This is a genomic window from Chryseobacterium sp. LAM-KRS1, assembly GCF_013184525.1.
Taxonomy (GTDB): Bacteria; Bacteroidota; Bacteroidia; order Flavobacteriales; family Weeksellaceae; genus Chryseobacterium; species Chryseobacterium proteolyticum.
The window spans coordinates 115,343-230,685 of the sequence record NZ_JAAOIZ010000005.1; the positions used below are offsets into that span (position 1 = coordinate 115,343).

At 38.3% G+C, this 115,343-nt stretch carries 92 protein-coding genes (2 of these 92 running past the window's edge); 34 read left to right on the forward strand and 58 right to left on the reverse strand.

The annotated features are described in order from the left end of the window. Together G9C87_RS15140 and dinB are read right to left on the reverse strand one after the other, a co-directional pair. Positions 1-2,803 carry the 5' portion of a DNA polymerase III subunit alpha gene (locus tag G9C87_RS15140; protein ID WP_172282641.1) on the reverse strand. The gene continues 251 nt to the left of window position 1, outside the view, so 2,803 of the gene's 3,054 nt are visible here — the first part of the coding sequence; the start codon lies at positions 2,801-2,803; the stop codon falls past the left edge of the window. Between the two features lie 4 nt (positions 2,804-2,807). Then, positions 2,808-3,971: a DNA polymerase IV gene (gene dinB / locus G9C87_RS15145; protein ID WP_172282651.1), complete on the reverse strand. Its 1,164-nt coding sequence runs from the start codon at positions 3,969-3,971 to the stop codon at positions 2,808-2,810. Positions 3,972-4,032: 61 nt separating this feature from the next. Between dinB and G9C87_RS15150 the strand changes: the two genes are divergently transcribed. The 5 genes from G9C87_RS15150 to G9C87_RS15170 all read left to right on the forward strand — a co-directional run bounded on the left by G9C87_RS15150 (position 4,033) and on the right by G9C87_RS15170 (position 6,420). Further along, entirely contained in the window at positions 4,033-4,803 is a 771-nt protein-coding gene (locus G9C87_RS15150) for an XRE family transcriptional regulator (protein ID WP_172282653.1), read from the forward strand. Between the two features lie 197 nt (positions 4,804-5,000). Then, on the forward strand, positions 5,001-5,228 hold the full coding sequence (locus G9C87_RS15155; protein ID WP_172282655.1) for a glutathione synthase: 228 nt from the start codon (positions 5,001-5,003) through the stop codon (positions 5,226-5,228). Positions 5,229-5,240: 12 nt separating this feature from the next. Further along, positions 5,241-5,465 (forward strand): hypothetical protein, encoded by a 225-nt coding sequence (locus G9C87_RS15160; RefSeq protein ID WP_172282657.1) that lies wholly within the window; start codon positions 5,241-5,243, stop codon positions 5,463-5,465. A 103-nt stretch (positions 5,466-5,568) separates the two neighbouring features. After that, a complete protein-coding gene (locus tag G9C87_RS15165; protein ID WP_172282659.1) occupies positions 5,569-5,739 on the forward strand; it encodes a lmo0937 family membrane protein in 171 nt (56 codons plus the stop codon). A gap of 69 nt (positions 5,740-5,808) precedes the next feature. Continuing rightward, entirely contained in the window at positions 5,809-6,420 is a 612-nt protein-coding gene (locus G9C87_RS15170) for an alpha-ketoglutarate-dependent dioxygenase AlkB family protein (RefSeq protein ID WP_172282661.1), read from the forward strand. Between the two features lie 2 nt (positions 6,421-6,422). Here the strand turns inward: G9C87_RS15170 and G9C87_RS15175 are convergent, their stop codons facing one another. The 3 genes from G9C87_RS15175 to G9C87_RS15185 all read right to left on the reverse strand — a co-directional run bounded on the left by G9C87_RS15175 (position 6,423) and on the right by G9C87_RS15185 (position 10,864). Then, on the reverse strand, positions 6,423-6,881 hold the full coding sequence (locus G9C87_RS15175) for an NUDIX hydrolase (RefSeq protein ID WP_172282663.1): 459 nt from the start codon (positions 6,879-6,881) through the stop codon (positions 6,423-6,425). Between the two features lie 27 nt (positions 6,882-6,908). Next, complete coding sequence (acnA, locus tag G9C87_RS15180; protein ID WP_172282665.1) at positions 6,909-9,680, reverse strand: aconitate hydratase AcnA; 2,772 nt, start codon at positions 9,678-9,680, stop codon at positions 6,909-6,911. 188 nt (positions 9,681-9,868) lie between these two features. Next, the gene (locus G9C87_RS15185; RefSeq protein WP_172282667.1) at positions 9,869-10,864 is read right to left on the reverse strand and encodes an aldo/keto reductase; all 996 of its coding nucleotides are present in this window, start codon (positions 10,862-10,864) and stop codon (positions 9,869-9,871) included. A 115-nt stretch (positions 10,865-10,979) separates the two neighbouring features. Here G9C87_RS15185 and G9C87_RS15190 point away from each other — a divergent pair, with 115 nt between their 5' ends. Beyond that, positions 10,980-12,245, forward strand: a complete 1,266-nt coding sequence (locus tag G9C87_RS15190) for an NAD(P)/FAD-dependent oxidoreductase (protein WP_172282669.1) — start codon at positions 10,980-10,982, stop codon at positions 12,243-12,245. 5 nt (positions 12,246-12,250) lie between these two features. On the opposite strand, the gene G9C87_RS15195 is transcribed toward G9C87_RS15190, so the two are convergent. Next, positions 12,251-12,685 carry a low affinity iron permease family protein gene (locus G9C87_RS15195; RefSeq protein ID WP_172282671.1) on the reverse strand — a complete coding sequence of 145 codons (435 nt, stop codon included), beginning with the start codon at positions 12,683-12,685 and terminating at the stop codon, positions 12,251-12,253. 265 nt (positions 12,686-12,950) lie between these two features. Here G9C87_RS15195 and G9C87_RS15200 point away from each other — a divergent pair, with 265 nt between their 5' ends. Then, the gene (locus G9C87_RS15200; RefSeq protein ID WP_172282673.1) at positions 12,951-13,568 is read left to right on the forward strand and encodes a ferritin-like domain-containing protein; all 618 of its coding nucleotides are present in this window, start codon (positions 12,951-12,953) and stop codon (positions 13,566-13,568) included. A 64-nt stretch (positions 13,569-13,632) separates the two neighbouring features. On the opposite strand, the gene G9C87_RS15205 is transcribed toward G9C87_RS15200, so the two are convergent. The 4 genes from G9C87_RS15205 to G9C87_RS15220 all read right to left on the reverse strand — a co-directional run bounded on the left by G9C87_RS15205 (position 13,633) and on the right by G9C87_RS15220 (position 18,858). After that, positions 13,633-14,535, reverse strand: a complete 903-nt coding sequence (locus G9C87_RS15205) for a helix-turn-helix domain-containing protein (protein ID WP_172282675.1) — start codon at positions 14,533-14,535, stop codon at positions 13,633-13,635. Positions 14,536-14,551: 16 nt separating this feature from the next. Next, positions 14,552-15,550: an aldo/keto reductase gene (locus G9C87_RS15210; protein WP_317168565.1), complete on the reverse strand. Its 999-nt coding sequence runs from the start codon at positions 15,548-15,550 to the stop codon at positions 14,552-14,554. A 133-nt stretch (positions 15,551-15,683) separates the two neighbouring features. Then, complete coding sequence (locus G9C87_RS15215; RefSeq protein ID WP_172282679.1) at positions 15,684-16,628, reverse strand: aldo/keto reductase; 945 nt, start codon at positions 16,626-16,628, stop codon at positions 15,684-15,686. 421 nt (positions 16,629-17,049) lie between these two features. Continuing rightward, a complete protein-coding gene (locus G9C87_RS15220; RefSeq protein ID WP_172282681.1) occupies positions 17,050-18,858 on the reverse strand; it encodes a hypothetical protein in 1,809 nt (602 codons plus the stop codon). A gap of 238 nt (positions 18,859-19,096) precedes the next feature. Here G9C87_RS15220 and G9C87_RS15225 point away from each other — a divergent pair, with 238 nt between their 5' ends. Then, complete coding sequence (locus G9C87_RS15225) at positions 19,097-19,561, forward strand: SRPBCC family protein (protein WP_172282683.1); 465 nt, start codon at positions 19,097-19,099, stop codon at positions 19,559-19,561. A gap of 35 nt (positions 19,562-19,596) precedes the next feature. Further along, positions 19,597-20,148, forward strand: coding sequence for a DUF6624 domain-containing protein (locus G9C87_RS15230; RefSeq protein ID WP_172282685.1), 552 nt, complete (start codon positions 19,597-19,599; stop codon positions 20,146-20,148). 99 nt (positions 20,149-20,247) lie between these two features. Here G9C87_RS15230 and G9C87_RS15235 read toward each other — a convergent pair whose 3' ends face one another. From G9C87_RS15235 to G9C87_RS15255, 5 genes are all read right to left on the reverse strand, one after another. Then, complete coding sequence (locus G9C87_RS15235; RefSeq protein ID WP_172282687.1) at positions 20,248-21,663, reverse strand: efflux transporter outer membrane subunit; 1,416 nt, start codon at positions 21,661-21,663, stop codon at positions 20,248-20,250. Positions 21,664-21,665: 2 nt separating this feature from the next. After that, positions 21,666-24,818 carry an efflux RND transporter permease subunit gene (locus G9C87_RS15240; protein WP_172282689.1) on the reverse strand — a complete coding sequence of 1,051 codons (3,153 nt, stop codon included), beginning with the start codon at positions 24,816-24,818 and terminating at the stop codon, positions 21,666-21,668. A 40-nt stretch (positions 24,819-24,858) separates the two neighbouring features. Next, positions 24,859-25,980, reverse strand: a complete 1,122-nt coding sequence (locus tag G9C87_RS15245) for an efflux RND transporter periplasmic adaptor subunit (RefSeq protein WP_172282691.1) — start codon at positions 25,978-25,980, stop codon at positions 24,859-24,861. 255 nt (positions 25,981-26,235) lie between these two features. Further along, a complete protein-coding gene (locus G9C87_RS15250; RefSeq protein ID WP_172282693.1) occupies positions 26,236-27,000 on the reverse strand; it encodes a LytR/AlgR family response regulator transcription factor in 765 nt (254 codons plus the stop codon). Continuing rightward, positions 26,997-27,989 carry a sensor histidine kinase gene (locus tag G9C87_RS15255; protein WP_228457023.1) on the reverse strand — a complete coding sequence of 331 codons (993 nt, stop codon included), beginning with the start codon at positions 27,987-27,989 and terminating at the stop codon, positions 26,997-26,999. The genes G9C87_RS15250 and G9C87_RS15255 overlap by 4 nt, the downstream gene beginning before the upstream one ends. A 335-nt stretch (positions 27,990-28,324) precedes the next feature. On the opposite strand from G9C87_RS15255, the gene G9C87_RS15260 reads away from it, so the two are divergent. Both G9C87_RS15260 and G9C87_RS15265 read left to right on the forward strand, forming a co-directional pair. Continuing rightward, positions 28,325-29,173 carry a helix-turn-helix domain-containing protein gene (locus G9C87_RS15260; protein WP_172282695.1) on the forward strand — a complete coding sequence of 283 codons (849 nt, stop codon included), beginning with the start codon at positions 28,325-28,327 and terminating at the stop codon, positions 29,171-29,173. Between the two features lie 77 nt (positions 29,174-29,250). Further along, entirely contained in the window at positions 29,251-30,468 is a 1,218-nt protein-coding gene (locus tag G9C87_RS15265; protein WP_172282697.1) for an MFS transporter, read from the forward strand. A gap of 78 nt (positions 30,469-30,546) precedes the next feature. On the opposite strand, the gene G9C87_RS15270 is transcribed toward G9C87_RS15265, so the two are convergent. Continuing rightward, positions 30,547-31,470, reverse strand: coding sequence for a DUF3078 domain-containing protein (locus G9C87_RS15270; protein ID WP_172282699.1), 924 nt, complete (start codon positions 31,468-31,470; stop codon positions 30,547-30,549). Between the two features lie 293 nt (positions 31,471-31,763). On the opposite strand from G9C87_RS15270, the gene G9C87_RS15275 reads away from it, so the two are divergent. Next, positions 31,764-33,176, forward strand: a complete 1,413-nt coding sequence (locus G9C87_RS15275; RefSeq protein WP_172282701.1) for a PLP-dependent aminotransferase family protein — start codon at positions 31,764-31,766, stop codon at positions 33,174-33,176. A gap of 379 nt (positions 33,177-33,555) precedes the next feature. Beyond that, complete coding sequence (locus G9C87_RS15280) at positions 33,556-33,900, forward strand: mannan-binding lectin (protein ID WP_172282703.1); 345 nt, start codon at positions 33,556-33,558, stop codon at positions 33,898-33,900. A 282-nt stretch (positions 33,901-34,182) separates the two neighbouring features. Here G9C87_RS15280 and G9C87_RS15285 read toward each other — a convergent pair whose 3' ends face one another. After that, complete coding sequence (locus tag G9C87_RS15285) at positions 34,183-35,040, reverse strand: helix-turn-helix domain-containing protein (protein ID WP_172282705.1); 858 nt, start codon at positions 35,038-35,040, stop codon at positions 34,183-34,185. Positions 35,041-35,192: 152 nt separating this feature from the next. Here G9C87_RS15285 and G9C87_RS15290 point away from each other — a divergent pair, with 152 nt between their 5' ends. Beyond that, positions 35,193-35,726, forward strand: a complete 534-nt coding sequence (locus G9C87_RS15290; RefSeq protein WP_172282707.1) for a carboxymuconolactone decarboxylase family protein — start codon at positions 35,193-35,195, stop codon at positions 35,724-35,726. 19 nt (positions 35,727-35,745) lie between these two features. Here the strand turns inward: G9C87_RS15290 and G9C87_RS15295 are convergent, their stop codons facing one another. Beyond that, positions 35,746-36,630: a LysR family transcriptional regulator gene (locus G9C87_RS15295; RefSeq protein WP_172282709.1), complete on the reverse strand. Its 885-nt coding sequence runs from the start codon at positions 36,628-36,630 to the stop codon at positions 35,746-35,748. 95 nt (positions 36,631-36,725) lie between these two features. Between G9C87_RS15295 and G9C87_RS15300 the strand changes: the two genes are divergently transcribed. Then, a complete protein-coding gene (locus G9C87_RS15300) occupies positions 36,726-37,592 on the forward strand; it encodes an alpha/beta fold hydrolase (protein WP_172282710.1) in 867 nt (288 codons plus the stop codon). Positions 37,593-37,673: 81 nt separating this feature from the next. Here G9C87_RS15300 and G9C87_RS15305 read toward each other — a convergent pair whose 3' ends face one another. From G9C87_RS15305 to G9C87_RS15325, 5 genes are all read right to left on the reverse strand, one after another. Then, on the reverse strand, positions 37,674-38,852 hold the full coding sequence (locus G9C87_RS15305; protein WP_172282712.1) for an acetyl-CoA C-acyltransferase: 1,179 nt from the start codon (positions 38,850-38,852) through the stop codon (positions 37,674-37,676). Between the two features lie 35 nt (positions 38,853-38,887). Continuing rightward, positions 38,888-40,429 carry an MDR family MFS transporter gene (locus tag G9C87_RS15310; RefSeq protein ID WP_172282714.1) on the reverse strand — a complete coding sequence of 514 codons (1,542 nt, stop codon included), beginning with the start codon at positions 40,427-40,429 and terminating at the stop codon, positions 38,888-38,890. Positions 40,430-40,631: 202 nt separating this feature from the next. Then, entirely contained in the window at positions 40,632-41,780 is a 1,149-nt protein-coding gene (locus G9C87_RS15315) for an efflux RND transporter periplasmic adaptor subunit (RefSeq protein WP_172282716.1), read from the reverse strand. 7 nt (positions 41,781-41,787) lie between these two features. Continuing rightward, positions 41,788-46,125: a CusA/CzcA family heavy metal efflux RND transporter gene (locus G9C87_RS15320; RefSeq protein ID WP_172282717.1), complete on the reverse strand. Its 4,338-nt coding sequence runs from the start codon at positions 46,123-46,125 to the stop codon at positions 41,788-41,790. A gap of 81 nt (positions 46,126-46,206) precedes the next feature. After that, on the reverse strand, positions 46,207-46,539 hold the full coding sequence (locus tag G9C87_RS15325; protein WP_172282719.1) for a hypothetical protein: 333 nt from the start codon (positions 46,537-46,539) through the stop codon (positions 46,207-46,209). A gap of 511 nt (positions 46,540-47,050) precedes the next feature. Between G9C87_RS15325 and G9C87_RS15330 the strand changes: the two genes are divergently transcribed. The 7 genes from G9C87_RS15330 (at position 47,051) to G9C87_RS15360 (ending at position 51,914) form a co-directional block, all read left to right on the forward strand. Then, entirely contained in the window at positions 47,051-48,052 is a 1,002-nt protein-coding gene (locus tag G9C87_RS15330) for a helix-turn-helix transcriptional regulator (protein ID WP_172282720.1), read from the forward strand. A gap of 110 nt (positions 48,053-48,162) precedes the next feature. Beyond that, a complete protein-coding gene (locus G9C87_RS15335; protein WP_172282722.1) occupies positions 48,163-48,738 on the forward strand; it encodes a Crp/Fnr family transcriptional regulator in 576 nt (191 codons plus the stop codon). Positions 48,739-48,846: 108 nt separating this feature from the next. Beyond that, positions 48,847-49,389, forward strand: a complete 543-nt coding sequence (locus tag G9C87_RS15340) for a YceI family protein (RefSeq protein WP_172282724.1) — start codon at positions 48,847-48,849, stop codon at positions 49,387-49,389. A 21-nt stretch (positions 49,390-49,410) separates the two neighbouring features. Beyond that, positions 49,411-49,629 carry a tautomerase family protein gene (locus G9C87_RS15345; RefSeq protein ID WP_172282726.1) on the forward strand — a complete coding sequence of 73 codons (219 nt, stop codon included), beginning with the start codon at positions 49,411-49,413 and terminating at the stop codon, positions 49,627-49,629. Positions 49,630-49,633: 4 nt separating this feature from the next. Beyond that, positions 49,634-50,365, forward strand: coding sequence for an SDR family NAD(P)-dependent oxidoreductase (locus tag G9C87_RS15350; RefSeq protein WP_172282728.1), 732 nt, complete (start codon positions 49,634-49,636; stop codon positions 50,363-50,365). Between the two features lie 71 nt (positions 50,366-50,436). Beyond that, positions 50,437-50,811, forward strand: a complete 375-nt coding sequence (locus tag G9C87_RS15355; RefSeq protein WP_228457024.1) for a nuclear transport factor 2 family protein — start codon at positions 50,437-50,439, stop codon at positions 50,809-50,811. Between the two features lie 26 nt (positions 50,812-50,837). Then, positions 50,838-51,914, forward strand: a complete 1,077-nt coding sequence (locus tag G9C87_RS15360) for an NAD(P)H-dependent flavin oxidoreductase (protein ID WP_172282731.1) — start codon at positions 50,838-50,840, stop codon at positions 51,912-51,914. A gap of 266 nt (positions 51,915-52,180) precedes the next feature. On the opposite strand, the gene G9C87_RS15365 is transcribed toward G9C87_RS15360, so the two are convergent. The 17 genes from G9C87_RS15365 to G9C87_RS15445 form a co-directional block, all read right to left on the reverse strand. Continuing rightward, positions 52,181-52,930: a porin family protein gene (locus G9C87_RS15365; RefSeq protein ID WP_172282732.1), complete on the reverse strand. Its 750-nt coding sequence runs from the start codon at positions 52,928-52,930 to the stop codon at positions 52,181-52,183. Positions 52,931-52,939: 9 nt separating this feature from the next. Further along, a complete protein-coding gene (locus G9C87_RS15370) occupies positions 52,940-54,235 on the reverse strand; it encodes a TolC family protein (RefSeq protein ID WP_172282734.1) in 1,296 nt (431 codons plus the stop codon). Position 54,236: 1 nt separating this feature from the next. Then, positions 54,237-57,335 (reverse strand): efflux RND transporter permease subunit, encoded by a 3,099-nt coding sequence (locus G9C87_RS15375; RefSeq protein WP_172282735.1) that lies wholly within the window; start codon positions 57,333-57,335, stop codon positions 54,237-54,239. Between the two features lie 8 nt (positions 57,336-57,343). Further along, positions 57,344-58,483: an efflux RND transporter periplasmic adaptor subunit gene (locus G9C87_RS15380; RefSeq protein WP_228457025.1), complete on the reverse strand. Its 1,140-nt coding sequence runs from the start codon at positions 58,481-58,483 to the stop codon at positions 57,344-57,346. Between the two features lie 67 nt (positions 58,484-58,550). Further along, positions 58,551-61,256, reverse strand: coding sequence for a magnesium-translocating P-type ATPase (gene mgtA / locus G9C87_RS15385; protein ID WP_172282737.1), 2,706 nt, complete (start codon positions 61,254-61,256; stop codon positions 58,551-58,553). 112 nt (positions 61,257-61,368) lie between these two features. Further along, the gene (locus tag G9C87_RS15390; RefSeq protein ID WP_172282739.1) at positions 61,369-62,067 is read right to left on the reverse strand and encodes an MgtC/SapB family protein; all 699 of its coding nucleotides are present in this window, start codon (positions 62,065-62,067) and stop codon (positions 61,369-61,371) included. Between the two features lie 100 nt (positions 62,068-62,167). After that, positions 62,168-63,535 (reverse strand): sensor histidine kinase, encoded by a 1,368-nt coding sequence (locus G9C87_RS15395; protein WP_172282741.1) that lies wholly within the window; start codon positions 63,533-63,535, stop codon positions 62,168-62,170. After that, a complete protein-coding gene (locus G9C87_RS15400; protein WP_172282743.1) occupies positions 63,535-64,215 on the reverse strand; it encodes a response regulator transcription factor in 681 nt (226 codons plus the stop codon). Before G9C87_RS15400 ends, G9C87_RS15395 begins: the two co-directional genes overlap by 1 nt. Positions 64,216-64,258: 43 nt before the next feature. Then, positions 64,259-66,106, reverse strand: coding sequence for a chloride channel protein (locus G9C87_RS15405; RefSeq protein ID WP_172282745.1), 1,848 nt, complete (start codon positions 66,104-66,106; stop codon positions 64,259-64,261). 334 nt (positions 66,107-66,440) lie between these two features. Beyond that, positions 66,441-67,148 carry a DUF421 domain-containing protein gene (locus tag G9C87_RS15410; protein WP_172282746.1) on the reverse strand — a complete coding sequence of 236 codons (708 nt, stop codon included), beginning with the start codon at positions 67,146-67,148 and terminating at the stop codon, positions 66,441-66,443. A 158-nt stretch (positions 67,149-67,306) separates the two neighbouring features. Continuing rightward, on the reverse strand, positions 67,307-68,122 hold the full coding sequence (locus tag G9C87_RS15415) for an alpha/beta hydrolase (protein ID WP_172282748.1): 816 nt from the start codon (positions 68,120-68,122) through the stop codon (positions 67,307-67,309). A gap of 78 nt (positions 68,123-68,200) precedes the next feature. Continuing rightward, positions 68,201-68,737 (reverse strand): GNAT family N-acetyltransferase, encoded by a 537-nt coding sequence (locus tag G9C87_RS15420; protein WP_172282750.1) that lies wholly within the window; start codon positions 68,735-68,737, stop codon positions 68,201-68,203. Positions 68,738-68,983: 246 nt separating this feature from the next. After that, a complete protein-coding gene (gene bioA / locus G9C87_RS15425) occupies positions 68,984-70,267 on the reverse strand; it encodes an adenosylmethionine--8-amino-7-oxononanoate transaminase (protein WP_172282752.1) in 1,284 nt (427 codons plus the stop codon). Between the two features lie 167 nt (positions 70,268-70,434). Then, on the reverse strand, positions 70,435-71,433 hold the full coding sequence (gene bioB, locus G9C87_RS15430; RefSeq protein ID WP_172282754.1) for a biotin synthase BioB: 999 nt from the start codon (positions 71,431-71,433) through the stop codon (positions 70,435-70,437). Further along, positions 71,426-72,043, reverse strand: a complete 618-nt coding sequence (gene bioD / locus G9C87_RS15435; protein WP_172282755.1) for a dethiobiotin synthase — start codon at positions 72,041-72,043, stop codon at positions 71,426-71,428. Before bioD ends, bioB begins: the two co-directional genes overlap by 8 nt. A 151-nt stretch (positions 72,044-72,194) precedes the next feature. Continuing rightward, positions 72,195-73,352, reverse strand: coding sequence for an aminotransferase class I/II-fold pyridoxal phosphate-dependent enzyme (locus tag G9C87_RS15440; RefSeq protein WP_228457026.1), 1,158 nt, complete (start codon positions 73,350-73,352; stop codon positions 72,195-72,197). Then, positions 73,310-73,927, reverse strand: a complete 618-nt coding sequence (locus tag G9C87_RS15445) for a hypothetical protein (protein WP_172282757.1) — start codon at positions 73,925-73,927, stop codon at positions 73,310-73,312. Before G9C87_RS15445 ends, G9C87_RS15440 begins: the two co-directional genes overlap by 43 nt. Positions 73,928-73,992: 65 nt before the next feature. Between G9C87_RS15445 and G9C87_RS15450 the strand changes: the two genes are divergently transcribed. Continuing rightward, entirely contained in the window at positions 73,993-75,483 is a 1,491-nt protein-coding gene (locus tag G9C87_RS15450; RefSeq protein WP_172282759.1) for a PLP-dependent aminotransferase family protein, read from the forward strand. A gap of 43 nt (positions 75,484-75,526) precedes the next feature. Here G9C87_RS15450 and G9C87_RS15455 read toward each other — a convergent pair whose 3' ends face one another. Genes G9C87_RS15455 through G9C87_RS15495 form a run of 9 tightly spaced genes read right to left on the reverse strand, consistent with a single transcriptional unit; the run spans position 75,527 to position 89,251 of the window. Further along, positions 75,527-76,735: a PepSY-associated TM helix domain-containing protein gene (locus G9C87_RS15455; protein WP_172282761.1), complete on the reverse strand. Its 1,209-nt coding sequence runs from the start codon at positions 76,733-76,735 to the stop codon at positions 75,527-75,529. Between the two features lie 2 nt (positions 76,736-76,737). Beyond that, positions 76,738-79,182, reverse strand: coding sequence for a TonB-dependent receptor (locus G9C87_RS15460; RefSeq protein WP_172282763.1), 2,445 nt, complete (start codon positions 79,180-79,182; stop codon positions 76,738-76,740). Further along, entirely contained in the window at positions 79,169-80,557 is a 1,389-nt protein-coding gene (locus G9C87_RS15465) for an AMP-binding protein (RefSeq protein ID WP_172282765.1), read from the reverse strand. Before G9C87_RS15465 ends, G9C87_RS15460 begins: the two co-directional genes overlap by 14 nt. A 4-nt stretch (positions 80,558-80,561) precedes the next feature. Continuing rightward, positions 80,562-80,807, reverse strand: a complete 246-nt coding sequence (locus tag G9C87_RS15470) for an acyl carrier protein (protein ID WP_172282766.1) — start codon at positions 80,805-80,807, stop codon at positions 80,562-80,564. 1 nt (position 80,808) lies between these two features. Next, positions 80,809-82,212 (reverse strand): MATE family efflux transporter, encoded by a 1,404-nt coding sequence (locus tag G9C87_RS15475; RefSeq protein ID WP_172282768.1) that lies wholly within the window; start codon positions 82,210-82,212, stop codon positions 80,809-80,811. Next, on the reverse strand, positions 82,209-84,017 hold the full coding sequence (locus G9C87_RS15480; RefSeq protein ID WP_172282770.1) for an IucA/IucC family protein: 1,809 nt from the start codon (positions 84,015-84,017) through the stop codon (positions 82,209-82,211). The genes G9C87_RS15475 and G9C87_RS15480 overlap by 4 nt, the downstream gene beginning before the upstream one ends. Before the next feature lie 6 nt (positions 84,018-84,023). After that, positions 84,024-85,337 carry a lysine N(6)-hydroxylase/L-ornithine N(5)-oxygenase family protein gene (locus G9C87_RS15485; RefSeq protein WP_172282771.1) on the reverse strand — a complete coding sequence of 438 codons (1,314 nt, stop codon included), beginning with the start codon at positions 85,335-85,337 and terminating at the stop codon, positions 84,024-84,026. Next, a complete protein-coding gene (locus tag G9C87_RS15490) occupies positions 85,330-87,756 on the reverse strand; it encodes a GNAT family N-acetyltransferase (RefSeq protein ID WP_172282773.1) in 2,427 nt (808 codons plus the stop codon). The genes G9C87_RS15485 and G9C87_RS15490 overlap by 8 nt, the downstream gene beginning before the upstream one ends. Beyond that, positions 87,728-89,251 (reverse strand): pyridoxal phosphate-dependent decarboxylase family protein, encoded by a 1,524-nt coding sequence (locus G9C87_RS15495; RefSeq protein ID WP_172282774.1) that lies wholly within the window; start codon positions 89,249-89,251, stop codon positions 87,728-87,730. Before G9C87_RS15495 ends, G9C87_RS15490 begins: the two co-directional genes overlap by 29 nt. 213 nt (positions 89,252-89,464) lie before the next feature. Here G9C87_RS15495 and G9C87_RS15500 point away from each other — a divergent pair, with 213 nt between their 5' ends. Beyond that, positions 89,465-90,562 (forward strand): TauD/TfdA family dioxygenase, encoded by a 1,098-nt coding sequence (locus G9C87_RS15500; RefSeq protein ID WP_172282776.1) that lies wholly within the window; start codon positions 89,465-89,467, stop codon positions 90,560-90,562. Positions 90,563-90,656: 94 nt separating this feature from the next. Here the strand turns inward: G9C87_RS15500 and G9C87_RS15505 are convergent, their stop codons facing one another. The 5 genes from G9C87_RS15505 to G9C87_RS15525 all read right to left on the reverse strand — a co-directional run bounded on the left by G9C87_RS15505 (position 90,657) and on the right by G9C87_RS15525 (position 95,429). Continuing rightward, positions 90,657-91,676, reverse strand: a complete 1,020-nt coding sequence (locus G9C87_RS15505; RefSeq protein WP_172282777.1) for a S41 family peptidase — start codon at positions 91,674-91,676, stop codon at positions 90,657-90,659. Positions 91,677-91,746: 70 nt separating this feature from the next. Next, positions 91,747-92,541, reverse strand: coding sequence for a helix-turn-helix domain-containing protein (locus tag G9C87_RS15510; protein ID WP_172282779.1), 795 nt, complete (start codon positions 92,539-92,541; stop codon positions 91,747-91,749). 114 nt (positions 92,542-92,655) lie between these two features. Next, positions 92,656-93,354 carry a DsbA family oxidoreductase gene (locus G9C87_RS15515; protein WP_172282780.1) on the reverse strand — a complete coding sequence of 233 codons (699 nt, stop codon included), beginning with the start codon at positions 93,352-93,354 and terminating at the stop codon, positions 92,656-92,658. 106 nt (positions 93,355-93,460) lie between these two features. Continuing rightward, positions 93,461-94,648: an MFS transporter gene (locus tag G9C87_RS15520; RefSeq protein ID WP_172282782.1), complete on the reverse strand. Its 1,188-nt coding sequence runs from the start codon at positions 94,646-94,648 to the stop codon at positions 93,461-93,463. Positions 94,649-94,802: 154 nt separating this feature from the next. Then, on the reverse strand, positions 94,803-95,429 hold the full coding sequence (locus tag G9C87_RS15525; protein ID WP_172282784.1) for a chloramphenicol acetyltransferase: 627 nt from the start codon (positions 95,427-95,429) through the stop codon (positions 94,803-94,805). 316 nt (positions 95,430-95,745) lie between these two features. On the opposite strand from G9C87_RS15525, the gene G9C87_RS15530 reads away from it, so the two are divergent. Genes G9C87_RS15530 through G9C87_RS15540 form a run of 3 tightly spaced genes read left to right on the forward strand, consistent with a single transcriptional unit; the run spans position 95,746 to position 98,133 of the window. After that, the gene (locus tag G9C87_RS15530) at positions 95,746-96,588 is read left to right on the forward strand and encodes an NAD(P)-dependent oxidoreductase (protein ID WP_172282786.1); all 843 of its coding nucleotides are present in this window, start codon (positions 95,746-95,748) and stop codon (positions 96,586-96,588) included. A 20-nt stretch (positions 96,589-96,608) separates the two neighbouring features. Continuing rightward, the gene (locus G9C87_RS15535; protein ID WP_172282788.1) at positions 96,609-97,073 is read left to right on the forward strand and encodes a PPC domain-containing DNA-binding protein; all 465 of its coding nucleotides are present in this window, start codon (positions 96,609-96,611) and stop codon (positions 97,071-97,073) included. A 28-nt stretch (positions 97,074-97,101) separates the two neighbouring features. Beyond that, positions 97,102-98,133 carry a LacI family DNA-binding transcriptional regulator gene (locus tag G9C87_RS15540; protein WP_172282789.1) on the forward strand — a complete coding sequence of 344 codons (1,032 nt, stop codon included), beginning with the start codon at positions 97,102-97,104 and terminating at the stop codon, positions 98,131-98,133. Here G9C87_RS15540 and G9C87_RS15545 read toward each other — a convergent pair. The 4 genes from G9C87_RS15545 to G9C87_RS15560 are packed head-to-tail and all read right to left on the reverse strand — an operon-like array spanning position 98,120 to position 102,917. After that, positions 98,120-99,502 (reverse strand): MFS transporter, encoded by a 1,383-nt coding sequence (locus G9C87_RS15545; protein ID WP_172282791.1) that lies wholly within the window; start codon positions 99,500-99,502, stop codon positions 98,120-98,122. The two genes, G9C87_RS15540 and G9C87_RS15545, sit on opposite strands and share 14 nt — an antisense overlap. Before the next feature lie 5 nt (positions 99,503-99,507). After that, complete coding sequence (gene uxaC, locus G9C87_RS15550; RefSeq protein ID WP_172282793.1) at positions 99,508-100,911, reverse strand: glucuronate isomerase; 1,404 nt, start codon at positions 100,909-100,911, stop codon at positions 99,508-99,510. Positions 100,912-100,921: 10 nt separating this feature from the next. Further along, positions 100,922-102,082, reverse strand: coding sequence for a mannonate dehydratase (gene uxuA, locus G9C87_RS15555; protein WP_172282795.1), 1,161 nt, complete (start codon positions 102,080-102,082; stop codon positions 100,922-100,924). A gap of 13 nt (positions 102,083-102,095) precedes the next feature. Then, positions 102,096-102,917: an SDR family oxidoreductase gene (locus G9C87_RS15560; protein WP_172282797.1), complete on the reverse strand. Its 822-nt coding sequence runs from the start codon at positions 102,915-102,917 to the stop codon at positions 102,096-102,098. A 158-nt stretch (positions 102,918-103,075) separates the two neighbouring features. On the opposite strand from G9C87_RS15560, the gene G9C87_RS15565 reads away from it, so the two are divergent. The 7 genes from G9C87_RS15565 to G9C87_RS15595 all read left to right on the forward strand — a co-directional run. Further along, complete coding sequence (locus G9C87_RS15565) at positions 103,076-104,068, forward strand: sugar kinase (RefSeq protein WP_194304267.1); 993 nt, start codon at positions 103,076-103,078, stop codon at positions 104,066-104,068. Positions 104,069-104,088: 20 nt separating this feature from the next. Further along, positions 104,089-104,715: a bifunctional 4-hydroxy-2-oxoglutarate aldolase/2-dehydro-3-deoxy-phosphogluconate aldolase gene (locus tag G9C87_RS15570; RefSeq protein ID WP_172282799.1), complete on the forward strand. Its 627-nt coding sequence runs from the start codon at positions 104,089-104,091 to the stop codon at positions 104,713-104,715. 352 nt (positions 104,716-105,067) lie between these two features. Next, positions 105,068-107,506 (forward strand): M60 family metallopeptidase, encoded by a 2,439-nt coding sequence (locus tag G9C87_RS15575; protein ID WP_172282801.1) that lies wholly within the window; start codon positions 105,068-105,070, stop codon positions 107,504-107,506. A gap of 10 nt (positions 107,507-107,516) precedes the next feature. Then, entirely contained in the window at positions 107,517-110,504 is a 2,988-nt protein-coding gene (locus tag G9C87_RS15580; RefSeq protein WP_228457027.1) for a SusC/RagA family TonB-linked outer membrane protein, read from the forward strand. Between the two features lie 17 nt (positions 110,505-110,521). Continuing rightward, positions 110,522-112,249, forward strand: a complete 1,728-nt coding sequence (locus G9C87_RS15585; RefSeq protein ID WP_172282803.1) for a RagB/SusD family nutrient uptake outer membrane protein — start codon at positions 110,522-110,524, stop codon at positions 112,247-112,249. A gap of 10 nt (positions 112,250-112,259) precedes the next feature. Continuing rightward, entirely contained in the window at positions 112,260-113,453 is a 1,194-nt protein-coding gene (locus tag G9C87_RS15590; RefSeq protein ID WP_172282805.1) for a glycoside hydrolase family 88 protein, read from the forward strand. Between the two features lie 12 nt (positions 113,454-113,465). After that, positions 113,466-115,343, forward strand: the 5' portion of a protein-coding gene (locus tag G9C87_RS15595) for a polysaccharide lyase family 8 super-sandwich domain-containing protein (RefSeq protein ID WP_172282807.1). The gene runs 189 nt beyond the window's last position; only the first 1,878 of its 2,067 coding nucleotides appear in the window; the start codon lies at positions 113,466-113,468; the stop codon falls past the right edge of the window.

Here is a 115,343-nt window from a genome sequence, read left to right on the forward strand (position 1 = left end):
GACTGTCCGGAAAATGGGCAGTATCAAAGTAATCGCCGTTCACATCGATCCAGGTTCCGAAATACATCGTTCCTTTTTTGGTAGGGACATGTTTTCTGGAGATGAGGTAAGCCAGCATTTTTACCTGTTTTTTATGGTACTGTAGCAGGTCTTTCACAAAAACGGAACCTCTGTAACCGGTCTTCAGCAAGTCAAAAGGACTGCATGATATGGTAAACCCCAGAATTTCAATTTCATCGAAAGCATCTTCAAAAGTTTCCCTTTTCAGCCGGGGAAGTTTGTATTCTTTAACAGGTTCTTCGATCAGCATCAATCCTCTGTTTTCCGGTTTGAAATTAACCAGGAGCATCCTTACTTCCACCAGTAGTTCGTTTTTCTGTTTTCCGGTAAACCGGAAAGCTCCGATGAAAATAAGTATTTGTGCGGTTTCAAGTCCGACAGGGACTCTTCGGATAAAATCCTCCAGGGATTTATAATTCCCGTTTCTGGCTCTTTCCTCAACGATAAAATGGGCAATCCTGGTTTCAAGACCCTGTAAATGCATTAACCCGAGATAAATTTCTTTTCCGTGCAGGGTGGTTTGAAAATCACTGGTGTTCACGCAAGGGTTGCAGACAATTCCACCCGACATTTTGGTTTCATGAATGTAGACCTCGGTACGGTAAAATCCACCCATGTTATTGATCACGGAAACCATAAACTCCAGCGGATAGTATACTTTCAGATATAAACTCTGATAACTTTCTACCGCATAGGAAGCAGAATGAGCCTTACAGAATGAGTACCCGGCAAAAGACTCGATCTGGCGATAGGCTTCAGCAGTAAGCTGTAACGAATGTCCTTTTTCTTCACAGGATTTGAAAAAATTAGCTTTTACTTCCCGAAGCTTTTCAATAGAGCGACCTTTCCCGCTCATCGCTCTCCGGAGAATATCTCCATCTGCTAATGATAATCCTCCAAAATACTGGGAAATTTTGATCACATCTTCCTGATACACCATGATTCCATAAGTTTCTTTCAGATGTTCTTCAAATACGGAATGAAAATATTCAAACTGGTCGGGATGGTTATGCCGGAAGATGTATTCGCGCATCATTCCGCTTTGGGCAACACCGGGTCTGATAATGGAAGAAGCCGCCACTAAAATTTTATAGTTATCACATTTCAACCTTCGCAAGAGCCCCCGCATGGCAGGACTTTCAATATAAAAACAACCTATTGTTCTGCCTTGTGCCAGATATTCATTACACACTTCTTCATCTTTGGAAATTGAGGTATCCCGAATATCTATATCAATATTCCTTGTTTTTTTGATCAGCTTAACGGTATCGTTAATGGTTCCTAAACCTCTTTGGGAAAGTATATCAAATTTTTCAAAACCGATATCTTCAGCAACATTCATATCGAACTGGACAATGGGAAATCCTTTAGGAGGCATTTCAAGGGCTGTAAAATGGGTAATAGGCTCTTCCGAAATCAGAATTCCGCAAGCATGCATACTCCTTTGATTAGGAAATTTTTCTAATAATTTACCATATTTATGAACATGCTCTATAACTAGGCTCTTATCATGCAGTTCCATCCGTTGGCTGGTCAGCTCGTCCAGTTCTTCTTTTGGCAGACCAAAAACCTTTCCTACTTCACGCAATATCGATTTGTACTTAAATTCAACGTTAGTTCCGCAGAATGCGACATGTTCTTTTCCATAGCGATCAAAAATATATTGCAGAATAGCATCCCTTTCCTGCCAGCTCCAGTCAATATCAAAGTCTGGTGGGGTCTTCCTATTCAGATTGAGGAAGCGTTCAAAATACAGATCCAGTTCCAGCGGGCAGATATCTGTAATTTCTAAACAAAAACTTACAATACTGTTGGCTCCACTTCCCCGTCCTACATGCATAAATCCCATTCTGTTGCTGTATCTGATGATATCCCAGACGATCAGGAAATAAGAACTGAAATTAAGCTCATCAATCACTTTAAGTTCTTTTTCAACCCTTGCTCTGGCAATTTCATGATCTAAGCCATAGCGTTTTTTTAATCCTAAATAGGCCAGTCTGGTCAGCATTTTAAGATCTCCTTCTTTGGACCGGGTGTAATGTAATTTATTTTTAACTCTCTTATAGTCAAACTCAAAATGACAGGAATTGAGAATATGCTGTGTATTTTTAATAATTTCTGGATACTGATAAAAAGCATCACGGAGACTTTGTTCCCGTTTGAAATATTCCGTTTTATGGCAGGTGTCATCTTCAGTCAGTTTACTGAGGAGTGTATTGTTATCTATGGCCCGAAGAATACAGTGCAGGTTATAATCCTTTCTGGTGGCGAATGTTATCGGATGCAGTACCACCATTTTATGGATGAGGTTCTGATATTCAGTACGGATAAGAAGTGTCAATTCTTCCTCCCGGATCCCTATAAACTCATTTTCTCTAAGTGTTTCAGGAATATTTTCTTTAGGATAGATCACAAATACATTGGCAAATTGCGGAGCGGCTTCCGTGAGGTTTTTTCCATTGCAGTTATAATCCGTAATCATTTGGTTGATCTCTCCAATCCCGCTGAATTCCTTTGCAATAGCGATATAAAGAAGCCTACCCTCTTTCCTTATTTCAACTCCGGCGATGGGTTTTATACCACATTGGTCACATAACGTTTTAAATTCGTAGATTCCGGTAATGGTATTGATATCCGTTAAAACCAATTCCCGGGCTCCTGATTCCTGAGTTTGTTTTACCAGCTCTTTGATGGATAGTGTGCCATAACGAAGGCTGTGGAAAGAATGACAATTGAGAAACATAGCGTTAGAATAATCTGTTTTTATTTTCTAAATCAAAGCCGGAAGCTCTGCCGACAGCCTGGGCTCCAAAACGATTTTTGATGTAATCCATCGACTGATAAAGATTCATCAGCTCTTCGGTATCTTCGAAAAGATCCATCTGATGGTTTCCATGAACCAGTCCTGTGAAGCGTAACCCTACCAAACGAAGGCGCATTCTTCTGGTGTAAGCTTTTTGGAATAATTCCAGGGCAACCCGTGAAAGGGTATGATCTGCAGAAGTATAAGATACTTTACATTGTTTGGTCTCCGTATCAAAATTGGAATACCGGATCTTAATCGTTACCGTTGAAGTCAGCCATCTTTCTTTCCGGAGCTGATAAGCCAGCTGCTCAGCCATTCCCGATATCAGCCCTTTTAAAGAAACCATATCCATGGTATCATTCGAAAAAGTTCTTTCCGTTGAGATTGATTTCCTTTCCGAATAAGGAATGACCGGATTCTCATCAATTCCATTGGCTTTTTTCCAGAGTTCAATCCCGTTTTTTCCGATCATCTGTTGTAATACCAGAACAGGCATTTCAGATAATGTATGAATGGTTCGAATTCCTATTCTTGAAAGGAGCTGAAAAGTAGCATTTCCTACCATCGGAATCTTCCTTATTGATAAAGGGTTAAGAAATCCCTGCATATTCTGCGGCTTTATTTCGAGCTTTCCATCGGGTTTAGATTCCCCACTTCCGATTTTTGAGACGGTTTTGTTGTTGGATAATGCAAAGCTGATGGGAAGCCCCGTTTCTTTTGTGACGGCAGCAGCAATTTCTGTAGTCCACTGATAGCATCCGAAAAACTGATCCATTCCGGACAGGTCGAGATAAAATTCATCAATACTGGCTTTCTCCATTACCGGAACCTTACTTTGAATGACCTCTGTTACCAGATGGGATAAGTTGGAATACATTTCATGATCTCCACGGATCACTTTAGCATCAGGGCAGAGCTTAAGTGCCATTCTTATCGGCATGGCAGAGCGTACTCCAAACTTTCTTGCTTCATAGGAACATGATGCTACTACTCCACGGTCCCCACCTCCTATGATCAGAGGGATTCCGTTAAGTTCTGAGTTATTAAGACGCTCACAGGATACAAAAAATGTATCCAGGTCCATATGTACAATCGATCGTTCCACGAAACAAAATTAGTTACAATTTGTATCAAAATTATTATATTTGTTGATATAATTTATAGCAATGTCAATTTTAGCAGAAAACATAAGGTATTTGAGAGATCAATTGAAGTTATCTCAACAATCCGTAGCAGATAACTTATCAATCACGCGCGGACGGTATGCAAAATATGAAGATGGCGCTTCGCAACCTCCGATAGAGCTATTGATTAAGATGTCCAGGTATTACAGGGTAAGTATCGATCTGATGGTAACGATAGATCTTAAGAAATACCCATTAAATGATATTATTAATCTTCCCGATAACAGAATTGTGCTTCCTGTCGTAGTTGATCAATCGGGAAATAACAGCATTGAAATTATTCCTCAGAAAGCATCGATGGGATACCTGTCCGGATATACCGATCCAGGGTACATTGAAAACCTCCAGAATATCTCCCTGCCCTTTCTTACAAATGGAAAATACAGGGCTTTTCCTGTAGAAGGAGATTCGATGCCGCCTTTTAAAGATGGTTCTTATATTGTCGGAAAATACATTGAAAAAACAGAAGACCTGAAGCCTGATAAAACATACATTTTCGTAACGTTAAATGATGGAATTACTTATAAAAGATTTAAATCCAGAAAAGAAAATGCGCTTCATATAGCGGCTGACAATCCATTTTATGAGCCTTATGATATTATTTTGAGTGATTTACTGGAGGTTTGGGAATATGCCTGTGGAATTTCGATCCGGGAATTTGAAAATGAAGACAGAACCCAAAGTGTAAAAGACATGTTTCTGGAATTGCGGAGAGATATCAAAAATCTTAATCAAAAGGTATCAGGATTGTAGTGATGATAAAAAGAAATCCGTTTTAAGTTGAATTACCTTATAAATGATTGATTATCAAAATATATGAAATCCTGCATATATACTATTGATAATGGGATTGATCGCTGTGTTGTATGTTAAAAGTGAAAAAAATAACATATTTGTAAAAAATGGCATAATTTATTCTTTATATAAACCGAATTCTTATACTTTATATCATGGCACATCGAAATTTACATAAAGAAGATTTTGTACCAACTGATGACGGACGATATCAGGTTGAATACAAAAAAACAGAAATTGGGGAAGGCTCGAATCTTACTGTAGAGAAAAGAAATGAAGATGGAAGTTTCGAGGTTATACAGGCTATGATAAGAAGACTGAACGACCGTATTTTTATCAGTTGGAGTGAGCCGTTTGAGGGCAGACTTATCTTTGAAAAGTAATAAAAAAGCAATATGGAGTACAACGAAGCAGTTCAGCATAAAAAAGAATCTTTAAAAAAAGCTGATGAAACGGTATTGAAGGATTATCATATCATTATTACCCCAGCTAATACGGAAGAGAGTCAAAAACACATTGAGGCTTTTCTGAAAGCTCCTGATAAATTTGATGATGAAAGTTGTAAAAAGTTTTGTTCGGATGGTGAATATCAGGTTGTAAGTTTTAGAAAAGAGGAGTAACCAACGAAAGAAACGTATTGAGGTTCTGAATTCAGGATAAGAATTGAATAACAAAAGGCATAAGGTATGCTTTAATAAAATAAATCACTTAAAATATACAGTTATGAGAAGTTTATTATGGTTAGTCGCAGTTATTTGTATTGTTGTTTGGCTTTTAGGAATGCTAAACGTTATACCCGGAATAAGTACCGGATATTTAGTTCATGTTTTATTGGTTATTGCCATTATTGTCGTTCTTTATAATATTATTTCAGGCAGAAAGCCTCTTGATTAAAATTTAAAATATTAAAATATCCTTTACCGGATTATTTACCGGTGAAGGATATTTTTTTAATTTCTTACAATGGACCAGCTTAGCTTATTTGATGCAGAAGAATATTACCAGTTTCCTAAAGAGTTATTGGAATATACGGATCATTTTCTATCACAACAGGAAGCAAAAGAGCTTCAGGAGTTTTTAATGGAAACTGCCCCATGGATCCAGACGACTCAGAAAATGTATGACAAAGAAGTTTTGACGCCACGCCTGACCGCTTGGTATGGAGACAAAGGCAAATCTTATCAGTTAAGTGGTACCCGTGTTGTGGTTAATCCATGGTCCCCTGAATTACTGGCATTGAAACAGCGTTTGGAACAGACAACCGGATATACATTCAATTCGGTATTACTGAACCTGTACAGAAATGGCAATGATTCCGTTGCGTGGCACAGGGACAGAGACAGTGAGTTGGGAAACCGGCCTGTAATCGCTTCTCTGAGTCTTGGACAGGTCAGAAATTTTGATTTCCGTAAAGTGGATGATCATCATTTAAAATACAGCCTCCCTCTTTCGCATGGATCGCTGTTGATCATGAAAGGTAATTTGCAGGTTAACTGGGAACATAGAATTGCGAAATCAGCCAAGCCTATGCAACCCCGGATCAACCTTACTTTTCGATTGATTAAAGAATTGTAATCTTACTTTTGCAACAGTTCCTCCAGTTCTGAAAGGAACAACACCTGCGCTGGATTAATACGTATTTTTGCTTCTTCTGAATCGAACCATTCCCATTGGTCTACCTCCGGTATTTCCATACGTTTTCCTGATCTTGGCGGCCATTCTATTTGTAAAGAATTGCTGAAAAGCTGTGTCGTTTCAATATCTGTTTCTATTGCCCAGGCATGCACTGTTTTACCTCCTTTCTGCCGGATGGGAGTCAGTCCTATGAATTCTCCTTCTATAGATTGTCCGGTTTCCTCTTTAAATTCTATGCGGGCCCGTTCCAGGGGATCTTCCCCCTGTTCTATTTCTCCTTTGGGAATGGACCAGGCACCTTTATCTTTATTCTTCCAGAAGGGGCCTCCCGGATGAACCAGAAAATAAAACAGATGGTTATTTTCTTTTTTAAATAATAAGATGCCTGCACTTGTTTTCATTCCATCGTATAGTCCGGATTCCGGAGATTAATTATTCTTTAAATAATCCCGCAAAACGTACTGTAATATTCCCTGGTTTTTATAATATTCAATTTCTATTGCCGAATCTAATCTTGCCTTAACGGTGAATACTGTTTCTTTTCCTGAAGGGTGTACAGCTTTTACATTAAGCATTTTATGCGGAACCAGATTTTCCTCTAAACCGGTGATGGTATACGTTTCCGTTCCGTCCAATCCTAAAGAGGCTGCATTTTCTCCATCATTGAAAACCAATGGTGCCACACCCATTCCAACCAGATTGCTTCTATGGATACGTTCAAAGCTTTCAGCGATCACTGCTTTTACACCTAACAGGAAAGTTCCTTTTGCAGCCCAGTCACGGGAGGATCCTGATCCATATTCTTTACCCGCTAAAATAATCAGCGGTGTATGGTCTTTTTGGTATTGCATCGCCGTATCAAAAACCGTTTTAACTTCTCCTGTAGGTAAATAACGACTGTATCCACCCTCTCTGTCAGCTATTTTATTTTTTATCCTTACGTTGGCAAAAGTTCCGCGCATCATCACTTCATGATTTCCTCTTCTGGAACCATAAGAATTAAAATGTTCTTTGTTTACATTATTGGCTTTCAGATAACTTCCTGCCGCAGAGTCTTCTTTAAAAGATCCGGCCGGTGAAATGTGATCGGTGGTTACAGAATCTCCGAGATACAGCAGCACTTTTGCATTTTTTATATCGGTTACAGGATCCGGCTGAGCCTTGATATTTTCAAAAAAAGGAGCTTCTTTGATATAGGTTGAGCTTTTGTTCCACTCGAAATTCTGATCCAGGTTAACTTCAAGATCCTGCCAGTCTTCTGAACCATCAAAGATTACATTATAAACGTCTTCAAAATCTTCCTGTTTCATGCACTCATTGATCGTTCTTTGGATCTCTTCGCGTGAAGGCCAGATATCTTTTAAATAGACGGGCTGTCCATTCGGATCATAGTCCAGAGGGTCTGTAATTAAATTGATATCAACATGTCCAACCAAAGCATAGGCAACAACCAACATTGGTGACATGAGGAAATTCATCTTAACCTGCGGATGCACTCTTGCCTCAAAATTCCTGTTTCCGGAAAGTACCGAAGCTACTACCAGCTCGCCATTATCAACTGCTGTTGCAATAGCAGGTGGAAGTGGTCCTGAATTTCCGATACATGAGGTACAGCCATAGCCGACTGTATGAAAGCGAAGTGCCTCCAGATCTGTATTAAGTCCGGATCTTTCAAGGTATTTTGTAACGACTTTGGAACCTGGTGCCAGAGATGTCTTAACCCATGATTTTGTTCGAAGTCCTTTTTCTATGGCATTTCGGGCTAAAAGTCCTGCTCCTACCATAACAGCAGGGTTTGATGTGTTGGTGCAACTGGTAATCGCTGCAATTACAATGCTTCCGTCACTTAAGACAAATTCAGAATTATTTTGTTTGATCCTTACAGTTCGTAAAGAGTCCTGAATAACTTCCGAATGAAGTTCTCCTTCAATAGGAACTTTTCCAAACGTAAATTCCGTTCCCGAACCTCCGTCCGCTAACCAGGCATACTCTGTTCTTTTGGAAATAGGTTCGTAATTACGATGATGCTCGTCTTTTAAAACTTCAGAAAATCTCTGGCTAAGATCTTTAACTAAAATTTTATCCTGAGGACGTTTAGGCCCGGATACCGTTGGTTCAAGGGTCGACAGATCAAGTTCTGCGACGGATGAATATTTAATTTCTTCCGTTCCGGTTCTCCATAAAAGATTTTCTTTGCAGTATTCCTCAACAATTTTGATCTGTTCCGGAGAACGGTTGGTAGCATGCATGTATTCCAAAGTACGTGAGTCGATAGGGAAATAAGTAACCGTACATCCGAATTCCGGAGACATATTGGAAATAGTGGCACGGTCGGTAACCGTTAAATGATCAAGCCCTTCACCAAAGACTTCCACAAATTTCCCAACCACTCCCTGGTTTCTGAGGATCTTTGTGATTGAAAGAACCATATCGGTAGCAGTACAATGATCAGGAATTTTTCCTGTCAGTTTTAAACCTACTACCTCAGGACAGGTAAAGAAAATAGGCTGTCCCAGCATAGCTGCTTCCGCTTCTATCCCACCAACACCCCAGGCGATAACCCCGATTCCGTTTACCATTGGCGTATGTGAGTCTGTCCCTACCAATGTATCAGGAAAGAGCCATCCGTCTCTGCTGATCACTCCTTTTGCTAAATATTCCAGGTTAACCTGATGGCATATTCCCATTCCGGGAGGAACTACGGTAAAATTATTCAACCCATGTTGTGCCCATTTCAGAACTTCATACCGTTCCTTATTCCTTTCAAACTCCAGTTCTACATTCCGGTCATAAGAATAATCGGTTCCGAAATAGTCTACCTGAACGGAATGGTCGATAACCAGATCTACCGGAATAGCTGGATTGATCTTTTGTCCGTTTTTTCCCTGCCTCACAAATTCTGCCCTTAAAGAAGCCATATCTACTACTGCCGGTACTCCCGTGAAATCCTGCATCAGGATCCTGGCGGGTTTAAAAGGGATATCCTTATCATTAGGAGCAGGTGTCCATTGCAGTAAGGTATTGATATGTTCGTCTGTAATACCAAAACCGTCATAATTCCTTAAAACATTTTCTAGAAGAATACGGATACTGAACGGAAGATGATCCACACCTCCCGGCAGGTTTCTTAAAGAGCTATAAGTATAAGATTTTCCATCAATAGTAATTTGTTGTACAGATTTTGCGTTTGGGGTGTTCATTTCAGGTGTTTTTTATTATATATACTAAGTTACCTCAAAAAAAGAAATATGAAAAGAACATTAGGATATATTAACATTAAAGAACCTTTTTTTTCTTTAGTCTACTTATATTTGATCCAAGACAAATGATAAACTATTAAAACATAAGCCTCTCACAATGAGAGGCTTATGTTAATAATATTAAAATTCTATCTGTAATCAGGGATCTGTGCTTTCTCATAGATCAATCCCTCAGATTTTATCTCATTCCAGAAATCAGGAGGAATTACGGCATTTAGTCCTTCTACATTGTCATGCACCTGATCCGGCTGACTGGCCCCGGGAATAATGGCCGCAAATTCATCAGCCGCCAAAACAAATTGCAGGGCTGCATGTACAATGTCTGTGTTGTATTTTTTTGCTATTTCTGCAATCCGGTCTCTTTTTTCTGTCATCCCTTTGGGAATGACGTCTTTATAATTATAGCGGTTTCTCCCCGCAATAAATCCTGAATTATAACCGGCTCCGGAAACCAGTTTTACCCCAGCTTTTTTTACGGCCGGAAGTAATCTGTCTACGGCATCTTCATGTTCTAAAATAGAATATTGGGTAGCAGAAAGGCAGATGTCTGGGTCAGCAGCTTCAATGCAGTCCAAAATAGGCTCTATTTTATTAACACCCATTCCCCAGGCTTTTATAATCCCTTGTTCCCTTAACTCTGAAAGTACTTTAAAAGCTCCTTCCTTTGCCTGTTTCAGAAAGTAAGGATACCGGTCACCGACCTGATCTTCAGAAAGGTCATGGATGTATACAATATCAATACGGTCGAGCCCTGATCTTTCAAGGCTTTCATCGATTGACCTTTTTATAGCATCTGCTGTATAATCATGCCGGAAGTCATAATTTAATGGATTTTTCCACATGGTGGGTGGGACCTCAGATTTAGGGACTTCCTTAAATAATCTGCCTACTTTTGTAGAGAAAACAAAGTCATCTCTATCCTTACCCTGTAAAAACTGTCCAAATCTTCTTTCGCTTTTTGTCAATCCGTACCAGGGTGAGGTATCATAATACCGTATGCCCAGGTCCCAGGCCTTTTGCAGGACTTCGTGCGCTTCTTCATCCGTAATGTCAGCAAAAGCAGTTCCTATAGCTACTCCTCCTAATCCTAATTTGTGCTTTTCTGTTAGAATGTCTGTTTTCATATTGTACTTTTTATGTTGGGTTATAGTAAAGCAAGCAAACATTGTGCATTTATGAACTTTAATTTTTTTTGGTCTTATTATTGGACTCTTACTGTAACCACTCAAAATAGTAAGTATGAAAAAGCACATCATCATTGTAGGCGGAGGATTTGCTGGGATTAATCTCATCAAATCACTTAAAAATGACGAACGGTTTGAGATCACATTGATTGATAAAAATAATTACCATTTCTTTCCTCCTCTCATCTACCAGGTAGCCACTTCTTTTATTCAGGCTTCAAATATCAGTTATCCTTTCAGGAGAATGATTTCAAAGTTCCGAAATGTACGGTTTCACATGGGAAATCTAATTAAAGTGGTTTCAGAAACCAAAACCGTAGAAACTGATACCGGAAATTTAAGCTATGATTATCTCGTTCTTGCTTTAGGAACCGAATCTAATTTTTTCGGAATGGAAAATGTTCAGAGGTGTGCACTTCCTATGAAAAGTATTACTGAAGCTCTTTATCTTCGAAATCATATGCTTCTGACTCTGGAAGAAGCGGCAAGAAATAAGGATATGAAAGCAGCAGGTCGTCTTCAGAATATTGTTATTGCAGGAGGTGGACCCACAGGAGTGGAACTTGCTGGGATGCTGGCAGAAATGGGAAAATATATTGCTGAAAAAGAATATCCTGAAATTAAACTGGGTCTTTCCAACCTGTATCTTATTGATGCCCTTCCTACCCTTCTTTCACCGATGAGCGAAATGGCCCAGAAAACTTCTTATGAGACACTGAAAAAATTAGGGGTAAAAATTATTCTGAACGTCTCTGTGAAAGATTATATTGACAATAAAGTAATCCTTTCTGATGGAAGATCCATTGAAACCGAGACCCTGATCTGGACATCCGGTGTCATAGGCCGGGAAGTTCCCGGTATTCCCAAAGAAGCTATCGGTCGTGGAAGAAGAATACTGGTAGACGGATATAATGAAGTGGAAGGAATGAGAAATATTTACGCTGTAGGTGACATTTGTCTTCAGCTCACGGAAAAAAAATATCCAAACGGGCATCCTCAACTGGCACAGGTAGCCATACAGCAAGCGCATAACTTAGCTGATAACTTTAAGTATATTGCACAAGGTAAACCTTTGAAACCTTTCGAGTACAATGACAAAGGAAGCATGGCAATTATTTCTAAATACAATGCGGTAGTAGACCTCCCAAAATTTTCTTTTAAAGGTTTTATAGCATGGCTTACGTGGTTATTTATTCATATCATTCCTTTGGTAGGATTTGGAAGTAAGGTCCGTCTTGCTTTTGATTGGCTTCGGTTGTTTATTACCAATAACCCTTCTATCCGTTTAATACTCTATCCAAAGAGGAATACAGATAAATAACAGTTTTATTTATACCGCTGATTACAGGCAGATTTTGATTGCTCATCTATTGATATTGAACGGGTGGAAGAAGCTTCTTTTTTAGGTAGTTTTCCCAGTTTTTCATAGAATTTATGAAGCTGGTCCAGTTCATCTTCTGTAAGATCTTCAATATCTACGATCCGGTTACTGGCGTGTTCATGAGCAGCAATTAGCTCGTTAAGTTTAATCTGTATGGCTTTTGAGTCCTTATTTTGTGCTTTTTGGATAAGGAAAACCATGAGAAAAGTAATTATTGTGGTTCCGGTATTGATAACCATCTGCCAGACTTCCGAAAAATTAAATATAGGTCCTACGGAAGCCCAGGCAATAACGAGGATTGTTGCTGTGATAAATGCAGCGGCACTACCAGTAAAATAAACAGCTTTATCTGCGAATTTGTCAAAAAGATTCTTTTTCATAATAATAGTGGATTGGAAGACATACATTTTAGTGATGCTTAATGTCTTTTCATTTATTTCGAATATAAAGATTCAGCAACTGTTATTTTTATGATCATAGTCATAATTAGAATTAGTAATTGCGTATTTAATTCTATTTATTTTTATTCAATATTTCATTTTTAAGTTAAAGTAATGTTAAGTATTTAAATAATTTGAGGTTTCGTTGTTGCGTTTGGCTTTATTATTGTAACCAGTTAATGCATAAACCACAAAAAATATTAATATGGCAACGAGTACAAAAACACCAGGAAAAAAAACGGCAACGTCTTCAAGAGCCAGATCGGCATCAACCCCGGCTAAAAAAACAACCGCGGTAAAAACTCCGGCAAGAAAGGTTCCCGCTAAAAAGGATGCGGCAAAGGAACTCAAGGATCTGTTTGAAGATGGGCTTAAGGATATTTACTGGGCTGAAAAAGCATTAACGAAAGCTCTTCCGAAAATGGAAAAAAATGCTGATGATAAAGGCCTGAAGAAAGCGATATCAAGTCACCTGGCTGAAACCGAAAACCATGTAAAAAGATTGGAAGAATGTTTTGCTGCTTTGGGCAAGAAAGCTCAGGCAAAAAAATGTGATGCCATGCAGGGATTGCTGGATGAAGGGAAAAGTATTATGGAAGAAACACAACCAGGCTCTGTACGGGATGCCGGAATTATTGCAGCATCACAGAAAGTAGAACATTATGAAATTGCAACCTATGGTACGTTAGCAGCTTATGCTAAGGTTCTGAAGCAAACCAAATGTCTGAAAATTTTATTGAAAACATTGGAAGAAGAGAAAAAATGCGATGAACTCCTTACCAGTATCGCAGACACTGCTCTGAATAAGAAAGCAATGAAATAATATGAATATTACAACAAAGAATCCTCAATTTTAATTGAGGATTTTTTTTATAAAAATTTAAGTATTATTCTATGCCGAAAGAAGTTCTGAACTCCATCGGAGCCATTTTTGTTTTCTTTTTAAATAGAGTGCTGAAAGACTGAGGATGTTCAAAGCCTAACGCATAGGCGATTTCACTCACAGATAAATTAGTGGTCGACAGTTTTTCTTTGGCCTTTGCTATTAATTTTTCATGAATATGTTGTTGGGTATTCTGCCCTGTATGAATTCTTAACAGATCACTGAGATAATTAGGAGATAGGTTCATTGCTTCAGCAATAAGCTGAACGGTTAACAAACCCTTATCTGCAGATTGTTCATGATCAAAATAATCATTCAGAAAAAGCTCGAATTTTGTTAGGAGCTGATGATTGCTGTTTTTGCGGGTAATGAACTGCCGTTCATAAAAACGATTGGAATAATTAAGCAAAAGATCAATCTGAGATAAAATAATCTCCTGGGTATGACGATCGATATGCTGACATTCTTTATCTATTTTTTTGAGTATTGCAATCAGATCATCTTCCTCATCTTCCGATAAATGTAAAGCTTCATTTACCGCATAGGAGAAAAAACCATAACCCGTAATCGAAGATGCCAGAGGATGTTTCAATAAAAAATCAGGATGAAAGATCAATAAGTAACCTGATCCGCATTCCATATTTTGCAAGTCTAAATACTGTACCTGGTTAGGTGCAGTAAAGCTTAATACTCCTTTATCATAGTCATAATGCTGCTGACCATATTTGATCTTGCCTTTTGCTTCTCTTTTCAATGCAACACAGTAGAATCTGTTCACAAAACCTTTCCATATTTCATCTTCCAGAAATATAGAATGGGACAGATTAATAACACTTACCAGCGGATGTTTAGGTTCCGGTAAGGATAATAGGCGATGAAAAGCTGAAACCGACTGAATAGCATTCATAAAACAAATGTAATAATTAATCTAACAGTCCCATACTGAATTCATCATATTGAGCTCCCGTATCAGTGCCTAAAGGAATAATGCTTTCCAGTTTTAAAATTTCCTCTTCTGTAAGCTGAATATGAACAGCATCAATATTCTGTTCCAGATATTTTCTGCGTTTTGTTCCTGGAATCGGGACAAAGCCTTTACTGATAATCCATGCTAATGCCAGTTGGGAAGACGTAATGTTCTTCTCTTTTGCCATAGACTCGATGGCTTCTACCAGTTTAATATTTTTATAAAAATGTTGTTCCTGAAAACGAGGGATTGCGCGTCGGAAGTCATTTTCAGGCAAGTCATCAATGGAACGGATTTGTCCGGATAAAAAACCGCGTCCCAGCGGAGAATAAGGCACAAACCCTATTTTCAGTTCTTGTAATGTTGTAATCACTCCTCTTTCTTCTACTGTACGCTCAAACAATGAATATTCACTTTGTACAGCTGTAATGGGATGAACAATATGGGCTCTTTTGATGGTTTCTGAAGATACTTCCGATAAGCCGATGTATTTCACTTTTCCTTCTTTTACCAGTTCGCTCATTGCTCCTACAGTTTCCTCTATAGGCGTGTTTTTATCCAGCCGATGCATATAATAAAGATCAATATAATCAGTCTTTAAGTTTTTTAATGAACGTTCTACTGATTTCTTTACATAATCCTTCTTTCCGTTGATGGCCCAGGTAACCTTATCCTGGTCATTGATTTCCCAACCAAATTTGGTAGCAATAATATATTGGTCCCGATTGTTTTCCGTAGCTTTGGCAATAAGCTGCTCATTTTTAAACGGACCGTAAAGATCTGCTGTATCAAGAAAATTACCTCCTAGCTCTAATGATCTGTGAATGGTCGCAATAGCTTCCTTCTCATCTGCTTCACCATACATATTTCCGTCTTCAAAACCTGTCATACCCATACATCCTAAACCTATAACAGGAACTTTCAATCCCTGATTTCCTAATTGTATTGTATTCATTTTCATACTGTTTATTTAATGATTCAAAATTCGTAAGAAATAAAAAACAGCATGTATGCAAAACACTGAACAACGTATGTAAATCAAGGGTATATAGATCATAAAAACAAAAGCCTCGTATGAGGCTTTGTTTTTATTTGCTTGCTTCATTCAGAAGCTGTACATCTTCATTACTCAGATGAAGTTCAGTCGCTTTAAACAAGGTTTGTAATTGAGACTGGCTGGTTGCGCTTACGATAGGTGCGGTAATAAGTGGGTTGGCTAATAGCCATGCTAAGGCAACAGAAGCCTGGTTGGCCTGATGTTTTTCACTTACCTGATCCAAAGCTTTTAATACCCTCTCTCCTTTTTCATTAAGATATTTTCGGGCACCTTCTCCCCTGGCACTTTTAGAAAGATCTGCTTCACTGCGGTATTTTCCGGTTAGAAAACCTGCCGCTAAAGACCAGTATGGGAATACGCTCAAATCATATTTTTCCACCAAAGGAGCGTAATTTTTTTCAAAGTTTCCACGCTCTAATAAATTATAATGAGGTTGTAAAGCGACATACCGGGGTAAATTATTCTTTTCTGAGGCTTCAAAAGAAGCGGTAAGCCTTTCCGGAGTAAGGTTGGAAGCTGCAATATAACGCACCTTTCCGGCTTTTATAATTTCGTCATACGCCTCAAGAGTTTCCTCAACAGGGGTTTTATGATCATCAAAGTGGGTATAATAAAGATCTATATGATCGATCTGTAATCTTTTCAAAGATTCGTCAACAGATTTCAGGATATGTTTTTTACTGATATCAAAACCATGTTCTTTGGTTTCTGATCCTACTTTAGTCGCAATGACAAGATCATTTCTGTTGCCCCGGCTCTTCAACCATTTTCCGATAATTTCTTCAGACTGTCCCCCTCTTCCATTTACCCACCAAGAATAGGTATCAGCAGTATCTATAAAATTGAATCCGGCTTCTGTAAACTGATCCAGGATGTCAAAAGATTGTTGCTCATCCAATGTCCATCCGAAAACGTTTCCTCCGAAATTAATAGGTGCGACCGATAAATCCGTATTTTTTATCATTCTCTTTTTCATACATTAAAAATTAATTTTTTAGTCATAATCATTGATGTGGTGCTCTATGAACCCACAATTGAAAACTGTTAAGATAGTTTATCTCCTTGTTTTTTGAATTTGTTTGAAGACGGAGAATCATCTTCAGTACTATAAATTTAAAGAAAAATTTTCTTAAGAATAGCGGACAGAAGATTATTTAAGATAATATTAATACAATACGGTTGATCATAAGAGTTTATTCTGTCAATTAAGATTATGATTTTAAATACAAAGACACAAAGGAATTTAATGATGATACTTTTTAAGGGGCAAAGATTTTTGGAAGGTATGATGTAATTTTGAATTCTTTCAATATTATATTTATTAGAGATAAAGCCCCTGCGCTTTAACAAAATGAAATATGCAAAATAGCGTCTTTGTATTTAATAAAAAATGATTTTTATTTTTCTATCTGTGGAATTATAATTTGTGAGATCATTACTTTACACTCTTCAAGTTGATGTTTCATATTTTCTTTTTCTTTATTAAAAAATGCGGTGGTACAGAACAGATTTTCGTAGTAAGCAATGCCTTCCAGTAGATTTTTTCTGAAGATATTCCATTTCTTTGTTTGGGAAAGAGTAACCGTGTCAGTTACCGCTTTGATTTCCTTTTTCAGGTGTTCCACATACATTTTCAGCTCATTAATGAACATATTCGGGCGTTTATGGTCCGGAAGGATATTTCCGTTGCCATAGATGTGCTGAACCATTTCAGTGAGAGAAACCTCTTTATCAAAATAAGCCAGATTAGGTCCCGGACAAATAACTACACCTTGATCCTCTCCTTTTATTTGAATCTCCTGTTCCATATAGGCTGCATTCACAAGCCCCACACATAAGCAGGCTTTATTAGTTATCTCTTCTTTCCTGTTGTTAAACTCTTCTTCACTGAGGATTTCTTTTTCTTTCTCAAGCTCTTTTAATTTGATAGCTTGGTATTTCCGTGATGCCGTGCAGTTTCCTTTGGAGGAATATTCTTTGTTTAGTGCAAGCAGTTTTTTGGGACAGGAACTACCATACTTTCCGTGAGCCTCTTTTTGATGTTTAAGAAGTTCATTGGAGGTTCCCCGGACAGTATTAAAAGGAACTCCTAAAGGTGAAATCGTACTGAGATAAAAATCATTTTCTTTAGATCGGGCCAGGAGATCGCGGGTTACTTTATCTACAGATGTCGCTTCAGGAACCAGTAAAAATGGAGAACCCCATCCTACACTGTCTGCATGATAATATTCAAGTAAAAAACCATGTTCTTCGGAAGTTCCTACTCCTCCCTGAACGGTAATTTTTACTTCCGGCGGTTGAGTAGCCGTATATCTGTCTTTTTGTTCTAAAGCTGCAATCATAAGAACATAAGCAGAATTTATGAGTTCATTCTTTTTCTGTTTGAATTCTTCCAAAATGGGACCTAATAATAAGCCCTCCGTTGCAAAAGCGTGACCACCACAGTTGAGCCCGGATTCAACTCTGTATTCTGAGACCCATAATCCCTTTTTTGCTAAAAAATTTCCCTGGATCATGGCGGAACGGAAATCACTTACCTTGAGGATGATCTTTTTTTTCAGATTTCCATTTTTGTCCGGAAAAAAATCATCAAATTCTTCGAGGTAGCTGTATAAACGTGGATTCATTCCTGCAGAAAGTACCACAGATGAAGAGAGTCTGCTATGAGCAAAGCCCCGTAACGATGCGTGGGCGTCATTATGCATTACAGGAAGCTGTTCATTTTTCGCGAAATTATCCTTATCTACTTTTGTCATAATATTCACATCTATATTCCCGGGACTGAGATGAGCGTCAATAAATTTTCTGATACCGGAACCTACATAGTCTTTTTGATCTGCAAAATCCTGCAATCTGCTTTTAATAGAAGAAGTGTTCGGTAGCATGCCTATAAATTCTCTGAGTGTTTCTGCATTCTTGATAATCTCCTGCTTAAAGGATTCGAACTTTTTATTAACGATGTCATCTACCATATTAAGGTAGTCCGTTATTCTTCTAGCTCTGTAATCTTCAGTTTTTGTAGAGATGAATGGATAATTGAGATTGAATTTTCCAGCGTAAAAATTCTTCATTTTTTCTATAATCTCGTCATCTATGATCGAAATAACGGAGGAAATTCCATATTGTGCAACCCGTATCGGACTGTCAATAGTATAGGCTAGTCCCATCACCGGAATATGGAAACTGTGTAAGGGTTTATTTGTCATTTTGTTTTGATAAAAATAGGACGGAAAGATAGCCTGAAATAGTGGGTTATTTTATACCCTTTTCTACTAAAGTATACGGATATGGTATATTACATTTTCCTTTATTAAAAGGGTAAACAGAGAATTTATTCATGTCGACCTTTTATTTATGAAAAAAAATAAAAAGAACACTTGTTTTTTAAAACTAATGACTTAACTTTTCCCTAAGGACTCAAACTTTTAAAATTGACGATACAAAATGGTACATCAACTTCAACGTGAACAGCAGCTTTATTGTGATCTGGAAACAGCATGGAGATTTTTTTCTTCAGCCAATAATCTTTCAAAAATTACTCCAAAAGATATGAACTTTATTGTCCTGACCAAGCTGGAGAATGATGAAATTTATGAAGGGATGATAATTGATTATTATGTTTCTCCATTGCTGGGGATTAAGATGAGCTGGCAAACTGAGATCATTCAGGTTTCTTTTCAAAAAAGTTTTACTGATTTTCAGAAAAAAGGACCTTATAAACTTTGGAATCACTTTCACGAATTCATTCCCAACGAAAAAGGTGTTTTAATGAGGGACACGATTAATTATGAGCTGCCAATGGGTGTTTTAGGAGAAGTAGCCCATGGGCTTTTTGTGAAAAAGAAAATTGAACATATTTTTAATTATCGTTATCAGATTCTGGAAAAAATGTTTAATGAGAAAAAGTAATCTGACTTTTAGTTCATGAATTTGTCATCAATACCATGAGACATAGTTGTTTTATCCTGTTATTAAATGTATTGCTTATTTCTTCCTGTAAAAAGAAGGATGATGAATACCGTATTATAAAATATCAGCTGGAAAAAGTATTGGTTGATGATCAAAAGTACAGGGCGCCCGTATACAATCCACAAAAGCAAAATCCGATAGATCGAAATAATTTGATGATCGTTACAAAAATTATTGATAGTCTGGGTTGGTTGGGAAAGGATAAGATTGGAAATGATGCTAATCTTGCTTTGTTCGTTACGATACAACACGCAGGGAAATTATCTGTAATGGAAAAATATCTTCCCATAATGAAGGAAGCCGTTAAAAGAGGAAATGCTGAAAGGTCTCAGCTGGCTTACCTTATCGACAGGGTTGAGATTTTAAATAACAGAAAACAGATATATGGAACCCAATATTCTATAGATGACAAGGGCAAGGTTTTTTTTAAAGATATTGCAGATTCAAGCCACGTAAACGCAAGGAGAAAATCCATGAATTTAGGAACTATTGATGAGTATATAAAGATGATTGATTCTGACCGGTAGACTATTTTGCTTGAAGCTTTTGTAAAAGGTATCAATTGAAAAAATAAAAACTGCCTCATTTTACAAGGCAGTTTCACAAAAGTAATCGTATTTTGAGTATCAATTAACCCCTCCTCCTAAAGACCGGTAAAGGTCTACTTCTGCATTTAGCTTTTCCAGGGTAATGTTTACATACTCAAGATCATTCTGGAGCTTGTTATTCTGTGCAGTGATTACCTCCAGATAAGTTGCCATACCACTTTTATATAATTTAAGCGCATCATTGATTCCTTTGTCCAGAATAGCAGTTCTCTGTTCCAGTAATGTGAGCCTTTCTGATGTTCCTTTAGATTTGGCCATTGCATCGGAAACCTCACTTACTGCTGTCATCATGGATTGCCGGAATGCTATCACCGCTTTTTCCTGTTCAATAACAGCTGTTTCATATGCCGTTTTCAGCTGCCTTTTCTGTAACAAAGGCATTGCTAAGTTAGCAGCCAGGGTCTTGGTGATGGATCCCGGGAGATCAAACCATGTATTAAACTTATTCGAGTTGATCCCAATTTGTGGAGTAAGGCTTATGCTCGGATACATGGCGGCCTTGGAAAGACCTGTTTTAGCATTCAGGCTGATAACAGCCAGCTCTGCTGCTTTCAGGTCTGGACGTCTGCTTAAAAGCTGGGCAGGAACTCCTTCTGACAATGTATTTTCGGGGATCATATTTTTCATGGAGTTTCCCCTGTCGATTTTTCCAGGATATTCGCCACACAAAATACTTAAAGCATTTTCCTGTATTGAAATATTCTGCCTGGCCAAAGGGATCAGAAGTTCAGCTGTTTTCTTTTGGGCTTCAGATTGCTGAATTGCCAATGAATTGATCTGTCCTGCCGTATATTGCAGCTTCATTATTTTTAGGGTATTATCACTTAGCTCAATATTTTTTTCTGCTATTTTCAGCTGTTCATCAAGGCTGATCAGATTGTAGTAGGCCTGAGCTACCTGTACGATGATGCGTGTTTTAAGAGCATTCATATTTTCTTTTTGAGCAAAATAATCAGCTGCAGCGGATTCTTTCTGCATTTTGGTCTTTCCCCATATATCCACTTCCCACGACAACCTTAGCGTTGCGCTGAAATCATCAATATACTTGGTTCCGGTAAACTGTTCATTAAGGGAACCATTCAGACTGTTTTTTGAAGCCCATGCCCTGTTGGCCCCTGCACTGAAGTCTACAGTTGGCATAAGGTTGTTTTTGGCCTGCTTGTAGGCGAGATCAAGCTGCTCCATATTTTTAAGCGCGGTATGGATCTCATTATTCTTCAGGAGAGCCTTATCGATAAGGTTAATCAGCTGAGGATCCTTAAAAAATGTTTTCCAGGGAAGTATAACCGTATCTCCGGTTACTTTTGTGGACTCTTTATATGTTTGAGGGACATTAAGGTCCGGTCTCTTATATTCTTTTCCTACGGCGCAGGACAACAGGAGTATTGCTGCCAATCCCGATAAAAGGAAATTTTTTATATGAAATGTGTTCATTTTTATTGATTTAGTGATGAAACATTAGAAACATTAGGATTCTTTGCCGAAATCTTTTCATCGATATATTGAAAGAACATATATAATACTGGAATCACAAATACTCCCAGAACAACCCCGCTCAGCATTCCCATTGCCGCACTCACGCTGATGGATTTATTTCCTGAAGCCATTCCTCCGGAGGATAACATCAAAGGAATCATTCCCACAATAAATGCCAGTGAAGTCATAATAATAGGACGTAATCTGGACTTCGCCCCTTCAAGAGCCGACTCGAGAAGAGACATTCCTGATTTTCTCCGCTGGACAGCGAATTCAACGATCAGAATGGCATTTTTGGCTAAAAGTCCTATCAGCATGATCAAGCCAACCTGTACATAAATATTGTTGTCGAATCCTATTGCTTTTATTCCAAGGAACGCTCCAACAATTCCTGTAGGAATGGAAAGCATTACAGCTAATGGAAGTATATAACTTTCGTATTGGGCAGCAAGGAGGAGATAAACAAACAATAGACAGAGACCGAAGATTGCAATAGTCTGATTTCCTGATGACTTTTCCTCTAAGCTCAATCCGGTCCATTCGTAACTATAATCAGATGGAAGTTTATCCAGTGTTTTTTCCAGGGATGTCATTAATGCCCCGTTACTTACTCCCGGTTTTGGGGTCACGTTGATGTTCAACGAATTGTAAAGGTTATATCGTCCAACAGATTCAGGACCATATACTTTCTTTAAAGTGATCAAGGTGTTAGCCGGAACCATTTCACCTTTGTTGTTTTTCACGAAGATATCATTAAAGGCTTCCGCATCCATTCTGAAAACTCCATCCGCTTTAATATTTACCCGGTAGAATTTCCCGAATCTTGAAAAGTTTTGAGACTGGTCTCCTGAAAAATAAGTCTGTATACTTCCTAAAAGATTGGAAATGCTTACGCCCAGCTGTTTGGCTTTGTCTTCATCCACTTCCAGCTCCATTTGCGGATAATCTGCCCGGAACATGGTGTAGGCAAAAGCTACGTTGGGATTTTGCATCAGCTGTCCGATCAGCTCATCAGCTTTAGCCTTTAAAATCTGTGGGTCACGTCCCATGCGGTCCTGAAGTACAATTTCTGCATCGTTGGTCATACCATATCCTTCCACCGGAGGCATTCTGAATGTCATGACACTTCCCTCTTTGATGCCTGAAAACTTCTCGTTAACAATGGCCATGATTTCATCAATATCCTGGGTTTCTCCTCTTTCTTTTTTAGGCTTCAATTTTACAAATCCCATAGCATAGGCCGGCCCTGAGCTGTTACTCAATAAATTGTAACCTGTGATAGATGTATTTTCCTGAATAGCATCCAGTTTTTTCAGCATGGCATTCATTTTATCAGATACTTCTGTTGTTTTCGTTAATCCTGTCCCTGGCGGCATACTTAAGGTATACATAAACAGTCCGTCGTCTTCCATAGGCACAAAACTTTTGGACGTAGAAGTCATCAGCCATGCGGCTCCCCCGATAATCCCTATGATCAGACCTCCGGCAATCCATTTTCTGTTGATCAGAAAGCGTACGCCTTTTACATATCTGCCCGTTAAATTATTAAAGCTGGCATTGAAAGCGGTAGCGAATCTTTTTCGAAACCCTTTCTTCTTACCATTTTCCTCATGGGAATGGTTATTTTTAAGAAAAACGGCACATAATGCAGGTGTTAATGTTAATGCATTCACTGCCGAAATAATAATTGCAATAGCCAGCGTATAGGCAAACTGTTTATAAAATAATCCTGCTGAACCCGACATGAATCCGATCGGAATAAATACGGCAGACATAACCAGGGTAATTGAAATAACAGCTCCGGTAATTTCATTCATGGCTTTGTGTGTTGCTTCCTTACCGGTAAGGCTGGCTCCTTCCATATTACTGTGTACCGCTTCTACGACAACGATTGCATCATCAACGACAATACCGATGGCCAGAACCAATGCAAAAAGTGTCAGTACATTAATCGTGAACCCTAGTACAAGAAGGAAAAAGAAGGTTCCGACAATCGCTACGGGAACCGCAATAGCAGGAATAATGGTAGACCTGAAGTCCTGTAAGAAAATAAACACAACAATAAACACTAGAATAAACGCTTCTATCAACGTAGATTTTACCTGTCCCGTTGCTTCGTCCAATCTTTCTTTGGTACTGATCACTTTAGAGTATTTAATTCCGGGAGGAAAAGATTTGGAGAGCTGTTCAATGGATTTGTTGATTCCAATTTCAATTTCGTTGGCATTGGATCCCGTAGTCTGCATGATAGCAACAGTTACTGCATTTTTACCATTTGAAAGATTATCCCCGCTGTAAGAAATTGATCCGAATTCTACTCTTGCTACGTCTTTGAGGCGGATCAGTTTGGTTCCGTCATTTTTAACAACGATGTTTTCAAATTGTTCAGGTTTGTTTTTCTTTCCTTTGTACCGGATAACATATTCAAGGGAAGCATTGGATTCTTCACCCAGTTTACCGGGAGCAGATTCCAGACTGTGATCAGCTACAGCATTGGAAATATCAGCAGGTTCCAGTCCGTAAGATGACATTTTCTGCGGATTCAGCCAGATTCTCATTGAATAATCTTTAGCTCCGAAAACCTGAGCCTGCCCTACACCTTTTACCCTTTTTACCTGTGGAATAAGATTGATGTTGGCATAATTCTGTAAAAAGGTTTCATCATACTTTTTATTATCATCAGTATAAATGTTAAACAGCATGATCATACTGTTTTGCTGCTTGGAGGTGGTTAATCCCATTCTCACAACTTCCTGAGGTAAAATAGGGGTTGCCTGCTGCACTCTGTTCTGTACATTTACGGCAGCCTGATCGGGATTAACTCCTTGTTTGAATATAATTGAAATGGAAAAAGTTCCGTCATTACTGGCATTCGACTTAATATATTGCATGTCTTCCACTCCATTGATCTGCTCTTCTAAAGGCGTTACTACGGAGCGGATAACGGTTTCACTATTTCCTCCCGGATAAGATCCGGAAACCATAATGGTAGGCGGCGAAATATCCGGAAACCGGGTTACCGCAAGTTTGCTGAGGCCTATGATTCCCAATATGACAATAATAAGGGAAATTACAGTGGCCAATACCGGTCGGTCTATGATTTTTTTTAGCATGTCTTAATTTCTTTGGATGAGTACATTGTGTTTTTAGAATCTATTTTGAAGGGATGATTTTAGGGAGTACTGATGCTCCTTCGTTAAGGGCATCAATCCTGTTGATGGCTATTTTATCTCCCGGCTGCACTCCTGATGAAACGAAATAATCAGAGATGGTTCCTCCTGAGATTTCAATTGGAGTCATAACAACTTTGTTCTGAGCATTCAGTCTGTAAACAAAAAATCTGTCCTGAATATCCTTTACAGCTGTTTTAGGTAATTTAATGACATCATCCACATACTGATGAATCTTTACCCGCGCTGTACCTCCTGCACGAAGAAGTTGATCAGGATTTTGAAATATTGCTTTCAGCTGCATACTTCCTGTCATCCGGTCAAAATTTCCACTGGCATTTTCCAGCTTTCCTTTATATGGATAGGTAGAACCATCCGGAAGGATCAGTTCAACGTTTCCGGTTTGATCTTCGGAGGCCATTCTGGCTTTGGTATAGCGAAGGAAATCGGCTTCGTTCATTGCAAAATAAACATTCACTGTATGGATATCGGAAAGTGTGGTAAGCGGAGTGGCATCAGAAGGGGTAATCAGATTTCCGGTTCTGTTGACGATCCTGCCAATATATCCCGATACAGGAGCTTTTATATACGCAAATCCGGCATTGATCTTTGAAGAGCCTAATGCAGATTTAGCCTGTGCGACCTGAGCTGTTGCTGCTGCATAGCTTGCCTGAGCTGTTTTCAGCTGCATATCGGAAACCACATTTCCTTCCACCAATGGTTTTAGTTTTTCTACTTCAAGTCTGGCACTCGCCTGGTTGGCCAATGCTATTTTTAATGCAGCATCACTATTATTTACCTGTTCATTATAGACTGAAGGATTGATCCTGAAAAGCGTCTGCCCTTTTTGTACATATTGCCCTTCTTTTACGTATACCGTTTCCAGATAGCCTGTGACCTGGGCTTTGATATCCACATTATCCTGTCCTTCGATACTTCCAGGATATCCGGAAGAAATATCAGCATTTCCTGATTTCAGCTGTATAAAATCGGTAGGAAGTGCAGACATTTGCTCACCTGTTTCCTGGCTTTTTCCGGAGTTGCAGGACTGGAGAAAAACAGCTGCTGTCAATAGCAGTACGAAATAACCTTTTTTACAATTCATAATATACGATTTACTATTTGTTGACTACAAAATAATCGCAAAAAAAGGGCATTGATAGGGAGAATTTCAGTGAAACGTAATTATTCGGGGATGAAGCGTTTAATAGCTGAAATGAAAAGAAAAGGGTATAAAACGAGATTTTTCCTATTACTGAAATGATAAAGAGTATTACCCCGAACAAATGTTTGGGATGAAGAATTTTAAATTGTATGATAAAAAAAAGATTTCCACTATCGTAGAAATCATATAGGTGATCTAATAATCCATCCAGGACTTCAGTGCCGAAGCTTTTTCCCTGCTTACAATGACTTCAATATCCGGATGCCTGACCAGGTCGAGTTTTAGCTTTCCGTTAAAGTAATTGGAAATATGCTGTACGGAATCTATGTTGATGATAAACTGCCTGTTGGCTCTGAAAAACAGTTTAGGATCCAGCTGTTTTTCCAGTTCCTCTAAGGTCTGGGGAACAATTTCTGTGTTTCCGTTTTTTACAACAGCCCTGCTGACGCCCAGTTCGGTAAAAAAATACAGGATATCTTCCGAGAGCAGGGTTTTATAACCGTCTCTGTGGGCTAAAAGGAAACGCTTCCTGTAATCTTTGGGCTGGATGTAGTTCAGCAGTCCCTCTATAGCAGTTCCTACATATGGAATGGTTTCCATAAAGGTTTCATAATTCTTTAATGCGGTTTCAAGCTCCTCTTCCTCAACAGGTTTTAAAAGATAATCGATGCTGTTGTATTTAAATGCTTTTACTGCATATTCATCATAAGCGGTGGTGAAGATCACAGGACATTTAATTTCTGTCTGATTGAAAATTTCAAAACTTAAGCCGTCTGCCAGCTGGATATCCATCATAATGATATCAGGAGCCGGATTTTCTTCCAACCATTGTACTGCTGATGCTACGGAATCTTCAACAGATACAATTTCAGCGTGGGGCCGCAATTTCAGCAATAACCTTTTTAGGCGGTCCGCATTAGGCTTTTCATCTTCTACGATTAAGATCTTATTGAGCTTCATAATAATGGTATTTTGGCAAGGAAATCTTTTTCTGTTTGAAGGATCAACGGCTTTTTATCTCCAAGCAATTCAAACCGGTTCATGATGTTTTTAATACCCACTTTGGAAGATTCGGCTTTATTGATGAGAGGGATCAAAGTGTTGCAGACAACAAGATTTTTGCTGGTTAATGTATAAATTTTTATTTGTAGAGGATTGGATCTGAGTGTTTGATTGTGTTTGATGGCATTTTCTACCAAAAACTGCAGAGTTAAAGGAGGGATCATCATATTCCTTAATTCCGGATTAATAGAGATCTCGAAATTGACTCCGTCACCGATTCTTTTTTTTATCAGGAAAATGTAAGAGTCTAAAAATTTCAATTCTTCGTCTAAAGAGATCACATCTTTTTTTGAATTAATAACAAGATAGCGGTAAACTTTAGAGAAATTTTCAGCGTACTCATAACCTAATTGCTGGTTTTCCAGAATAAGTTCCGATAAAACGCTTAGGTTATTAAAAATAAAATGAGGGTCTATCTGTAGTTTCAGAGCCTGTAGCTCTGCAGCCATTGCAGCCTGTTTGTGTTTAGAAGCCCTTAGCTTGTGCTGGGTTACTTCTATGGCAGATTTTTTCCAGTTTTCCAGTAAATAATCTCCTGTATTTACGGCACTGATGAGCAGGGAAATAATGATATTGGTAGCTACCCATTGCCCCAACAAGGTCATTTCTTTACGATAATCCATTTTGGCTATGTCGGGAGTATTGGAAAAAATATTAATGATAATGGCCACAAAAAGAATGCTTACGGCAATTTGCAGAATGCCTTGTATGCATAAGCGTTTTATTCCCCGGTTACTCCATGGAAGCAACTTATTAAGCTGGCTGTCGATCAATATGCTTACCTCCGAAATAATAACTGAAAAAAGAAGCACCCACAGAAAATCACTGATCAGAAAATCCAACGGATCTTTAACATAGTCTTCCCATACCGGATCAAAAGGATCCATAAGAAAATAAATAAAATGAAATGATTGCCACAGCCCATATGACCAGGCGTTTTTTAGTGGCAGATAATAATTTTTTTTTCCTTATTTGGGTTTTTCTCATCATAGAGCAAGTAGGTTTTGGAACCATTAATTCTGTAAATATAAATATTGATTTTCTAAATGCGCATCTGTTTTTTGAGTCAAGCAGGAAAAATTTAAGATGAAATGTAAAATAAATGGTTTAAAACGAATGCCTCATATTACCATATATATCATATGAAAGAAAGTGTTGCTTTCATTAAAATATCAGGCAATATGATTACATTTACACGCTCTAACAGCCCAATGTTTCAGTGATGGCAAAATCGAACATTTTACTCCATACAAACGAACTCAACAGTACCGGTATAGAAATTTGTCCTATGGGTGAACTTGAAGAATCTGTACAGGCAGCTCACCGCGATGAACATTTTATGTTTGTTATTCAGCAGGAAGGATATTCTTCATTAGAACTGGATTTCCGTAAGGTTGAACTTCATGGAGCTGCAGTGTTATATGTTGCACCAGGACAGGTTCACCGGTATATAAAAAATGAGCATTCTAAAGGTTGGTTGGTATTTGTGGAAACAGCACTGATTCCTAAAACTTATCTTGAGATTTTCACTACTTACCTCAATTCTAACCAGGCTGCAGAAGTTGAAAAGGATGACAGTCTGTTTTCTTTTATTCCGGTTTTTGATGCTGTATTGGCTCATAATGAAGTTTCTTTTCAGAATAATCTTATCAATTCATTTACGGATAGCCTGGCAGGTCTTATGGTAAGAGCGTTGGTCAGAAACAAGTATTCTGAAAAAGTCATTGGCGGACAGAAATATAAGACAGTATTGCTTTTTAAACAAATGATTCAATCGCATTACAGGGAGTTGAAACAGGTAAAGGAATACGCAGTGAAACTTCATATCACCCCTCTGTATCTGAATGAGGTGGTAAAAGAAATCACAGGTTTTGCAGCCAGTCATTGGATACAGCAGGAAATTATCCTGGAGTCTCAGCGTCTTTTGTACTATACTGACATGGATATTAAGGAAATTGCTTTTGACCTTGGATATGATGATTATACTTATTTTTCGCGCTTTTTTAAAAAGAATACCGGTTATACAGCATCTGAATTCCGGAAAAGAAAACCATTATTTGTCCAATTATAGCCATTGAATAGCTATCGCTAATTGTATGTTGCCGATCTACTTTTGTACTCGAAAAATAACTAAAAAAACGATGCAATATGGCAATCAAAAGTACAACTATGGTAACTCCTAAGATTGGAGATACTCATCATCACAACAACATACCTTTAAAAAAAGTTCTCGCTCCGATTGTAATTTCCGTATTTGCGGTATATCTTACAATTGGAATTACACTGGGTGCCTTACCAGCTCTGATTAAAAATGAACTGAAATTCGACTCCTTTATCGTGGGGGGTGTGATGGGGCTTCAGTTTTTAGCTACTTTATTAACAAGGGCTTATGCCGGTAAAATAACCGATACACTTGGGGCTAAAATCAGTAATCACAGAGGGATATTTATGGTTTTTGTAGCCGGGATCCTTTATATTGCAGGAAGTTCCTCTGTACATTTCCCAATTTTAGCATTAGGATTGCTGATTCTGTCAAGAATTATTCATGGTATTTCTGAAAGTATGATGGTAACGGGAGCGCTAACCTGGGGAATTGGACTGGTGGGAGCACACAATTCCGGCAAAGTAATGACCTGGAACGGAATTTCAATGTATGGAGGAATCGCTTTAGGAGCCCCGTTAAGTATATGGATGGGAAGCCAATTCGGTAGTGTTGTTCCTTTTACATTAATTCTGGTCCTTTCTGTAGTGAGCTGGTTATCAACAGCCCGGCTGCCAACCCTTGAAGCGGATCCTACTCATATAAGAACTCCTTTTTATAAAGTGATTGCAAAAGTCTCCGATCAGGGATTGGCACTGGCTTTCTCTTCCATAGGATTTGCATGCATAGCTTCCTTTATTGCTTTGCTTTTCGCTGAGAAAAACTGGGAGCATGCTTCTCTGGCTTTTGTTTGTTTTGGTGGATTTTATATTCTTACCAGAATATTATTTGCCTCCCTTCCCGACAAGTATGGTGGTTACAAAGTAGCCTTAGGGTCTTTTGCTATTGAGGTCATAGGACAGCTATTGATAGGTTTTTCTCATTCGGGATGGATGGCAATCGTAGGCTGTGCACTTACGGGAATTGGTTTTTCCCTGGTATTTCCATCTTTGGGAGTACTCGCTATTAAAAAGGTAACTCCGCAAATGAGAGGAACAGCACTGGGAGCTTATTCAGCTTTTTTCGATCTTTCACTAGGCTTGGCTGGTCCGATAGCGGGGATTATTGCAGGCTGGCTGGGATATCAGTCTATTTATTTTTTTGGCGCGATCAGTGGACTTCTGGCTATGCTGACTTTAATGAGTAGAAAAAGCGGACATCAATAATTTTCATTTTTCTCCATACTAAATAAAAAAGACTAACCATTCTTCGGTTAGTCTTTTTTATTTTTTCGATGAATAGTGCTACTTCTTCATCCAGGATTGATTGTCTTTTTTATCAGAACGTTTTTTCCCGTTATCAATATTATAGGCAAAACCAACTCCCAAAGTCTGTTTCAGCTGTGTTCTTCTGATCTGGTTGTGATCATATAAAAGATCCAGCGTTATGTTGGTTGAAATAAATTTGTTGATCTTCATATTTAAAATTCCACTGTACGACAGGACCAGTCTTTCAGGATGATCTAAATAATTGGAAAAGACAGACCCTGTATTCGTAAGGTTGATGTTTTCCATGATCTTTATTTTATAAATGGCTGTTCCCAGGAAACCGAACTGAAATAGTGAAGAATCTCCATCATTCTTTAAGCCGTAAGTTCCTGCATACTGAAGGTCTTTATCCAGTACAAAAGTTACCCTTGCATTTGCCGGACGTAATGTCATGGTGAAGTTATCATTTGGTCTATATGTAAAACCAGCCCCTACATTAAGGTATCCCGGAGCCATAAAGTTGGATATCTTTTTCGCATCAGGATTATTTCCATCCTCATAGCCCGGAGCAAATTGAGTTTGTAAACTTACACCACCGGATGCGTACCAATTTTTAGCGATCTCCCTCCCATAGTTACTTGAAAGATTAATTACATCCTGGGTCTTTCTTGTTCCTACGCCCTGGGTATTGTTTTGTCCGTATCCAAGGATAATAATATTTTCCCAAAGGTCCTTCCCTTTTTCATAGGTAAGGTTATAATTCACACCGGCAAGCCAACCCACGTTGTTTGCTCCACCACCTACCCAGTTCGAGAATGCCGCCTGGTTCAGCATTAATGTGTTTTGACCTTGAATGCTCCATGCTTTTGTCGTATCAACAGCCGGAGCCTCTGTTTTTGCTTCTTGTGCTGCAGCAAAAATTCCCAAAGAAAGAGAAAGGGTTAATAAAATTTTTTTCATAATTTATAAGATTTGGTTGCAAAAATAGAAATATAAATTTTGTTAAAAAATATTAAAAAAATCTAAAATCACTTAAAATTAAGATTTTTTATAATATAATTTTAAAAAGTTATAGAACAATATTTTACAGATCATTCACTTTTGTATGAAATATATCGTATTGAGCGGTATTTCTGATAGAAATCATTTTTTATGAATTAACGCAGTGCTTGTGACTCTTTATCTGCATGATAAATTATTAAACGGGGATTTAATTTCTTAATTTTGAACTACACAGAAATAATACCGATTGAATGAAAAAAGAAATCCTTTATCTGAAAATTGCCGGGATCATTGAGCAGCAGATTCTCAGTGGAACGTTAAGGCTTGGTGATAAATTGCCTTCTATACGGACCTTACAGAAAGTATATAATGTAAGCATCAATACCGTTCGGCAGGCATTTCTGGAATTAGAAAGTAAATCGTTGATAGAACCACGACCTAAATCCGGCTACTATGTAAGTAAAGCTTCACAAAGGAAATTTTCTCTTCCTTCTGTTATTATCCTGGAATCCCTGCAAAAAGAGCAGTACCCGGAACATCTTTTCCTTAAGACATTTGCTTCTTCGGAAAATACGGACATTACCCATTTTTCCCTCGGGCTGCCGGAAAAAAGCCTGCTGCCCATCGCCCAGCTTAATAAGAGCGTGACTACAGTTATGCGAAGCCTGGCAAATGGCGGGGCAACCTATGAATCTGTTCAGGGAAATCTCAATTTTAGAAGAACGGTTGCCAGATGGGCATTTATGCTGGAGGGTAAAGTTACAGAAGATGATGTGATAGCAACGTCCGGAGCGATGAACGGAATGTTTACCTGCCTGATGGCGGTTACCAAACCCGGAGATAAGGTTGCTGTAGAAAGTCCCGCTTACTTTGGTATTCTTAAAATGATAAATGCCATGGGACTTGAAGCTGTAGAAATCCCTTCAGACCCTTCTACTGGTTTAGATCTCGAAGCATTGAAAAAGGTTTTGCCTGTCATAAGTGCATGCTGTTTTGTGGTTAACTTCAATAATCCTTTAGGCACACTCATGCCGGACGATCATAAAAAGGAGCTTGTAAAAATGCTTACGGAATGGGATATTCCATTAGTTGAAAATGATATTTTCAGGAATGTGTATTATGGAGCCGAGAGGCCGAAACCCTGTAAAGCATTTGATGAAGCCGGTATTGTGATGCTGGTGAATTCCATATCCAAAACACTGGCACCGGGTTACAGGCTCGGATGGATTATCCCGGGCAAGTATAAGGATAAAATTATCCAGCAGAAGTTGATACAAACGCTTTCTACCCCTGCTTTGTATCAGGAAGCCATATCCCATTTTTTAGAAAACGGAAGATATGATCATCATCTTCGTACATTCCGGAAAATAGTACAAAATAATTGTCTGAAGCTTCAGCAGGGCATTGAGGATTATTTTCCTGATAATACTAAAGTTTCCCAGCCGGAAGGTGGATTTATGGTATGGCTGGAACTTGATAAAAAAATTGATACTGTCAAACTGTTTGATATGGCCATCAGGCGGAATATTACTTTTGCTCCGGGAAGAATGTTTACCCAATACAATCAGTATAACAACTGTATGAGGCTTAATTTTGCGATGGAATGGACAGATAAAGTTAACTCCGATCTTAAGACGCTTGGGGAAATTGCCAGTAATTGGTAATCTGTGCCCTAATAAAAAACAGCAACTGTATCTGTACCTGTCGTACGGATTGCTCTAAATTTGTACCAACAAAACCAAATGATTGAAAAAATTGATGAGGCTATAAGTAATAATTATAGCTTCGTCTTTTTTTATGTCCTTTTCTCTTAAAAAAATTAACTTCTTTTGTTTTTTTCTGTTATTTTCCATTGATCAATCTGATATATCTAATTTCGGAGAAATAATTTAAACCTATTAGTCCTTTATTGATGGGGGTTAACCCAATTTTTTTTAAAGCTGTAGGTATAAATACTGACCAAAAAAAATGGTGTTTTCTACTCTATTGTTTGTTTTATTATAGTTGCACCTTTGGTATGTTAAAACATAAAAAACAAACACCATGTCAAAATTCAAAATCAACATCGTTGCAGGTCCGCTTTGGAGCAACGATCAGGCTCAGAAATTAGGAGGTCGTATTGCTGCGGCACATTTAGGAAAATTTACCGGACAATGGTCTACCATTGTTGAGGGGGAAATGAGTGTAATCGAAGTTGAGTACGATACGGTTCCTACAGGAAGCACAGAATATACATTGGATGTTCTGGCTGGTCCTATCTGGAGCAATGAAGATGCAAAAGAAATATGCCCTTCCATTTGTGCCTCTTACGGAGGTACCTGGAACGGACAATGGACAACAGTCGTTGAAGGTAAAATGAGCGTTTGCGGCTGTGTATTCAAATTTTAGTCAATAAAAAGTTTCAAACCTCCGGGATTTTTCCCGGAGGTTTTTTATGGAACTGAAATACTTCCTGTATGTTTAAATAGAAAAAACTCCTCTTAAAGAATTATACCTATATTTGAAAATATATTAATAGTATGTATGCATAATATTAATATGTTATTTAAAATTGAATTAAAATATTAATAAAATTATAATGTATTACATAATATATTTTATTATATTTGCACTTCGAAATAATTTTTTTTCATCATTTGTGTTTTTTAAGGCCTCCCTCGGGAGGCTTTTTTATGGAGTGGAAATTCCGGCTGATTGCTTTTTGAACGCCAGAGGTGAAAGCCCCGTTACCCTTTTGAAAAAGCTACTGAAATAAGCAACATCTTCATATCCTAATTCATAAGCAATTTCTTTGGCTGAGCTGTTGGTAAAGAGCAGTAATCTTTTAGCTTCCAGTATAATCCTTTGCTGAATGATTTCAGAGGGAGTTCCGTTATTATAGAGATTAAAAAGATTGGAAAGGGTTTTGGGAGACTTATGAAGCTGATCTGCATAAAACTTTACGGAATGTTCCGACTTATAATTCTTTTCGACCAGTAAACTGAATTGCCGGATAATATCCAGTTTTTGTTCAGGAAATTGATCTGCAACAAATTGTTTTTTTGCCGACCGTGTAATCAGGATGATCAGGCGCTTCAACAGCATCCGGAGCATGTCCTCCTGGATATCATCTACATCCTGGAATTCCTCAATAAAAATACGCAGTAGCAAAGTGAGTTTATCACGGACCTGATCCTCCACGGAAACAAACATACTTTGAGACAAACCATAAAAAAGAAATCCTACACACCCTACTTCCGAATCATGACTTTCAATGCAGTAGAAATCTTTATTAAACTGCCATACGATGATTTGTGAATTGTCGGGAAAATCAAATGACTGATTGACCATTAAGCAAAGTATGCTGCCTGATTTGAATAGATAGGATATTTTATCTATTGTAATAAAAATGTCCGGACCCTGGTTCCATGCCAATGTCAGAAATTTGTCTTTACGGTCTTTTCCGTAGAAAACCCTGTCAAATTTTTCTTCATGGACAAGAAGCCGGCAAGCTGCTTCCGTCTGTTTATTATAGAAATTATAGATCATCTTTTATCTCACTAATTTTTAATAAAAGTCTTATTTGAACAAATGTATCATTTGGAAAGGGAAAAAAGCATACATCTTCGGGAAATTGTTCTATTTTTTTGAGGTTAGGGATCACTGAACTTTGTCGTATTAATTTTAAACAACAATTACAAATGGAAAATTTTCAGATTCCTCAAAAAGAGCAGCTTTCAGAAGCAAATCAAAATATTTTTAACCAATTAGAAAAAGGGGTTGGCTTTGTTCCTAATCTGTATGCAACTTTTGCACATTCGGAAAATGGACTTGCCACTTACCTCGCCTTGCAAAATGCCAAGTCATCCTTAAAAGCAAAAGAAAAAGAAGTAGTGAACCTTATTGTCAGCCAGTATAACAATTGCCTGTATTGTTTAAGTGCTCACACTGCTATTGCAAAGCTGAACGGATTTGATGATGATCAGATCCTTGAAATCAGAAAAGCAAAAATATCTTTTGATTCAAAACTCAATTCCTTAGGGCAACTGGTTTATGAGGCAGTAAGCAATAAGGGTGAGATTTCTGAGGAGACAAAAAATCAGTTTTTCAATGAAGGATATACCGAAGGCCATTTGGTAGATGTGATTATTGCGATCGGTGATAAAACAATAACCAATTACTTGTTTGCAGCTACAAAAATTCCCGTAGACTGGCCATTAGCTCAGGAACTGTAAATAATTACAAAAGGCAATCTCAAAAAGGGATTGCCTTTTTATTACCTGTTGCATACATCCCGATAAAAGATTCCAAAGCTTGGGATTTGGGAATGCTTTTCAGGTAGATGAGAGAAGTAGATATGGTATTGATCTCCTTACTGAGCTTAAAGGTTTTCAATTTCCTGCCACCGTAATACTGTTCAATCAGCTCAAGCGGAAGCAAGGTAATTCCCAGGCCTGCTTCAACGAAATTAATGATCCCTTCAATAGAATTCATTACCATGCTCTTGTATTGTATCACTCCCCTTGCATTGAGCAAAGTTTCAAGCCTTGCCCTGTAAACGCAACCCTGGTCAAAAACAACAATATTCAGATTGTCCTTTTTAAGAATTTGATTGACTGATCTTTCATCCAGAGAAGTCACAATAACCAGCTCATCCTGCTTGATGTGGATCTGCTCGAGTTGTGCGGAATGAATAGGTGCAGAAACAAACGCCGCATCCAGCTTATAATTCAGAACATCATCAATAAGCTTTGAGCGGGTGTCCGATTTAAATTCCAGCTGGACATGAGGATAAGCATTCATAAAACCCGAAAGAATTTCCGGGGCTTTAAATACCAGTGTTGTCTCTATACATCCTATGCACAGGTTCCCTCCTATCTGATCAGAATTTTTAATTTCCCTTTTGGCTTCTTCTATGGTATTTGAAATCTTACGGGCATATTGAATAAATGCATGTCCGGCCGTGGTTAAAGAAACTTTTCTGGAAGTACGCGTAAAAAGCTGAGCTTCCAGTTCTTCTTCGAGCGTTTTTATTCTTGCGGTAACATTGGATTGTACGGTACACATAACTTCCGCAGCTTTTGTAAAACTGCCGGAAGCAGCTACTGCTTCAAATATTTTTAAATCATTTAAATTCATGTATCATTTTTTATGATTATTCATATCATAATTAATCGTTTTATGTAATCAAATGTATGGCGTAATTTTGAAATAACAAAAAAATAAAAACAATTATGAACCCAACCATTTATTACAACAATACAGACGTTGATGGTCTGAATATTTTTTACCGTGAATCCGGACCTGAAGATGCTCCTGTTCTTTTGCTTCTTCATGGATTTCCTACTTCTTCACATATGTTCCGCAACCTGATTCCTAAGCTGAATGATCAATATCATATCATTGCCCCGGATCTACCGGGTTTCGGGTTTAGTGATGCTCCGGATTCTGACCACTTCAGCTATACGTTTGATAATCTTGCCAGGATAATGCAGGGATTTATTGATAGATTGGAATTAAAAAGATTTGCCCTTTATATTTTTGATTATGGTGCTCCTACCGGTCTTAGGTTAGCTTTAGCCAATCCCGAAAAAATAACGGGAATTATTTCTCAGAATGGGAATGCCTATGAAGAAGGCCTTAGTGACAGCTGGAGTTCGATAAGAAAATACTGGGAAGATCCCACTCCGGAAAACCGTAAGCTCTTAAGTGATTTTACTTCTGAAAAGATGACCAAATTCCAGTACCAGGAAGGCGTTAAGGATCTTTCGCTTATCGCCCCTGAATCTTATGCTCTGGATCAGCATTTTCTGGACCGCCCGGGAATGAATGATATTCAGATTGACCTGATGCTTGATTACCGGACTAATGTGGCACTATATCCTGAATTTCAGGCATATTTCAGAAAATACCAGCCCCGGTTCCTGGCTGCATGGGGAAAATATGATCCTTTCTTTTTGCCTCCGGGAGCGGATGCTTACAAAAAAGATATTCCGGATGCTATTGTAAAATTTTATGAAACCGGACATTTCGCACTGGAAACCCATACAGAAGAAATAAGTAATGACATCAGAGAGTTTTTAAATGACCTGCCTTCGTAAGCCTGGAATATTGTATTCATAAAAAATGTCCGGTCATTCATCTGGCCAGACATTTTTTAATGGAAATTAAAAATACATTAGCTATATATTCATATTTTCGATAACCATAGCGGAAGCTCCGCCGCCGCCATTACAAATGGCAGCTACACCATATTTCCCCTTTTCCTGTTGAAGGACATTGACAAGCGTCACAAGAATTCTGGCTCCGGAAGCTCCTATCGGATGTCCGATGGCTACTGCGCCGCCATATACATTCACTTTTTCACGATCAAAACCTAAGATCTTCTGATTGGAAAGTACAACTGAGGCATAAGCTTCATTGATCTCAAAATAATCTACTGCCGAAAGGTCAAGATTGGCACTTAAAAGAGCTTTTGGAATAGCAAGAGCCGGAGATGTTGTAAACCATTCCGGTGCCTGGGCGGCATCTGCATAACCGATAATTTTGGCAAGCGGTTTCAGCTGGTATTTTTCTACAGCTTCTGCCGAAGCGAGAATCAAAGCTGCGGCACCGTCATTCAGATTACTGGAGTTGGCCGCGGTAAGCAATCCGTCCGGTTCAAAAACAGGCTTCAGCTGAGCCATTTTTTCAGGAATAAGCTTAAAAATATCTTCATCTTTATCGATGGTAATGGTTTCTTTTCCTTTAGTGAATTCTACAGGAACAATTTCATTTTTAAATTTCCCTTGCGCAGTTGCGTTTTGTGATTTCTGATAAGAAGACAATGCATAATCATCCAGTTCCTGCCGGGTATGTCCATATTTTTTAATTCCCAGCTCTGCCGCACTTCCCATATGGAAATTATGGTAAACGTCCCATAAACCGTCTTTAGTCATCCCATCAGTAAGGGTAAGATCTCCTAATTTTTTTCCGTTTCTTATGAAGGCATAATGGGGTGTATTGCTCATACTTTCCATTCCGCCTGTTACGATGAGATGTTCAAGGCCTGTCTGGATTTGCTGTGCTCCCAATGAAGTTGCCTTCATTCCTGAAGCACATACCTTATTGATGGTTGTGGCATCTTTATCATACGGGATATCAGCAAAAATAGCAGCTTGTCTTGCCGGAGCCTGTCCTACTCCTGCACTCAGTACATTTCCCATATAAACACTGTCCAGTAATTCCGGTTCCAGAGAAATGTTTTTATAAGCTTCCCGAATGGCCAGAGCGCCCAGCTGTGTGGCTGTAAAAGTGGACAGATTCCCAAGTAATCCTCCGACGGGAGTACGTTTTGCTGATACAATGAATACTTCTTTCATGATATTGATTTTATTATATTTTATATGATTCTGTTTTAATGGTCTGCTGATACGATTACTATTTTTTTATTCTTATTCCTCTTCAGGAAAAATAATAATAAAGGTAAGACAAATATAAATGCCAGACCAATAACCATATAGGCATCGATATAGCTTAAAAAAAATGATTGTTTCACCACGATTTTTTCCATCAGACCTATTGCTTTTTGCTGTGCTTCAGGAAAACCGAATCCCTTGCTCTGAAAAAGTGAAGTATAGGTTTGAAGACGATCCATTACCGAACGGTTATCCGGAGTAAGGTTGGAGATAAGGTCGGTACGGTGAAGGGCAACCCTTCTTGCGATATATGTATTGATAATGGATATTCCAAATGAACCACCCAACTGGCGCATCATGTTGTTAATAGCGGTTCCCTGGGGCATATCTTCAGCTTTTAAAGAAGAAACGGCAAGTGATGCAAGCGGAACGGTAAGTAAAGCCATTCCCAGTGCTCTGAATATAAGATTAATGGAAATTGTAGCAAAAGAAACATCCAGGTTTACCTGTGCCATAGACCAGTTAAAATAAATAAAACAACAAAAACCAAGCAATACCACCAAGGCAGGAGGAACTCCTTTTTGCAAAACTTTCCCGGTAATGATCAGCGCAAATACGGCAATAATGGAACCCGGAAGCAGTAGAAGACCAGCCTGAGCCGGGTTGAATCCTAAAAAGCGTTGTGCCAGTACAGGAGTGAGGTAAATGGAAGTAAACATGCCAATCCCGGTTATAAAGGTAAGTATGGCAGAGATACTGAGTGAAGGATGCTTAAGAACCGATAGTTTTACCACGGGATGTGGTATGGTGAGCTCCCTGTGAACGAAAAGAACGAGTGAAAGGACAGCTGCTACAGTGAGGAAAATAATATAACGGGCAGCAAACCAGTCTTCCGTTTCCCCACGCTCCAAAACCGTTTGTAAAGAGCCGATACCAATAATTAAGAGAATAATTCCTGGCCAGTCGATCTTTTTAACCTTTTGCCGGGTCGGAGATTCGGGTAATAATTTTAAACATAGAATAGCGGCCAGTATTCCTAAAGGAATGTTGATGTAAAAGATCCATCGCCATGAAAAGTTATCCGTAATAAATCCACCGAGTGTAGGCCCGATCGTTGGTCCTATGAAAACCCCGATCCCAAATAAAGCGCTGGCAATATTCTGCTTTTCTTTTGGAAAACACTCGTATACAACCATGGCAGATACCGATAATAACGCTCCACCTCCTATCCCCTGCAGAAACCGGAACATGACGAGTTCCCAGAGGTTTGTGGAGTTGCCGCACATAAAAGAACAAAAGGTAAACAGGATAATAGAGCCGATGTAATAATTCCGCCGGCCAAGGTTATTAACCAGAAAGCTGGTCATCGGAATAATAATAACGTTGGCAATTCCATAAGCTGTAACCACCCAGGAAATATCTTCTAATGTTGCCCCCAGGTTTCCGCTCATATAATTGAGGGCAACATTTACTATGGAAGTGTCTATAAGCTCCATAATGGCTGCGGAGATTACCGTGATAATAAGAATGATTCTTTTCATAGCATTTTACTATTTAATATACCGATCGGTATATTTTGAATTAAAAAATTTTATGGCTGAAACAAAAGGAATAACCCGCCTTTAATTCAGTAGTTCCATTTTTAAATGGCAAAGATATAAAATAAATATACCAATCGGTATATTTATTTTCGGAATCATAAAAAAGCCGTTCAAACGGTTGAACGGCTTTGTGCTAAAATGATTATTCTGCTTTATTTTTAAGGATCATCAGGAGATCGTAAGCTCCTTTTTGTACCAGTCTTCTATTTTTTAACGATTCAGATTTGAGAATTTCCGTAAATCCGTTATCTGAAATTCCTGTGATTACGGGAATCATTTTATACCGGTGATTTCCAAGGTCTTCAAAGATATAGTTCTTATTTTCAAATGATACTATAGATTCGCCGGGTAAGCCGGTCGTATTTCTACCACTAATGCTTACTTCTGCATTGATGTACATTCCGCGCACAAACTCTGTGTTGGATGCGGACAATTTGGCTATAGCTACCGATGATCCTCCATTTTCGATATTGGGAACAAGGCTTATAATTTTGGCAGGATATTTCTGGTCCGGGTTCTGATTATTATACACCAGGATCTCCTGCCCGGTTTTTATATCATTTACATCATTTTCAAATACTTTTAATTCCAATAACAGACCAGCAGGGTCAATCAGTTCAAATAAGGTATCGGAAGGATTGATATACTGACCATTATTAACCCATATTTTACTTACAAAACCGCTAAAAGGGGCATAAATGCTTATTCTGCTTTTAATATTTCCGGAATTTAGTCCTTTCGCATTGATGCCTATGATCCTGAGTTTTTCTTCCAGTCCCTTCAATGTAGCGTTCAGTGTGGAATAATCCGCCTGGGCGGTCTGTAATGTTTTGTCACTACTGGCTTTGCTGGTGTTGAGGTCTTTTTGCCTGTTGAAGTTCAATCTTGCTGATTCAAGCTGGGCCTTTGTAACGAGATAATCTTGCTGAAGCTGTATGAACTGAGGATCTTCTACTACAGCCAGTACCTGTCCTTTTCTGAAATGACTCCCGTTAATAACATTGATCGATTTTATATGCCCTCCCATAATACTGGAAAGAGAACTGATATGAGACGGAGCTATGTCTGCTTTTCCGTTCAGCCGTACCGTTTTTTCCATGATCCTGTTTTGAATACCTGTCAAGGTAAGCCCTGTAATTTTGATCTGCTGATCACTTAACTGAACGATATTCTGGTTTTTTGATGCCAGTTTTTTATTTTCATAGACTGTGGTTTCCTCTTTCTTTCCCGAACATGAGGTTAAAAATAAGGCCGCAACAATGATGTATAATGATGATTTTCTGAAATACATGATATTATTATTTTGAAATTAAGAAATTAAGCTCGGCCCCCGTTTGATTGAGTCGATCTAAATTTTCGATATAATCAACCTTTATTTTAACAGCCTGATTGGTTAAAATAACCCAATTGAGGAAATCGATCTCTCCTGCTTCCATTTGTTTTTGGGCTGCTTTAAGAATCGTTTCAGCTTTGGGCAGTTGCTTCTGTTCGTAATTTTGTATGATCGCAAGCTGGTTAGCGTAGGTATTGGCCAGCTGTTCATACCTGTTTTTCAGTTCGGTTTCTTTTCTTTGGTATTGATTTTCTGCAATGGCCACTTTTGCTTTTGTTGCTTTTGCCAGTGCTCGCTGTCCTTTTGTAAATAGAGGGATCCCAACACCGACCTGAACGGAATTGAAGCGGTTGTTATTGATATTCTTCATGCTCTGATTAGTGTATCCTACAAAAAGATCCGGAAGGAGTTTGCTTTGTTCTAAACGGGCTTCTGCTTCATTCACCTTGATTTGCTGATTCAGATACTGGAGCTGCGGATGATTTCTTAAGACATCCCCCGGAATTTGAAAGTCAACATTCAGGACGGGTTGATCAGTAAGCGGCTGATATCTTTTTTCCGACTGAAGCAATACCTGAAGCTGAAGCTGTGCAATATTGAGGTCGTTTTCAAGAATATTCAGCTGCACTGCGGCCTGTTCCCTTTGAATTTCGGCCGTTGACTCCTCGAGAATATTGGCTTCTCCTTTTTTCAAACGTAAACTTGCTTTGTCGGCAAAGCCATTGTACAGCTCACTGATGTAATCCAGCACTTTTTTCTTTTCCTTTAGAATAATAATTCTGTAAAAAACTTCTGAAACTTCTTTAGTCAGTTGGGCTTTGGTGAGCTGCTGATTCATAAGACCTGAAGCCCATTCCGCATCCAGCAATTGTTTTCTTCTGGAATAAACAGTCGGAAAACTAATGCGTTGGGATACGGAAAACGAATTATCGGTTTCGATTCCCTGTATCTGGCCGATACCTGCTGTCACTTCCAGTTGAGGAATGTCGAGATAGCTTGATTTCAGTTTTTCCTGATAGGCTGAAATGAGTCTGGAATTCTTATAGTTTCCGTTTTGCCGGAAGGCAACTTCCAATGCCTGATCCAGTGTAATGTTTTCCTGTGCCTGAATGCTTCCGAAAGAAATGAATAACAGGAATATGGTTAATTTTTTAAAGTTTCTTTTTTTTGAGAATTTCATTTTATTTTTATTGATTCGTTCAAATAAGACATACAAAATAGGCAGGACAAATAAGGTTAAGAGCGTAGCAAGCATTAAGCCTCCTATAACCACGGTAGCCAGAGGTCTCTGTACTTCTGCCCCTGCACCACTGCTTAACGCCATAGGAAGAAAGCCCAGCGAAGCGACAAAAGCAGTCATCAATACGGGACGAAGCCGGATTCTTGTGCCCATTAAAACAATTCTGCCGAGATTGGTTATTCCATTATTTTTTAATCGGTTGAATTCTGATATCAAAACAATTCCATTAAGTACCGCAACACCAAATAATGCAATAAATCCTACTCCTGCACTGATGCTGAAAGGCATTCCCCTGAGGGCCAGAAAATAAACTCCACCAATGGCTGATAGCGGAATTGCGGTGTAGATCAGCAAACTGTGTTTTACGGAACCAAATGCGAAGAAAAGAAGCAGAAAGATCATTACCAGTGAAATAGGAACAGCGACACCTAATCTTGCTTTAGCTTCATTTAAGTTTTCAAAGGCTCCACCATAAGAGATGGTATAACCTGAAGAGAGTTTCAATTCTTTATCGGTCTTTTTCTGAAGTTCCTCCACGATACTTTGAACATCTCTTCCACGGACATTAAATCCGACAACAATTCTTCTTTTGGTATCTTCCCTCTGGATTTGGTTGGGACTGCTTTTCAATTCTATGCTAGCCAGCTGGTGTAAAGGAATCTGCTCACCAGAAGCAGTCGGAACCAGAAGATTTTGAATACTTTTTATATCTTTTTTATGTTCATTGTCCATTCTTACCACGACATCAAATTTTCTTTCACCTTCATACAAAGCCCCGGCAGTTTGTCCGGCAAAAGCCATATTGATCACCCTATTGATTTCCATTACGGAAATATGGTAACGCGAGAGTTCGGCACGGTTATAACCGATAACTACCTGTGGCGCTCCTACAACGGGTTCCAGATAAAGATCCTGTGCACCTTTTACTGTATTGATAATCCCACCCAGCTTTTTAGCATATGCAGCAAGGCTGTCCAGATCTTCTCCATAAATTTTACACACCACATCCTGTCTTGCTCCGGTCATTAATTCATTAAAGCGCATTTGTACCGGGAACTGAAAACCTGTTTTGAGCCCGGGAATAACCTGCAATGCTTTGCTCATCTTTTCGGATAATTCCGGGAATGATCGTGCAGACGACCATTCTTTTTTAGGCTTCAGAACAATGATCATATCACCCGCATCCATTGGCATCGGCTCTGTGGGAATTTCGGCACTTCCGATTTTAGTGACTACCTTTTGCACCTCTGGAAACTGTTTTAAAAGAATGTGCGCCGCCTGGGTGGTTGCTTTTTTGGTTTCATTAATATTACTTCCCTGCAGGATACGCATTTCTACAGCAAAATCACCTTCCTCCAATGATGGAATAAACTCTCCTCCCATCCGGGAAAGGGTGAAAACAGCTCCTGCGAAAAGGAGAAGTACTGTGATAATAATGGTTTTTCTGTACTTCAATGCTTTTATCAGAAGCTTTTGATGCCCGGTTTCTACCCTGGTCATCACCTTGTCTGAAATATTATCTTTGGTCTTTTTCTTTCTGCTAAGAACCAGGGAACTCATCATTGGAATATAAGTAAGGGAAAGCAGGAAGGCCCCGATCAATGCAAACGCGACAGTCTGAGCCATGGGTTTGAACATTTTACCTTCAATCCCTTGTAATGTAAAAATAGGAAGGTATACAATCAGGATAATAATCTGCCCGAAAACTGCACTATTTACCATCTTGGTAGCGGAATCTGAAACCTGTGTATCCATTTCTTTTTTGCTGAGGATATGATCTTTCCCGAAATGTTTTTTATGGGCAAGCTGATGCAACACAGCTTCTACGATAATAACAGCCCCATCAACGATAAGTCCGAAATCAAGAGCACCGAGGCTCATGAGGTTTCCTCCGACTCCAAAAAGGTTCATCATGATTATGGCAAAAAGCATTGCCAGTGGAATTACAGAAGCGACAAGCAGACCGGCACGGAAGTTTCCTAAAAAGAGAACAAGAATGAAAACAACAATCAGGGCTCCTTCCATCAGATTGGTTTTTACGGTACTGATAGTATTGTTAACCATTTTCGCACGATCCAGGAAAGGCTCAATAACAACACCTTCCGGTAAGGTTTCCTGAATTTTTTCCAGACGTTGTTTAATATTACCAATCACTTCGTTGGCATTTTCTCCTTTAAGCATCAGTACAATAGCTCCCGAGACCTCTCCTGTGTCATTATAGGTCATTGCTCCATACCGTGTAGCATATCCCGTTTTTACTTCCGCCACATCCCTGATAAGAACAGGAATCCCTTCTCCTGTTGCTGATACTTCGATATTACCTATATCTTCAGTACTTCCCAGAAGACCCTCTGTCCTAATGAATAATACAGTCTCCTTCTTTTCAATATAAGCCCCGCCGGTATTTTGATTATTCCGCTCCAGGGCATCGAAAACGTCATTGATGGTAATATCAAATGCTTGTAATTTATTGGGATTGATAGCAATCTCATATTGTTTCAGTTTTCCTCCAAAGCTGCTGACATCCGCAACTCCTTTTGTTCCCAGAAGTTGGCGGCGGATAATCCAATCCTGGATGGTTCTCAGTTCGGTCTCATCGTAGATGTTCTCGTAGCCTTTTTTTGCCCGGACCACATATTGGAATATTTCACCTAATCCACTGGAGATAGGTCCTAATTCCGGTTTTCCGATTCCTTCCGGTATATTATCCTGGACTATCTGCAGACGTTCCTGAACCTGTTGTCTTGCCCAATATACATCGGTATCATCATTAAATACCACCGTAACAAGGGATAAGCCGAACCGTGAAAAACTTCGGAGCTCTGTTATGCCATTGATGTTACTGGTAGCCTGTTCAATGGGAAAGGTCACCAGACGTTCGATATCAGCTGCTCCATATGAGGGTGCGACAGTGATAATCTGTACCTGATTATTGGTAATATCAGGCTGGGCATCAATTGGAAGCTTTGTTGTTTCATAGATTCCAAGAAGAATCAGCCCCATTGTAAAAAGGGCAATAATGAGTTTATTCTTTACAGAAAACTCAATAATTTTATTTAACATGAAAAATTAATTAATTGATAGATAACAAGATTAAGCTGCTCTAAAAAGTATTTTAAAGCATAGTTATTGTGCAGAGATTAATTAAGAATAGCGTGGAGGCTGGAAAATCCTGGAAAGATAGAGTCCGGAAAAATCTTTTTCCTGATAAAAAGTGTTTTTTTGCTGAACCGGAAATTCTTTTATTTTTTCAATATGAAATAGGATTTCCGGAAGTTGTGCATATACCATAAGCACAACAGGAGGATTGATGAAGGGCAGTTTCTGATCGGTATCCCAATCCTGGTCTTTTTTATGATTATCATAATGTTCTACCAGAAATTCTACACAATTGCCGTCATATTCCATCAGATGTTCTATAAAGACCGGAGCCTTCAATACTTCCGCCATATTTGTTGTCGCAAATACGTAAGTCATAGAACAAAATATAGAAATCCACTTCAGCATAGAGGACAAAGATAAGGTTTTTTGATCTTTTTTACGTGAATTAATTGTTAAAAAACACTTTATTCATGCATGTTTTACTCTTTTTACTAAAGTTTGATTAATATGATAACAATCAAAGTTAGAGTTTTATAACCCTATATTTTTTGAGATGATAATTTTTGATTTTCAATATTTTACATTTTTTGATGAATATAAATAAAGAGATAGCAAAAGGGAAATTACCGACAAAGAAGATGAAATTGGAGAAAAATATTTTATCGGGTTTTTCTGTTTTTATTGTTTGGAAATGATGTATATTAGGGATGTTTTTGCTTTTTTCTACTGATGTTTTTTAATTACAGTATTTATGATATTACAGTATTCTATTAATGGGAATTATATAAAATGTAAACCATAAGATGCTCATAAATATTTCAGTATTTTTGTAAATTAGTAAAATTAATACATAAATAAGTTATTTTAAAAAAATTGTTTTTGTTAAATGATACATGATGAAGATTTCGAAGTCACCTCTATAGATCTATTAAAAAGAGAACTTATCTCGCGGTACGTATCTGTGATGCTAATCGTCTTAGCAGCTTATGTATTCATTTTTTATTTTATTTTGAAAATTTCCTTATTGGCAGTCTGCACTCTTATTTATCTTGGGTTTGCTCTCTATAGCTGGCTTCTGATAAGGAAAAAATACAATATTAAAACTCTGGTTCATGGACATCTGATCTCAGCTCCTTTATTTGCAGGATTTATTATGCTGTATTTCTGGAGTTATTCCATGTCTGTCTGCATATGGTTGCTGCCTGTACCATTGGGAGCTTACATTTTTCTTGAGAAAAAATATGTTTTTCTGTATTCCCTGTATATGGTAATCATTATTCTTTCTGTTAATTTTATCGCTGATTTATATCCCTTTGATGTGATAAACAATGAAAACAAACCTAAACTAAGGATTTCCGATATATTTGTTTTTATGGCTAATATTGGGGTATTAGCATTATTGCTTTTTTATAAAGATAAAATAAAGAAACTGGAGATCGAGAAGAAAATAAGGGATAAACAAAGGACACAAGATGAAAAAGATTCCCTACCCAATATCACTGTAACTGAAGATAATTCTCCCGAAAATGTTGAGAAATATACAGAGCTCTTTACTAAAATAAAGGGTATTGTTGAAGATGAGGCAAGATTCAAGGAAAGTGATTTTACCGTTTCAAGTTTGTGTTTTGTGTTGAAAACCAATAATATGTATATCTCCAAGGCTATCAAATTGAATGGTTACAACACTTTTAACCATTATATCAATACCTGCCGGATCAACCACGTAAAAGCATTGATCAGGGATAGTGATTTTAATAAAGTTACTTTAATGGAGGCCTACACCGCATCTGGATTTTCTAATCAATCTACATTTAACAGAGTTTTTAAACAGATTGAAGGGATAACTCCCTCAGAATATGTAAAATCTGTTATGGCAACACAGGCGTAAATACAAGATATAATCCCTGAATTAACGGTTTTGATGCTTCTGTATCGAAACTTTTTATTGATCAATACAAACGCTTTAGATTGTATATTTGTAATTCAATTAAAAAATTGATGACCCATCCTAAAGAGATATTACAGCAACATCTGTCGCAATTTGTTTCTCTCAATGAAGAGCAACTGGATTATGTATTTTCAAATTTCAGCCTGATCAGTCTGAAAAAAGGACAGATGCTTTTGTCGGAAGGAAATTCTGTAGATCACGAATATTTTGTCCTGGAGGGTTGCCTTAAAGCGTTTTATCTAAATGATGCCCTGAAGATGTTTATTTTACAATTTGCAATGCCGAATTGGTGGGTTTCCGATTATAATGCACTGTACAGCCATCAGAAAGCAACCATAAATATTGATTGCATTACCCATGCAACCGTATTGGCCATATCCAATAAAAACAGAGAAAAGATATGCAGCGAAATTCATGAAATGGAGCATTTTTTCAGGTGGAGAACCAATAAAGGCTATGTTGCAGTACAGAAACGCCTCCTTTCGCTGATGAATAACGATGCTAAGTTCAGATACGAAGAACTTTTATCAATGTATCCTCAATTGTATAATCTTGTCCCTAAACATCTTATAGCTGCTTATCTCGGTGTTTCCAGAGAAACCCTCAGCCGTTTGTATCAACCCTGATCTCTTAATTTACTCATTGCTTTTCAGTAAAATTAAATTGTGACCCAGGTCACGTAACTTTTTAACGTCCCCTTCTGAACTTTGTGTCAACATTTAAACATAGAAAAAATGAATACACAAAATTTTAAAGTAGACCATGAAAAAAGTACAATAGAATGGACCGGAAGAAAAATAACCGGTGCTCATTATGGGACCATCGGAATTAAAGAGGGTTCATTTACTTTTAAAGACAACCAACTATCTTCAGGAACATTTATTATAGATACCCGTTCTATAAAAATTCTTGATATCAAAGATGCTGAGACCAACGCTCAGTTTGCAGGTCATTTAGCTTCCGATGATTTCTTTAATTCGGATCAGTTTCCGGAATCTACCTTTGAAATCAGGCATACAGAGCCTGGTGATGATCATCTGTATTATGTAAAAGGAGATCTTACGATTAAGGGAATCACCCATCCTATTGATACTGTATTAAAAATCGAGAACAATCCAAACTCAGCAACTATTCAAAGTAAAATTGTTCTTGACCGTACTAAGTATAATATGAAATTCAGATCAGGTAATTTCTTCACGGATTTAGGGGATACCTTGATATACAACAATTTTGACCTTACCATTAATCTGGTTGCTGAATCAGTTGAAAATAATTAATAACCTTAAAAATTTACAATCATGCCTTATATAAAAATAGAAGTTCTGCGTGACGGAGTTACAAGAGAACAAAAACAGCTTTTGATAAAAGGAGTAACAGAACTGGTAACTTCAGTTTTGAATAAAGATCCGCATCTTACCCATGTGGTGATTGATGAAATAGAAGATGATAACTGGGGATATGCCGGAGAGCAGGTATCTGCGTTGAAAGAACAGGGATTTTCCACCGATAAAAAATAGAAAAATGGAGAAACAAACGGTCATCATAACAGGTGCATCCTCAGGAATCGGATTGGAGATCGCCAGGTATTTTCTGGAAAAAGGAAGTAATGTAGTTATTAATTCAAGAACAGAATCTAAATTGCAGGAGGTTTTTAATGAATTGGGAGGTGGAGATCATTTGGCAATGATTGCAGGGGATGTTGCCGACAAAGCTATTGGTGAATTACTTGTAAAAACAGCGATTGAGCGATTTGGTTCAGCAGATGTTCTGGTCAATAATGCAGGAATTTATGAAAACAAACCATTTCTTGAAGTAACAGAAGATCATCTGGACAGGTTTTTAAGAACAAACCTTAAAGGGACCTTTTTTACGACACAGTCGGTTATTCCTCAGATGCAGAAGCAGAGAAATGGAGTTATTATTAATATAGGTTCTCCATTGGTATATCACGCTATGGCAGGGTCTCCTTCTACGGCTCCGATATCGAGTAAGGGTGCGATCCATGCTTTAACACATCAGCTTGCCGCCGAGTTTGGAAAAGATAATATCAGAGTAAATACCGTTGCCGCCGGGCTGATCAGAACCCCTATGCACGATGAAAATATCGATCAGGCAGCAGGAATTCATTTACTGAACCGTATCGGTGAACCGGAAGAAGTTGCACAAATGGTTTACAGCATTGCATGCAACAAACTGATCACGGGAGCGATAATCAATGTGGATGGCGGCATGGGAGCCGGACATTACCTATAATGAAAATTGTATTACTAATAGCATGGTTGCTGGGTATTCCACTAAGCAGCCATGCTCAAAAAATCAACACTATGAAAAATAGTACAGAAGAAACCGCTATAAGAACCGCACTTGAGCAATATTACTTCAAAGGCATTTTTGAAGGGAATACAACACTTTTGAAGGAAGTCTTCTTCAAAGACGCCCTTCTATTCGGAGATATAAAAGGAGTAGCGTATTATAAAACAGCGGAACAATACATCGAAGGTGTAGGCAATCGGGTCAGCCCGGAAAAGGCAGGAGCACCGTTTCATCCGGAGATTATTTCCATCGACGTGATCAATTCTATTGCTTCAGTAAAGCTGAATGTGAAGATGTACGATTATAATTACTATAATTTTATTACTTTCCATAAAATAAACGGGAAATGGCTGATCGTAAACAAAACCCTTACGGATGTTGAATAATTGGTAACCCAATCAAATCACTTATTATGTGGAATAAAAACAGAATTACAGATTTACTTGGAATTGAATACCCTATCTGGCAGGGACCTTTCGGAGGAGGCTTATCTACAGTAGAACTCACTTCACGGGTAAGCAATAAGGGGGGGTTAGGTGGTTTTGGAGCATATACCCTTAGTCCGCAGGAAATTTATGAGGTCGATCAGAAAATAAGATCTCAAACGGGTCAACCCTATAATCTTAATCTTTGGGTTTCCGATACAGATTTTGTAAGTGCGGAAGATAATGAAAAAAGCTATAAAGAAACTGTGGAGGCTTTTAGACCTTATTTTGACCAACTGCAAATAGATGTTCCCGCTCTTCCACCCTCTTTTGAATCCAGGTTTCAGAATCAGCTGCAGACGGTTTTGGATATTAAACCAAAGGTTTTCAGCTTTATGTTTGGGTTGCTGGATCCAACTGTTGTCGAGGAATGCCATAAAAGAGGAATTCTTTTGGCGGGAAACGCAACGACATTGGACGAAGCGATAGCTCTGGAGAATATTGGAGTAGATATTATTGTTGCTTCAGGGTTTGAAAGCGGCGGTCACAGACCTTCATTTTTGGATAAGGCTGAATATTCAACTACGGGCACATTCGTTCTTGTCCAGTTGATAAAAGATAGGATTAAAATACCGGTCATTGCTGCCGGTGGAATTGCTAATGGGACCGGAATTGCAGCTGCGCTTACATTAGGAGCGGAAGGAGTGCAAATCGGAACTGCGTTTCTGGCTTGTGAGGAATCCGGTGCTTTGCCTGTTCATAGAGATGCTCTTTTTTCAGAGTCGTCAAAAAACACGAGGCTGTCAAGAGCTTATACCGGACGTTTAGGCAGAGGAATAACCAATGAAATTTTAAAGGATCTTTCAGAAAAACAGATTCCTCACTTACCTTTTCCATTACAAACTACTTTTATGTCATCTTTGCGTAAGGCCGCTCTGGAACAAGGGAAAAATGAAATGGTATTTTTCTGGGGTGGGCAGATCGCACCGGTTCTTAAGCATAAAAGCGCATCGGTATTGATGGATAGTTTAATTACTGAAGCCTCAAAAATACTTCCTGGATGATAGTTTCCTTAGGCAACTTAGATCTAAGAATTTGAGCACAAAAACGCTATAGTTTTATAGAATTCTATATGCAGGTTTTAGCGCGTTAATACATTTTGGAACTAAAATAAGCCGGGTTTTAACCCGGCTTTAACACTAATTTAGAAATAAATAATCTACGATATAAGATGATCGTATTGGATTAAAAGGAACCAAAAAATATATATAATTTCTTTGTGTTTTTACTGTTCTGTTTTAGAACTTTGAGATTTTGATTCCTTTTTGCATTATTTATAAGAATGATATGATGTCAGGTCATATGCTAAAGAAAGCATAAGTCCCCGGTTGTATATTTTAATTTTATCTTTTTTAGCATTGCCGTTTGCTGAACTGTTGGCATTCTGAAAAAGATCTGTAAAACCATGTGTGTATCTTAGCCCTACCGACCATCTGTCTTTTAGCTGGTAGTCCAGACCGATATTCATTCCAAAATCAAACTTCTGAAGATAATAGTTTTTGCTTTCATCATTGGCCGCATCTCCGAAAATGCTTTTATCCCGGAAAACGTTACCATTTTCATCTTTTCGTTTTGTATTGGCTGCTGCTAAAACACTTACATACGGCCCCGCATAGAATTTAAATCCGGATAGGCGGTAATTCATGTTCACAGGAATAATATCAATATAAGAACTGTTGATGACGGAGTTATAAGTTTGGTCAGAATCATCCTTATAGGAGACACCTACCCTTTTTTGGCTGAAAGTCAATTCATGGGTAAGTTCTATATTTTTGCTTATCCGGGTGTTAACAAATACGCCTGCATGGAAGCCCGGTTTGAATTTTGTGTCTGGGTTCGCAAAAATAAAATCCCTCTCTTTGCCGTAAAAATTATAAGAATTAATACCCGCTTTCACACCCCAGCTTACTTTGTTTGTGTTTGATTCTATGGAATCTGTTTTTAACGTATCAGAATTCTGTTGAGCATATATAAAATGTCCTTCAAGTAGTATGATCAGTATAAAAAATATTTTTTTCATTGTTTTTAATTATAAATTAATATCCCATATTCCGGCAGCTCTTTCAAGCTCTACCAATGCAACGGCATAGTTGTAAAGTGTTCCGTAATAATCGTGCTGTACATCATTATAGGTACGTTGTGCATTCAGGACTTCCAGTAAGGAAGACTGACCTCTCTTATAGCTGTATATTTTGCCCTCAAGGATAGCTTTAGCTTCTGTAAGCAAACCGGATTTAAACTGATTTACCTGCTTTTGAGCTGCGATATAGGTGTAATATGCCTGGGTAACTTCGGTTTGAATCTGGAGCTCAGTTTGTTTATAGGTTGTTTCTGCCTGTAAGGTACCGTATTGTGCTGCTTTCAGATCTCCCGATCTGTTGTTTGAAAATTTCAGGGGAACACTGATTCCCGCATTTACAGTAGTCATTGCAGGTGTGGGAGCGATGGTATTTCTCACGTAAGAAGTATTATTAACACCAAATGACAGTCCCAGGTCAATCGCGCGGTCAGCCTTAGCTTGCTTAAGCAGACTTTGAGAAACGGTTTTGTTTTGCAGGGCTGCTTTTAAATCTGCCCTGTTGTTTTGGGCTTCAATAACCAGATCCGATAAGAAAAATTGACGTTCAAACCCTGAAAAATCGCCCTGAGGATACCATAAAGAATCACTTTTAGCTTTTCCCGACAAAAGTGAAAGGTTAGCTAATGAAGTTTTCCACTCTGCTTCTGCAGAAAATACATCGTTCAGCATAGTACCTGCTTCCAGCTTTGATTGCCGGGCATCTACCTGGGTGATCACACCTAATTTGAAGCGGATACTGTCGGATTCCGCCAGTTTTTTCATCTGCAGATAAGAATTGGATTCTACATCCAGCACGATCCTGTTCTGGATGGCAGAGAGATACGCCAGTGTAGCATCTGCCCGGAGATTACGGAAATAATCATCCAGAAGAAGACGGCTAAGATGTGCCTGATTTCGAGCAACTTCTATGCGGGCTTTTCTTTTGCCACCCATTTCCAATGTCCAGCTTACTTCAGAGTTAAAACCATAGCCCATCTTCATTCTTCTTTGTCCGTTATCAAACCATCCGAAGCCTAATTGTGGATCCGGAAAAATCCGGGCGGTTTGTATCGCGGCATCGGCAATATTGATATTGAATTTTTCTGCAGAATATGCCAGATTGTTTTTTCCGACCAGATTGATATAGGTCATATAATCAATTGGTTTTTTAGCGAATGCAGTATCAATCTTCTGGGCCTTTATATTGAAGGCTGAAACGAGGAATATTATGATAAAAAGCTGTGTATATTTTTTTATTGTGATCATTTTAGTCTTCTTTTGGTACATTAAAATTCTTTCCCCATTTATTTTCTATCAGATAGTAAAGTGCAGGAAGTGCAAACAGGGTAATGATGGTAGAAAACAGGAGTCCATATACAATTACAGTGGCCAGAGGTCTTTGTACATCAGAGCCAATACCTGTAGCCAATGAGGCAGGAAATAACCCCAATATAGCGACAGTAGCGGTCATCAGAACCGGACGGAAACGATGGAAAGCTCCTTCTGTTACTGCTTTTTTCAGGTCGTACCCTTTCTTTCGCAGGTCATTGATGTGGGAGATCATGATTACCCCGTTTTGTATGGCGACTCCAAACAAAGCAATAAAGCCAACTGCTGATGAAATATTCAGGGTCATACCCCGAAGATTGAGAGCAAGCATTCCTCCGAAAAGAGCCAGCGGAACTATACTGATTAAAAGCCCGGCCTGACGGAATGACTGGAAAGCTCCATACAACAAAATAAACATAATGGAGAGCGCCAGGGGAACAATAACAGAAAGCCTTCCGTAGGCACGGTTCTGGTTTTCAAACTGGCCACCCCATTTGATGCTGTATTTTTCGTGATCATATTTTACATTTTTTTCGATGGCATTTTCTGCTTGTGATAAAAATGACGTTAAATCGGTACCACGAAGGTTAAGGCGTACGGTGAGATGACGCTTGTTCATTTCACGTGCTATCATACTTTCCCCTGTATTCAACTGTATATCTGCAACCTGGGATAGTGGGATTTTCGCTCCGGATTCATTGGTAAGCATCAGGCTACCTATTTTTTCCGGCGTATTTCTGCTGGTTTCGTTATACCTCGTAATAATATCGTATACTTTGATTCCCTTATATACTTTTGAAACAGCTTTTCCCCCGATTGCTACTTCTATAAGATCTGAAACATCAGATACATTAAGTCCATACTGGGCGATTTTTTCGCGATCTACCTTTATCTGTAACTGGGGCAACGGAGGCTCCTGATCTATAGCAAGGTCTACGGCTCCTTTTACCTTTTTTAAAGTAGCCATTACCTCTTCTGCTATTCGTCTTGTTTCTTTAAAATCATTTCCATATACCTTAACAACGAGTTCACTATGGGCTCCGGAAATTTTGTCCATTACGCCATCGATCATCGGTTGGGTGAAAGCAATATTGTATCCCGGCATGGTTGCGTATTCTGCTTCAAGTTCTTTGATAAGATCCGCTTTACTTCTTCCCCATTTCCATTCGCTATACGGTTTTAGTCCTACACTCACCTCAAAATGGGAAGGTGTCCATGCGTCAGTTCCGTCGTCATTTCTTCCAGCCTGTACCATTACATACGTTACTTCTTTGTGCTTAAGAGTACGCGCCCGGAGCGTATCACTCATTTCTCTTGATTTTTCTACTGTAATACCTGGTGGTAAAGAAACCTGAAGCCATATTGATCCTTCATCCAGCGGAGGTAAAAAGTCTTTTCCTACCAGGGCTGTTAAAACGCCTGTCGTCAGCAGGATAGCAATCAATGGAATAAATATCCGTTTAGGACGGCTCATGATCTTTTGAACTCTGTTATGATATGACGTCCCTATTTTCTCAAGCCAGCGGTTGTGATAAATCTTCCGTGGTTTCCGGTAGATGACAAAAGCCAGTCCCGGAATGAGGAATAATGCAACAGCAAGGGCACCAAGCAATGCGTAACCTACTGTAAATGCCATTGGCGTAAATAATTTCTTTTCTACTCTTTCAAAAGCAAACAATGGCAAATAAGCGGTAATGATAATGATGGTGGCAAAGAATATGGGTTTGGCTACTTCTTTTACTTTTTGAGTAATGGTTTTTTCTTCCAGTTCCTCTTCAGGATGATCTTCCCGTTTCTTTAAAATCGTTTCAAGCATTACAATAGCCCCATCTACAATAATCCCGAAATCGATAGCCCCAAGGGATAAAAGGTTAGCCGGAATATTGGTGAAATGCATTAATATAAATGCAATAAGCAAAGACAGGGGGATGGTAATGGCCACAAGCAGGGCGCCGCGCCAGCTTCCAAGGAATACAATCAATACGATGATAACCAAGGTCATTCCTTCAAGTAAAGTTTTAGATACGGTATGTAATGTATTATCAACAAGGTTGGTTCTGTCTAATACAACATGGATCTGAACACCTTTTGGAAGGATGTTTTTATTAAGATCATCAACAGCATCATTTACTCCTTTTAATACGACAGATGGATTTTCTCCTTTGAGCAACAGAACAATACCTTCTATATTGTCCGGGTAATTAACACCCCGCTGATCTGAGTAGCCTAGCGCTCCTTTACGTTCAAGGTTCCCGTATTTTATTTTGCCAATGTCATTCATGTATATGGGAGAGCCATTAACTGATTTTACAACAACCCTGCCCATGTCTTCGAGAGATTTAACCAGGCCGATTCCACGGATAACGTAAGACTGGTCTCCCCTGTTCATAACACTTCCACCTGAGTTGGCATTGTTGGCCTCAAGCTTTTCTGCCACCTCTTTAAGGCTAATATTGTATTGTTCCAGCTTTACCGGATCCAGTTCTACCTGAAACTGGGTGGTAATCCCACCAAAATTGGTAACGTCTGCCACTCCTGAAACCTGTTTTATTTTCGGGATGATTACAAAATTCTGAAGATCAGTAAGCTCACGTAGATCATGGGTTTTGCTCTCAATGATATAGCGGTAAATCTCTCCTGTTGGAGAGGTGAGCGGATCCAGCCCAGGAGTTACTCCATACGGAAGTTCGAGATCCCCCAGCCTTTCTTTAATTCTGGTCCTTGCCCAGTAATCATCGACCCCGTCATTGAAAACAATGGTTACCATGGATAATCCGAAGGTACTTTTGCTTCGCATGACATGCATTCCTGGGAGTCCATTTATTGCCTGTTCAATAGGTATGGTAATTTGCTGCTCAATTTCCTCGGCAGCTAAACCGGGTACCTGGGTAACAACCTGGGAAGTAACATCTCCGATATCGGGATAAGCTTCTATAGAAAGTTGTTTCCATGAATAATATCCGAAAAGAGCAAGCAGTGCAAACAATGCCAGTATCAGCCATCGTTTAGCAATGATATTGTTTAATATGTTTTTCATTGGGTTCCTTATTTAGCATCCAGAAGATAGAAAGCTCCTTCACTGATGATCGTTTCGCCAGGTTTCAGCCCGTTGAGGATCTGTATTTTATCATTTTCCGTAATTCCTGTTTCTACATACCTTTTTACATATTGGTTACGAGAGGTCTGTACCAGCACATAATTTTTATCATTGAACTGAAGGACAGCCTTAGCAGGAACAAAAACTTTTTTCTCCGCGGTGTTAATGAACTTTACATTCACAAACATCCCGGGTTTTAAAAGCCGGTCATCATTTTCACACTCCACCAGGACTTCCACACTTCGGGTTTCTTCATTGACAATTTCATTGATATGATAAATTTTTCCCATAATTTTTTTATCCGGTAATGCGCTGATATTGACTTCCACCGAGGTTAAATTTTGCAGAAAACGAATGTCCTTTTCCTTTACCTGTCCTGCTATCCATACTTTGGAAAGCTCTGCAATTACGGCAATAGGCGGAGCGTCTTCTTTCAGGTATTGTCCCATAACAATATTATTTGTTACCACCTCTCCTTGTATTGGAGATACAACGACAAGAGGAGTATTCGGAGACATATTTTTACCATTTTTAAAAATTTGCAAAGCTCCGGATGCGTTGTCGAGTGCTGTTTTCTTAATCTGGAATTCTGTGGCAGCTTCTTCCGTTTCACGCCGGATACCTACGCCGTGGTGTAATAAATCCTGTTGACGCTTAAGGTTCAGTTCGGCCTGACGGTATTCCTGCTGGGCGTCACGGTATTCTTTTTGTGCAGCGAGATAGTCTCTGGAACTTATTGAAAATAAAGGAGATCCGGAATTTACCTTCTGCCCTAGTTTAACGTATGATTTCAATATCCTTCCGGCAAATGGTGAGGCAACTTCTGCATAGGTATTGGGAATCGCTTTAACCGTTCCTACGGTAAGTAAATTGGGATTATATTCCTCTTCCTGTACTTTATGTAAAACAAGTTTGGAAAGTATCGGAGTATTTTTCTGCAAAATGATCGTATCTCCTTTTGTGATATACGGAGCTGTGCTTTCAGACTGTTCTTTCTTATTATTACAGGAATAAAGAAAGATTGATGCAGTTGTCAGCCATATCATTGCGGACATATTGCTTTTCAATCGTGCTGATTTAATAGTCATTACGTTTATAGTTTTAATTGTTTTTTTGAAATTGGATCGATAAATACTTGAAAAGGAATTCTTTTTCTTACAACCAGGTATTGAATTTTCTGATAAACCAGTTTTTCACCCATTGAGTGAGCAGGCAATAACAAGTGAGTATACCTAACAGCCATGGGAAATAGCTTAATGGTAATGGCTGCATCTTTAAAGCTGCTGCAAATGGTGAGAAAGGTATAGCAATCCCTATAATCATGATTAAAGTTGTTAAGGCAACTACCGGAGCGGTGGCCCAGCTTTGTATGAAAGGAATTTTCCTTGTCCGGATCATATGAATGATAAGGGTCTGCGATAGTAAACCTTCAATGAACCATCCGCTTTGAAACAGGGTCTGATGTTCTGGTGTATTGGCTTTGAACACAAAATACATCACGGCAAATGTGGCGAAATCGAAAATAGAGCTTATAGGTCCTATAAAGAACATAAATTTAGCCACTCCACCTGCATCCCATTTTTTTGGTGTTTCAAGGAATTCTTCATCCATTCTGTCCCAGGGAATAGAAATCTGGGAGATATCGTACAATAAATTCTGGATCAGCAAATGAACAGGCAGCATAGGAAGAAAAGGCAGAAATGCACTCGCTCCCAGCATACTGAACATATTCCCAAAATTACTGCTCGCAGTCATTTTAATATATTTGATAATATTCCCAAAGGTTCTTCGCCCGTAGATCACCCCTTTTCTGAGAACCATAAGGTCTTTTTCAAGAAGGATAATATCTGCGCTTTCTTTTGCCACATCCACTGCCGTATCTACACTGATCCCTACATCCGACTCTTTAAGGGCCGCTGCATCATTAATTCCATCTCCCATAAAGCCCACCGTATGTCCCTGATCGCGTAAAATTCTTACAACCCTTACTTTTTGTAAAGGATTTAGTTTGGCAAATACAGAAACAGAATCCATTCGCTCTGCCAGAACTTCGTCTGATATTTCATCCAGATCCCTTCCGTTGATAATATGGTGAACCGGAATTCCTACATCTTTGCAAATTTTCCGGGTTACAATTTCATTATCACCGGTGAGTACTTTTACCCCAACACCCAATTTATGTAAGGCTTCTATCGCCGGCTGAGCTGATGGCTTGGCAGGATCAAGAAAACCGATGAATCCGGTAAGGGTAAGATCTTTTTCACTTTCCAATGTATAAGTAAGCGGATGAGAGGCATCAAATTCCCTGATGGCAACAAGGATCACCCGGAGTCCTTCCTCATTCATTTTTTTTGAAGTTTTCAGCACGATCTTACGCATGGCGTCGTCCATGGGAACGGCTTTATCATTTTCAATATGAATATTCCTGTTATCTCCCGGATCGAAAGTTTTACTGCATAGTTCCAGCATTTCTTCTACGGCTCCTTTGCAGATAAGGAGATGGTTTCCGTTGTGCATTTTAAGGATAACAGACATTCTGCGGCGCTGAAAATCAAATGGGATTTCATCTACCTTCAGGTATTGTTCTTCCACTTTTAAATAATCGTGAAGCTCAACATGCTCAAGAACAGCTTTGTCTAAAAGATTCTTTAGTCCTGTCTGGTGATAGCTGTTCAGATATGCCCATTTCAATACTTCGTCATCCTCTATTCCATGGACATTAAGGTGTTTTTCAAGGACAATTTTATCCAAAGTAAGGGTTCCGGTTTTATCTGTACACAGGATATCCATAGCACCGATATTCTGGATGGAATTCAGGCGCTTTACAATCACCTTACGTTTGCTCATGTTTACAGCTCCTTTTGCCAGGTTAGCTGTAACGATCATCGGAAGCATTTCCGGAGTTAATCCTACGGCAACGGCAATAGCAAACAACAGTGCCTCCAGCCAGTTTCCCTTTATAAGTCCGTTGACCAAAAAAATCACGGGAACCATAACCAGCATAAAACGGATCAATAGAAAGCTCACTTTATTGATTCCTTTATCAAAACTGGTTTCAGGACGCTCTCCAGTAATGGATTTACTGATGCTACCAAAATAGGTGTAGCCTCCGGTCACCACAATAACTGCCGTCGCTGAGCCGCTTACCACATTAGTTCCCATAAAGCACAGGTTATTAAGTTCTATGACCTGTTTAGTTTCTGCATCGCGGATCGGAAGATGGTTCTTTTCCACAGGTAATGCTTCGCCTGTAAGCATACTTTCGCTGACGAACAAATCTTTACTCTGTACAATCCTGCAATCCGCAGGAATCATATCTCCGGCAGACAGATAAATAATATCGCCCGGAACAAGCTCGCTGATGGGTATTTCCTGTTTAGATTGAAATTTCCTGAGTACAGTAGCCGTTGTTTTTACCATGCTTTTCAACTTTTCAGCAGCAGCATTGCTCCTGTATTCCTGTACGAAACGCAAGAGCGTACTGACCAGGATCATAACCGAAACCACGATTACCGTCTTAAAGTCACGTTCTTCTGCGGGAGGGAGCCATACATCAATGATAAAGGATACTGCAGCAATAGCCAGCAGAATATAGATAAAAGGGTTGGCAAAAGCTTTTAACAGCTGGATGTACCATTTGGGAGCTTTCTGATGTTGAATTTCATTGTGTCCGAACATGGCTTTACGTTCATCAGCCGTTATCTTTGTTATACCTTCTTCACTGGTTTCCAGCATAGCATATACAAATTTATCATCCTGGCTGGATGCATTTTGCAGCTTGGTAATGGTTCCGATATTCATTCCGTCTGAATTGATTACAGAATGAAATGGGTTTTTAATTTTTTCTTTTAGTTTTATCATGACTCATGGTATTAATGAGTTAAAAAGGAACAGAATATCCTGCATCACAGGATGGATGCATGTTTAGTAGATCATTACCCGAAAAGGTAATTTTGGGTTAAAGAGAGAGAGATTATAATTCCGACTGGGTACCTATAATCTCCCAACTGACCTTATGTACTTTTTCCTCTATGGTAAGACGGCTTGCCGTACGTTCTATAAGGCTGTCCTGAGGCGTTGCAGTAACGATTACAGCGGTGATGATAACATTATCATCCACATCATCGCTTGACAGGGATTTCAGTAACAATTTTTCATCATTTCCCAGCATCTGCATGAGCAGTACACGGATATGGTTTTCCACTTCGGCCGTACATTTTATTGTAAAGAGATAGTCTGCCTGTACATTACCGGATTTTACGAAAGTGAATCTGTTTAGGTGAATACCTATAGGACGAAGGATAATGTGGGTGAACATAACGGTAACAGTAACTACCGCGGCTTCCATCTGAAGGCCCATTCCGCTAAGAGCACCTACAGCGGCAGAACACCATATGGTTGCTGCGGTATTCAATCCCTGTACATTGAGTCCGTCTTTCATGATAACTCCGGCACCGAGAAAGCCTATACCGCTTACAATATATGAAGCAATCCTTCCGGTAGCATCGCCACCGATTTTAATGGAAAGAAGAATGAAGGCCGTAGCACCCAGGGAAACCAGAGCATTGGTACGTAAACCCGCACTTTTCTGACGCCAATGTCTTTCGATACCGATGGCGGAACCTAATAACATTCCGCTTAAAAGTCTGATTGTAAATTCCAATAATCCCATGATTCCTCTTCTTTTATTTTGCTGGCACAAAGGTCTTTACAATCTGCCACAAACACGGTTAGAGAACCACTAGAAAAAAATTAGAATTTTATTAGAAATTTTATAAATGCGGGAGCTCTACCGTGAAGGTTGTCCCTTTGTTTTTTTGCGAAGATACGGTGATGCTGCCTTTATGCAGATCAACTATTTTTTTGGTAAGAGGAAGCCCTATTCCGTTTCCATCCGCAAATTCTTTATTTTCACCTCGATGGAAAGGAGCAAAAATAAAGTTCATATCTGTTTCGGAAATACCAATCCCAAGATCTGAAAATGTAAGGATAATCTTTTCATTACTGAATATAATGGAGACTGTGCTTTTATGGTCATCGGAGAATTTACATCCGTTTTCAAGAAGGTTTACAAATGCCACTTTTAAAAGATACTCATTTCCATTTACCGTAATCTGGTTTTCATCATCAATATCAGCTTTGAAATTGAGGTCAATCTTATAATCATAGTTATAATTCTGAACCTGCTGTCGGGCATCCAGCAATATCTCATCGATCCTTACAGGTTTAAAGGAAATTTCCGTAGGATCATAACTTGCTTTGGCAAAATCCAGAAGGCTGTTTGATAAACGGACCAGTTTTTTGGAGTCGTCTAATACATTGCTGATCACTGTTTTATATTCGTCATTGGTCCTCTCCTTATTAATAGAAAGTTCCAGTTCGGTAATGATTGCGGCCAGAGGGGTTCTCAGTTCATGGGAAATATTGGAAACAAAATTTTTCTGGGCATCAAAAGAGCTTTCCAGACGATTGAGCATGTCATTAAAGGTATTGGCCAGTTGCGATAATTCATCCTTATTTCCTGTAGTTTCCAGTCTAAGATCGAGGTTTGTTGCTGAAATATTCCGCGCTTTTTCCGTCATTTCATTTACGGGCTGAAATGCTTTTCTTGAGAAGATTCTTCCTGCCAGAAAAATGATGATGATTGAAAATATAAAAACAATGACAATCGTTTTCAACAAATTATTTACTTTGCTGTATCCATATTGGTCATACGCTGCCGCCGTAACCAGATATTTTTGTCCCTGGTACGCATAAGTAACTCCAATCACCTGCCAGTTATCCTGATAAAACTGAATGTTTCCTTTGGAATTGATATCATCAAGCATTTTTGAGGTTTCCTTTACGAAATCAATATCCACTGCATCATGATATAAAAGCTGATGGTCTGTATTATAAATAGCTACTTCAACCTCATTCAGGGTTTTACGGTTATTGTGATAGATTTCCTGGAGGGTATGTTTGTCTACTTTAGCATTCAGGAACAGATTGGCTTTGGTGTAAGCTTCTTTTTTTAAAAGCGCATAAAATTCGGTTTCCCTGCTTTGGCTTGCGGAAAAATAGATTACAAAAGCAAATACCAGCAAAATAGTTGCTGTAATAATGGTGAATAATATGGTAAGCCTGGTTTTGATTTGCATCACTCCAATTTAAGAATAAATCCCATACCGGATTTGGTATGGATGAGTTTCTGATCAAAATCTTTATCTATTTTCTTACGAAGGTAATTGATATATACATCGATAAAATTAGTTCCCGTATCAAAATGGGTATCCCATACTTTTTCGGCAATTTCTACTCTTGACAGCACTCTTTCCGGGTTGTGCAGCATGTATTCGAGCAGTTTGAATTCTTTCGGAGTGAGGTTGATATCCTTTGTATTCCTTTTAACGATCTTGGTATGAAGGTTCATTTCCAGGTCAGCGTAACGCAGGATAAATCCCGAATTCTGAGCAGCTTTGTTGTTGCGTTTCAGTAAAGCTCTTATTCTTACCAGTAATTCCCTCATTTCAAACGGTTTTACGAGATAGTCGTCTGCACCGGCATCAAAACCCTCTACCTTATCGTCTGTTGTTCCCAATGCGGTAAGCATAATGATCGCAAGGTCAGGCTTGATCAGGCGTACTTCCCGGCAAAGGTCGATTCCATCCATTTTAGGAAGAACGATATCCGTTATCACAAGATCGTAATCATTCTGTAAGGCTAATTTCTTTCCGGACAACCCGTCATAAGCCAGAGTTACCGTAAATCCCTGTTCTTCCAGACCTCTTTGGGTAAGCTGGGCAACTCTCTGATCGTCTTCTATGATTAGGATATTCATGGATACAAAGATATCAAATATTGTTTCTTAAAATAAAAGGATTCTAATCGGAATATTCTTTCAGCAATTCTCTGTAGCTCATTAAAACGGTAGATTTTGATATGAAGCCGATAAAACGGTTTTGAGTATCCACAACAGGTAAATTCCAAACCCCTGTTTCATCGAAAATCTGAATGATCTTCAAAGGCTCATCTTCGGGATGAATAACCGCCGGCGGAGCTTTCATAAGCTGCTGGATGGTGAATGACGCATCTTTATCTCTGTTAAAAAGCAAAGGCCGGATATCGTCCAATGTTAGAATTCCTTTCAGCATTTTTTCATCATCCGTTATTGCAAATATGTTCTTTTTTCCATTTTTGATCAGTTCATACAAATCATTAATGGGAGCATCCTGGCTGATAGTCTGGGAGTCCCGGTCTATCAATTCTTTTGTACGAAGTGAAGACATCAGGTTTTTATCATGCTCATGGGTAAATATTTTGCCCTCATCAGCCATGTTTTTTAGCTCCGGAGATATCGGGGAAAACCATTTTGCCATTAAATAAGACATTACAGAAACGATCATTAACGGAATGAACAGATCATATCCGAAACTGGATTCGGCAATAAGAAATATAGCCGTAAGAGGTGCATATAGTACGCCACTCATCGCGCCTGCCATTCCTACAAGAACCAGATTGGTAACAGGAACATCCTCAAACCCTATTTGCTGGCAGATCATGGCAAAAAGAAAACCGACCGTACCTCCCGCAAAAAGTGAAGGTGCAAAGTTCCCTCCGTTCCCTCCGCTGAAAATGGTAATAGAAGTCGCAAAAGCTTTTAACAGGCATATCAGGACCAGAAAAATAATAACCGTCCAGTTTCCGATTTCAAAGTATCTGAAAAGACTGTTTTCAATTATAAAATGGGTATTTCCATTGGTGAAATCCTTTACTGTTTCATAACCTTCACCAAATAATGGAGGAAACAGGACGCAAAGTAAAGACAACGCAGCTCCTCCGATCATTGCCTTGCGGATGCGGGAAACTTTCAGTTCCTTAATAAAATGCTCTACTTTCTGGGAGATGATCACAAAATATCTGGCATATAAACCTGTAACAATACCTAATATCAGATAATACGGAACATTGTGGTAATTAAAAGATTCTCTGGCGTGAAACCTGAAAAGGATATCCTCCTGAAGCAATATCCTGGATAAAAGACTTCCGCAGACCGCAGCAACTACAAGCGGAATAAAATCGGAAAAGACAACTCCCGTCAACAGGATCTCAAATGCGAACATTACTCCTGCTATCGGGGCATTGAATGCGGACGCAATACCTGCTGTTGCTCCTGCAGCTAAAAGCAAAGTTCTTTCTTTATATCCTAAACGATAGGTCTGCGCATAATTTGATCCTATGGCAGCACCGGTAACGGCGATAGGGCTTTCCAGCCCTGCAGATCCTCCCAATCCTACGGTAATGGCACTCTGCACAATCTGCGAGTACATTTTTACTGAAGAAACGATACTGGAGTTTTGAGCTATCTCATAAAGAATGGCGCCGATTCCTTTCCTGTCCTGCCCTTTAAATAAAGTAAGAACAATACTGGTGGTCAGTACAATTCCTAAAAAAGGAAAAACAATATAAAAAAGGATCTGATATTCGAAATGGACTTTATTGACAATGAAATAATGGATGGTATGAACCAATGTTTTAAGGATCACACCTGCCAGTCCGGCAGTGCATCCAACTAGGATACCCGAAAGAATAAGAAACTGGCTGCGGCTGAGTCTGTTGCTTAGCCAATGAAGGACAAGTTCATAGCTGCGTACTTTCTCGAGACCATATTTCTGAAAATCTCTTTTAAACTTAAGAAAACTGAGGTATTTTCTTTTATTGTGAATCTTCACGTGTAATTATCGGGTATTTGAGTGTTTTTTACAAGTATTCTTCCATTGCTTTACACAGATATTACCATGTAAAGAGGAAATTAATGTTATAAAAAGGGTTAATGATTAATGAGACTTTTCACAGTTTTTATTTAAAACTGATACTTGGGATAACAAATATAAGGAAAAAAGAACACTTAGATTTTAGGAAACTTTAATTATCATGAGATGATCAGGATTGTTTTTTTAAGTTTGCCAGGAGTACCGCGATTTATAAAGATTGCTAAATAAAAAAAAGTTTTTACTAGAACTCAATTTTTACAGTTTAGGAATTTTTTTAAACTTCAATTGATGTTTATGTCACTCTTTTCCTATTGCTTGCCAATACCCATTCATCTTTTTTACAAACCGGACAATCTCCTGCATTTCCCTGATTTTTTATTTCCGTTTGTCCACAGAAAGTACATGAATAATATCCTTCTTCATCGATGTACTTTACGGTTTTTTTTAAAGAGTCCGGCATAATAGGAAGGCCATATTTTACCTGGGTATCTTCAAAATAAAATACGCTGATTTCTCCTGAAATTTCTTCAATAGCTGTTTCGATCTGTCCCAGCTGTGATATGCCTTTTAATCTTAACTCTGCAAAAAATTCATCGCTTCCCAGATTTTCTTTTTTGAAGTTCTCAATAGCAAACTTTCCATTTTTAATAAGGCAGATAGAAGTTCCTTCAATGACTTTTTCAACGTTTTTGTATTTTCCGATCAGATAGGTAATGATGCTGTACATAATGATGATCACTAGGAAAACAATGATGGAAGAAATAATTCCGACATCTTTATTGAACATGGGGTCTCCGGCGGCAGAACCTAAACCGATAATGACAACAAGTTCAAAAATAGAGAGTTGTTTTACACCCCTTTTGCCTAAAACACGGAGGCCAATAATGATTGTCAGAAACATAATAGCCGTACGAAGAATGATTTCAAGAATAAATGACCATTCCTCATGTCCCATTAGTAATTCTTTCCAGTTGAGTTCTAAGAGCAATATGGATATCATAGAAATTAATTTAGAATGAACATCCAAAAAATAAGCCATTTCAATAGGAAATGAAATGGCTGTAAAAGATTAGTTTGCTTTATATAAGGCTTATTCCATACTTTATAGTAAGTGCGATTTCTTAGATTTTTGAAATCACTATCTCAAATTATTTTTGATTATTTGTTATCAAAATATTTATTGAACAAAGCCACTTGATCTGATAATGATCTGCTCCAGTATTCCGTAGTATGGCCGCCCAGTGATTCTGTGTATAGATGCTGGATTTTATTGGCTACGAGTTTTTCATGAAATTTCCTGTTCATCATGATCATTTGCTGATCTTCAGTACCACAATCGAGAATATAGGTTTGGTTGGCGCCGATCATTTTCTCTATTTTACTGTCCGTAAGAAACTTTGGATCAAGCTTTTCCAAAGGGCCTAAAACCTCATTAACTTTGTATTGTTCGTAACCTTTTCCAATAGATTTAAGGTCTAAAGCTCCACATGAACTTCCCACAATCCCAAAAGTATCCTGATAAGTTACGCCGATGTTTACCGCACCATAGCCACCCATACTCCATCCTAAGATACCACGGTACTTTTTCTCTTTTTTTACAGGATAATTCTTATCGATATAGTCTACCAGCTCTTTTCCGATAAAAGTCTGATATTGTGAGTCTTTTTTCAAAGGGCTGTCTACATACCAACTGCTGTAATTGCCATCAGGTAGAACATAAATCGTGTTGTAAGTTTTGGCTTTGTCAAGCAGATTAGGCAGGTCTTCCTTTACCAGCCTGTCCGGATTCCCACTGAACCCGTGAAGAATATAAACTGTTTTATACGTTTCTTTAGGCTTAATATCGGGTGTAATGATAATGGTTTTAATATTTTTGTTCATCCGTGGGCTGAAAATTTCTTTGTGGATGAGTTTTTGTGCGGGTGTAAGCCCGAAAGTGATCAATACCAGAAGCAGGTTTACCAAATTTTTCATGCGCTAAAAATATTTAATTAAATAAGTAGTGATATTTTGAAATAGCATGGCAAAATTGTGCCAGATATATTCAAAAAGCTATTTATTAAGCCATTCTTTTTGCAGTAAAGCAAAAACGAGATCATCAACCCAAACACCATTTATATATAAGCTTTCAACAAAATGAGCTTCTTTTCTGAAACCTATACGATTCATAAGATCAATTGAACTTTTGTTTGCGGGGTCAACAGAGGTTGTAATTCTATGCTTGTTAAGGTCTTTGAACATCAAATCAATCAGGCTTTTCAATGTTTCTGAAGCATACCCTTTATGGTGGTGTTTTTTGTTCAGGGTAATTCCAAATTCAACCTGTTTGTTTTCACTGTCTATAAAATGGATGCCAACATCCCCGATCACGTCATTTGTCTTCCTGTCCGTAATCAAAAGCTGATACCAGGTTTCCGGCTGATTGAATTCTTTAGGATTTCTAAGAATAAAAGCTTCCACTTCATCTATTGTTTTGGGGATCCAGCTTTGGAATTCATTGGTTTCAGCATCTGACCGGTATTCGAAAAGAGCTTCTTTATCACTTACATGGAGGTCTCTGAGGACTAATCTCTCTGTTTCAAGAATCATTGTAATAGTTATTATGAGGAGCTAATTTAAGAGTTTAAGGGGTAAGAATCAATATTTATGGGAAAAATTGATCATTAAACTTTAAATTAGACGGCGTGGAATCAAAGATTTACTTTTCTTCAGTATCTCCTCCAATCGGCGAAAAAGGATGCAAAAATATACTCCCGCATACCGTGCTTAATGTAACAGATCATAATTTTGTGTTTTTTTAAATCTGTGTATCGTTGCCGGCAGCGAGAGTATGGGCTATTTCATTTTCAGAAATAGGTTAAGAACGTCTATGATATTTTCATAAATGAAATCAAGCTCTTCTGAGGTAATGCAATAAGGAGGAACCAGATACATTACATTTCCCAGCGGGCGCATGATAATTCCTCTGGACAGAAATTCATTGTAGATCTTTTTTCCGGTCTCATTAAAATACGAAGTTCCCTGATCCGTTTTGAGCTCCCAGGCCAGAATGGTTCCCATTTGGCGGACATTTTCCACTTTCTCATGCTGCTGAAGGATTTTTGTAAAATCAGTATGTTGTTGGGAGATTCTTTCAATGGCAAGTTGTGTATCTTGCTGTAATAAAAGCTCCATACTGGCAAGTGCCGCAGCACAGGCTAAAGGATTTGCTGTAAAGGAATGACCATGGAATAAAGTTTTATATTTATCATCGGATAAGAAAGCATTGAAAATCACTTCTGAGCAGGTTGTAATACCCATTGGCATTGTTCCGCCTGTTAATCCTTTTGAAAAACACATGATATCAGGTTGTTCAGACAGGTGATTCGCTGCAAAAAGTTTTCCCGTTCTTCCGAATCCTGTAAAAACTTCATCCTGAACCAGGATGATTTCTTTTTCCCTGCAGAACTTCATAAGCTTACTAAGATCTTCAGCATGGTGTACCAGCATTCCGGCAGCTCCCTGTATCAATGGTTCGTAAATAAAACAGGCCACATCATCGGCAAAATCTTCAATCCGGATTTTTAATTCTTCCAGATTTTCAGAATTCGGAGTATCTATGAAGATCACTTCAAACAGCATTTCGCCAAAAGGCTGGGTCCAGATGCTTCTTCCGCTCACTGACATTGCACCAAAGGTATCTCCATGATAAGCATCTTTGAAAGCAAGTATCTTTGTTTTTGATTTTCCCTGATTGTAAGCATGCTGGATGCTCATTTTTAAAGCAACTTCTACCGCAGTAGATCCGTTATCTGAATAAAAAACCTTCTCCTGATTATCCGGTAATAGCTTCAGGAGGTTTTCAGAAAGTTGTATCGCCGGTTCGTGGGTAAATCCGGCAAAAATAACTTGCTCTAATGTATTCAGTTGACTGTAAACACGTTCGGCAATATGCTCATTAGCATGTCCGTGCAAAGTAACCCACCATGATGAAACAGCATCGATATATTTTTTACCTTCATTGTCGAAGAGATATACTCCTTTTCCTTTGACGATAGGAATTGCATCGTCAGCTGTTTTCATCTGAGTATACGGATGCCAGTTCACGGCCCGGTCTCTTTTTTGTAATTCGTTCGGCATAGATTGATTTATATTGTGTGTTGTTTTAGTGTGTATGATGAAGGGGAGAAAAAGAGGAGAAAAGAGAAAAGAAAAAAGAACAAAGAATAAAGACCTGGATTTATCTGTAATTTTGCCTCTAACCTCTAACCTCTAACCTCTAACCTCTAACCTCTAACCTCTAACCTCTAACTTTCACTATTCACCAAGGCTTCTTCTCTTTTTTTCATCGGCTTCAATCCGAGGGTATTGAGCATTTGCATATCTTCCGAAACTCCCGGGTTTGGGGTTACTAAAAGAGTTTCCCTTTCTCCGGTAAAAATGGAATTAGCTCCTGCCATAAAGCACCATGCCTGTTCGGTTTCGGTCATCTCGATGCGTCCCGCGCTCAAACGAACCATTGATGATGGCATTACAATTCTTGCGGTAGCGATCATTCTCACCATTTCCCAGGTATCTACTTTGGGGTTGTTTTCAAGAGGGGTTCCGGCTACTCTGGCTAAGGCATTGATCGGAACAGATTCCGGGTGTTTAGGCATTGTAGCTAATGTCAGCAGCATGGAAATACGATCCTCATTGGTCTCCCCAAGACCGATAATCCCTCCGGAGCATACAGTAATTCCGGCTTTTCTAACGTTATTAATGGTATTGATCCTGTTATCGAATGTACGCGTTGAAATAATTTCTTCATAATACTGTTCAGAGGTATCCAGATTGTGGTTATAAGCATATAATCCTGCTTCCTGTAAACGTATTGCCTGCTCTTCTGTCAGCATTCCCAATGTACAGCACACTTCTAATCCGAGCTCGTTTACTCCTTTCACCATATCGATTACGCGATCAAAATCCTTGTTGTTGCGTACTTCACGCCACGCAGCAGCCATACAGAACCTTGAAGATCCAGAATCTTTGGCTTTCTGGGCATGTTCAATTACTTTTTCTGTAGGAAGTAAGGCCTGTACTTTGATATTCGTATGATAGCGTGCAGCTTGTCCGCAATAGGAACAGTCTTCCACGCAACCTCCTGTTTTTATCGATAATAATGTTGAAATCTGTACTTCTTCAGGGTTATGCCATTCCCGGTGAACGGTCGCAGCTTTGTATACAAGTTCTAATAGAGGCAGGTTAAATATTTCCTCTATCTGCTCTTTCGTCCAGTCATTTCTAAGTTTTGTTGTTTTATCCATTGTATACGTGTTTTAAATTGTTTGATATTGTTTCTATGTTTTCTTTTGTAATTGAATCTATCTCAGGTATTCTGATGATATGGGTTTCTTTTTCTATATAGTTGATGATCACCCGTTCTGTATCGGTAGGAAAAGATCCGTTAAGGATCAGGTATTTTAATGAAAGCCCTTTTTCTCTTAAAGCCATTATGGATAATAAAGTGTGATTGATACATCCTAAATAATTTCTGACTACCAAGGCAACAGGTAATTGCAGTTTTTCTATCAGGTCAATCATAAATTCATGATCCGAAAGTGGTACCATTAATCCTCCGGCTCCCTCTACGACCAGGGTGTTTGATGTATCCGGTAACTGAAAATCTTCAACACTGATCTGTTTTCCTTCTGCTGCTGCAGATTGATGAGGAGAAGCCGCGATGTGTAAACGGTAGGTTTCGGGATAACAACAGACCTCATGTCCCACCCAATTATTAATTTTCATACTGTCCGTATAATGCAGATCTCCGGATTGAACGGGTTTCCAGTAATCTGCTTTAAAATGGTTGGTTAAAATTGCTGAACAAACTGTTTTTCCTATTTCGGTTCCTATTCCGGTGACAAATAATTTCATAGGTTTAATATTGTTTAAAGGCGAAATCGCTGAACAGCTTACTTGCTGAATCTTAAAATTGTGGATTTATAATGTGTTAAAAAGTAGAAGATTTTTACCTCTTGATAATCAACTTACAAATCCTCAATTCTGTGATTTCGTTATTTTATATTCACATCATTTCTCTGATTGTTGTGGCAAGCTCAATAATATCTTCTTCGGTATTAAAATTGTGCAGACAAACCCTCAATCTTTCTGTTCCTTCTTTCACGGTTGGACTGTAGACTGCATAGGTGAGCATTCCCTTTTCCGATAATGTTTTTTGCAGCAATTGTAATTGTTGGTTATCAGGAATAACAATAGCCTGTACCGGGCTGCTTTCTGATGAAGGGCTTTGAAGTCCTTGTTTTCTAAAAAAGGTGATATTGTGCTGTAGTTCTAATGCTAATTCAGGATGGATTTTCAGGAAATCATATCCGGCTTTTACAGAATTCCATTGAACATCCTGTGCTGATGTGGTATAAATAAAAGGAGAGGCAAAATTAATGAGATAGTCTTTGATCAGCCGACTGCTTAAAATAGCTGCTCCATGTGCCCCTAAAGCTTTACCATAAGTTATCACAGTAGCCAAAACCCTGTCCTGTAATTGATTTTCATTAACTAATCCATATCCTAAAACACCAAAACAATGAGCTTCATCCACGATGAGATGAGCATTGTATTGTTCTGCCAGCTCAACAATTTTTTGGATCGGAGCAAAATCACCTTCCATCGAATACAGGCTTTCAATGCCAATATAACAGTTTCCCTGGATTTTGCTTAATTTTTCTTCTAAGCTGATAAGGTCATTATGTTTAAACTTGATCTTTTTTGCATGGGTGATGCAGCAGGCATCGTGTACCGATCTATGGATGTGTTCGTCTACAATAATAGTATCCTGTCTTCCTGGCAGGGCAGAGAACAAAGCCAGATTGGCATTGTATCCGGAAGAAAAAAGCAATGCTGAATCGTATTGATGTTGGTGGGCAATAAATTCCTCCGTGTGAACGGCTACTGCACTATTACCACTGATTAGTCTTGATCCTGTGCTGCCTGCTAATAATGCAGGATTATTCTGAACCTGCCCGAGCAAATAATGCTGAAATGCTTTATTTTGTGCCAGACCCAGATAATCATTAGAATAAAAATCTGTTCCTTCAAGCTTAGGCCGGAGAGACCTGAAGATTCCCTGCTCTCTTCTTTTATCCAATGCCTGCTGGAAATGAGCTAATTGACCCCCTCCCATTTTTAATTCAGCTGTATTACTTCTTTTGTAATGGAGCTGATCCATTGTTCATGTAACTGATGTTCAATTTTAAGAATCTCTTCTGCATGAAGCTGCCAGTCTGGTGAAAACTCATTCAGTTGATTGATCATTTCCTCTAAGTGTCCTTCTTCTTCAAGAATGATTGACTTTACCATAATTTTAGAAGATTCTTTAGTCAGGATATCCTGATATACGGGATATAGCTCATCGGCACGTACTTCAATGGCATAGGTTACAAAAAGGTAAGCCGCATATTTTAGCTCTTCTTTGGTTAAGGAAAATGCTTTTTGTAAATATTTACACGCTTTAATATCCAAAGAGTGCAGATATTGACGGGTTGCCAATGAAGCCAGAAGCTCCTCTTTTTCATAGGTTTTACAAAAGTCGGGATTAAGCTTTCCGATCTGCTTTTTCAGATAGTAGGCATGGCGGTGTTCTTCTGCTGCATGTTTTAGCTGGATCTGGCTCACCTGGGTAGGATGCTCACAGCTGGAAATTTTTCTGGCTCCTGCATTCTCCATAAAAGATAATGTATTCAGCCATTTGGCATGAACCTCATTATTTTTTACAATACGTTCTAATAGATTGTAAAATTCCATGTATTTTTATTTTGATTCAAATGTAGTATATTGCCGGATGGTTGAATGGTGCCAGTTTTAATATTATGGATAGTCCGGTTGAAATTCCTTATCAGAGTTTTGTCAAAATTAACAGAAGTTCAGACGCTTCAATATATATGCAGATTGCCAATCAGCTGATCAATGCGATTCAGCGTGGTTACCTTCCTTTTGGGACCAAACTTCCGGGAACCAGGGCTTTAAGTCAAACCCTTGAAGTACATCGTAATACAATTGTTGCCGTATATGATGAGCTGTTTGCTCAGGGCTGGGTAGACAGCATCCCGAATAAGGGGACATTTGTTATCGGGAAAAATAAGGATGAGCCTACAAAGGTTAAAAATTTTGAAACCAATGACCTTGAACATTATCCGAAAACAACAGGCTTTTCTTTTAAAACGTCCAATATCCTGGATAACCCATTTGAGCATTCTGCATGTGAATATCTGTTGAATGATGGGGTACCGGATATCAGGTTAACACAGATTGACCAGCATTCCAAGATTTACAGTGCTATTCTCAAGCGTAAAGCACATCATAAAATGCTTGGCCATTATAATCATGACGGAAGTGAATTCTTTAAAAAGAACCTTTCTCATTACCTGAATCTATCAAGAGGGCTTCCTATTTCCAAAAAAAATCTGCTTATTACAAGAAGTACGGAAATGAGCATCTATATTGTCTCGGAAGTACTTTTATCAGAAGGCGACACTGTATTGGTAGGCGCACTGAGCTATTTTTCGGTTAATATGATACTGGAGAAAGCCAGGGTTCATATTGTTCCTGTTCCTATCGATGAAGAAGGAATTATGGTGGAATATGTAAGGGAGGCCTGTAAAAAGCAAAAGATACGGATGTTATATCTCACTCCTCACCACCACTATCCTACCACGGTAACGTTAAGTGCTCAAAGAAGACTAGAGCTGCTGAACCTGGCGAACGAATTTGGATTTGTGATCCTGGAGGATGATTACGATTATGACTTCCATTATGATAAGAGTCCTATCCTTCCTTTAGCAAGTGCAGATACAAACGGAATGGTTGTTTACACCGGTTCTTTCGGAAAATCACTGGCCCCGGGATTCCGGACAGGATTTATTGTGGCTCCGGAAAACCTGATGACTGAATTGCGGAAATATTTGGGAATTATTGACCGTCAGGGTGATATTCTTATGGAGCAGGTATTGGGTGAAATGATTGCTGAAGGAGAGATTCATCGTTATCTTAAGAAATCGGTCAAGATTTATCAGGAAAGAAGGGACCAGTTCGCTCTTTTACTGGAAGAATATCTCGGGGAATATATACGGTTCCAAAAACCATCAGGCGGCTTAGCGATCTGGATTGAGTGGAATGTGCCCCTGAACCTTATGCAGCTCAGCAGGAATTGCGCTCAAAATAACCTATTCATTCCTAAAACATTATTGTATCAAAACAAAAATCTTACGGCAATGAGGCTGGGATTTGGAAACTTAACTTTCGAAGAAATGGAACAAAGTATCAGAATTTTATCTGAAAATGTAAAGAGACTGATTTCATAATTTTTTAAGCCCATAAAAATGAGTACTATTTTTATTACTCTTTTTAGTGGCTATTTTGAAAAAAGGAATGTCTTCGCTTATGAATTTTTGCATGACTCCTTTTTGTTGGTTTCTTTTTTTTCCTGTTTAGATAAATCATAAATCCTGTAATGGGAAGTGATGCAGTAATTAAACCAGCAATGAGATATAAAATTCTGCCTGCCGTACCCAGAATACTTCCTGTATGCAGATCGTAATTTCTTCCTCTTAGAGCGGTACCGTTCCCGATATTTTTGTCATTATACAATTGATGTTTTAAAGTTTCCCCGGTATATTGATCAAAATTGAATTGCTCATTCTGGTATTGTTTATCACCATATGTTATCTCTGCATAGTACGTTCCCTCTTCTTTTTTGGGAAAACTGATCAATGCTGAATTTTTACCTGCCAGACTTTTTTCCACTTTATTCCCTACGATATCCAGTATCATTTTTTGATTGGAGAACCCGGTGGCGGGTACTGTACTTTTAGCTTTTTGTTCAGTGTGGGCCTTTCCGTTTAAAGTTTTCTTTACCCATTGATCAATATTTTCAAAATTCCATATCACTGCGGAATAGCATATCAGAAGCAGAGGGATCACAGCATAAAAACCCAGAACATTGTGACTGTCATAATTAATTCTTTTCCAGTTAGCTGATGTTTTAATAAAAAACATGCCTTTCAATGCATTTTTATTCATTTTACGGGGATACCAGATCACTAAGCCGGAAAAAAGCATGATCGCTAAAATCAGTGTGGAATATCCCGTAATGGTCTTTCCTATCTTTTCTCCAAGCAATAATCTTCTGTGGAGATCCATCACAATTTCAAAAAAGTCGGTTTTAGCGTTCTCAACTGCAAGGACTTTTCCGGTATAAGGATCTATATAAACCCTGTAATAATAAATATAAGTTCCCCAATATGTCCATGCTTCGTCATTCATTTTCAGGGAACGGAATGCATAACTGCGGTAAGGATCGGAAGATATTTCTACCCTGCTAAGTTTTAAGCTGTCAGGTAATGCCTGTTTAGCTTTCAATTTTAGTTCCGAAAACGGGAGCTTTTCATTTTTAACTGATCTGACAAAATATTTTTCAGGATAGAACGTATGTTTTAATTCTTTTTCAAATGCCAGAATGCAACCGGTAACTGCCATTATTACAACTATAAGCCCGGACATTAGTCCGAGCCATAGATGTAATTGATATGTGATTTTTCTCAATTTAGAATTCATTATTAAAACTTAAGGCTAACCTCAGCAACAAAATTACGAGGCATTTGGGCTACTACAACACCTTGCCCTGCAAAATATTGGGCATTCCCTAAATTATTCATTTTAAATCCTAGTCTGTATCTTTCTTTTTCAAGAGAGACAGAAGCATTGATCAATGTATAGGCAGGAAATATAAATTGTCCTGTAGTTGCATTATCCACTGTTATTTGTTTACCTACACGATTAAGTCCGAAACCTATACCTAATCCCTGTAGTCCGTTGATTGGGAGTATATAACTGATCCATGAATTGAATACATTTGCAGGACCGGAAGATGAAGGACGGCGGCCTTCCACATTGGCCGCGGATCTTACAAATTTACTGTCATTGTATGAATATCCTGCCATAATATTTAAACCATGGATAGGGTTTAAAATGGTTTCAATTTCAATTCCTTTACTTCTTTGTTCTCCATCCTGAATGGTTACATTATACCCTTTTCCATCTCGAATCACAACGTCTGCCCTTAGCATATTGTCGACAAGGATATTGTAATATCCGATCGTGAAATTCACCTTGTTTCTCCACAAATTTCCTTTAATTCCAGCTTCCCATTGATTAGATCTTTGAGGTTTAAAATCTCCGCTATAATCAGGAAGCGGCTGAGAGCTCGGAGCTACATAGCTAAAACCATTCATATAGTTGGCGTATGCAGACAGGCGATCTTTAAATACCTGGTAAACAATACCCAGTTTCGGTGACCAGGCATTTTGATTGAATGCACCTGTATTCATATTGGTATTAAGGTCAAGTTGACCTTTACTTTCATAATGATCAAAACGTAAACTTAGCAATGTAATTAAACGATCGGTAATATAAACGGCATCAGAAATATAAGCCCCATACATATTACTTGAAATTGTATTTCTTTCCAATGGCGATTTTCCTGTTTTAGTAATAGCATTTTGTGTGAAAATCTGTATTTTCTGAAGAGCCAGATCTTTTGATATTGCACCGTATTTACCCGTAAGATCCCTTCCGTTGATCGTATCATACTTAACGATTGGAGAATTATTATTGTTCAGTGACTGATTTAAATAGTCCAATCCGATCAGGAGTTTATTTTTAATTTTCCCAATTTTAAATTGTCCGTTAAAATTCTGCTGGATACTTGTGGAAGCTCCTTCGGAATTCTGCCATTGTACGTTACGCTCCAGCATATCGTCTCTTTTAGGTGATCGGATAAATTGATACTGGTATAATCCCTCTGTTTTTCTGTAGTTTCTCGAAATCAAAGTTTGCGAACTCCAGTTGTCGGAAATTTTATAATTAACCTCAGCTTTTACATTGATAGACGGAGCTTTTAAACTCATATCATTGTTGGAATATGATCTTTTCCAGTCAAATCCAAGCTCCTGGGGAGTATGTGCTTCAAACGGGCGTGTTCTGGCAAGGAAAATAATCGGCGTATTCGTTCCTTCGTAGGTATAAATCTGCGCTCCAAGATTGAACTTTAATCTGTCATTAACCTGATAACTCAGTGTAGGAGCAACAAACATAGACTTTCTGAACTCAGAATCCCTGAATCCGTTCTGATACTGATATGCTGCATTTAATCGGAATAAAGTTTTTCTGGAATCGGTGATCGGACCATAAACATCAGCTGTAACACGATTCAGGTTATAACTTCCCAATAAATAGGAAACTTCTCCCCCGAAATAATCTTTTGGTTTTTTGGTTACAACATTGATCAGTCCGCCAAATGATGTTACCGCTCCACCGTATAATGTTCCGGAAGGTCCTTTGATTACATCAATACGTTCAATATCTGAAGGATCGATTTCAGAGTTGGTGGTTGCCGGGACACCGTCTACCATAGAAACTCTTGTTGGAAAACCTCTTAAGTTATAGTAGAAACTTCCGTCTCCTGCTCTTCCGGCGCTTCCCTGCATTTTCACAACTCCAGGAACATTTTTCAAAGCATCTGAAACATCATAAACAAGCTGTTCTTTAAGGATCTGCTGATTGATGCTGGTGTACATCTGTGGATTTTCCAGGTTTTTCAACGGCATTTTAGCAATTGAAGTACTGTCCTTATCGAGAAATTTATTTCTGCTTACGGCATATACGGTAATTCCTTCAATAACATTGTTCTCCACCGCGGTATAAATAACCGGGATTTCATAGACATCTTTCTCAATACGAATGGTTTCACGTGTGAGTTCGATATCATTTAAAACCACCTGAAGAGTATACTCCCCAGGCGGCACGTTGTCAAAATAATATTCTCCTGAATTATTGGTTTTTGCCTGATAAGGCGTATTTACTAGTCTTAAAAGCGCGTTTTTTACCGGTGCTTTATCAGACAGCATGATCTTGCCGTTGACACGTTCGCTCTGTTGTGCAGAGACAATTACGGGAAAGCTGACAAGAAGTAAAAGTAATATAAGGGTTCTAAATGTTTTCATGCTGAAGGTTTTGTAACAGGGGATAATTTATTTTGCCGTTTTGGGATAGTGGAAATGTCTCTATATGTTCCGTGCGTACATATTGAGGATTGATACGTAATTTATTCTTTATGGTTTCAGTGATAATCTGAGGATCAATTTCATTGTTGTCATATAATACAATGATCTTTTTGTCATTGGAATTAAGGCATACAAATGTGTTTCCCTCCAGTTCATTTTTAAGAATAAATTCAACCTCATCCAGGTTGAGACGAATTCCGAATAGCTTCATGATGCGTTTTATTCTTCCTGTAATATAATACAGTCCATTTTGTCCTCTCCTGGCGGTGTCTCCTGTACGAAGCACTTTGGGTTGCTCATAAGTTGCAAGATCATGGAGAGTATTGGCATATCCTCCACATATACTTTCATGGAAGAAAAGAAGTTCATCTGTTTCCGGATCGATCTCAAAGCTTGCGCCGTGTACCGGGCTACCAATAGACGTTTCTTCTTCAAGAAGCCCATCGGTACTGAGGTAAGCCATTCTTCCTCCGGCTTCTGTCTGTCCATATTGGGCAAAGAATTGTTTTTCAAATTCATGACAGTAATTGAAGATCGTTTTTCGAAGTTCTCCGTTGATCACCCCTCCTGTATGGGTCATGTATCGTAGGCTTTTACTGCCTTTTCTGAAGAAGCCTATTCGGTTCAGATTTTCATAAAGGTATGGAACGCCACCCAGTGTACTGTATCCGTACTCTTCCATTTCATCCCAGAATGCCTTTTGCATAATATCTTTATCCGTGCATACTATTTTCCCTGCCCGCATACAATTGGTAGTGAAAATCGAAAAACCATACACGAAATTAATCGGGACATTTAACGGAACTACATCCGATTCCAGGATAGGCATATATTGCAGAATACTCACCGCATTTTTATAAAGACTCTCATCTGAAAGCTTAACCAGCTTAGGAACTCCTGTTGTTCCCGAGGTGCTTAAAAGAATCTTAATATCCGGATGAATGGAAACTTCCGGTTTATAATCTTCCCTAACAAAGATTTTAATGGTTTCTGAGAATTCTCTGGATGAATATCCCTGAAGCTCTTCCCGTGACGGATCAAAGATGTATTTCGGACGGTATTCTGCTTCCAGGCGTTCTTTGAAGTCCGGGTGAAGCTTTTGTCCAAGAATTGCAATGGCATGAGCCGTACCATAGAAGTTCAGTAAAACTTCAATACTGGACAGCTGATTGTCATTGTATAAAAAAATCAATCCTTTTTCTACAGGATTCAGGCCTAATGACCGGTACAATGTTCCTACCGGAACACTTTTGCCACTGGAAGCCTCTATAAAAGAGAGGCTTCTGTTGGCAATTACATTTTCTAAAATTTTCATATACTTAGTTTTCTACGAGTACATCGTATTTTTTCATTTTGTCGCGGATCTTTCCTACAGTTCCCATTTCAAGAATATCATTAAAATCAAACTTTATTTGGTAGAACTGTTCCAATGCTTCTACTATAAGAAGATGGGACATAGAATCCCATTCCGGGATTTCCTGGTAGGTAAGGTTTTCATCAATCATTTCTTTTTTTACTGCAATTGCTGATGCAATAATTTCATAAAATTCGTCTGTTGTGTGCATTTTAAATTTTTATAGTTTTCCATTTACCATTTCTGAAGATCATAAGGAAAAGCACAGCCAGTACAATTTCCGAAGAAACGATAGCTGTAAATATTCCTTTCAGTTCCCATTGAAGCCTTACTCCAAGGAGATAAGCCAAAGGAAGCTGAATAACATAAAACATGATCATATACAGCAGGGTTACCTGCATGATATTTCCGGCAGCATTAAGTGCGCGGCTGATCACCATTGTAAAGCCTAATAACAAATAAGCCATTGAAACCACGTGGATATACTGGACTGCATAATGAGCGACCTGGGCTTCCGAAGTAAAAAAGGTAACAACATATTCCGCTGCCAGTTGCCAGAATAAAGCAACAGCCACGAGATATGTCATATTAATTCCTCCTGCCCTCCATACGGTTTTTTCCGCACGATCCGGATTTCCTGCTCCCAGATTCTGGCCCGTAAGAACTCCCGCAGCATTTCCTATTCCCCAGGCAGGCATGGTTGCCACAGAAGCTATCCTTTGGGCAATAATGTAACCTGCAAGTGCGGTGGTTCCAAAGGTTGCAATAATCTTCACCATAATCAGCCAGCTGGAGGCAGGAATAATATACTGAACCAGTCCGCCAAAGGTAATTTTGAGGATTTTCTTTGTTAAGGAAAGGTCGAAGTGAAACTTCGTACCGATCTTGATACTGGTTTTTCCTGTAAGGAGGATAAAAAACTGGTATATTACCGCGAGCAGACGGGATAAAACAGTAGCATAAGCTAATCCCATTAATCCGTAAGCAGGAATAAAACCAAGTCCGAAAACAAAGATGACCGCGAATACCATACTCGATATATGGCAAAGCCAAAGGGATTTCATGGCAAGGGATGCATCCCCGGCCCCTCTGAAAAGCCCGTTAATGGAAAGCCTCAGAATAACCAATCCGATACTTAAAAATACCAGTTGGGAAAAAAGGACTCCATGATCAATACTATCGGGTTTAATCCCGAGAAAGCCGATGATATCGGATGCGAAAATAAATGACAGTCCCCCAACCAAGAGGGCAAATCCAAACGCAAGCAGTATGATATACTGTGCCGTTTGTTCCATTCCTTCCTTGTCTTTTTCACCTGCTCTCCTGGCCGTTAATGTAGCAGCCGCTATCCCAAGACCGATGGCAATCGCGTTGGCAAAATTGATGTAGTTATCTGTAATACCAACAAGTCCGAGGACCTTATCTCCAAGCTTCGCAATAATTAAAAGATTGATACTCACGAAAACAGATTCCATAACAAGCTCCATCACCATAGGAATGGCTAAACTGAAGATTGAACGGTTGATGCTTCCGCTGGTAAGCTCGGTTTTTCTCCCGGCTAATGCTCCGTACGCAAATACAGAACCGTCTTTTACAAGATGCAGGAACTTTTTCATAGTGCCACGACAGAATTTTTATTGGCTATCTGGTACAATGGGTTGGGTAAAGCACCATCTTTCTTTGGAATAGCAAATGCTTTGTTTTCACTGTAACCGTTATTTTTCAAGCGTACACTGTTGATATAGAATCTTTTGAATGACGGAACATACAGATCATATTTTGCATAGCGGTCCTTTAAATCAGGGTTTTGATTTTTGTAATGCTCTATGCATTCATGAACAAGTGTCCAGAACTCTTCTTCTTTAAGATCCGAATAGGTATGAAGAACGTTTGATAAATATCTGAAAAAGGCATCAAAAACCCCAAGAAGAATGGATAATGGAACATTTTCCTTGTTTGAGGACTGAATCAGTCCGTCTGCCAGATGATCCGGTAATTTTTCTCTGGCTTCTGTCGTTAAAACAATGTCATCTACAAAATCTTTAATAACAATTCTTTGTGGAAGCCCTTTTCTCAATACCACCATAATGTTTTCTCCGTGAGGTGTTACGCAAAGAGAATGGGTGTAATAGATATGAAGAAGAGGAGTAAGATAAGCGTCGAGATATTCTGTGATCCATTGTCTTACACTAATTCCTGCTTTTTCAGCAAAAGCTTGTACCAGGGGAACTCCGTTTTGATCCACATAGAGCAATGAAGCCATGGTAAACATTTCTTCGTCTTCCTTTAAATAAGATCCGGCACTTTCACGCCATAATGCTCCCAGGAACTCATTATATTGATATGGAACGCCTGTAATAGCACCGTATTGCGGATGGTGGTAAGCAATTGAAGCTTCTTCACCGAGAAATATGGTTCCTTTATTTTCCAGATAAGCATCCCCTTTGATCAGTCCTTTTACCCAATCTGTAATGGAGGGTGCTATTTTCATCTGTTTAGGGGAAAGTCCTCTGATGTTTCCGGTACTCAGAATGGAGACAGCCGTTTTTAAGTATCTCTTCTCAGGATGATCTGCATTGAATAAAGTACGGATGCTCTGTTGCGGGCTGTAAACGTCATTCCCTTCTCCCAGAGGAATTAGTATTCCGGAAACAAGATCTCCCGCAAAATGGATCTTTAACTTATGTTCCCATTGCCAGGGATGTACCGGGATGAAATGATAATCCTGAACTGATTTTCCTTTGTTGATCAGTTTTTGTTGAAAATTCTGATATAATTCATCCCCGATTTCAGAGCGGTAAAATTCTTCCTGATCGATATGTCCTAAAGAATGAAAAGATGATCTGCTCTTATGAGCGGCAAACCAAAGGACTTTTAAGCTCTTATCCGCTTCCGGGGCAAAGGTTTCAAGGTCAGTAGGTGAAAAGCCTAATCTGCTTTTATTGACGATAACCCATGGGTGACCTGTCATCTGGTGCTCTACTGTCTGGTAATTACTGGATGCCAGATCCTTTGAAGTCATAATCCCTCTGGACAAGATCAGGGAATCACAATATAAAGTATGCAGTAATTCTTCTGTGTATTTTGCTAATGTATTGGAATCAAGATCAAAAACCGCCTGCATTTCAAGGAAAAATTGAGGGATATTAAGGATGTCGGTTTTTTCGCCATTCTCTGTTTTTGTAATACTGGCTTTATCAATATGCCAAAAATCCATCATTCTTTCCTGTCCCCTGAAGCTATATTCTATGTTTTCAAATCCTGTCTCAAGGCTGAAGATGGTATATCCTTCTTCATCTTGAGATACAGCGACAGGCTTTAATCGCTCCTCATGCATTAATTCGGCGATTGTTTTGGTCATAAGGTCCCTGTTAGCCTGTAGCCAGTGTTTCTGGTTAATTATCGTATTATCGTTACTCATTATTCATTATATTTTGGCGGTTGGCATTGCGTGTTTTTCAACGTCAAAATCCTGGAAAGTTATTTTCTTTTCTATTTTATAATGCTCCCTTCCCAGAATATCATTGATGATATAAGAATTACGGTAAGCCGCCATTCCAAGGTCGGTAGAAATATAGCTATGGGTATGGACTTCTGCATGAAGCACATAGATTTCACCTCCGTTATGATCTATTGAGTAATTCCTGTTCACGGCAAATAACCCGTTGGAATCCCTTTTAATTCTTGATTCAATATTTTTTAAGAATGAAGGTTCATGATAACGGTATCCTGTTCCAATTACGAGATAATCAGCTTCCTGTTCATAAGGGATATCCTGTTCCAATTGTGTAAATTCAAGGGTAAGACGTTCGGTATTGCTGTTATCTACCCGATCCAGCTGGCTGTTGGGAATGATCGTAAGCTTTGGATTGGCATTATCAATATTAAGATCATAGATAAAATCATAGATCTGGTTGATCAGGTCATAATTGATCCCTTTAAACTGTGCCTGTTGCTTGCTTAAGATAGCTTTGCGGGCAGCTTCGTTTCTGCTGTAAAAATAATCTACGTAATCAGGGGAAGTAAGCTCTAAGGTAAGCTTTGAATATTCCATCGGGAAAAACCGGTCAGGTCGGGAATACCATCCTAATTCCGTATTTTCATTGCGGCTTTGAAGAAGATCGTAAAAGACTTCCGCAGCACTTTGCCCTGAACCAATTACCGCTATTTTACGGCCTTTAGCTAAAAGCTCCTCTTTTCTGTACAAATAAGAACTTGTATGAAGGATCCTGGAATCTTCTTTGGGAATAAATGAAGGAATATGGGGCTGTGTCCCGGTACCAAGGATGAGTCTTTCCGCTTTAAAAACTACCGCCTCCTTGGTTTTGGTGTGAAGCGTGGTAATCAGATAAAGTCCGTCTTCATAAATAATATCGACAACCTGTGTGGAAAAACGGCATTGTGGCAATTGGCTGACTACCCATTGACAATAGCGGTTATATTCTTTTCGGGGAATGAAGAAATCTTCCCTGATAAAGAATTTATATAACCTGTTGGTTTCTTTAAGATAATTAAGAAGGCTTAAGGGATTGGTAGGATCCGCCATCGAAACACAGTCACACAAAAACGGTGTCTGAAGGGTTACGTGGTCTATCATTAATCCCGGATGCCAGTCGAAGCCATCCCTTTGATCAAGAAAAAGTGTTTTTAGTTCAGATATAGGATTGGATAAAGCAGCTAGCCCTAAATTAAAAGGCCCGATACCTATTCCTATTACATTATATATGGTTTCATTAGTCATGTTCAGCGATTTTTGCGGTGATTTGTACATCTTTGTTTTGTGGGAATTTTTCCCAATACCATTCCCTGTAGCAGAAGTTCAGATTGGCTTTTTTGTGTGGCATTTCAATGATTTTTTCTATTTTGAAGCCTACATGTGCCTTATTCATCATGGATGCAAAAGAATCTACAGAGCCTTCTCCTACCATTTTTCCAACTTCCGGTTGGGCAAAAACGTAATCTACCATAGATTGTGTGGAAGGAGAAACATATTTCTTTTTAGGATCTGTCGGAGCTATAAACTGATGCGTCCCATAGTCTGTAGGCATTACATCATAATAATCTCCCACAATATCCCGGCATGGCCAGTAAACTTCAATATTGCAGGAAGGTTCATCATTACTCGAAATAATATAGCTGTGGGCTTCGTCACCCGGTAACATCAGTCGGTAATAGGTTTCCAGCTCGTCAATCGGCCAGTTCATCTGCCATATTTTTACAGCATGCTCACGATTGAACCATTCATGAAGCATTTCAAGATCTTCATCAAGGTTAATAGGACGCATACTGATTGTAACATCTTCTTTCTGAAAATAACGCCTGAAGAACACATCGTTTCCTTTTGGATTGATCAGCTGATCCGAGAAGAAATATTTGTAAAGAAGGTTGGGAACCCTGGCATAAGAAATAGCCCCGGCACTGGTAATTCCATCAATCTCATTGGCTACTGCCTTAAAGTTTGTTTTGGTTCCCCAATACCTGTTTTGAAGGGCATAGTTGGTAAACGCTGAAGGCATCTCATGGTGAACGGCATCAAACTCCCGGTATAATATATCAATCAGCGTTCGTTCACTTACCCACCCTGTTTTTCCTAATGAGGCGATAAGTGCTGAAAAATTGCTCACCAGTACATGATAAGAAATGATATCTAAAAGACGCTCATCTTTGATAAAGAGATCCTCAATCTCCGGATATTCTTTAGCCAGCCCGGTATACTGGTCTCTCGAACTTTCTCTGAGGAGATAACCCTGTGCATCTCTTACAAAAAGTGTTTGAGGAAGCAATTGATCATCCAGCTGAATCAACAGGTTCTGCTGATGAGCTTCAGGAGCCATTCCATATTGGCTGTATAAGTGGTTTAATGGAGCGATTAATAGTTTAATATACTTTTCGAACCATGTGGTTATGGATTTTTCAAGACCCATTCCCAGGACATCTGAAACATCCGAGAAAAATTTCTGTATAAAGGTCTTTCCGTCAGCAGGTTCATCCTGGCATAACCTGGCGAGTAAAAGTATTTTATCTTCAGGTAAAAACGGATTCTCGCGAACTAATAAATTAAGACTATCAATGTTTTTATCATTGTGGTAGACTCCCAATGTTACAGGTTCTAAAAGAAGTTTGAACTGATTAAAATCCTTTTCAAATGCTGAAGCTGCGTGCTTACGCCATAATGCTGAAGCATAGCCTCTTTTTAAATCTTTTTCAGTGTTGATCCTGATCGAACCGGTTAAAAGAACATTCAGGGAAAACTTTGGCATCCATGGAATATGAGGGCTGTACATGCTTCTTATAGAAGATGTTGAATAAAATCCTTCTCCCAGGGCTCCGATGTGAATTAATGTCCTGTTTTCTATCATTTCCGAGCCTTCTTTTATCGATAAAAGATAACTGGCTTCCCAGGGATGACATGGAACAATGTAGAAGTCGGACAGGCTTTCTCCTTCTTTAAGATCATTTTTTCCAAAGTCCGAAGGCAGAGAAACGATGCTTTTCAGAAATTCATTGTAGGAGATCTCTAAAACAGAGTTTTCTACAACATTGTTTTTATGCACTAAAAAATACTCAAGCTGTATCTCTTTATTGAATTCAGGACCATATAAAAGCTGTTCTTCTTTTGAAAATCCCATCCTTGCTTTGGTAAAGGGATGAAGATTATGCCCTGCCGGAAGCCTCTGCTCAGATTCCAGAAAGGAGTAAGACACAGGATCATTCTCCTGAGCACCAGCATTCATGATCAGTTCCAGGTTTCTGAAGCTGCTTTGGATTCTTTTGGTAAACAATTCCAACCCTTGTTCACTGAATTGCTCAGAAAGCTCTTTATAAACCAAAGCTGTCAGCTGGTCGATATCCACCTCAAAAATGCTTTCATTTTTATGATCAACGGCCCATAAAGGCATTGCATAATCGTGAAATGAACTTTCGGAACGATAAGCAACAGGGGCGAATAAAAACAGATCGCTCTTTTTTAATTCAAATCTTATGTATAGCGGGTAATTGCTGTTTTGAAGTGCCCGGGCAGTAAGGGTATCATATTTTGGAACTCCTTCATAAAATCTTCCGTTCCCCAGTTCCCGCAACATACCATTCAATAAGATTCTGCTTGTAATGGTAAGCGCTTTTTCTGCAACATTAGTTTGTTGTTCCAAAATTTTCTCCATGCTTTTTTATTGTGTTTAATATTTGATGAATATCTTCAGTAGTAGTAATAGGATTCAGGAAAGTAAATTTCAGATAGAAATTACCATCAACCTTGGTACTTGCTACCAGGATCTCTCCACTGTAGAACAATTTCATTTTTATATGTAAGTTCAGTGTATTCAGATCTTCAATATCGTCTCTCAGATAACGGAATACCAATACACTAAGGTCAGTATGCGATAGCAATTCAAATTCCTGGTCTTCAGTAATCATTGCTGCTGCATCTTTAGTAAGATCAATCACCCTGTCGGTATATTCAGCCAATTGTTCCTGCCCCATCATTCTTAAGGTAAACCAAAGTTTTAAAGCGTCAAATCTACGGGTACTTTGTATAATAGACTTATTGATCTGTGCAGGAATCTCTTCCTCATCCATTTCTGCAGGATTCAGATAATCGGCATGATGTTTAAGGATTCGAAGTTCTCTCTTGTTTTTAACAATGAAAGCACTACTGCTGATCGGCTGGAAGAATGATTTATGATAATCTATTGTTACAGAATCTGCTTTTTCAATGCCGTTTAAAAGATGACGGTATTTCGCGCTTAAAAGTAAGGCACAACCATATGCTGCATCTACGTGCATCCAGATATTATGTTGAGCCGCGATATTCGCAATATCCTCCAGTGGGTCTACATTGCCAAAATCTGTTGTTCCGGCGGTTGCTATGATCCCGATAGGAATATTTCCTAATTCGATCTCACGCTTCATGTATTTCTGAAGCAATGTAATATCCATCCGGAATTCATGGTCAGTGGGAACTTTTATTATGGATTTTTCCCCTAACCCCATAATAGATGCATTCTTTGAATTGCTGAAATGCGCTTTATCGGAAATAAAAATTCTAAAACGGCCGGCTTCAGGCGGTAAGCCGTCTTGTTTGATGTTGTGATGTAAGTTTTTTTGAGAGAAGACATCCCGCATCATCACCAATCCCATCAGATTACTTTGTGAACCTCCTGCGGTAAATACACCATCACTTTCAGAAGAATACCCTAATCTTTCTGCTGTCCAGTCAATCAGTTTTCTTTCCATAAAAGTGCCGCCGGCACTCTGATCATAAGTATCCTGTGAAGAGTTGATAGCGCTCACAAGGATTTCTCCGGCTAATGCTGGAATTACAATAGGGCAATTGAGATGGGCTACATATTGAGGAAGGTGAAAGGCTGTGGCATGCTTTACGTAGATGTCATCCACCTCATTCAGGAGCTCTTCATAAGAAGAGAGTTTTTGGTTCAGGTCAATGTGCTGAACCTTTTGTTTCATTGTTTTAGCTTCTATTCCGCTAAATGGTTTGTCGTTTCTATGAAGAAATGTTCCGACCAGGTCTAAAGTGTCATTGATAGCGGAACGATAGTGATCATAATTATCCTGATGAAAAATGTTTTCAAATTTCCCCGAAAAGTGATTCAAAGTGTCGTTTATCACTCCTTCGTGAGGCAAAATTTCGTTGTTCATATATTTATTTATAACGTTGATTAAAAAAAATGGTGTTGACTTATTTTTATTTGGACATAGTTTATATATCTCGTAATCAATACGTTAAGTTTTATTTTTTTGCATTTTTTATTTGGTACTTAATTAAAAATTCATAAATTTGACAACGCAATTGTTATTTAGAATAATTAAAAACAAATATAATAATTTAATCCTAACACAAAATTTTTTTTAATGAATTCTCTAAAAATTCTTGAAGAAAGCAGTTTGACTATGGAAAGAGTACTTCCTGTAGCCATTCAGATTACAGATAGCGAGCGCAGGATGATCAAAGACGCGGTAGATCATCTCGAAAGAAAATATGGAACTTTTGAAAACAGAGAGTTTGTCATGCAGGTTCATCAACTGGCCTCTTATTTTTTACCGGAAAGATTATTAAAGGTTCTGGCGTCATTTGCCAGCGATTTTTCCAGAGAGCAGTATGGTGCATTGATTTTCCAGGGCCTTTTTGACATTGACCAGGAAAAAATAGGAAAGACTCCACCCAACTGGCAATCGGCGGATTACTCAAAATTCAATCAATACGGATTTGCCTGTGCTTTGTTGCATGGTGCTCTTCCATCGAAACCGGTACAGTATTATTCACAGCGTAAGGGAGGCGGGCTGATCCATGCGATCATTCCGGATGAAAAAATGCGGGATACTCAGACGGGATCAGGATCAGCTACAGATCTGTATGTCCATACGGAAGATGCTTTTCTTAAACATCAGGCAGACTTTTTAAGCTTTATGTATATCCGTAATGAAGAGCAGGTACCTTCTACCCTTTACTCTATCCGTTCCCATGAATCTATTCACGAAGATTACAAACCTTTATTTGATCCGATCTTTAAAATTCCTAAGGATGCGAATCTAAAAACCGAGGCAGAGGAAATCGATACTTTAGATGCTATTTTATACGGAAATAAGGAACTGCCGTTTATGAGATTTGATGCCGCAGAGCAATTGTTTAATCCGGATATTAAGCAAACAGATATTGCCCATCATGCGCTCAGCAAATTCTGGCAGGAAGCAAAACATCTGATTTATTCAGATTTTACTCCTCAGGCAGGAGATGTTATCGTCGTTAATAACCATTTATGTGCCCACGGAAGATCTGCTTTCCGCGCGGGAATAAAAAATATTAATGGTGTTGAACATACCTGTGAAAGAAGGATCATGCTTCGTATGATGAGTAAAGTAAGTCTTATAGATATGAGGGGACATACCCTTAAAGAAGATCCATTCTTTGTAATAGAAGAACATTTGGGTAAAAACTTCAAAGACTTCTAATCATTTAAAGATTTAAATTTTACTATAAAATCCTTTCTGAGCGTTTGTGCAGAAAGGATTTTTTATAATGTATTACAATTTGGAAAATATAAGCTTAGAAAACTGCCATCTTGCTTTTCTCATTTTCTAATTTCTCAATAAGATTTTCCAGCTCATTCCTATTCAATTCTGTTTGTATTTTACTGTTCATGATCTCTTTTAAAGCCAGAATATATGCTGTTTTGAAAGCATTTTCCGATGTGGTTTTTATATCTGGGGAAACACCCGTGTGTTCCCAGTTTCCATGGCTTATTGTGGCTGTAATTTTTCCAACCGGAATAACGGTGAGGTATTGATCTGCAATAATAAATTCGTCTACAGGATTTGCCGCCCCTCCGGTATTTTCTCCAATGATTTTGGCGAGTTTATAGTTTTTAAGAAAGTAGGCTAATCCTTCCGCAGCAGAAAAAGAAGACCTGCTCGTAAGGATATAGACATTTTTATCAAGGTATTTTTTTCCTAAAACTTTTGTTCGGGTAGTATTTTGAACCGTTTTTTCTTTGTCTCTGAAATAGGTAGAATACAGATTGGTTTTTTCTTTGAAAAAATAACTGCAAAATAAGATAAGCATTCCATTATCACCTCCTCTGTTTTCACGAAGATCAATAATCAAAGAGTTGGTATTCGCAACAAAATCCATTACTGATGCAAGTGTTTTTGCACTTGAACGGGATTCTGCAAACCCTTTGAAATTAATATAACCAATGTTCCCTTCCAATCTTTTTACATTTTCGAATCCGAAATTTTCAAGGCTATTAAGGAAATTATTTTCAGTAGCGGTTTCCTTTGCATTTTTCTTATTTTCAGATGTTAGACCGTCCTTGTATTTAATGAAAAAATGCTGATCACCGGACACAGTCCTCAATTTTTCAGTAAGCTTCTGAGCCAGTTCTTTTCCGGTCAGTGTATCCCAGTCTTCCGGTTGAAATTCTGTTTCAAGCTTTTTATAAAGATCTTTATCTGTATAGTGATCTTTGACCTTTTCCAGAATATCTTTCACAACAGGGTTGTTTGTTTTCTGGCAGCAGAATGCTAAAGAATATAATAATGATATGAGGACAAGTGTTTTCTTCATGAGATATAATTTAAGTTCATGACAAAAGTACGGGGCAGGAAAAATTGAGAATTGTAAAAAAGGAAACAGATTAAATAAATAACCAGATATTATTTTGTTCTGTATTAACTTTTTTGAAGAATGTTTTTGGAGTTATTTGAGTAAGTTCCTTAAAATCTTTGATAAAATGAGACTGGTCGTAAAAAAGATTTTCATAGGACAATTCCGTAAGATTTTTTACGTGTTTGTTTTGCAGCAGGGAATTTCGAAACCGGTTTATTTTACGGTATTCGGAGGCTGGTTTTGCTACAAACCGTTTGGTAATTTTATTAACGTATTGTCTTGTAATGCCATTCTTTTCCGCAATGTCAAGGATACTGATATCATTCTCAAGGTCTTTGATGATATTTTCGGCTCCAGTCAGATGCTTATCAATGAATTTAGAGAGCAGGTAATCTTCCAGGGCTTTTATTTGTATTTCCTTCCCGTGTTCATTCAGTATCTTATCCATAGCCTCACGAAAGTCCGAAGATAAAATTTTATCTTTTAGAATTAAGCAGTTGTCAGCATTAAAAAAATGATAGATCCCCAAAGGTTTAAAGTAGATGGTAATTTCATTAATGGGTTTCTCATAAAAGATTTCCGTAGATCCTGTGCATCGGGAGACCAAATCAATCACTATATTTTTTATGGGAGAATGATAAATTTCCATACTGCCTTCATCCGATCTGATCTCGGCATCCTGACAGGCTGAAACAATGAAAAAATTGTTTGGAAATGTCAGATATCTGATAGACGAAGCAGATTCATCTTTATCCATAAAATAATATCCCTGGATATATTTTTTAAGAACAGGATTTCTTGGTTGGTAAAAATGGATATCCATAATCTGACAATAAATAAGGGTATAAAATTACAAATACAAAAGAAAAACCTGAAGAAAATCTCTTCAGGTTTTTCTATATAACGTAATTTAATTGTCTTCTGAATATTATATCAGTTAAATGCTGCATCCATCGGGGTCACAGGCATTTTCTCCATTAGAAAGATCTGTGAATGGAGAAACCGTTTCTTTATACGTTTGCTGGAGTGCATTTTCAAAAACTTCAACAGGTTGAGCGCCCGAAACAGCATACTTCCCATTTAAAACAAAAAATGGAACGCCGGTAATTCCATTATTTCTGGCTTGTTGGATGTCTTCATTGACTTCTGATGTCAATTCCTCTGAAGTTACTGCATGCTTTGCCTCCTCTTCATCAATACCCAGTGATTCTGCAATTTCTGCCAATGTATCAACATCCCCCACGTCTTTGCCATCAATAAAATGGGCGATGAACAGAGCTTCCTCCATTTCATTGGACTTGTTGTATTTTTTAGATAACTGCAACAATTTATGTGCAGGAAACGTATTGGTTATAAGCGCAGTTTCAAAATTGAAATCAATACCAGCCCCTTTTCCCATTTGAGTAACCTGGCTGATCATTTGCGTAGCCTGGGTCTCAGGAAAGCCTTTTTTCTCTCTGAAGTAGGTAAGTGTATTCTTTGTTTCACCTGTATTTAAGGTAGGATCCAGCTGGAAGCTCTTCCACTCTACTTCTACCTGATCTTTGAATGGCAATTTTTGAAGAGCCTGTTCAAAATTATTTTTTCCTATATAACAAAACGGACACATAACGTCCGACCATATTTCTATTTTCATTGTAATTCTTGTTGTAATGTTCTGCAAAGTTACCATTTAATTTTAATGTAACAAAATTTATTACATTTAACTTGAATCTACTTTGTTTCACGAATAGAAACGCGGATTACAATGTTTTACTTACTTTCCTGCTAAAGATCAAATGAGCGATTAAAGCTAAGAGACCAAAGCTTGCCCCAACGAAGCACACCCCTTCCCACTGTGCGTAATGCCATGCAACCGATGCCAGCCATGTTCCTAATGATCCACCGATAAAGTAGCAGACCATATAAACCGTATTCAGGCGGTTGACCGCATTGGTTCTGATCAGAAAATAACTGGTTTGATTCATAATATGACTGGATTGTACTCCGAGATCAACAAGGATGACTCCTACAATCAAACCCCAATACGTGTATCCTGCAAAATAGGTAAAAGCCCAGCTGCCTAAAACGATTAGTAGTGAGTAGAATATGATCCTGTTTATATTCATGAACTTTTGGAATGCCCCGACTTTGGCTGCGGCTAAAGCACCTACTGCCCCTGCCAGACCAAAACTCCCTACCACAGATGAACCGGCATTAAATGGCGGTTTCTCCATATGAAAAACCAAAGTGGTGAATAAAGCACACATAGAGCCAAAAGCCATTGCGCCCCGGAAAGAGGCCAGTTGTAAAACAGGCTGTGTTCTTGCGAGATGAAATACAGAACGCATCAGATCTTTGTATGTCCCCTTAAAATTTGGTGAGAGCTCAGGAAGCATTTTATACACTGCAAACCAAACGAGTATCATCAAGCCTGCCGCAATACCGAAAACGGCCCTCCAACCCAGAATTTCTCCCAGGATTCCCCCTACAAACCTGGATAAGAGAATACCCAAAAGTAATCCGGACATTACCAATCCTATATTGGAAGACTTCTTTTCATCAGTTGAAAGTTCTGCTGCGATAGGAACAAAAAGCTGCGGAATAACAGAGGTCATTCCGATCAGTAAGCTCGCCGCATACAGCATCCATAGTTGAGTAGCAAAGGTCATCCATAAAAGTGATCCGAAAACCAAAAGAAGATCAATCAAAATCAGTTTTTTACGGAAAAATTTATCACCCAACGGAACAATAAGAAGCAATCCCAGTGCATATCCTATCTGGGTCAGTACGGATATTTTGCTGGCAGCACTTTCTGAAATATGTACATCATTTGAAATGAGTGCCAATAGTGGCTGATTATAATAGTTGTTGGCAACTACCAACCCTGAAATAATAGCCATCAGCCATATCACAGTTCTGGAAATGCCCTGAGAAGAACTCGCCTGCATACTAACGTTTTAAATTCAAAATTAATTATAGAATAATGAGATAAGTATCTTTCCTGATTTCCGGAATCAAATCGAGGATTTAAATTCCGGTCAGAAAGAAAAAGAAACCTTTTAATTACCTGCAAAGATAATTTAATTACATTAAAATTATTCGTTATAAATCCAATTGTTTTTGAAATTCTTCGAAGTATTTTGCCAGATGAAGACCGTCTGCCAGACCATGATGAGCTTCTATGGAAACCGGTAAATATTTCCTTCCGTTACGGATGCTGTATTTTCCAAATGTAATTTTCGGAATAGATTCCGTCTTATCAAAATTCGTAGGATGCAGCAATGCACTGAAAGAATTCCAGGGAATAGTAGAATGTCTTATTAAAGCTTTGGTGACGGTATCAGTACTTAATCTTAATCCTGTGGAGTTTTGTACAGCCTGAATTTCTTTTTGTAATTCTTTATTGAAAACGTCAAAGCTTTCTGAAAAAGGGATGTAAGAAAAACCAAAAGTTCCGTCTGCCCTGGCGATTGTACTTCCCGCATCGATGATATCGAAAATGACCACCTGATCATCAACAATTCTCATTTTCAGTTCTTCAACAGAATTCACGGCAGCCATTGATTTATGAAGGTAATAGGCAAAAAAAGAATAACCGTTAGTTTTTACAGTATCATAAGCTTTTGTACAATCCACTTCTGCTGTAAAACCAAAATAAGGACTTGCCATTTTTGAAAAAAAATTAAAATGTTCTTTTCTGTTCCACTTTTCAACATCAATGATCTTCATTTTTATACTGCTTATTTTTTCTGCAAATTTCTGTAAGTTTTCTCATTATAAAAAATGTAAGGGTAATAAAATTGATTTTGGAATGCGTAATTTTGATACGTTGATTGTTGTTTGGATAGAAAAACACATTGTAAGGCTTAAGAAATAAGAAGTAAATTATGAATCCCGGATTTTAAATCAATGGTTACAGGATATGAAATCTGAGGCAGTTATGAACAACCATACATAATTATCATTATTTATCTAATCTTTAAGCTGCATTTTCCAACTTTCAATTCAGTATTAATACTTTTTACATTTTACAAAAAATAAAAATATGGAAGACGCAAAAATTGGATTCATCGGATTAGGAAATATGGGGCATCCCATGGCTAAAAATTTAGAAAAAGCAGGATTTCCTTTGTCTGTCTATAACAGAACCACCGAAAAAGCAAATGATTTTAAGGAGAAGTCAACCGTATATACCAAAGTTACTGAGCTGGTAAAAAACAGTGATGTTATTTTTACAATGCTGACCAATGATACAGCAGTGCGCCAGGTATATGAAGAAATTCTTTCAGAGGATATTCATGGAAAACTTTTCGTAGATATGAGTACCATTTCTCCACAAGCGACCAATGATATTTCCTCTGCAGTTAAGATAAAGGAAGCCGGTTTTATCGATGCACCTGTAGCAGGAAGTACCAAACCTGCAGCTGATGGAACATTGATCATCATGGCAGGAGGTGATGAAAAGGATCTTAATCTTGCACAACCTTATTTACAAAAGCTGGGAAAGATCAGACATTTAGGAGAGAACGGAAAAGGAATCGCTGCTAAGCTTTCGGTGAATTATTTTCTGTCTACGCTCTATCAGGGCCTTGCGGAAACGGTCTTATTTTCAGATAAATTGGGAATCGACAGGAAGGACATGCTTGATATCATTAATGAAAGTGCAAGTGGAAGTGGTGCCACAAAAGTAAAAACACCACTACTGATCAATGATGATTATGCACCGGCATTTGCCCTGGATCTGATGTTAAAAGATATCCTTTTAGCCCATAATGCAGGAGCTGATTATCCTTTATCAAAAACGCTTATTGAAACCTATCAATCTGCCCATGATGAAGGATTTGGAAAAGATGATGTTATCGGGATCATCAATTATCTTAAGAAATAATAAGTGTAAACTGAAATATGATGAGTACGAATACTGCTATTTTAAAAGGAAATAACTGGACTGCTAAAAAAGTAAATTCCACTTATATTGTGAGTGTGAAAAACCATTCAGGTATTGTGGAAGCGTTGACCGATTTTGTAATAAATCAAGACATCAAATCGGGAGAAATAACAGGAATTGGTGCTGTAAGTGAAGCGACACTTCGTTATTTTGTGCCCTCAACAAAGAAATATGTAGATAAAACGTTCAATGAACAAATGGAAGTCTCCAATATTTCCGGGAATGTTTCTGAGCTCAACGGCCAGCCACTACTCCATTTGCATATCACGTTAGGCAGACAGGATTATACAGCTCTGGCAGGACATCTTTTGGATGCAAAAATTTGCGGTGCCGGAGAATTTATTTTTTATCCGCTGGATACCAGAATATTCAAGGTCAAAGATGTAGAAGTTGGGATTAATTTTTATGACTTTGAAAAGGAATAAGCTGAATCGATAAAAAGCAATTGATAGAATGACAAAAATTACCATAAAACATATTGCACAAAGTTTGGGACTTTCTGTTTCTTCAGTTTCTAAAGCTTTAAATGATAGTTATGAAATCAGTGAGGAAACAAAAATAAGAGTTCGGAACTACGCAAAAGAAAATCATTATAAGCCCAATCGCTTAGCCAAAAGCTTAAAGGGAGGTCATTCCAATACGATTGGAGTAGTCGTCTGTTCCATCAACAATATTTTTGTTTCTCAAATTTTGGATGGAATACAAAAAGCTTCTTATGAGACAGAATATGATATCATCATCATGCAGAGTCATGAAAATGTAGAAAATGAAAAATCATGTATTGAGGCATTATTGAATAAAGGGGTGGATGGCATTTTACTAGCCCCTGTCAGTGAAACATCCAATACAGAATATTTGCGTCAAATCAATTCGGAAGTTTGTCCTGTTGTTTTGTTTGATCGTTTCAATCCTTCTTTAGAAACGATGAAAATAGGAGTTAATGAATATAAAGGAGCCTTGCAAGCTACTCAGCATCTCATCAGGATTAATCGAAAGAAAATAGTATTTATTACAGGATGTCAATTTGGAGAAAATAATCCACGAATTCAAGGATTTAAAAAAGCACTAAAAACCTTAGATATTCCTTTTTATCCCAAATTTATGCTTACCTGTAATCTTGAAAATAGTGAAATGATGGATCAACAAATTTCGCAGGCACTCACCGAATTATTAAAATCCAAGGTAAAGCCTAATGCTATATTTGGGGCTACGGGTGTGATTACAATCCGTGTCCTTGGGATTTTAGCTCAGATGAAGGTGAAAGTACCGGAGGAAATTGCCGTGATTGGATTTTCAAATTTTGATATGCCCTTTGCTCTTAATCCTTCTCTTTCAAGTATACGTCAACCTACACAAGAGATAGGTTTTACGGCTCTTACTAAACTTGTTGATTTATTAAATATGGAACAACATAAAAGACATAGGGCTTATGAAACTATTTTATTGGATACTACAATTCATTTTAATAAATCTACAGATTTGTGATTTCTTCTATTCTGATGATTTTTGCCTTTGGGACCAGCAGTTTCATAATGATCCATGCCACAAGATAGGCAACAGCACAAGCTGAAAATACTAATGTATATCCTAGGTTGGGATCTTCGATTCGGTGATAATAGTCAAAGACTTTTCCTACAAAAAAAGAAACGAGTGCTCCACCCATCCCGCCTGCCATGCCTCCAATTCCTGTAATACTTGCTGTTGCTGCTTTGGGAAATATATCCGAGGCAGTAGTGTATACATTGGCTGACCAGGCTTGGTGTGCAGAAGCTGCTAATCCGATTAAAATAACAGGAACCCAATATGATATTCCGGATAAAGGCTGAACTAAAAAAAGAACGATCAATGGAACTAAAGTAATATAAAACATTGCTTTCATCCTGCCATCATAAGGAGCAAATCCTTTATTGATAAAATACATGGACAGCCATCCTCCGCAAATACTTCCGATCATGGTCATGGTATACAATACACTTAAAGGAAGTATAATATCCGAGCCTGAAAGATGGAATTTTTTGTTCAGGTAGGATGGCAGCCAAAACAAGAAAAACCACCATACTCCATCTGTTAGGAATTTGGCTAATGAGTATGACCAGGTTTGTTTAAACGTCAACAGCTTTAGCCAGGAGACTTTATATTCCTTTTCTTCTTCAGCTTTTATGTCAGAAGTCGAATCTGATAATATATAGTTTAACTCCTCAGGTGACAATCTTTTTTGTTTTACCGGGGTATCATAAAAAATCAACCATAAGATCAACCAGAAAAAGCCTAAAGAGCCAATGATAATAAAAGCACTTTGCCAGCCATAATAATATGCCAGCCACGGAACTGTGAGCGGCGCGAGTATAGCTCCGACATTTGAACCTGAATTAAAGATTCCGGTAGCCAAAGCACGTTCTTTTTTTGGGAAGTATTCCGCGGTTGCCTTAATGGCTGCAGGGAAATTTGCGGATTCTCCCACACCAAGAATCAGACGTGCAATAATGAATCCCGTCACCGAAATAGAAAGTCCGCTGAAACCTAATACCCCTAATATTTGGACTGAAACCTCACCCATTGGGATTGCAAAAGCGTGAATAATAGCTCCGACAGACCAAATGACCAAAGCAATCGCATATCCTTTTTTCGTTCCCATTTTATCTACAAATCTGCCTGCCAGCAACATGAAAAAAGCGTAAGAAAGTTGGAAAATAGCTGTGATGATCCCATAATCTGAATTGGACCATTGAAATTGTTCTTCCAAAACAGGATGAAGCAAACTCAGAACCTGACGATCGAGATAATTAATGGTTGTTCCAAAAAATAGTAATGAACAAATAACCCATCTATAGTTTTTCACCCTATTGCTTTCCATAGCTTTTATAAATTGAAATAGTTTTTAATATTTTGATAACAAATATCTTTGATGACCGATCCGATAAAAGGAATATCATGAGGAAGATATCCCTTTCTGATATCATTGGCTAATAAATTACACAGTAGCCTGCGAAAATAATCGTGTCGGGAATACGAAACAAACGATCTCGAGTCTGTAGTCATTCCTATAAAAGTGCTTAATAAACCAATATTAGAAAGTTCATTCAGATGTTGTGTCATTCCATCGAGATGATCGAGAAACCACCACGCAGACCCTAATTGTATTTTTCCCTTAATTCCATCCCCTTGAAAATTTCCTATCATAGCTGCAAACAAAGCATTATCAGAGGGATTAAGATTATAGATAATCGTTTTAGCTAATTGTGCCTCTCCTTCCATGTGGCTTAGGAAAAAAGAAAGTTGTGTAGCCTGGGCATAATCCCCAATGGAATCATATCCTTGATTAGAACCTGCAATCTTAGCTTTGTTAATATTTCCATCACGAAGAGCACCGAGATGGAATTGTTGTACCCAGCCTTTGTCATAATATAACTTGCATAATTCTGTTAAAACATAAAATGTGAAACTCGTATGAACTTTTTCTGCCTGGGAATCATCGCCATTCATTACCTGTTGAAAAATCTGATCGGCTTCTTCTATAGTGAAATGCGGAACCGGCATTGAGGGAAAGCTATGATCGGATGAGACACAGCCTGCCAGATGAAAATAATCAATCCTTTTTTTTAGCGCTGCAATCAGGGATTCAAAATTACTGATCTTCGTGTAGCTGACTTGTTCTAATTGTTGGATATAGTTTCTATAACCATCCCCCTGATTGATATTGAAAACTTGATCTGGTCGAAAAGAAGGAAGTACTTTTATGCCAGATTCTTCTTGCCTTAATTGTTGATGGTCCATGAGCGAGTCAATAGGGTCATCTGTGGTTCCCTGCATTTCCACATTAAAGTTTTGCAAAATTTTCCTCGGTTTAAAATCTTCACTTTGCAGCTGCTCTAAAGTCTGGTTATAAATTCGATCTGCCGTATTAGGATTTAATAATTCTTTGATTCCAAAAGGATTTTTAAGTTCCATATGAGTCCAGTGGAACAAAGGACTTCTTATAGTATAAGGTACTACCTCTGCCCACTTCCTAAATTTTTCCCTTGGATCTACCTCTCCGGTAATAAATAATTCCTCTACACCAAAAGCCCTCATTGCCCGCCATTTGTAATGATCATCCTGAAGCCATAGTTCAGTCATATTTTCAAATGGTTGATTACGGGCTAAAATATGCGGTGATAAATGAGAATGATAATCAATAATAGGCTGCGGAGCCGCGTAATCAAAATAGAGCTTCTCTGCTACAGATGATTCCAAAATAAAATTATTTTGCAAGAAATATTCCATATAATATTGATTATTGTCCTAAAATTCCCATTTCCAGTCCCCTTAGTTCTGCCAGTCCCCGCAATCTGCCGATCGCAGAATAGCCCGGATTGGTTATCTTATTCATATCATCCATCATTTGATGACCGTGATCCGGCCTGAATGGAATTGGAATGCTTCTTTTTTGATTTTCAGTAGTAATCGCTTTCATAATATGATACATATCTACATCACCATTCAAATGATCTGCTTCGTAAAAATTTCCGATTTTATCCTTTTTGACATTGCGGAGATGGATAAAGTTTACCCGGTCTTTTACCAAATCAAAGATCTCAGGAATATTATTATGGATACCGGCTCCTAAAGACCCGGTACAGAAACAAACACCATTGAACTCATCATTTATGGTGTTTAACAGATACTCAAAGTCTTCTTTATGACTTAAAATTCTTGGCAATCCCAGAATAGGATAAGGAGGATCATCAGGATGAATGGTCATTTTTATTTTCTCTTTCCGGCAAACAGAAGCGATAGATTCTAAGAAATGTTTTAAATTGGCCCGCAATCCTTCAGTTCCGATATTTTTATAGACGTCTATACTCTTTCTGAGGCTTTCCAGAGTAATGTTCTTTTCTCCTGGTATTCCCATTAAAATATTTTCAGACAATACTTTACGCTCTTCCGCTGTTATGTTTTCCTTTTTTTCATCAACCGCTTTTAAGATCAGGTCCGAATAGTCATTGATAGCGCCTTCACGTTGTAACAGGTGTATATCGAAGTAAGCAAGATCAATCCAATCGAAATACAATGCTTTTGAACCATCTTCCATTTCTAAATCCAATTGGGTTCTTGTCCAGTCTAAAACCGGCATAAAATTGTAGCAAATCGTTTTGATATGGCAGGCACTTAGATTGGCTAATGTTTGACAGTAATTTTTTATATATTTTTCTGAATCTCCTGACCGGGTTTTTATGGATTCATGAACCGGAACGCTTTCAACAACCGACCAGGTTAATCCGGAGGATTCTATCATTTCTTTTCGCCGGATAATTTCTTCTTTTGTCCATATTTCCCCATGAGGAATGTGGTGCAGTGCTGTTACAATTCCTGTAGCACCTGCTTGTTTTGCATGTTGTAAGGATACAGGGTCCTGAGGACCATACCATCTCCATGTTTGTTCCAATTTATTCATTCTTAATTTTATTTTAAACACCACTCCATGCACTAAATCCACCATCTACAAATATCGTTTCTCCATTCACAAATACCGATGCATTACTGAGCAGATAAACCAATGTTCCTTGTAATTCTGTGGGGAGTCCAAGCCTTGAGAATGGAGTATGATTGATAAATTTTTGCGCCCTCGAAGTATAGTTTCCATTTTCATCAATCAGGAGATTCTTATTTTGGATCGTAAGAAATACCCCCGGAGCAATAGCATTCATGCGAACCTGGTCTCCGTAACGAAGTGCCAGTTCTGTTGCCATCCATTTTGTGTATCCTTCAATACCATGTTTGGCAACAGTATAGCCTAATACACGGGTTAAAGAGCGGTCTGCTGCCAAAGAGGAAATGTTTACAATAGCTCCTTTGCCTTTTTCTGCAATCACCTGACCCAGAATATGGGTTGGGATCATAGTCCCATAAAGGTTGAGTTCAATAGCTTTTCTGATATTATGCAGATTTAAAGAAAACAGATCCTGTTCAGGTTCTAATGTTGAACCGGCAATATTTCCTCCAGCGGCATTTACCAATCCATCTATTGTCCCAAACCTGGTAAGAATTTCTTCTCTTGCTCTTACCATATCTTCTTCAAGTAAAACATCCCCTATGACAACCAATGCTTCCGAACCTAGACTTTCAGCCAATATTTTCCGCTCATTTGCTCTGGCTTCAGACTTTCCCATGATGACAACCTTGGCACCGGCTTCCGCTACCGCTGTTACAAAAGCCTCTCCCAAGACTCCTGTTGCTCCGGTTATAACAATTACTTTATCTTGTAATGAAAATTGATTTAATATTCCCATCGGCTTGCATATTATAGAGGATGTAATGTAAATACAAATTTTTATTTCAGATCTATTTTTTTAAATTACCTACTAAAACGTATTCGTAACTTTTTGCTGTCATATTTTTAAATAGCGTTATAGATCTTTATTTTTACTTTATCAATATTTGAATTTTTATGCACAAAGTACTTTCGTTGGGTGAACTGCTTTTAAGATTTGAGACGTATGCAGATCCGGAAATATCGGAAGCCTCCTCTGGTTTGTTTAAAATGTATCCCGGGGGATCAGAAGCCAATGTTTCTGTAGTATTATCCACATTGGAAATCCCGGTTTCTTATTTTACGGCAGTTCCTGATCATATATTAGCAAAAAATGCTTTGGAAGTACTCGAACATAAAGGGGTTGATATTTCTAAAGTTTTAATTCAGGGAGATCGGATAGGTTTATATTTTTTAGAGGGATACAACGGTCTCACCACCGGCGAAGTAGTTTATGATCGAAAGTTTTCTTCATTTTACAATATAGATGAAGAATACCTTGACTGGGATCAATTATTCGAAGGATGTACATGGTTTCACTGGAGTGCCATTACTCCTTCTCTATCGGAAAGATGGATTCACATCATGAAAAAAGTTTTAAAGGAAGCCAAAAAGAGGAATCTGTTTATTTCAGTAGATCTAAATTATCGCAACAGATTATGGGATTTTGGAATAGATCCTAAAGAGGCAATGCTCGAATTGGTCACATTTTGTGATGTCATTATGGGAAATATCTGGTCATCCCACCTCATGTTGGGAACTTCAATACAAGAAGATTTTGATAGAAATACCTCTAAACAAGATTATTACATTTTTTCTGAGAAAGTAAGCCTGGAAATCTTCACTCAATTTCCACAATGTCAACATATTGCTAATACATTCAGGTTTATGGATCATCCAAAACATAACCTCTTCTATGGAACTTATCACACCCGGGACGGAAACTGGATTTCTGAGTCTTATGAAACAATGGAGGTGGTAGATAGAATTGGTAGTGGAGACGCTTTTATGGGGGGATTGATTTATGGAATTTGTCAGAATAATAACCCCAGGGAGATTATAGACTTTGCAACACGCATGGGATTTGAAAAATTATTTATTCCCGGTGATTTTTATAGCAAGATAATATAAGTAACAATCCTTTCATAATTATGAATACCATTATCAACACGATCGAAGCTTACCCTATTATTCCTGTATACTATCATAATGATCCTGCACGATGCATTGAAGCGTTTAATAGGTCATATCAGGCAGGAATCCGGGTTTTTGAATTTGTCAACCGGGGAGAGAAAGCAGAAGAAAACTTTAAAAAAATAGTGGATTATCGCGACAAGTATGCTAAAGAAATAGTTTTGGGGGCTGGTACCATTACATCACGAAAGCAAGCGGAAACCTTTATCGGCTTAAATGCTGATTTCCTTGTTAGTCCTGTAGTCCTTCCCGAGATCGCGGAAGCAGCAGCTATTCATCATAAAATATGGATTCCGGGAGCTATGACACCCACAGAGATTGCTATATGCTCGAATCTTGGAGCAAAAATGATCAAAATATTTCCGGCCAGTGTTATTGGGACTTCTTTTTTAAAAGGAATCAAACCTTTATTTCCCCATTTAAAATTTATGGTTACAGGAGGAATACCGTTAGAGATTGAGGAGATAAAAAAATGGTTCGAGGCGGGTGCTTCAGCAATAGGGTTAGGAGAAGCTTTATTGAAACTATTAGAATCCCCTGACGAATTCCACAAATTGATCAATACTCTAATTTATAGTAAATAAACGCAATTTTTGGTAAGGCTTAAATGATTATCCTAAGCCCTACCAATTTAAAAAATCAATTTTCTTACATCAAAAAAAGGATTCCATATCTGTTATTTTTAGCAGGTTAATACTTGTATCATAGTAATTTACAGTGGTATTCTTTCCATATTATGATAACTATAACGTTTTCGTGAAAATATTTGTAAATAATATTTCGTAAGTAATTAATAATCATATGATTGTGTTTAGGTGATCGTTTTTAAAGGCGTGAAACAAATGTTAGAAAATAAGGGTAAAGAATAACAATACTCATAATAATTGTATTATTGATAATTAATGTTTCATTTACGAATCAAAAAACCAATGTATTATGAAAAAAAATATATTTTTTACAATTTTGCTATTTTTGTTATTGGCCAAAGGAAATGTTGTATTTGCTGAAAAAAACAAATTAAATAGCATAGAGAGCTTTACAATAGAAAGTTCAGATGTATATAATAACAGTATTGAACTAACGCAAGTTACAAGTACAGAGGTGGAAATAAAAAGGTTGAGACAGGTACAGAAAAAATTTGACCATATAGTTACAGGCTTTTATCTTCCGGCAGGCAAAACATTGAAGCTCAATGTTGAGATTCTAACTCCGTCTTCAGACAACCGTATGCCTGCTCTGGTTATTGGAACGAGAATAAAAGACGGTTCCAATGTAAAAGAAATCCCTTTACAGCTTGGTCTCAATACCATTTCTTCAAGTCAACATTCTGGTGGAATCATCTACCTACGCTATATTACTAATGGAAACAATCCTACAGGAAAGGCCAGAGTTACTTTTGCTCAAACAGGAAGTCAACATGTAAAGCATCCCTACTATGTTTTAGGGACCAGTACGATCGATGAGTTTAAACAACAATTGACAAACTATGGCTATACAGATGTGGTATTTGCCAATAGAAATGCGATCATTGTTGTTAATAAAGCAAATGTGGAAAAATACTCTCTTACCAATTATAACAACAAGCCTCATAATATAGACGAATGGCTTAAATCTATAGAAAGAATATTTGATGCCCAGAGGGATATAAGCGGCGTAAGCAGTGACGATCCTAATCCGCTTCACAAGCCGATGAATACTCGTCATAGGAACCTTATGGTTGAAGCGAACAGCGGATACATGTTTGCCACAGATTATGGATCCGGATATAATGGGAGTAATGACGGGGCTATGCAAAGATTGCTTACCCAATACCAAATAGAAAATAACCCTTGGGGAATTTCTCATGAGTTAGGTCATCAAAACCAGCAAAGTGCTTATAAACCTGGCGAATATACAGAGACTACGGTTAATTTTTATTCTATGGCTGTAATGAGAAGTTTTTTCGGAGCCAACTGGCAAAAATGGGATCAGTCAGTTTGGGATAAAGTACATAATAATTGGTTTCCCCAACCCGATGCTAATCGTAATTACTGGGGAAATGAAATCGGAAATGTTTACCAAAATGTTAATGAAAGTCGTTTGATATTTTTGGCTCAATTACAATATATTTTTGGGGATGAGCTTACCAAGCTATTGCACAGAATAACAAGAGAAGAAGAAAAAGACGGAAGTAGTAATGATGAAAGAAAGTTCTATTTTTTGTATAAAATCATGGAAATTTCGGGATATGATCTTCGGGATTTATATTACAAATGGGGACTGTTTATTCCAGCCTATTATCAGGAGAAGATAGACAAGCTTGTTTCCGATAAGCAACTTCCTAAACCTCCTTACAATGATAATCTATACCTCACAACTCCTTTCTCTTCTCCGGATCCCGGCATGACCTATCCATTACCTTTAATAGGAATTAAAAGCTCTTCTCCAGCATCAGCTGATGTACAACCTGGCAACCAACTTGCCTCTAAATTAAAATACTGTAATTACGATAGTAAAAATGGTGAGGTTACCGACGTTAGAGATGGTAAAAAATATGCCTATAAGCGTTATGGGAATACCGATTGGTTTATGGAGAATCTCAATTGGAATGGCTATGATGGAAATAATGCAGCAACCAATAATACGGTGGGGGTAGCAGTTCCAGGAGATTCTGAAGGAAAAGTATATGGAAGATACTACCCTACCAATGCTTTCAATGCATCAAAAAGCTGGTGTCCTAACGGATGGGATGTTGCCAATACCCAGGACTGGAAAAATCTGTTCACCAGTATTAAGCAAGAATACAATACAACTGATGACCAACTTGCTCCCATGATGAAATGTGGAGAAGACCGGGATCGTGTAAGTGATGGACTTTGGGCAAAAGGACCAATGACAATTCAGAATGCCAATGCCAATACAGTAGGCTTCAATGCTCTTCCTGCCGGTGTTTATAATAATGATCAACAATCTTACGATGGCGGAGATCAGATGGGAATGAAAGCCAGTTTCATAGACGAATCGTCAACCTGGTATCATAACTTCAGTACTGCTGAATCCAATATATGGGAAAATGGGAACAAGAATTCCAGACATTATGCATCTATTCGTTGTGTAAGACCTACTCAATCTGGTACCGCGAAACTCATATCTGCCAATGGAGAAGCAGAGGTTTATCCGAATCCCGCAAAAGATGTGATCAATATAAAGCTTCCGGCTAAACAAAACGGGACCGTGAAAATATACAATGCATGGGGTAATATTGTGAAATCTATGAAAACCAATCTGAATAGTAGAACTATAAGCTTTGATGTGAGCACTTTACTTCAGGGCACCTATTTTATTCATATAGAATCCGAAACCGGCACTACAATCTCAAAGTTTATTAAAAACTAAATAACAGGTCATGAAATCTGCATCGAATTCTTTATGGTATAAAAACGGAGTGTTTTTCTTCCTCTTTCTAGGTATCGGAAGCCCTTTAATGGGTCAGAAGCTAACAGAAAAGAAAAAAGACACTCTAAAATCCAAGGACATAGACGAGGTAATTGTAGTGGGCTATGGAAAGCAAAAAAAACTTACATTAACAGGAGCCGTGTCTACGGTGGGCCCGGAAATTTTAGAAGACAGACCCGTGACAAATATAGGCCGGGCACTTCAGGGAGCATCTCCTGGTTTAACCATCACACGGTCATCAGGAAGACCAGGGAATGAAAATATAAACATAGAAATCAGAGGGGCAACAACTGCAAATGGAACAGTTGAACCACTCTATATTATTGATAATGTGGTGGCCTCTCAAAATACCTTTCTAGCTTTAAACCCTAATGATATTGCAAGCATTAGTACATTAAGGGATGGTGGAGCTGCTGCTATTTACGGATCAAGAGCTGCAGGTGGAGTTATTATTGTAACCACAAAAACGGGTAAAAAAGGAAAAATGCAGGTTTCCTATCAATCCTCAATGGCAGTCCAGTACCCTATCAATCTACCTAAAAGAGTATCATTACTACAAGAGGCAGAATATGCAAATTTGGCAAGAGCCAATGCCGGACTGCAACCTGAATATTCTTCCATAGACATGGATTATATAAGAAGAGGAATTGAATATGTTACAGATCCGAATAATCCTAATAGATACATCACTTATAATCAGAAGAACATCCCGGATATGATTCTGAGAAAATCCTATAATATGTATCAGAATAATATTGATTTTAGTGGAGGCTCGGAGAAAATCACCTTTATGGCTTCGGTGGGCAACCTTTTACAGGATGGTATGATAAGAATCGGAGAAGATAATTATAGCCGATGGAATTACAGGTTAAACCTCAGTGCACAGCTCAACAAATATATTACACTGGACTTAAGGTCTTCCTATACGAGTCAATATCAGAAAAAAGCTGTTGATGGTGGTTATGGACTGGAGACCGGCGGAAATGGAATATTCCGTCAGCTTTATACAGCCAGGCAACGGTTTCCGGTGTACACGGAAGATGGCAGGTATTATATCAGCGGGACTTCATCTATTTTCGCTTATGCATTATTAAAGGACGGAGGATTCGACAGGTTAACCCAGAATACATTATCTAATGTGGGAACAATTACCTTTAAAAATATGGTAAAAGGATTAGAGCTAAAAGCTATTTATGGGCGCGAAAACTTTGACTCTAATGAAAATATTTTCAGAAGAACGGTAGTTTTCTATGATAAAGGACCTGCAATTGTGGGAAGACAGAATAATCCCAATTCCTATGAAGTACAAAAACGTAGTGATATAAGACAAAATGTTCAATTCCTAGCAGATTATGACCTTAAGCTCAATAAACATCATTTCCATTTTATGGGCGGTTTTCAGTACGAAGATTACAGATATGATTTGTTAACTGCCAGAACCAGCAATTTATATGTCAATGATAATCCAGCCCTAGGTTTCACCGGAGATCCAAAAAACAAAACCAATAATCAAAACATCAATACATTTGCTCTTCAGGCATTTTTTGGAAGGTTTAACTATAACTTTAACGAGAAATATATCTTTGAAGCAACATTAAGAAGAGATGAAAGCTCCAGACTGGCACCGGGAGCAAATAGAGCGAAAGCGTTTCCTTCCTTCTCTTTAGGCTGGAATATGCAAAAAGAAGACTGGTTCAAGAATACATTGGGATTTATTAATGAATTTAAGCCAAGACTTACATGGGCTAAAGTAGGCAGCCAGACAGGAATTTCTTATTACGACTTTTTGAGATCCTTGTCTTCAGGAAGTGATATTATTCTGGGAGTAGACAGGACAACCTATTTGTATCAATCAAGAATTCCATCACCTACCTTGGCCTGGGAAACGATAGAAACCAGAAATATAGGGGTAGATTTTGGTTTATTCAATAATAAGCTTACCGGTAGTTTTGATTATTATAATAAATTCAACAAAAATATGCTGGTAGGAATTAATTTACCTGGAACAATAGGTATTTCTACCCCGCGTGTCAATGGCGGAGAATTAAAAACCTGGGGTTGGGAAGCGTCCTTACAATATAAAGGGAAAATTGGACAGGACTTCAAATTCAGTGTAATGGCGAATGTGTCTGACAGTGATAACAAAGTAATTCGTTATGATGGTGGAAAAGACATCATTCAGTTAGGATTAAATCGGGTTGATGTGGATCAGAATATATATAATCTTATTGAAGGATACTCTCTGAATACAATTTGGGGATATAAGACAAACGGCTATATACAAACTGCAGAACAGCTTAAAAATGCACCCAGTTATTCGAATCTGAATAATATGCCGGGAGTGGTACCGGGGCTGGGAGATATTCTCTATGTAGATCAAAACGGAGATGGAAAGATTAGTCCTGGTGGTGGAAGATTGGGAGACAGAGGAGATCTTGTTTACTTGGGGAACACCAATCCAAGGTATTTGTTTGGACTTAATATATTCATGAACTGGAAAAATATTGACTTTAGCCTTTTCGTACAAGGCGTGGGTAAACGTAATATTATGCCCAGCTCAGAGCTTATCTTCCCTCAGCAGCAACCATGGTATCAGCCATTGTCTATCCATATGGATTATTGGACACCAGATAATCCTAATGCGGCATTTCCAAGACCTTTCCTGAATGCAGGACAGAATAATATCCCATCAGACAAATGGGTGGTTAATGCTGCTTATGCAAGACTGAAAAATGTTCAGATTGGGTATTCTTTATCACAAAATGATCTCAAAGGAATGCCTGTTAACAGGTTAAGAGTTTATATCACGGGAGAAGACTTATTGACATTTTCCAGATTAGGAGTGTTCAAAGGTGTTATAGATCCGGAGCAACCTTACAATGGTATTAATTACCCTTTTTCGGCTTCAGTAGCACTTGGGGTAAATGTTGATTTTTAACGATAAAAAAAATTAATATGAAATTCAAATATAAAATAATAATAGGGTGTTTTACAGCTTTTATGCTGATGAGCTCATGTAATATTGACAGGCTTCCGGAGACCAGTCTTGTGGATCAGAATTTCTGGAATAATGAAAATGATGTTAAACTGGCAGCTAATTATTTCTATAAAAAATTACCGGAACTTAATGCCAGTCAGAGTATAGAGGACGTATGGGGAGATAATCTGGCAAGGAATACAAGTGCTGATAAAATTAGTGATGGCTCACGGGTTACTCCGGCAACATCTGAGGATTATGATTATAGTCTGATTTTTGCGACTAATAATCTTCTGGAAAAAGCTCCGGGAGTAATTGCAAAAGGAGGTAAAGAGGCGGATATTAATAATTATGTTGGTGAGGCTTATTTTTTTAGAGCATTTGCCTATTACAAAATGTTTATAAGATTTGGAGGAGTGCCCTTAATTCTGAAGACTATGAATATTGATGATCCTGATATATATCTGCCGAGAGCTGCAAGAGATGAAGTATTGGACCAAATATACAGTGATTTGGATAATGCTATTTCAAAACTGAAAACAATAGATCAATTAGGCACTGTGGATTATGGAAGAGTATCTAAAACCGCAGCACAGGCATTGAAGGCCAGAATAGCACTGTTTGAAGGAACGAGATGCAAATTTCATGGTTACGGAGACGCTAAAAAACATTTGACTATTGCAAAGGAAATGTCGGCTGCTGTAATGAATTCAGGGTTACATAGCTTATTGAATACACCTAAAAGCGGCCCGAATGGTGAAATTCAGAATGATGCCTATTATAATCTATTCCAGGAAGCTGGAGATGGCAGGGCAAATAAAGAAAATATATTGGTCAGAATCTATGGGAATGACCCAACAAATAACATTACATCCACTACTATTCAAAGAACTTTTGAAGGTGGAAATGCAGGGCCTACACAATCTCTCGCTGCATCATATCTAATGGCAGACGGTTTACCAATAGATAAATCCCCTTTATATACAGCTCCGAACTCAACAACAAAACATGCGGAATACTTTAATAAAAAAGATCCAAGAATGTCTTTCTCGTTTATGAAAAGAGGAGATGAATTTACCTCCAGTGAATATACAACACCTAATGCGACGCTTTCCAGAACAGGATATACGGTTAGAAAATATGCTAATGCTATAGCATGGAAGGATCAAAGGTCTTTTATCGACCGGGCAATTATTCGCTATGCTGAAGTATTGCTTACTTATGCGGAGGCGGTGTATGAGTCAGACGGAGCTATTTCAGACGGGGATCTTGATAAAACCATAAATCTGCTGAGGGCAAGATTACCACAGATTAATATAGGGACAACAGCAGCACCTAATTATGTATCTATGCCAAAGCTGACTAATATATTTGTTGCAAGTAACGGATTAAATATGAGAGAAGAAATCAGAAGAGAACGAAGAGTAGAGCTTGCATTCGAGGGATTAAGATATTGGGATTTGCTCAGATGGAAAACAGCTGAAACGGAGCTACCTAAATCGGTTACCGGAAGTTATTTGTTCACAGAAATGCTTAACCCTGGTACGGGAGGTTGGGCTCCTAACACTGCAGTAGATGCGAATAATTATATTCTGATCCAAGCCGCAAGCAATAGAACATTCGATCCGCAAAAAGATTACTTGTGGCCATTGCCCACTTCAGAGATTGCCAAAAACCCTAAAATCAAACAAAATCCCGGCTGGTAAAATATGTTCTATGAAATCAGGTACCCAATACAAAATACTATTATGTTTTTTTTATCTGCTCTATGCTTTTATTCCTGCCCAAAAAATAAAAATGGGCGCTCTCATAGAAGATAATTTTAAACAGGCTGCAAAACAGTATAAGATCCTTATGAAAGTTATTCCTGAGGACAAACTTCCTCAAACTTATGACTCTATCAATAAAAAAGTCGTTAGTTATGAGTGGACCTGGTGGTGTACAGGCTTTTATCCTGGCTCTTTATGGTATATTTATGAGCAGACCAAAGATCCTGTTATCAGAAAAGAGGCGGAAAGAGCACTCAACATTATAGCGCCTAATCAAACCTACACCGGAAATCATGACCTGGGTTTTATGATGTTTTGTAGTTTTGGAAATGCATACAGGTTGACGGGAAATCCAAAATATAAGGAGATCATCTTTCAATCAGCTGCTTCTTTATCCAGCAGGTATAAACCGGCAGCAAAAGTTATCCAGTCATGGAATAGCAGCAAAAAATTTGACGGGCCGGTGATCATTGACAATATGATGAATCTTGAACTTTTGAATTGGGTCAGTCAAAACGGTGGAGATTCAAAATATCAGGAAATAGCGGTTACCCATGCCAATACTACATTAAAGAATCACTTTCGTCCGGATTATAGTTCTTACCATGTAGTAGATTATAATATGAATACAGGTGAAGTCATTAAAAAGAAAACTTTTCAGGGATATTCTGATGAATCAGCGTGGGCAAGAGGGCAAGGTTGGGGATTGTATGGCTATACCATGATGTATCGTTTTACGAAGGATCCAAAATATTTGAAGCGAGCTCAAAATATTGCCAATTTTATATTGACGAATCCGAATTTACCGGAAGACAAGATTCCTTACTGGGATTTTAATGATCCTAAAATCCCGGACGTACCACGGGATGCTTCAGCAGGAGCATTGATCGCTTCTGCCCTGCTGGAGCTTGGTCAATACACACCAGAGCCCGAAAAAGCAAAATATCTCGATGTTGCAAAGCAAATAATTATATCTTTATCAGGCCCGAAATATAGGTCTGCTATAGGAGAAAATGGAGGCTTTATCCTCAAGCACAGTACTGGAGCACTTCCATTACACTCAGAAATTGATGTTCCGCTCATCTATGCAGATTATTACTTTTTGGAGGCCTTAAAACGTTATCAAGACTGGTATCTTTAATCATCAGTAATTATGAGAGAAAGAATGGGTATTATCCTTTTTTTGCTTGGAATTCTTCTGTACCGGGGCAATGATTTTGAAGTCATAAGACTGCGTATAGTGGAGGAACAGTGGGAAAACATAAATAATAGAAGTCAACTATTTAACGATACGAAAAGCTTTAGTCAATTGCTCCAGAATGGATTTTGGAAAGATATAGACTATACCAGTAAGGCACGTAGTCCATGGCCTCCCGCACAACACCTTCAGCGAGTAAAAATGTTAACCATAGCTTATACTGCTCCATGGAGTAGCCTTAAAGGGGATTTTTCTATTTTCGAAAAGATTTCAGCGGCTTTATCGTATTGGAATCAGCATGAATGCCGCAGCACCAATTGGTGGCATAATGAAATTGGCACTCCAAGAACATTGGGTTTGATTCTGGTTATGATGCAGCAGGCAGGAGCACAAAAGCTAGCTCCCGTTCTTCAGGATAGCCTTATTGAAAAAATGAATGTCAGACGATTCAATGGAACTACCGGAGTCAATAAGATAGATTTTGATATGCATCTTTTTTTCATAGGAATACTTAAGCAAGATCCTGAAATCACTATGAAAGCGATCGAGGGAATGTATAGTGTCAATGTGACTACGGATAAGGAAGGAATACAAACTGATTTCTCTTATGCACAGCACGATATTATGCTTCATATTTTTGGATATGGCTCTGAATATTTCAAAGGGCAGGCTTCTATTGGCTATATCACCCATGAAACGGCTTTTAAGATGAAAGAAAGACATCTCCGTATTTTATCCAATTTTGTTCGGAAGGGAATATTGGCTCAGATTCGCGGACGTTATATCAATCATAATACCTTTGGTCGACAAATAAGCCGGAAAAATTTTACTGATGCCATAGATTTAATTGCTTATCTGGAAAAAATGAAAAGGATTGATCCCGAATATAAGAGTACTTATGATGACGCTTTGGCAAGAATTTTAGAGAAAAAAGACCCCGGTTATCATATCAAACAAGTATTTTCAAACTATTGGCGTACTGACTTTGTCTCTGTACAAAATAAAAGATTTTTATTTTCTGTCAAAGGTTCTTCTATCCATACTGCCCAGGCAGAAACTGATTACTGTGGTACCTATGGCCATATGGGAAATGGTGAAAATAACAAAGGAGGATATCGTTCTATAGGCTCTACTACCCTCTTGATTGATGGAAATGAGTATTATAACATCTATCCGATATGGGATTGGGCTAAAATTCCAGGCACTACTGCTCCACAAAAGGAGATTATCCCAGCTACCGATTATATCACGTATGGTACTTCTACTTTTTCAGGAGGAGTAACCAATGGGAAAATAGGAAATTTTGTTTTTGATATGCAAAACCAATTTAAAACAAATGCCCGAAAATCCTGGTTTATGTTCGAAGATAAAATCGTAGCATTAGGAACGGGGATTTCTTCTGAGGCCAAAGAGCGTGTGGTTACCAGCGTCGAACAAAACTGGGCAAAAGGAGATGTTTATCAACTGGGACCAAACTCTATACACAAAATAGAAGCACAAGATGAGAAAATACAACTGGAAGGTTCCGGTTTGTATCATAACAATACCGCTTATATTTTTCCTAAAAAGGAAACGATTTTCTTTTCTCATGCAATACAATCCGGCTCATGGAATAGCATTGCTTGTGGGAGTAAAGATCCTGATGATATGGAGGCTCAAAGCAAAAAAGTTTTTAAATTGTGGATAGACCATGGTGTACATCCTAACCAAGCAGACTATGAATACATCATCTACCCTCAGATCAGATATAGAAAGGCTCGAAGGATAGCAGGGCAACAAGATATTTTTATTTTAAAAAATGACAATGAGATACAAGCAGTATTTGAAAAATCT

Bases quoted from the DNA above. Each gene is read 5' to 3' on its own strand.
- G9C87_RS15150 (WP_172282653.1), top strand. From the start codon at position 4,033: ATGTCAATTTTAGCAGAAAACATAAGGTATTTGAGAGATCAATTGAAG.
- G9C87_RS15155 (WP_172282655.1), top strand. From the start codon at position 5,001: ATGGCACATCGAAATTTACATAAAGAAGATTTTGTACCAACTGATGAC.
- G9C87_RS15160 (WP_172282657.1), top strand. From the start codon at position 5,241: ATGGAGTACAACGAAGCAGTTCAGCATAAAAAAGAATCTTTAAAAAAA.
- G9C87_RS15165 (WP_172282659.1), top strand. From the start codon at position 5,569: ATGAGAAGTTTATTATGGTTAGTCGCAGTTATTTGTATTGTTGTTTGG.
- G9C87_RS15170 (WP_172282661.1), top strand. From the start codon at position 5,809: ATGGACCAGCTTAGCTTATTTGATGCAGAAGAATATTACCAGTTTCCT.
- G9C87_RS15175 (WP_172282663.1), bottom strand. From the start codon at position 6,881: ATGAAAACAAGTGCAGGCATCTTATTATTTAAAAAAGAAAATAACCAT.
- acnA (WP_172282665.1), bottom strand. From the start codon at position 9,680: ATGAACACCCCAAACGCAAAATCTGTACAACAAATTACTATTGATGGA.
- G9C87_RS15185 (WP_172282667.1), bottom strand. From the start codon at position 10,864: ATGAAAACAGACATTCTAACAGAAAAGCACAAATTAGGATTAGGAGGA.
- G9C87_RS15190 (WP_172282669.1), top strand. From the start codon at position 10,980: ATGAAAAAGCACATCATCATTGTAGGCGGAGGATTTGCTGGGATTAAT.
- G9C87_RS15195 (WP_172282671.1), bottom strand. From the start codon at position 12,685: ATGAAAAAGAATCTTTTTGACAAATTCGCAGATAAAGCTGTTTATTTT.
- G9C87_RS15200 (WP_172282673.1), top strand. From the start codon at position 12,951: ATGGCAACGAGTACAAAAACACCAGGAAAAAAAACGGCAACGTCTTCA.
- G9C87_RS15205 (WP_172282675.1), bottom strand. From the start codon at position 14,535: ATGAATGCTATTCAGTCGGTTTCAGCTTTTCATCGCCTATTATCCTTA.
- G9C87_RS15210 (WP_317168565.1), bottom strand. From the start codon at position 15,550: ATGAATACAATACAATTAGGAAATCAGGGATTGAAAGTTCCTGTTATA.
- G9C87_RS15215 (WP_172282679.1), bottom strand. From the start codon at position 16,628: ATGAAAAAGAGAATGATAAAAAATACGGATTTATCGGTCGCACCTATT.
- G9C87_RS15220 (WP_172282681.1), bottom strand. From the start codon at position 18,858: ATGACAAATAAACCCTTACACAGTTTCCATATTCCGGTGATGGGACTA.
- G9C87_RS15225 (WP_172282683.1), top strand. From the start codon at position 19,097: ATGGTACATCAACTTCAACGTGAACAGCAGCTTTATTGTGATCTGGAA.
- G9C87_RS15230 (WP_172282685.1), top strand. From the start codon at position 19,597: ATGAGACATAGTTGTTTTATCCTGTTATTAAATGTATTGCTTATTTCT.
- G9C87_RS15235 (WP_172282687.1), bottom strand. From the start codon at position 21,663: ATGAACACATTTCATATAAAAAATTTCCTTTTATCGGGATTGGCAGCA.
- G9C87_RS15240 (WP_172282689.1), bottom strand. From the start codon at position 24,818: ATGCTAAAAAAAATCATAGACCGACCGGTATTGGCCACTGTAATTTCC.
- G9C87_RS15245 (WP_172282691.1), bottom strand. From the start codon at position 25,980: ATGAATTGTAAAAAAGGTTATTTCGTACTGCTATTGACAGCAGCTGTT.
- G9C87_RS15250 (WP_172282693.1), bottom strand. From the start codon at position 27,000: ATGAAGCTCAATAAGATCTTAATCGTAGAAGATGAAAAGCCTAATGCG.
- G9C87_RS15255 (WP_228457023.1), bottom strand. From the start codon at position 27,989: ATGGATCCTTTTGATCCGGTATGGGAAGACTATGTTAAAGATCCGTTG.
- G9C87_RS15260 (WP_172282695.1), top strand. From the start codon at position 28,325: ATGGCAAAATCGAACATTTTACTCCATACAAACGAACTCAACAGTACC.
- G9C87_RS15265 (WP_172282697.1), top strand. From the start codon at position 29,251: ATGGCAATCAAAAGTACAACTATGGTAACTCCTAAGATTGGAGATACT.
- G9C87_RS15270 (WP_172282699.1), bottom strand. From the start codon at position 31,470: ATGAAAAAAATTTTATTAACCCTTTCTCTTTCTTTGGGAATTTTTGCT.
- G9C87_RS15275 (WP_172282701.1), top strand. From the start codon at position 31,764: ATGAAAAAAGAAATCCTTTATCTGAAAATTGCCGGGATCATTGAGCAG.
- G9C87_RS15280 (WP_172282703.1), top strand. From the start codon at position 33,556: ATGTCAAAATTCAAAATCAACATCGTTGCAGGTCCGCTTTGGAGCAAC.
- G9C87_RS15285 (WP_172282705.1), bottom strand. From the start codon at position 35,040: ATGATCTATAATTTCTATAATAAACAGACGGAAGCAGCTTGCCGGCTT.
- G9C87_RS15290 (WP_172282707.1), top strand. From the start codon at position 35,193: ATGGAAAATTTTCAGATTCCTCAAAAAGAGCAGCTTTCAGAAGCAAAT.
- G9C87_RS15295 (WP_172282709.1), bottom strand. From the start codon at position 36,630: ATGAATTTAAATGATTTAAAAATATTTGAAGCAGTAGCTGCTTCCGGC.
- G9C87_RS15300 (WP_172282710.1), top strand. From the start codon at position 36,726: ATGAACCCAACCATTTATTACAACAATACAGACGTTGATGGTCTGAAT.
- G9C87_RS15305 (WP_172282712.1), bottom strand. From the start codon at position 38,852: ATGAAAGAAGTATTCATTGTATCAGCAAAACGTACTCCCGTCGGAGGA.
- G9C87_RS15310 (WP_172282714.1), bottom strand. From the start codon at position 40,429: ATGAAAAGAATCATTCTTATTATCACGGTAATCTCCGCAGCCATTATG.
- G9C87_RS15315 (WP_172282716.1), bottom strand. From the start codon at position 41,780: ATGTATTTCAGAAAATCATCATTATACATCATTGTTGCGGCCTTATTT.
- G9C87_RS15320 (WP_172282717.1), bottom strand. From the start codon at position 46,125: ATGTTAAATAAAATTATTGAGTTTTCTGTAAAGAATAAACTCATTATT.
- G9C87_RS15325 (WP_172282719.1), bottom strand. From the start codon at position 46,539: ATGACTTACGTATTTGCGACAACAAATATGGCGGAAGTATTGAAGGCT.
- G9C87_RS15330 (WP_172282720.1), top strand. From the start codon at position 47,051: ATGATACATGATGAAGATTTCGAAGTCACCTCTATAGATCTATTAAAA.
- G9C87_RS15335 (WP_172282722.1), top strand. From the start codon at position 48,163: ATGACCCATCCTAAAGAGATATTACAGCAACATCTGTCGCAATTTGTT.
- G9C87_RS15340 (WP_172282724.1), top strand. From the start codon at position 48,847: ATGAATACACAAAATTTTAAAGTAGACCATGAAAAAAGTACAATAGAA.
- G9C87_RS15345 (WP_172282726.1), top strand. From the start codon at position 49,411: ATGCCTTATATAAAAATAGAAGTTCTGCGTGACGGAGTTACAAGAGAA.
- G9C87_RS15350 (WP_172282728.1), top strand. From the start codon at position 49,634: ATGGAGAAACAAACGGTCATCATAACAGGTGCATCCTCAGGAATCGGA.
- G9C87_RS15355 (WP_228457024.1), top strand. From the start codon at position 50,437: ATGAAAAATAGTACAGAAGAAACCGCTATAAGAACCGCACTTGAGCAA.
- G9C87_RS15360 (WP_172282731.1), top strand. From the start codon at position 50,838: ATGTGGAATAAAAACAGAATTACAGATTTACTTGGAATTGAATACCCT.
- G9C87_RS15365 (WP_172282732.1), bottom strand. From the start codon at position 52,930: ATGAAAAAAATATTTTTTATACTGATCATACTACTTGAAGGACATTTT.
- G9C87_RS15370 (WP_172282734.1), bottom strand. From the start codon at position 54,235: ATGATCACAATAAAAAAATATACACAGCTTTTTATCATAATATTCCTC.
- G9C87_RS15375 (WP_172282735.1), bottom strand. From the start codon at position 57,335: ATGAAAAACATATTAAACAATATCATTGCTAAACGATGGCTGATACTG.
- G9C87_RS15380 (WP_228457025.1), bottom strand. From the start codon at position 58,483: ATGACTATTAAATCAGCACGATTGAAAAGCAATATGTCCGCAATGATA.
- mgtA (WP_172282737.1), bottom strand. From the start codon at position 61,256: ATGATAAAACTAAAAGAAAAAATTAAAAACCCATTTCATTCTGTAATC.
- G9C87_RS15390 (WP_172282739.1), bottom strand. From the start codon at position 62,067: ATGGGATTATTGGAATTTACAATCAGACTTTTAAGCGGAATGTTATTA.
- G9C87_RS15395 (WP_172282741.1), bottom strand. From the start codon at position 63,535: ATGCAAATCAAAACCAGGCTTACCATATTATTCACCATTATTACAGCA.
- G9C87_RS15400 (WP_172282743.1), bottom strand. From the start codon at position 64,215: ATGAATATCCTAATCATAGAAGACGATCAGAGAGTTGCCCAGCTTACC.
- G9C87_RS15410 (WP_172282746.1), bottom strand. From the start codon at position 67,148: ATGATATCCATATTGCTCTTAGAACTCAACTGGAAAGAATTACTAATG.
- G9C87_RS15415 (WP_172282748.1), bottom strand. From the start codon at position 68,122: ATGAAAAATTTGGTAAACCTGCTTCTGGTATTGATCACTTTCGGGCTT.
- G9C87_RS15420 (WP_172282750.1), bottom strand. From the start codon at position 68,737: ATGATTCTTGAAACAGAGAGATTAGTCCTCAGAGACCTCCATGTAAGT.
- bioA (WP_172282752.1), bottom strand. From the start codon at position 70,267: ATGCCGAACGAATTACAAAAAAGAGACCGGGCCGTGAACTGGCATCCG.
- bioB (WP_172282754.1), bottom strand. From the start codon at position 71,433: ATGGATAAAACAACAAAACTTAGAAATGACTGGACGAAAGAGCAGATA.
- bioD (WP_172282755.1), bottom strand. From the start codon at position 72,043: ATGAAATTATTTGTCACCGGAATAGGAACCGAAATAGGAAAAACAGTT.
- G9C87_RS15440 (WP_228457026.1), bottom strand. From the start codon at position 73,352: ATGGATCAGCTCCATTACAAAAGAAGTAATACAGCTGAATTAAAAATG.
- G9C87_RS15445 (WP_172282757.1), bottom strand. From the start codon at position 73,927: ATGGAATTTTACAATCTATTAGAACGTATTGTAAAAAATAATGAGGTT.
- G9C87_RS15450 (WP_172282759.1), top strand. From the start codon at position 73,993: ATGGATAGTCCGGTTGAAATTCCTTATCAGAGTTTTGTCAAAATTAAC.
- G9C87_RS15455 (WP_172282761.1), bottom strand. From the start codon at position 76,735: ATGAATTCTAAATTGAGAAAAATCACATATCAATTACATCTATGGCTC.
- G9C87_RS15460 (WP_172282763.1), bottom strand. From the start codon at position 79,182: ATGAAAACATTTAGAACCCTTATATTACTTTTACTTCTTGTCAGCTTT.
- G9C87_RS15465 (WP_172282765.1), bottom strand. From the start codon at position 80,557: ATGAAAATTTTAGAAAATGTAATTGCCAACAGAAGCCTCTCTTTTATA.
- G9C87_RS15470 (WP_172282766.1), bottom strand. From the start codon at position 80,807: ATGCACACAACAGACGAATTTTATGAAATTATTGCATCAGCAATTGCA.
- G9C87_RS15475 (WP_172282768.1), bottom strand. From the start codon at position 82,212: ATGAAAAAGTTCCTGCATCTTGTAAAAGACGGTTCTGTATTTGCGTAC.
- G9C87_RS15480 (WP_172282770.1), bottom strand. From the start codon at position 84,017: ATGAGTAACGATAATACGATAATTAACCAGAAACACTGGCTACAGGCT.
- G9C87_RS15485 (WP_172282771.1), bottom strand. From the start codon at position 85,337: ATGACTAATGAAACCATATATAATGTAATAGGAATAGGTATCGGGCCT.
- G9C87_RS15490 (WP_172282773.1), bottom strand. From the start codon at position 87,756: ATGGAGAAAATTTTGGAACAACAAACTAATGTTGCAGAAAAAGCGCTT.
- G9C87_RS15495 (WP_172282774.1), bottom strand. From the start codon at position 89,251: ATGAACAACGAAATTTTGCCTCACGAAGGAGTGATAAACGACACTTTG.
- G9C87_RS15500 (WP_172282776.1), top strand. From the start codon at position 89,465: ATGAATTCTCTAAAAATTCTTGAAGAAAGCAGTTTGACTATGGAAAGA.
- G9C87_RS15505 (WP_172282777.1), bottom strand. From the start codon at position 91,676: ATGAAGAAAACACTTGTCCTCATATCATTATTATATTCTTTAGCATTC.
- G9C87_RS15510 (WP_172282779.1), bottom strand. From the start codon at position 92,541: ATGGATATCCATTTTTACCAACCAAGAAATCCTGTTCTTAAAAAATAT.
- G9C87_RS15515 (WP_172282780.1), bottom strand. From the start codon at position 93,354: ATGAAAATAGAAATATGGTCGGACGTTATGTGTCCGTTTTGTTATATA.
- G9C87_RS15520 (WP_172282782.1), bottom strand. From the start codon at position 94,648: ATGCAGGCGAGTTCTTCTCAGGGCATTTCCAGAACTGTGATATGGCTG.
- G9C87_RS15525 (WP_172282784.1), bottom strand. From the start codon at position 95,429: ATGAAGATCATTGATGTTGAAAAGTGGAACAGAAAAGAACATTTTAAT.
- G9C87_RS15530 (WP_172282786.1), top strand. From the start codon at position 95,746: ATGGAAGACGCAAAAATTGGATTCATCGGATTAGGAAATATGGGGCAT.
- G9C87_RS15535 (WP_172282788.1), top strand. From the start codon at position 96,609: ATGAGTACGAATACTGCTATTTTAAAAGGAAATAACTGGACTGCTAAA.
- G9C87_RS15540 (WP_172282789.1), top strand. From the start codon at position 97,102: ATGACAAAAATTACCATAAAACATATTGCACAAAGTTTGGGACTTTCT.
- G9C87_RS15545 (WP_172282791.1), bottom strand. From the start codon at position 99,502: ATGGAAAGCAATAGGGTGAAAAACTATAGATGGGTTATTTGTTCATTA.
- uxaC (WP_172282793.1), bottom strand. From the start codon at position 100,911: ATGGAATATTTCTTGCAAAATAATTTTATTTTGGAATCATCTGTAGCA.
- uxuA (WP_172282795.1), bottom strand. From the start codon at position 102,082: ATGAATAAATTGGAACAAACATGGAGATGGTATGGTCCTCAGGACCCT.
- G9C87_RS15560 (WP_172282797.1), bottom strand. From the start codon at position 102,917: ATGGGAATATTAAATCAATTTTCATTACAAGATAAAGTAATTGTTATA.
- G9C87_RS15565 (WP_194304267.1), top strand. From the start codon at position 103,076: ATGCACAAAGTACTTTCGTTGGGTGAACTGCTTTTAAGATTTGAGACG.
- G9C87_RS15570 (WP_172282799.1), top strand. From the start codon at position 104,089: ATGAATACCATTATCAACACGATCGAAGCTTACCCTATTATTCCTGTA.
- G9C87_RS15575 (WP_172282801.1), top strand. From the start codon at position 105,068: ATGAAAAAAAATATATTTTTTACAATTTTGCTATTTTTGTTATTGGCC.
- G9C87_RS15580 (WP_228457027.1), top strand. From the start codon at position 107,517: ATGAAATCTGCATCGAATTCTTTATGGTATAAAAACGGAGTGTTTTTC.
- G9C87_RS15585 (WP_172282803.1), top strand. From the start codon at position 110,522: ATGAAATTCAAATATAAAATAATAATAGGGTGTTTTACAGCTTTTATG.
- G9C87_RS15590 (WP_172282805.1), top strand. From the start codon at position 112,260: ATGAAATCAGGTACCCAATACAAAATACTATTATGTTTTTTTTATCTG.